The organism is Streptomyces lancefieldiae (genome assembly GCF_031845825.1).
Classification (GTDB): domain Bacteria; phylum Actinomycetota; class Actinomycetes; order Streptomycetales; family Streptomycetaceae; genus Streptomyces; species Streptomyces lancefieldiae.
This window is the reverse complement of record NZ_JAVRFH010000027.1, coordinates 1-106,223: the sequence shown is the minus strand read 5'-3', so window position 1 is coordinate 106,223 and position 106,223 is coordinate 1. Positions and strand designations below refer to the sequence as shown.

Annotated in this window: 96 protein-coding genes and 4 tRNA genes; 50 read left to right on the top strand and 50 right to left on the bottom strand. The window is 71.9% G+C overall.

The genetic code is table 11. The features are described 5' to 3' along the window. The first annotated feature begins 303 nt into the window (after window positions 1-303). Window positions 304-1,998 (top strand): SpoIIE family protein phosphatase, encoded by a 1,695-nt coding sequence (locus RM812_RS24690; RefSeq protein ID WP_394816511.1) that lies wholly within the window; start codon window positions 304-306, stop codon window positions 1,996-1,998. Window positions 1,999-2,195: 197 nt separating this feature from the next. On the opposite strand, the gene RM812_RS24685 is transcribed toward RM812_RS24690, so the two are convergent. Next, window positions 2,196-2,741, bottom strand: coding sequence for a hypothetical protein (locus RM812_RS24685; protein ID WP_311575662.1), 546 nt, complete (start codon window positions 2,739-2,741; stop codon window positions 2,196-2,198). A 691-nt stretch (window positions 2,742-3,432) separates the two neighbouring features. Here RM812_RS24685 and RM812_RS24680 point away from each other — a divergent pair. Both RM812_RS24680 and RM812_RS24675 read left to right on the top strand, forming a co-directional pair. Next, window positions 3,433-3,648 carry a hypothetical protein gene (locus tag RM812_RS24680; RefSeq protein WP_311575660.1) on the top strand — a complete coding sequence of 72 codons (216 nt, stop codon included), beginning with the start codon at window positions 3,433-3,435 and terminating at the stop codon, window positions 3,646-3,648. After that, window positions 3,645-3,824, top strand: a complete 180-nt coding sequence (locus RM812_RS24675; protein WP_311575658.1) for a hypothetical protein — start codon at window positions 3,645-3,647, stop codon at window positions 3,822-3,824. The genes RM812_RS24680 and RM812_RS24675 overlap by 4 nt, the downstream gene beginning before the upstream one ends. 135 nt (window positions 3,825-3,959) lie before the next feature. On the opposite strand, the gene RM812_RS24670 is transcribed toward RM812_RS24675, so the two are convergent. Further along, window positions 3,960-4,280, bottom strand: a complete 321-nt coding sequence (locus RM812_RS24670) for a hypothetical protein (protein WP_311575655.1) — start codon at window positions 4,278-4,280, stop codon at window positions 3,960-3,962. A 527-nt stretch (window positions 4,281-4,807) separates the two neighbouring features. On the opposite strand from RM812_RS24670, the gene RM812_RS24665 reads away from it, so the two are divergent. Further along, window positions 4,808-5,611, top strand: coding sequence for a DUF6551 family protein (locus RM812_RS24665; protein ID WP_311575653.1), 804 nt, complete (start codon window positions 4,808-4,810; stop codon window positions 5,609-5,611). An 87-nt stretch (window positions 5,612-5,698) separates the two neighbouring features. Here RM812_RS24665 and RM812_RS24660 read toward each other — a convergent pair whose 3' ends face one another. Then, window positions 5,699-5,896: a DUF397 domain-containing protein gene (locus tag RM812_RS24660; RefSeq protein WP_311575671.1), complete on the bottom strand. Its 198-nt coding sequence runs from the start codon at window positions 5,894-5,896 to the stop codon at window positions 5,699-5,701. Between the two features lie 6 nt (window positions 5,897-5,902). Further along, entirely contained in the window at window positions 5,903-6,745 is an 843-nt protein-coding gene (locus tag RM812_RS24655; protein ID WP_311575651.1) for a helix-turn-helix domain-containing protein, read from the bottom strand. A gap of 207 nt (window positions 6,746-6,952) precedes the next feature. On the opposite strand from RM812_RS24655, the gene RM812_RS24650 reads away from it, so the two are divergent. Next, on the top strand, window positions 6,953-7,612 hold the full coding sequence (locus RM812_RS24650; protein WP_311575648.1) for an ATP-binding protein: 660 nt from the start codon (window positions 6,953-6,955) through the stop codon (window positions 7,610-7,612). A 31-nt stretch (window positions 7,613-7,643) separates the two neighbouring features. Here RM812_RS24650 and RM812_RS24645 read toward each other — a convergent pair whose 3' ends face one another. Continuing rightward, window positions 7,644-10,790 (bottom strand): DUF3427 domain-containing protein, encoded by a 3,147-nt coding sequence (locus RM812_RS24645; protein WP_311575645.1) that lies wholly within the window; start codon window positions 10,788-10,790, stop codon window positions 7,644-7,646. Window positions 10,791-10,891: 101 nt separating this feature from the next. Continuing rightward, window positions 10,892-11,644, bottom strand: a complete 753-nt coding sequence (locus RM812_RS24640; protein WP_394816510.1) for a TetR/AcrR family transcriptional regulator — start codon at window positions 11,642-11,644, stop codon at window positions 10,892-10,894. A 103-nt stretch (window positions 11,645-11,747) separates the two neighbouring features. On the opposite strand from RM812_RS24640, the gene RM812_RS24635 reads away from it, so the two are divergent. Continuing rightward, window positions 11,748-12,617 (top strand): SDR family oxidoreductase, encoded by an 870-nt coding sequence (locus tag RM812_RS24635; RefSeq protein ID WP_311575642.1) that lies wholly within the window; start codon window positions 11,748-11,750, stop codon window positions 12,615-12,617. A 119-nt stretch (window positions 12,618-12,736) separates the two neighbouring features. Here RM812_RS24635 and RM812_RS24625 read toward each other — a convergent pair whose 3' ends face one another. Continuing rightward, on the bottom strand, window positions 12,737-13,756 hold the full coding sequence (locus RM812_RS24625; RefSeq protein ID WP_311575638.1) for an SEC-C domain-containing protein: 1,020 nt from the start codon (window positions 13,754-13,756) through the stop codon (window positions 12,737-12,739). A 327-nt stretch (window positions 13,757-14,083) separates the two neighbouring features. Between RM812_RS24625 and RM812_RS24620 the strand changes: the two genes are divergently transcribed. Together RM812_RS24620 and RM812_RS24615 are read left to right on the top strand one after the other, a co-directional pair. Then, on the top strand, window positions 14,084-14,395 hold the full coding sequence (locus RM812_RS24620; protein ID WP_311575635.1) for a DUF6412 domain-containing protein: 312 nt from the start codon (window positions 14,084-14,086) through the stop codon (window positions 14,393-14,395). 117 nt (window positions 14,396-14,512) lie between these two features. Continuing rightward, a complete protein-coding gene (locus RM812_RS24615; RefSeq protein ID WP_311575632.1) occupies window positions 14,513-15,244 on the top strand; it encodes a YidC/Oxa1 family membrane protein insertase in 732 nt (243 codons plus the stop codon). Window positions 15,245-15,261: 17 nt separating this feature from the next. Here RM812_RS24615 and RM812_RS24610 read toward each other — a convergent pair whose 3' ends face one another. Then, window positions 15,262-16,089 carry a hypothetical protein gene (locus RM812_RS24610; RefSeq protein WP_311575630.1) on the bottom strand — a complete coding sequence of 276 codons (828 nt, stop codon included), beginning with the start codon at window positions 16,087-16,089 and terminating at the stop codon, window positions 15,262-15,264. Window positions 16,090-16,400: 311 nt separating this feature from the next. Between RM812_RS24610 and RM812_RS24605 the strand changes: the two genes are divergently transcribed. After that, window positions 16,401-17,258, top strand: a complete 858-nt coding sequence (locus RM812_RS24605) for a fumarylacetoacetate hydrolase family protein (protein ID WP_311575628.1) — start codon at window positions 16,401-16,403, stop codon at window positions 17,256-17,258. Window positions 17,259-17,382: 124 nt separating this feature from the next. Here RM812_RS24605 and RM812_RS24600 read toward each other — a convergent pair whose 3' ends face one another. The 3 genes from RM812_RS24600 to RM812_RS24590 all read right to left on the bottom strand — a co-directional run bounded on the left by RM812_RS24600 (window position 17,383) and on the right by RM812_RS24590 (window position 19,923). Then, window positions 17,383-18,258 (bottom strand): LLM class F420-dependent oxidoreductase, encoded by an 876-nt coding sequence (locus tag RM812_RS24600; RefSeq protein ID WP_311575626.1) that lies wholly within the window; start codon window positions 18,256-18,258, stop codon window positions 17,383-17,385. Between the two features lie 106 nt (window positions 18,259-18,364). Continuing rightward, window positions 18,365-18,847 carry a heme-degrading domain-containing protein gene (locus RM812_RS24595; protein WP_311575624.1) on the bottom strand — a complete coding sequence of 161 codons (483 nt, stop codon included), beginning with the start codon at window positions 18,845-18,847 and terminating at the stop codon, window positions 18,365-18,367. Beyond that, window positions 18,844-19,923 carry a Gfo/Idh/MocA family oxidoreductase gene (locus RM812_RS24590; protein ID WP_311575622.1) on the bottom strand — a complete coding sequence of 360 codons (1,080 nt, stop codon included), beginning with the start codon at window positions 19,921-19,923 and terminating at the stop codon, window positions 18,844-18,846. The genes RM812_RS24595 and RM812_RS24590 overlap by 4 nt, the downstream gene beginning before the upstream one ends. On the opposite strand from RM812_RS24590, the gene RM812_RS24585 reads away from it, so the two are divergent. Further along, window positions 19,922-21,199 carry an ROK family transcriptional regulator gene (locus RM812_RS24585; RefSeq protein WP_394816509.1) on the top strand — a complete coding sequence of 426 codons (1,278 nt, stop codon included), beginning with the start codon at window positions 19,922-19,924 and terminating at the stop codon, window positions 21,197-21,199. The genes RM812_RS24590 and RM812_RS24585 overlap by 2 nt on opposite strands. Window positions 21,200-21,495: 296 nt before the next feature. Here RM812_RS24585 and RM812_RS24580 read toward each other — a convergent pair whose 3' ends face one another. After that, entirely contained in the window at window positions 21,496-22,971 is a 1,476-nt protein-coding gene (locus RM812_RS24580; protein ID WP_311575618.1) for a PQQ-dependent sugar dehydrogenase, read from the bottom strand. A gap of 565 nt (window positions 22,972-23,536) precedes the next feature. On the opposite strand from RM812_RS24580, the gene RM812_RS24575 reads away from it, so the two are divergent. From RM812_RS24575 to RM812_RS24520, 12 genes are all read left to right on the top strand, one after another. Then, the gene (locus RM812_RS24575) at window positions 23,537-24,292 is read left to right on the top strand and encodes a GntR family transcriptional regulator (RefSeq protein ID WP_311575616.1); all 756 of its coding nucleotides are present in this window, start codon (window positions 23,537-23,539) and stop codon (window positions 24,290-24,292) included. A 111-nt stretch (window positions 24,293-24,403) separates the two neighbouring features. Further along, window positions 24,404-25,549 (top strand): TIGR03364 family FAD-dependent oxidoreductase, encoded by a 1,146-nt coding sequence (locus RM812_RS24570; RefSeq protein ID WP_311575614.1) that lies wholly within the window; start codon window positions 24,404-24,406, stop codon window positions 25,547-25,549. Window positions 25,550-25,554: 5 nt separating this feature from the next. Continuing rightward, on the top strand, window positions 25,555-26,271 hold the full coding sequence (locus RM812_RS24565) for an HAD family hydrolase (protein ID WP_311575612.1): 717 nt from the start codon (window positions 25,555-25,557) through the stop codon (window positions 26,269-26,271). After that, window positions 26,271-27,329, top strand: coding sequence for an ABC transporter ATP-binding protein (locus RM812_RS24560; protein ID WP_311575609.1), 1,059 nt, complete (start codon window positions 26,271-26,273; stop codon window positions 27,327-27,329). Before RM812_RS24565 ends, RM812_RS24560 begins: the two co-directional genes overlap by 1 nt. Further along, a complete protein-coding gene (locus tag RM812_RS24555) occupies window positions 27,322-28,191 on the top strand; it encodes a 2-aminoethylphosphonate ABC transporter permease subunit (RefSeq protein ID WP_311575606.1) in 870 nt (289 codons plus the stop codon). The genes RM812_RS24560 and RM812_RS24555 overlap by 8 nt, the downstream gene beginning before the upstream one ends. Next, a complete protein-coding gene (locus tag RM812_RS24550) occupies window positions 28,178-28,975 on the top strand; it encodes an ABC transporter permease (RefSeq protein ID WP_311575603.1) in 798 nt (265 codons plus the stop codon). Before RM812_RS24555 ends, RM812_RS24550 begins: the two co-directional genes overlap by 14 nt. 40 nt (window positions 28,976-29,015) lie before the next feature. Next, a complete protein-coding gene (locus tag RM812_RS24545; RefSeq protein ID WP_311575600.1) occupies window positions 29,016-30,068 on the top strand; it encodes a 2-aminoethylphosphonate ABC transporter substrate-binding protein in 1,053 nt (350 codons plus the stop codon). Window positions 30,069-30,143: 75 nt separating this feature from the next. Beyond that, on the top strand, window positions 30,144-30,923 hold the full coding sequence (locus RM812_RS24540) for an HAD-IIA family hydrolase (protein WP_311575597.1): 780 nt from the start codon (window positions 30,144-30,146) through the stop codon (window positions 30,921-30,923). 110 nt (window positions 30,924-31,033) lie between these two features. After that, complete coding sequence (locus RM812_RS24535; protein ID WP_311575593.1) at window positions 31,034-31,597, top strand: hypothetical protein; 564 nt, start codon at window positions 31,034-31,036, stop codon at window positions 31,595-31,597. A 2-nt stretch (window positions 31,598-31,599) separates the two neighbouring features. After that, window positions 31,600-32,289 carry a class F sortase gene (locus RM812_RS24530; RefSeq protein WP_311575590.1) on the top strand — a complete coding sequence of 230 codons (690 nt, stop codon included), beginning with the start codon at window positions 31,600-31,602 and terminating at the stop codon, window positions 32,287-32,289. A gap of 34 nt (window positions 32,290-32,323) precedes the next feature. Further along, on the top strand, window positions 32,324-32,752 hold the full coding sequence (locus RM812_RS24525) for a VOC family protein (protein ID WP_311575587.1): 429 nt from the start codon (window positions 32,324-32,326) through the stop codon (window positions 32,750-32,752). Between the two features lie 97 nt (window positions 32,753-32,849). Next, entirely contained in the window at window positions 32,850-33,884 is a 1,035-nt protein-coding gene (locus RM812_RS24520) for a glycoside hydrolase family 6 protein (protein WP_311575584.1), read from the top strand. 65 nt (window positions 33,885-33,949) lie between these two features. Here RM812_RS24520 and RM812_RS24515 read toward each other — a convergent pair whose 3' ends face one another. The 3 genes from RM812_RS24515 to RM812_RS24505 form a co-directional block, all read right to left on the bottom strand. After that, the gene (locus tag RM812_RS24515) at window positions 33,950-35,887 is read right to left on the bottom strand and encodes a radical copper oxidase GlxA (protein ID WP_311575580.1); all 1,938 of its coding nucleotides are present in this window, start codon (window positions 35,885-35,887) and stop codon (window positions 33,950-33,952) included. Further along, window positions 35,884-37,890 (bottom strand): glycosyltransferase family 2 protein, encoded by a 2,007-nt coding sequence (locus RM812_RS24510; protein WP_311575577.1) that lies wholly within the window; start codon window positions 37,888-37,890, stop codon window positions 35,884-35,886. Before RM812_RS24510 ends, RM812_RS24515 begins: the two co-directional genes overlap by 4 nt. A 285-nt stretch (window positions 37,891-38,175) precedes the next feature. Then, window positions 38,176-38,249 (bottom strand) — tRNA-Lys (locus RM812_RS24505). Between the two features lie 232 nt (window positions 38,250-38,481). On the opposite strand from RM812_RS24505, the gene RM812_RS24500 reads away from it, so the two are divergent. The 3 genes from RM812_RS24500 (at window position 38,482) to RM812_RS24490 (ending at window position 41,575) form a co-directional block, all read left to right on the top strand. Next, window positions 38,482-39,648, top strand: coding sequence for a peptidoglycan-binding protein (locus RM812_RS24500; RefSeq protein ID WP_311575574.1), 1,167 nt, complete (start codon window positions 38,482-38,484; stop codon window positions 39,646-39,648). Between the two features lie 59 nt (window positions 39,649-39,707). Next, window positions 39,708-40,862 carry an SPFH domain-containing protein gene (locus tag RM812_RS24495; protein WP_311575572.1) on the top strand — a complete coding sequence of 385 codons (1,155 nt, stop codon included), beginning with the start codon at window positions 39,708-39,710 and terminating at the stop codon, window positions 40,860-40,862. A 107-nt stretch (window positions 40,863-40,969) separates the two neighbouring features. Beyond that, a complete protein-coding gene (locus RM812_RS24490) occupies window positions 40,970-41,575 on the top strand; it encodes a lytic polysaccharide monooxygenase auxiliary activity family 9 protein (protein WP_311575570.1) in 606 nt (201 codons plus the stop codon). Window positions 41,576-41,619: 44 nt separating this feature from the next. Here the strand turns inward: RM812_RS24490 and RM812_RS24485 are convergent. The 6 genes from RM812_RS24485 to ehuB form a co-directional block, all read right to left on the bottom strand. After that, a tRNA-Lys gene (locus tag RM812_RS24485) sits at window positions 41,620-41,693 on the bottom strand. Window positions 41,694-41,738: 45 nt separating this feature from the next. Then, the gene (locus RM812_RS24480; RefSeq protein ID WP_311575567.1) at window positions 41,739-42,536 is read right to left on the bottom strand and encodes an IclR family transcriptional regulator; all 798 of its coding nucleotides are present in this window, start codon (window positions 42,534-42,536) and stop codon (window positions 41,739-41,741) included. 227 nt (window positions 42,537-42,763) lie between these two features. Next, window positions 42,764-43,549, bottom strand: a complete 786-nt coding sequence (gene ehuA, locus RM812_RS24475) for an ectoine/hydroxyectoine ABC transporter ATP-binding protein EhuA (protein ID WP_311575564.1) — start codon at window positions 43,547-43,549, stop codon at window positions 42,764-42,766. After that, window positions 43,539-44,189: an ectoine/hydroxyectoine ABC transporter permease subunit EhuD gene (ehuD, locus tag RM812_RS24470; RefSeq protein WP_311575561.1), complete on the bottom strand. Its 651-nt coding sequence runs from the start codon at window positions 44,187-44,189 to the stop codon at window positions 43,539-43,541. Before ehuD ends, ehuA begins: the two co-directional genes overlap by 11 nt. Further along, window positions 44,186-44,890, bottom strand: coding sequence for an ectoine/hydroxyectoine ABC transporter permease subunit EhuC (gene ehuC / locus RM812_RS24465; RefSeq protein ID WP_311575559.1), 705 nt, complete (start codon window positions 44,888-44,890; stop codon window positions 44,186-44,188). Before ehuC ends, ehuD begins: the two co-directional genes overlap by 4 nt. Next, on the bottom strand, window positions 44,887-45,816 hold the full coding sequence (ehuB, locus tag RM812_RS24460) for an ectoine/hydroxyectoine ABC transporter substrate-binding protein EhuB (RefSeq protein ID WP_311575556.1): 930 nt from the start codon (window positions 45,814-45,816) through the stop codon (window positions 44,887-44,889). The genes ehuC and ehuB overlap by 4 nt, the downstream gene beginning before the upstream one ends. A gap of 107 nt (window positions 45,817-45,923) precedes the next feature. Between ehuB and RM812_RS24455 the strand changes: the two genes are divergently transcribed. Further along, the gene (locus tag RM812_RS24455) at window positions 45,924-46,418 is read left to right on the top strand and encodes a DUF3830 family protein (RefSeq protein WP_311575553.1); all 495 of its coding nucleotides are present in this window, start codon (window positions 45,924-45,926) and stop codon (window positions 46,416-46,418) included. 161 nt (window positions 46,419-46,579) lie between these two features. Here the strand turns inward: RM812_RS24455 and RM812_RS24450 are convergent, their stop codons facing one another. Next, entirely contained in the window at window positions 46,580-47,974 is a 1,395-nt protein-coding gene (locus RM812_RS24450) for an amidase (RefSeq protein ID WP_311575551.1), read from the bottom strand. A gap of 23 nt (window positions 47,975-47,997) precedes the next feature. Further along, complete coding sequence (locus tag RM812_RS24445; protein WP_311575548.1) at window positions 47,998-48,945, bottom strand: D-2-hydroxyacid dehydrogenase; 948 nt, start codon at window positions 48,943-48,945, stop codon at window positions 47,998-48,000. A 186-nt stretch (window positions 48,946-49,131) separates the two neighbouring features. On the opposite strand from RM812_RS24445, the gene RM812_RS24440 reads away from it, so the two are divergent. The 5 genes from RM812_RS24440 (at window position 49,132) to RM812_RS24420 (ending at window position 52,065) form a co-directional block, all read left to right on the top strand. Further along, the gene (locus tag RM812_RS24440) at window positions 49,132-49,968 is read left to right on the top strand and encodes a maleate cis-trans isomerase family protein (protein ID WP_311575546.1); all 837 of its coding nucleotides are present in this window, start codon (window positions 49,132-49,134) and stop codon (window positions 49,966-49,968) included. Continuing rightward, window positions 49,965-50,696 (top strand): maleate cis-trans isomerase family protein, encoded by a 732-nt coding sequence (locus tag RM812_RS24435; protein WP_311575543.1) that lies wholly within the window; start codon window positions 49,965-49,967, stop codon window positions 50,694-50,696. The genes RM812_RS24440 and RM812_RS24435 overlap by 4 nt, the downstream gene beginning before the upstream one ends. Window positions 50,697-50,851: 155 nt before the next feature. Further along, a complete protein-coding gene (locus tag RM812_RS24430) occupies window positions 50,852-51,223 on the top strand; it encodes a hypothetical protein (RefSeq protein ID WP_311575540.1) in 372 nt (123 codons plus the stop codon). Window positions 51,224-51,368: 145 nt separating this feature from the next. Next, window positions 51,369-52,001: a bifunctional DNA primase/polymerase gene (locus RM812_RS24425; protein WP_311575537.1), complete on the top strand. Its 633-nt coding sequence runs from the start codon at window positions 51,369-51,371 to the stop codon at window positions 51,999-52,001. After that, window positions 51,992-52,065 (top strand) — tRNA-Lys (locus tag RM812_RS24420). The genes RM812_RS24425 and RM812_RS24420 overlap by 10 nt, the downstream gene beginning before the upstream one ends. 77 nt (window positions 52,066-52,142) lie before the next feature. Here the strand turns inward: RM812_RS24420 and RM812_RS24415 are convergent. Then, on the bottom strand, window positions 52,143-53,519 hold the full coding sequence (locus RM812_RS24415) for a M6 family metalloprotease domain-containing protein (protein WP_311575535.1): 1,377 nt from the start codon (window positions 53,517-53,519) through the stop codon (window positions 52,143-52,145). Window positions 53,520-53,803: 284 nt separating this feature from the next. On the opposite strand from RM812_RS24415, the gene RM812_RS24410 reads away from it, so the two are divergent. Then, window positions 53,804-55,702: a putative bifunctional diguanylate cyclase/phosphodiesterase gene (locus RM812_RS24410; RefSeq protein ID WP_311575532.1), complete on the top strand. Its 1,899-nt coding sequence runs from the start codon at window positions 53,804-53,806 to the stop codon at window positions 55,700-55,702. Here RM812_RS24410 and RM812_RS24405 read toward each other — a convergent pair. Beyond that, window positions 55,678-56,778, bottom strand: a complete 1,101-nt coding sequence (locus RM812_RS24405; RefSeq protein WP_311575530.1) for an LLM class flavin-dependent oxidoreductase — start codon at window positions 56,776-56,778, stop codon at window positions 55,678-55,680. The two genes, RM812_RS24410 and RM812_RS24405, sit on opposite strands and share 25 nt — an antisense overlap. 204 nt (window positions 56,779-56,982) lie before the next feature. Here RM812_RS24405 and RM812_RS24400 point away from each other — a divergent pair, with 204 nt between their 5' ends. Together RM812_RS24400 and RM812_RS24395 are read left to right on the top strand one after the other, a co-directional pair. Continuing rightward, window positions 56,983-57,549, top strand: coding sequence for a cysteine hydrolase family protein (locus tag RM812_RS24400; protein ID WP_311575527.1), 567 nt, complete (start codon window positions 56,983-56,985; stop codon window positions 57,547-57,549). 4 nt (window positions 57,550-57,553) lie between these two features. Then, entirely contained in the window at window positions 57,554-57,961 is a 408-nt protein-coding gene (locus RM812_RS24395; protein ID WP_311575525.1) for a GNAT family N-acetyltransferase, read from the top strand. A gap of 200 nt (window positions 57,962-58,161) precedes the next feature. Here the strand turns inward: RM812_RS24395 and RM812_RS24390 are convergent, their stop codons facing one another. The 4 genes from RM812_RS24390 to RM812_RS24375 are packed head-to-tail and all read right to left on the bottom strand — an operon-like array spanning window position 58,162 to window position 63,161. Beyond that, the gene (locus RM812_RS24390) at window positions 58,162-59,523 is read right to left on the bottom strand and encodes an AAA domain-containing protein (RefSeq protein ID WP_311575522.1); all 1,362 of its coding nucleotides are present in this window, start codon (window positions 59,521-59,523) and stop codon (window positions 58,162-58,164) included. Next, window positions 59,520-61,118 (bottom strand): hypothetical protein, encoded by a 1,599-nt coding sequence (locus RM812_RS24385; protein ID WP_311575520.1) that lies wholly within the window; start codon window positions 61,116-61,118, stop codon window positions 59,520-59,522. The genes RM812_RS24390 and RM812_RS24385 overlap by 4 nt, the downstream gene beginning before the upstream one ends. Further along, window positions 61,109-62,206: a hypothetical protein gene (locus RM812_RS24380; protein WP_311575665.1), complete on the bottom strand. Its 1,098-nt coding sequence runs from the start codon at window positions 62,204-62,206 to the stop codon at window positions 61,109-61,111. Before RM812_RS24380 ends, RM812_RS24385 begins: the two co-directional genes overlap by 10 nt. Window position 62,207: 1 nt before the next feature. Beyond that, complete coding sequence (locus tag RM812_RS24375) at window positions 62,208-63,161, bottom strand: phosphatase PAP2 family protein (protein WP_311575517.1); 954 nt, start codon at window positions 63,159-63,161, stop codon at window positions 62,208-62,210. Between the two features lie 196 nt (window positions 63,162-63,357). Here RM812_RS24375 and RM812_RS24370 point away from each other — a divergent pair, with 196 nt between their 5' ends. Then, complete coding sequence (locus RM812_RS24370) at window positions 63,358-63,954, top strand: histidine phosphatase family protein (RefSeq protein WP_311575515.1); 597 nt, start codon at window positions 63,358-63,360, stop codon at window positions 63,952-63,954. 417 nt (window positions 63,955-64,371) lie between these two features. Here the strand turns inward: RM812_RS24370 and RM812_RS24365 are convergent, their stop codons facing one another. Beyond that, window positions 64,372-65,820 (bottom strand): hypothetical protein, encoded by a 1,449-nt coding sequence (locus RM812_RS24365; RefSeq protein WP_311575512.1) that lies wholly within the window; start codon window positions 65,818-65,820, stop codon window positions 64,372-64,374. 316 nt (window positions 65,821-66,136) lie between these two features. Here RM812_RS24365 and RM812_RS24360 point away from each other — a divergent pair, with 316 nt between their 5' ends. Together RM812_RS24360 and RM812_RS24355 are read left to right on the top strand one after the other, a co-directional pair. Continuing rightward, complete coding sequence (locus RM812_RS24360; protein WP_394816508.1) at window positions 66,137-66,544, top strand: hypothetical protein; 408 nt, start codon at window positions 66,137-66,139, stop codon at window positions 66,542-66,544. A gap of 54 nt (window positions 66,545-66,598) precedes the next feature. Beyond that, window positions 66,599-67,468: a spermidine synthase gene (locus RM812_RS24355; protein ID WP_311575507.1), complete on the top strand. Its 870-nt coding sequence runs from the start codon at window positions 66,599-66,601 to the stop codon at window positions 67,466-67,468. Window position 67,469: 1 nt separating this feature from the next. Here the strand turns inward: RM812_RS24355 and RM812_RS24350 are convergent, their stop codons facing one another. After that, window positions 67,470-68,051, bottom strand: coding sequence for a hypothetical protein (locus RM812_RS24350; protein ID WP_311575504.1), 582 nt, complete (start codon window positions 68,049-68,051; stop codon window positions 67,470-67,472). Between the two features lie 185 nt (window positions 68,052-68,236). Here RM812_RS24350 and RM812_RS24345 point away from each other — a divergent pair, with 185 nt between their 5' ends. Both RM812_RS24345 and RM812_RS24340 read left to right on the top strand, forming a co-directional pair. Further along, window positions 68,237-68,956, top strand: a complete 720-nt coding sequence (locus RM812_RS24345; protein ID WP_311575502.1) for a response regulator transcription factor — start codon at window positions 68,237-68,239, stop codon at window positions 68,954-68,956. Continuing rightward, window positions 68,953-70,362, top strand: coding sequence for a sensor histidine kinase (locus tag RM812_RS24340; RefSeq protein ID WP_311575499.1), 1,410 nt, complete (start codon window positions 68,953-68,955; stop codon window positions 70,360-70,362). Before RM812_RS24345 ends, RM812_RS24340 begins: the two co-directional genes overlap by 4 nt. A gap of 153 nt (window positions 70,363-70,515) precedes the next feature. On the opposite strand, the gene RM812_RS24335 is transcribed toward RM812_RS24340, so the two are convergent. Beyond that, entirely contained in the window at window positions 70,516-71,946 is a 1,431-nt protein-coding gene (locus RM812_RS24335) for a GH1 family beta-glucosidase (RefSeq protein ID WP_311575496.1), read from the bottom strand. 471 nt (window positions 71,947-72,417) lie between these two features. After that, complete coding sequence (locus RM812_RS24330; protein ID WP_311575494.1) at window positions 72,418-73,461, bottom strand: LacI family DNA-binding transcriptional regulator; 1,044 nt, start codon at window positions 73,459-73,461, stop codon at window positions 72,418-72,420. Between the two features lie 491 nt (window positions 73,462-73,952). On the opposite strand from RM812_RS24330, the gene RM812_RS24325 reads away from it, so the two are divergent. The 5 genes from RM812_RS24325 to RM812_RS24305 all read left to right on the top strand — a co-directional run bounded on the left by RM812_RS24325 (window position 73,953) and on the right by RM812_RS24305 (window position 80,644). After that, the gene (locus RM812_RS24325) at window positions 73,953-75,275 is read left to right on the top strand and encodes an ABC transporter substrate-binding protein (protein WP_311575491.1); all 1,323 of its coding nucleotides are present in this window, start codon (window positions 73,953-73,955) and stop codon (window positions 75,273-75,275) included. A gap of 592 nt (window positions 75,276-75,867) precedes the next feature. Further along, on the top strand, window positions 75,868-76,863 hold the full coding sequence (locus RM812_RS24320) for a carbohydrate ABC transporter permease (protein WP_311575489.1): 996 nt from the start codon (window positions 75,868-75,870) through the stop codon (window positions 76,861-76,863). Between the two features lie 14 nt (window positions 76,864-76,877). Next, window positions 76,878-77,801: a carbohydrate ABC transporter permease gene (locus tag RM812_RS24315; RefSeq protein ID WP_311575486.1), complete on the top strand. Its 924-nt coding sequence runs from the start codon at window positions 76,878-76,880 to the stop codon at window positions 77,799-77,801. A 151-nt stretch (window positions 77,802-77,952) separates the two neighbouring features. After that, on the top strand, window positions 77,953-79,410 hold the full coding sequence (locus RM812_RS24310) for a GH1 family beta-glucosidase (protein WP_311575483.1): 1,458 nt from the start codon (window positions 77,953-77,955) through the stop codon (window positions 79,408-79,410). Between the two features lie 178 nt (window positions 79,411-79,588). Continuing rightward, on the top strand, window positions 79,589-80,644 hold the full coding sequence (locus RM812_RS24305; RefSeq protein WP_311575480.1) for a LacI family DNA-binding transcriptional regulator: 1,056 nt from the start codon (window positions 79,589-79,591) through the stop codon (window positions 80,642-80,644). 84 nt (window positions 80,645-80,728) lie between these two features. On the opposite strand, the gene RM812_RS24300 is transcribed toward RM812_RS24305, so the two are convergent. The 4 genes from RM812_RS24300 to RM812_RS24285 form a co-directional block, all read right to left on the bottom strand. Beyond that, window positions 80,729-80,801: transfer RNA gene (locus tag RM812_RS24300), tRNA-His, on the bottom strand. A gap of 122 nt (window positions 80,802-80,923) precedes the next feature. Beyond that, a complete protein-coding gene (gene orn / locus RM812_RS24295) occupies window positions 80,924-81,526 on the bottom strand; it encodes an oligoribonuclease (RefSeq protein ID WP_311575477.1) in 603 nt (200 codons plus the stop codon). Between the two features lie 387 nt (window positions 81,527-81,913). Then, entirely contained in the window at window positions 81,914-83,119 is a 1,206-nt protein-coding gene (locus tag RM812_RS24290; RefSeq protein ID WP_311575474.1) for a helix-turn-helix domain-containing protein, read from the bottom strand. Window positions 83,120-83,505: 386 nt separating this feature from the next. Next, on the bottom strand, window positions 83,506-83,790 hold the full coding sequence (locus RM812_RS24285; protein WP_311575471.1) for a hypothetical protein: 285 nt from the start codon (window positions 83,788-83,790) through the stop codon (window positions 83,506-83,508). A 303-nt stretch (window positions 83,791-84,093) separates the two neighbouring features. Here RM812_RS24285 and RM812_RS24280 point away from each other — a divergent pair, with 303 nt between their 5' ends. Further along, complete coding sequence (locus RM812_RS24280) at window positions 84,094-84,621, top strand: universal stress protein (RefSeq protein ID WP_311575469.1); 528 nt, start codon at window positions 84,094-84,096, stop codon at window positions 84,619-84,621. Between the two features lie 77 nt (window positions 84,622-84,698). Here RM812_RS24280 and glmS read toward each other — a convergent pair whose 3' ends face one another. From glmS to RM812_RS24265, 3 genes are all read right to left on the bottom strand, one after another. After that, window positions 84,699-86,516 (bottom strand): glutamine--fructose-6-phosphate transaminase (isomerizing), encoded by a 1,818-nt coding sequence (gene glmS, locus RM812_RS24275; RefSeq protein ID WP_311575466.1) that lies wholly within the window; start codon window positions 86,514-86,516, stop codon window positions 84,699-84,701. A 13-nt stretch (window positions 86,517-86,529) separates the two neighbouring features. Then, window positions 86,530-86,787, bottom strand: coding sequence for a hypothetical protein (locus tag RM812_RS24270; RefSeq protein WP_311575464.1), 258 nt, complete (start codon window positions 86,785-86,787; stop codon window positions 86,530-86,532). A 100-nt stretch (window positions 86,788-86,887) separates the two neighbouring features. After that, window positions 86,888-87,775 carry a DUF4429 domain-containing protein gene (locus RM812_RS24265; RefSeq protein WP_311575461.1) on the bottom strand — a complete coding sequence of 296 codons (888 nt, stop codon included), beginning with the start codon at window positions 87,773-87,775 and terminating at the stop codon, window positions 86,888-86,890. A gap of 123 nt (window positions 87,776-87,898) precedes the next feature. Between RM812_RS24265 and RM812_RS24260 the strand changes: the two genes are divergently transcribed. Beyond that, complete coding sequence (locus tag RM812_RS24260) at window positions 87,899-89,509, top strand: beta-N-acetylhexosaminidase (protein WP_311575458.1); 1,611 nt, start codon at window positions 87,899-87,901, stop codon at window positions 89,507-89,509. Window positions 89,510-89,576: 67 nt separating this feature from the next. Here RM812_RS24260 and RM812_RS24255 read toward each other — a convergent pair whose 3' ends face one another. From RM812_RS24255 to RM812_RS24210, 10 genes are all read right to left on the bottom strand, one after another. Beyond that, complete coding sequence (locus tag RM812_RS24255) at window positions 89,577-91,346, bottom strand: IucA/IucC family protein (protein WP_311575456.1); 1,770 nt, start codon at window positions 91,344-91,346, stop codon at window positions 89,577-89,579. Next, window positions 91,343-91,888, bottom strand: coding sequence for a GNAT family N-acetyltransferase (locus tag RM812_RS24250; protein ID WP_311575453.1), 546 nt, complete (start codon window positions 91,886-91,888; stop codon window positions 91,343-91,345). The genes RM812_RS24255 and RM812_RS24250 overlap by 4 nt, the downstream gene beginning before the upstream one ends. Further along, on the bottom strand, window positions 91,885-93,165 hold the full coding sequence (locus RM812_RS24245) for a lysine N(6)-hydroxylase/L-ornithine N(5)-oxygenase family protein (RefSeq protein WP_311575450.1): 1,281 nt from the start codon (window positions 93,163-93,165) through the stop codon (window positions 91,885-91,887). Before RM812_RS24245 ends, RM812_RS24250 begins: the two co-directional genes overlap by 4 nt. After that, window positions 93,149-94,591: a lysine decarboxylase DesA gene (gene desA / locus RM812_RS24240; RefSeq protein WP_311575447.1), complete on the bottom strand. Its 1,443-nt coding sequence runs from the start codon at window positions 94,589-94,591 to the stop codon at window positions 93,149-93,151. The genes RM812_RS24245 and desA overlap by 17 nt, the downstream gene beginning before the upstream one ends. A 186-nt stretch (window positions 94,592-94,777) precedes the next feature. After that, window positions 94,778-95,641 (bottom strand): siderophore-interacting protein, encoded by an 864-nt coding sequence (locus tag RM812_RS24235; protein WP_311575444.1) that lies wholly within the window; start codon window positions 95,639-95,641, stop codon window positions 94,778-94,780. 33 nt (window positions 95,642-95,674) lie between these two features. Continuing rightward, complete coding sequence (locus RM812_RS24230; RefSeq protein ID WP_311575441.1) at window positions 95,675-96,721, bottom strand: ABC transporter substrate-binding protein; 1,047 nt, start codon at window positions 96,719-96,721, stop codon at window positions 95,675-95,677. A gap of 125 nt (window positions 96,722-96,846) precedes the next feature. After that, entirely contained in the window at window positions 96,847-98,007 is a 1,161-nt protein-coding gene (locus tag RM812_RS24225; RefSeq protein WP_311575438.1) for an acyl-CoA dehydrogenase family protein, read from the bottom strand. 5 nt (window positions 98,008-98,012) lie between these two features. Then, window positions 98,013-99,020 carry a hydroxymethylglutaryl-CoA lyase gene (locus RM812_RS24220; protein WP_311575435.1) on the bottom strand — a complete coding sequence of 336 codons (1,008 nt, stop codon included), beginning with the start codon at window positions 99,018-99,020 and terminating at the stop codon, window positions 98,013-98,015. Then, entirely contained in the window at window positions 99,017-100,957 is a 1,941-nt protein-coding gene (locus tag RM812_RS24215) for an acetyl/propionyl/methylcrotonyl-CoA carboxylase subunit alpha (RefSeq protein WP_311575431.1), read from the bottom strand. Before RM812_RS24215 ends, RM812_RS24220 begins: the two co-directional genes overlap by 4 nt. Window positions 100,958-100,968: 11 nt before the next feature. Beyond that, the gene (locus RM812_RS24210) at window positions 100,969-102,585 is read right to left on the bottom strand and encodes a carboxyl transferase domain-containing protein (RefSeq protein WP_311575428.1); all 1,617 of its coding nucleotides are present in this window, start codon (window positions 102,583-102,585) and stop codon (window positions 100,969-100,971) included. Window positions 102,586-102,683: 98 nt separating this feature from the next. Here RM812_RS24210 and RM812_RS24205 point away from each other — a divergent pair, with 98 nt between their 5' ends. The 4 genes from RM812_RS24205 to RM812_RS24190 form a co-directional block, all read left to right on the top strand. Further along, window positions 102,684-103,328 carry an SACE_7040 family transcriptional regulator gene (locus RM812_RS24205; RefSeq protein WP_311575426.1) on the top strand — a complete coding sequence of 215 codons (645 nt, stop codon included), beginning with the start codon at window positions 102,684-102,686 and terminating at the stop codon, window positions 103,326-103,328. Window positions 103,329-103,436: 108 nt separating this feature from the next. Continuing rightward, window positions 103,437-104,594, top strand: a complete 1,158-nt coding sequence (locus RM812_RS24200; protein ID WP_311575423.1) for an acyl-CoA dehydrogenase family protein — start codon at window positions 103,437-103,439, stop codon at window positions 104,592-104,594. A 10-nt stretch (window positions 104,595-104,604) separates the two neighbouring features. Beyond that, complete coding sequence (locus RM812_RS24195) at window positions 104,605-105,471, top strand: acyl-CoA thioesterase (protein ID WP_311575420.1); 867 nt, start codon at window positions 104,605-104,607, stop codon at window positions 105,469-105,471. Window positions 105,472-105,984: 513 nt separating this feature from the next. Continuing rightward, window positions 105,985-106,223 (top strand): hypothetical protein (locus tag RM812_RS24190; RefSeq protein ID WP_311575419.1); only part of this gene is annotated, 239 nt, incomplete at its 3' end.

Genomic DNA, 106,223 nt, shown 5'->3' with positions numbered 1-106,223 from the left:
TCAGCCCAGTCCTCCACACCGATCACCTCTTCCACCTGACTCCCATGGAGCCAGACTGATCACTCGATCACGGAAGGGGTCACTTTTCATCGACCGATAGGGGGTCACGGTTCAAGGAACGGCGACATGAGGCCCTTGGACGGCCGACTCGCCTACGCCGACGTCGCCGCCGCGCTCGCCCCGCGCATCCCGCTTCGGCCGATCCCTCATCGCCCTCGTTCGCCGTGAGGGTCATCCGAGCCCCCGGGGGAACCCGGGGCGAAGGCGTGGTCCGGTGATTTCCCCGGTGACGGGAGGCAGGCGATGATGAGCCCGGATGGCCCGCGGGCAGCGGTCGCCAGGGCTCTCGACACCCTTGGCACGGGTGCTTTCCTGGCGGACGAGCAGGGTTTGATCGTCGCCGTCAACGCGCGCGGCGAACAACTCCTGGCCCGGCCCGCCACTGATCTGGTCGGCCGGGACGCGCACGACCTGCTGCACCGCACCAGCTGCGGGGAACCCATGCCGAGGGCCGAGTGCCGCATGCTGGAGAGCCTCCTCGGCGGGCGCACGCAGCAGGGGGAGGAGGAGTGGCTCGAGCGCGGGGACGGCACCCTGGTGCCGGTGGGATGGCTGGCCACCCCCTGCGACATCGGTACCCCTCCGTCGGCCACGCTCGTCCTCTTCCACTCCGCGAGGTTCCCCGGGCGCACCGGCCGGCGATCACCGGCCGGCGGACGGCTCTCCGAACTGGAACGGCTCGCTCTGCTCGCCCGGACGACCACCCTGCTCACCTCCACCCTGGACATCCACAAGGCGCTGCGCCGCCTGATCAGCCTCGTGGTGCCTCGCATCGCCGACTGGGCCGTCATCGACCTGATCGGCGAGCGGGACGACGTCCTGCGCTTCGCTGTCGCCCATGCCGAGGGCGGCACGGTGAAGTTCCGGGAAGACCTCCAGGGGCCCATGCCGCCAGTGCCGCAGGAGTCCTTGATGCCCCTGTCCCGCGCGCTGCGCGGCGTCGCGTCCTCCTCCGTCGGTCCCGAGACGTACCAGGGCCCGCCCGACTCCGGGATCGCGGTGGAGCAGCGGCGCCTGTTCGAGGCGACCGGCATGCACTCGGCCATCATGGTGCCCCTCCGCAGCATGCACGACGTGATGGGCGCCCTCACCCTGGGCCGCGCCGACGACCCCGAACGGTTCACCGCGGCCGACACCGCCCTGCTGGAGGACATCGCCCGACGTGCCAGCCTCGCCTTGGAGAACGCCCGCCTCTACCAGCGCCAGCGCCAGGTCGCCGAGACCATGCAGCGCCATCTGCTCCCGAAGCTCCCGCGTTCGCCCGGCCGCAGGATGGCCGCCCGCTATCTGCCGGCGCCGGACGCCTCCCACGTCGGCGGCGACTGGTACGACGCGTTCACCCTGACGGACGGCGCCACCGCCCTCGCCGTGGGGGACGTCGTCGGGCACGACCTGGAGGCCGCGGCCGGCATGGCCCAGCTGCGCAACATGCTCCGGGCGTACGCCGTGTCCCAGCAGAAGCCGCCGAGCAAGATCGTGGAATGGCTCGACCAGGCGACCCTGCACATCGCCGAGGTCTCCATGGCCACGCTGGTCTTCGTCCGCATGAGTGAGCAGGCCGACGGCCGGTGCGAGCTGTCCTGGACCAACGCGGGCCATCCACCTCCCCTGCTGGTCACCCGCGAGGGTGAGGCCTGCTATCTGACCGACGGCCACGGGATCCTCCTGGGCGTCACACCCGGGCAGTTCCGCCGTCCCGACGCGACGGCGGAACTGCCGCCCGGGGCCACCCTGCTCCTCTACACCGACGGCCTGATCGAGTCCCCGGCCCACGGCCTGGACGAGGGCCTGGCCCGCCTGAGCCGGCACGCCGCGGCCCTGGCCCGGTACCCCCTGGAATCCTTCATCGACGAGTTGTTGGCCCGGGCACGCCCGCCGGACAACGACGACGACGTGGCCATGCTGGCCGTGCGGCACGGCCTCGGCTGGTCTTCCTGAGGCGTCGACCACCCCTGAGTCTCCCGCCGGGCTCGACGTTCTCCACTGTGACCGCATCGCCCTGCGCATCCACGATGGCGCGTCCTCCGCGATAGACCTCGCCGCCCGTCATCCGCGCAGTTGAGAGGCGGACCCTGACCGTGGATTGCTTGGCACAGACGATTCGCGTACGGGTTCACGCTCCTCGCCGTCCAGAATTACTGGAACCTGCGCGCTGTCCCCTGCGCCGCCCGCCACCAAGCCGGGGACACACTCAACGCCCATACGTCGCCTGCCTGGTGAACCTCCTGATCGTCGACGTCATGGTCGCCGTCCCCATATGGGTCGGGATCATTGATGACAAAGATGCGAGCACCGGACCTGGGCACGCGATAGCGGTGGACGTGTCCCGACAGGTCGTCGGGCTCTACCGTGTACCCCAGTGCCTGGATCGCCACCTGCATGTCTGCGAACCGGGCGCGAGGTGCGAACTCCCCGTACTCTCCGGCCAGAGACGCCGGCACGGAGAGGCCGTGGATCAACCGGTGGACCTGCACACTGATTCCGAAGCAGGACATGGGCCCTTCGGTATTCGAGAAGGAGAGCTCCACCAGTCCGTAATCCCGGCGCAGCGTCCCCTTGCTCGGATCGTCGAGGTAGTCCGGGCCCACTGTGGCTTCCCAGGCTGCGGGACTGGATCCGATGCCGGTTCCGAAGACGTCACAGCTCGTAGCGACGTGAGCGTAGAAGTCCAGATCGGACACTCGTTGATCTCCTTGGGCCAGTCATTCGTATGGACCGAACCGTAGCGGCGGCAAAAGCATCAAACGGGCGAGCTGGCAGCTCCGAGGCCTGGACGCGGCGCCTTCCCGTCCCTGAGAGCAGCGGCACCCCGACCGAGACCGAGGAGTTCGGCGCCCCCTCCGACGCGACAGCCGGTCCTCCGGCCTGACCATCACAGCCCCGGGTCCGGGGCCCTACTCCAAAGATGTGCTCAGCTCCAGCAATATCCCCACGCCGGGAGGGGCGCGGCCAGAGACCCGGCCGCAGGTCCTCGTAGGGAGTTCCGAAACGCTGGTTGCCGATGAGGCTCGGGCGCCGGTTGGCGCTGCCTGTTGCCGTCCTTGCTGCTGCGGCTCGTGCAGCCAGCCTTGTGGCGGGTCGCGGAACACCACGGCCGACCATCCTCCGCGGCCCGAACACCTCAGCCACCGAAAGCACGCCACGGCGGTGGGAGCGCCGGACGGTTGTCCGTCACGTGTGCCTCCATCAGCCCCCGGACCGGTGTCAGCCACGTTCCCCACTTGCTCCTGCGTGCCCGGAGGCCTGTGCGATGCACCTGCCTGCTCCGCATGCCCACACGGACAACAGCGCCCGTGCCCGGCCGATGCCGTCCTGTCCCACGCCACGCTGGGCTGGGCCTTGCTCCCTGAGACGGCGGATCCCACACGTCGCGTGATCGTGGCTGCGTTAGCGGAGACGTACCTGCTGGCAGGCCGGATCGAATTCTTTGTCCTGCGCGAGCCGAGCGCCGCCCACGAGACCCTCCTCCCTGCCCTACAGGCGGCGGGCGAAGCCGACGATGCGATGCCCTGGTCGGCGATCACCGCCTATATGGCCTTCATCCCCAGCTGGGCAGAGAACCGCGACGGCGCGCCCTTGAGCGCGTGATCGCGACCCGCGCCTACGCGCGCCGTGCTCCCGCGTCGGCCGAGTTCCTGGCCTGGTTCTCCCCGGCCGGACTCGCGGCCTTCAAGGGCAACGCTCAGCTACTCGCGGGCCACCACCCGCAGGCCCGCGCGGCACTGGTGGAGGCCCTGGGGGAGCAACAAGGCACGGCCAGGTAGGGCGAGTTGACGGCTCCCGAGGTCGCGTCCGGAAACCTTGAGGAGGCTTGCGCGTACGTGGGGCAGGCCCTCGACCAGCTGGCCTCACCTGGTACGCGACCGGCATGGGCCGGGTACGCGAGATCCGTCGCGTACTCACTCCGTACCAGAACGGAAACGTCCTCGCCGTGACTCCCGCTTCAGTTGCGCCGAGAGGTCGATGCCCTCCCGGACGGCGATGTCGAAGCCGGGGTCTTGGCGTAGACGGATCCTGCCCCGGTAGTCAGTGATCACTGCGGTTACAGCCGTGAGGTCTGCTGCCGAAGACGCTTCCAGCGCGCGCTGCAGGTCGACCTCGAAGGCCTCACAGTCGCCCGGAAACCCATGCCCGGCCTGCAAGGCGGCCCGAACGTCGGTGACGGCTTTCGACGGGAACGGCGGAGGAACTGATTGCTGTGTTGGCATGTTGTGCGCCAATGCCCCACTACCTCTCGGTGATCCAGTAATTTATAGCGCAGTGTCACTTTGCGCGGTCATCGGCCTTCCCTCCGCGGCCATCGCAACTTGCAGGTGATGTCTCATACGGCACCGGCCCACCGCGGACCGGCACGTCACCTGCGCGGCACTGGCATGCCACCCCGTCCGTCACCTCTGTGCCGTCCTCATACGCCGCGTCGGCGCGGAGGCCCTGGAACGCTGGTGGCGTGCGAGGAACCAGCAACGCTTGGCCAGGAACCTCGGACTGAGGACAGAAGTGCGGAGGTTGGCAGCGGTGCCAGCGGTGCCTGTGGCCGAGCGAGACTCCTTCACCTCCGGCAGGTACGGGGTGCCCAACCACCCACCATCAGCCGACCATTGATGCGCTCACGAGGCCTGCCGAGACGGCACCGAAGGCGAAAATTGGACTGCTTAATATGCGATCAGATGCTTACTTGCTCCTCGACGCCCATCCCTCAATCCGGCACACGCCTACATCCCTTAACGCGGCGACAGGAGGCCCAGTCATGCCCAAGTACACCTACGACCTGCCCAAACACGACGTTGATCACGGCGTGGAGGTAAAGGTCGCCGAGCTCCTCATCGATCCCCAGGCGCAGCGCACGTTGAACGAACGGCGTGCCCAGACGATCGCGAGCAATCTCGTCCGTGAGGCGATCGGAACCATCATCGTCTCTGAGCGCGGAGACGGGTCCCGGTACATCGTCGATGGTCAGCACCGGAAGCGCGCCTCTGAGCTGGCGGGGTTGGAGACCATCAGAGCGGACATCCACGGGCTCACCCAGGAGCAGGAAGCCATACTCTTCCTGATCAAGAACCGTGAGTCTCACAAGCCTCGCCCGATCGATGAGTACCACGTTGGTCTCACGGGAGGCGTCCCGCTGTTCGTCGACACCGATCGGGTCCTGAAGGCTCACCAGCTCAGCCTGGGTTCCTCCTCGACCAACAGTGTTGGTGCGGTCTCGGGAGTTCTCCAGATCACGGACCGATACGGGCCGACCGTACTGGACCGTACCCTCACCATTGCGGAAGAAGCATGGGGCCGCTCCGCTGAGTCCTGGGATGGCATGCTCCTGGGCGGCATCGGAATGTTCCTCGGACGACACGGCGACCTTGTCAACGACTCGGAGCTCGCGAAGAAGCTGGAGCGTGTCGGTACGGCCGCGAAGTGGCGCTCTCAGATCCTGAGTGCCTCGTCGAACGGGGGCTTCAACAACAGCGGGACGGGGTCCCGGATTAGCGTCGCTTACCGCTTCGTTCTCGATGCGTGGAACAAGGGACGTCGAGCCGCCAACAAGATCGAGGGCTGAGGTCGCCACCCCCTCAACGACCCGGCACTGGGTTTTGGAAGGGGCCTGAGCACCTGTGGCAGGCCCTTTCACCAGTTGGATCGATGCTTACCTGAGCCCATCTCGCGCCAACGCCCGTACGAACATGTGCCACGTCCTATTGCGAATGCGCATCACGGGTCCTTCTGGCTGTTTGGAGTCGCGTATGAGTGTGTCGTCGTCAGCATGCGCGCATTCCACACATTCCGTGCCGCTGCCGCCGCTGTATGAGGACTTGAACCAGTGATGCTCTGACGTTGCCGTCATCAAGACTCACTCCTTGCTGACCCTGTTGATGAGTTCGGCGGAGGACTCGAGGTCGAGTGCCTGGGCGCTGAGGTACTGGAACGCCAACCTATAGCGCTCCAGTTCCTCGGGCTTCTCCATGAACAGTCCACCGCCGAGAAGATCCACGTACACCACATCCAGTTCAGGGGCTTGGCCGCGAAGGGTGACGAAGCTGCCGACGGCAGCTGCATGGGCGCCCCGTACGAACGGCAGGACTTGGACTGTCACATGCGGGCGTTCGGCGACGGCGAGCAGGTGTGCGAGTTGTTCCCGCATCACCTCGCGGCCCCCGACCTGCCGCCGGATCGCTGCTTCGTCGATCACGCACCAGATGTGCGGTGGGTCGTCGCGATCCAGCAGTTCCTGGCGCTTCATGCGGATGTCGACCATGTGCTGCACTTCGCGCTCGTCGCATTGCACTTCCGAAGCCCGGTGTACGGCCTCCGCGTAAGCACGGGTCTGGAGCAGCCCGGGTACGTACATGCAGGCGTAGTGGTCCTCGCGCACAACCTCGTCTTCCAGGGTGAGCATGAGGTTCATGGACTCGGGGATGGGGTCAGCCAGGGATCGCCACCAACCCTGGATCTTGGAGCCCTTTGCCAGTTCGACCAGGGCCAGCCGCTCTTCGTCCGAGGCGCCGTATTCGCGGCAGAGGGCGTCGACGGCCGGCCACTTGACCGTGCCTTCCTTGGTCTCGTAGCGACTCAGCGTCGCCTTCGAGATGCCGACGTGTGAGCCCGCCTCCTCGAGTGTGAGCCCTTTGAGTTCCCTGAGCCGTCGCAGGTCGGCGCCGAGTTGGCGCCTGCGGGTGGTGGGTCCAACTGCCATGTCTGCGGCCCTTCGTATCGGTCGAGTAGATCGTCGTGGTCGCTCCTGGGCGACGGCAAGACGGTGTGCGCCGGGGGCGCGCGACGGAGATGTGCGCCTCCACTCCCTCGTATTGAGAGTTCCATTTTGAGAGTTCCACTGCAACTCTAAGTGGTGACAGAAACACGTTGCGCCACTATGGGTGCTGGGGAAGGGAGTGGGTAGGGCATGGAGAGCTCTCTATGGATGCCGACGCGGCCTTGGAGCCTGCCGTTTCTGGCGGACGCCGAGCAGGTGTCGTCCTTGCGGCGGGCCTTGCGGACCCACCTGGAGTACTGGGGGCTGCACGAACTGAGAGACGCCGCCGAGCTCTGCGTCAGCGAGCTCGTCGCCAATGTCATCAAGCACGTCGGGGTGGGGACGCCGTCCACGCTCATCGCATCGCTGAATGGCCCCCACCTACGTGTGGAGGTCCACGACCCCGACCCTCGCGCGCTGCCGACTCTCGCCTGCACGGGTATGGACGCTGAGGAGGGGCGAGGAATGATGCTGGTCGACGCCATCAGCGACCGCTGGGGCGTCGAGCTGACTGGTGATCGCAAGGTGACCTGGTGCGAGTTCCGGATGAGCGTTGCCGGGGCCGACCGTCAGACGCCCATGCCTCGACTGGCGCGAGCGGCAGATGTGTTGGGCCTGTACAGCGGTTCGAACTCGATGTCGCGCCCGGTTGGTAGCGGCCGGTTGGCCACAGCGGTGGCAGAGGAGGCGGCGATCGACATCATCACCGACCTCCTCTACTGGTTCCGCGTGCACGGGCGGGACGCTGACGACGTACTGGACCAGGCCCAAGCCCACTTCGAGGCGGAGAGCGCAGCTCGGCTCTCCTGAGGACATGCGCGTCGCGGTCGACGTGCCCGGATCAGCTCGCCTGGATGGCCGAGTACGTCCACACGTCGGCCGGGAGAGCGTGCTCGAGGTGCCAGGTGATCGCCATCGGCTTGCTGCCGGTGTGTTCCACGTAGGTCGCCGGGCCGAGGAGCATCCATGGCTGGGACTTGCCTATGTCCGTGTTCTTGTAGCGACGCATGAACAGCAGGATGTGGCTGCCCCGGCGCGCGTGCTGCTGGTAACGCAAGCCCGTGGGGGAGTCGGCCGCCGTGGCGTTCTGGGACTCCCAGTGGAAGAGGGTCGGGCTCCGCGCATAGTCCTTGTACCGGACGGTGGGCGAGAAGTCCTTCTCGTTCTTCTCGAGGGTGATGAGGAGCGCATCGGTCTGCAACTCCTCAACCCATTGCACGCCCTGCGCGAAGGACCGTGGCATCTGTCCACCGAAGCGGGCGACGCCGAGCGCCGCCAATATCTCCGACCGGTTGTACGCGCTGTGGACCTTCAGCGGCACCTGGCCAAGGCGTCCGGAGAGCGCGATGGGGAAGTGGTCGGCCTGTTCGATGACGTACGACAGCACCTGCCTCAGTTCGTCCCGCAGTGCTCGCTGCTGGTGCAGGGACGCCAGGCCCTCCTGGAAGCTCGTGAAACCGCCCGCGTTGTCCCACAGGTTGAAGAACAGCATGCGGGCATACGCCTGGTCGGTCGGGCTGAGTGCTTCGTACGGCGGAGCGTCGTCCTCCAGGATGCGCAGGTAGGCCTGCGCGCGCTCGGGGTCGTCCACGTGCAGGAAGGCGTGGACCCGTTTGAGTAGCGCCGATTCGCCTGAAGGAGCGGCTTCGGTGATCAGGCCGGCTCCTCGGAGGACGGTCGTCCAGGAGTTCTCGCTCTTGTACAGCTCCTTGATCTCTCGGCGGCTCTCTCGGAGGTAGTCGGCGAGGCGGGGAGTGTTGTACTCCTTGACCTCCTTCACCAGCGTCCGCACCGTGGCGCCCAGTTGGGTCCGGACGTTGTTGAGGACCAGGTCCTTCGCCTTGCCCTCCAGGATGATTTGACAGCCGGACGGCAACTGCGGGAAGTCACGCTCGATGTGCTCGACCAGCCGGTTCCGCGACAGGTTGGTCACGGCCCGGAACTGTTCCTCGAAGCGGAACTCGGCCCGGTGCTGTCCGATGAAGTCGAGGACTGTGAGCACCGGCTTCGTCTCGGTACGCCGCAGCCCTCGCCCGAGCTGCTGGAGGAAGACGGTGGCGCTGTTGGTGGGCCGCAGCAGGAGCAGGGTATCGACGTCCGGGATATCGAGCCCTTCGTTGAACAGGTCCACTGAGAAGATCACCTGGAGGTTGCCCTCTCGCAGGTCGGATAGCGCCTTGGCGCGCACATCGGCAGGCGAGTCGCTGTCAAGCGCCACAGCCTGGAAGTTGGCCTTGCGGAAGTAGTCCGCCATGAAGTGGGCGTGGGCCTTGGTGACACAGAAGCCGAGCGCACGCATGGCGCCGGGATCGGAGACCTTGTCCTGGATCTGCTTGACGACGATGCGGGCCCGCGCGGTGTTGCCCGTGAAGAGGTTGCCGAGCTCCTGGTCGGCATAGGAGCCCTTCTGCCAGGTGAGGTTCGTCAGGTCCGTGCCGTCCGGGATGCCGAAGTAGTGGAAGGGGCAGAGCAAGTCGTTTTCCAGCGCCTCCCAGAGCCTCATCTCGGCAGCGATGCGGCCGTCGAAGAACTCGTCCTGGACATTGAGCCCGTCCATTCGCTCGGGAGTGGCGGTGAGGCCCAGCAGTTCCTTCGGCGCGAAGTGGTCGATGACCCGTCGGTAGGTGGAAGCTGTGGCGTGGTGGAACTCGTCGATGACGATGACGTCGAAGTGGTCCGGAGCCAACTGCTCCAACCTCTGGACGTTGAGTGACTGCACGCTGGCGAAGACGTGGTTCCACGCGCGTGGGTCCGCGCCGCCGTACAGCAGCTCACCGAACGAGGCGTCGTCCAGCACCTCCTGGTAGGTGCGCAGGGATTGCTTGAGGATCTCCTTGCGATGCGCCACGAACAGCAGCCTCGGCCGACCGCCGGTCGACTCCTGGCACAAGCGGCGGTAGTCGAGGGCGGCCATCACGGTCTTCCCGGTACCCGTGGCCGCGACCAGTAGGTTGCGGTGCCTCCCGCGGATGTCGCGTTCGACGCTGAGCCGCTCCAACATGTCCCGCTGGTGCGGGAAGGGACGCACCTCAAGGCCGGAGAGGTTGATCTTCAGGCCGTCGGTCGATGTGGTCCCACCCGCCTGTGCCAGCGCTGCGTCGAGGCGCTCGCCGTGGAGATCGGGGTCGTAGGTCTCGAAGGCCGTGTCGTTCCAGTACGCGTCGAAGGTCGCCTCGAACTTGTCCAGAACCGCGGGTGTCGCCACCGACGACAGACGGACGTTCCACTCCAGGCCGTCGAGCAGTGCCGCCCGGGACAGGTTCGAGCTCCCGACGTACGCCGTGTCGAACCCTGTCCTGCGTCGGAAGAGCCAGGCCTTCGCATGCAGTCGCGTCGAGCGGATTTCGTAGTTGACCTTCACGGTGGCGCCGAAGTCACGTACGAGCCGGTCGAGCGCGTGGCGGTCGGTGGCGCCCATGTACGTGGTGGTGATGACCCGGATCGGGACCCCGCGCTCCTTTGCGGCGCGCAGGGAGTCCTCCAGCACCCGGATGCCGTACCACTTCACGAACGCGCAGAGCAGGTCGACGCGGTCCGCGGTCGCCAACTCGGCTCTCAGTTCCGAGCCTAGGCTGAGGTCCTCCGGCGAGTTGGTGAGCAGCGACGTCTCGGAGAGCGGGGTGAGCGGGCGGATCGCGTAGGCCCCGGGTGCCTCCTGCTCGGCCAGCGCAAGCAACTGCCGAGGCCCCTCGACGATGGTGCTGACGGGTTCGGTATCGCCCTGGTCGGCAGGGTCGGCGGCCAGAGACTCCAGAATCCGGTTCGCGTAGGGCACCTGCTGGTCGGCAGGGAGCTGGTTGAGGCGGCGAGCGACCATGTCGCCGATGTGCCGAGCCAGTACATGGGGTGAAGACTCCGCGCTGACCTTCGCGTCGATGGGCTTCCATCCGATGGCTTCGAGTTGCTCCAACTCGTCGCGCACGCGCTGCGTGACCAGCTTTTCGTAGACCCCGGCAACCGGCTGTGCCGGAACGCCCGCTTCTTTCACCACGACCCCCTCGACGCGTCAACGTTGCTTAGTTCTAACAGCAGGCGCTGACATTCAAGGGACGAGGGCGGTCTGGTGAGGGGCGGGTTCCCCCCCGCCCCTCACCCCTCGCTCGCGAGCCGGTCCAGCCACTCGGTCAGCAGGTGTTGCTCTCCGCCGCTGAGGGACGTCTGTTCCGGCAGGGCGGCGCGCAGGGCGCGGGCGGCGCCCGCGGGGCCCGGGGTTTGTACGGCCGGGCGTTCGTTGGTGATCGCGGTGACCATGGACTCGCGCAGGGTGGTCAGGAGGGCCGGGTTGCGGCGGTCCTCCGGCAGGGACAGCCACGTGAGCACCGCGCCGCGGGCCGTGGCGTGGATGATCTGGGCCGCGAGTTCCTCGTCGACGCGGAGCCAGCCGCCGGCGGCGAGGCGTCGGATGCGGGCCATCAGGATCTCCATGCCGGCCTTGAACGCGGCCGACTGGGTCCTGGTGGGTTCGGTGTACATCAGCGTGTACAGCGCGGGGTTGGCGAGGCCGAACTCGACCGCGACGTCCCAGCCGGCCCTCAGGTCCGCGATGGGGTCGGGCGGGTTCGGGTCGATGTGCTTGGTGGCGATGAACGCGGTGAAGCCGTACTCGGCCACCGCGTCGAGGAGTCCGTCCTTGTCGCCGAACAGCCGGTAGATGGCCGGCGGCTGCAGGCCCGCCGCGTCGGCGACCGCGCGGGTGGTGACCGCGTCGCGGCCCCCGCGCGTCAGGAGGTCGATGGCGGCCTCGATGACCCGCTGCCGGGGCGGCTGCTCCCGGCCGCCCGGGGGCACGGTGTCGGGACTGTCGTCGGTGGCGCCGGTCCTACGGCGTGTTGGCGAGGGCACCTATCGATGATATCGCGGTGGTGGTTCCGTCGTTAGTATCGGTGTTAACGTAGAAATGATTCCGCTGGAAACAGCGGTCTGTCTGCGATGTTGGGAGACATCCGTGATCATCGTTACCGGAGCCACCGGAAAGCTCGGCCGTCAGATCGTCGAGAGGCTGCTCACGCGCGTACCGGCGGAGCGGGTCGGCGTCAGCGTCCGCGACCCGGAGAAGGCGCAGGCCAAGGCTTTCGCCGAGCAAGGGGTGCGCGTACGGGAGGGCAGCTTCACGGACGTTGCCGGCCTGGCGCACGCCTTCGAGGGCGCCACGCAGGTGCTGATCGTCTCCGTCGACAAGATGGGCGACGAGTGCGTCAAGCAGCACCGCGCCGCGATCGAAGGGGCCGTCGCGGCGGGCGCCCGCCGGATCCTCTACACCAGCCAGATGGGGTCCGGCCCGGCGTCGCACTTCCAGGCGTGCCGCGACCACGCCGCCACCGAGGAGGCACTGCGCGACTGCGGCGTGCCGTTCACCTCGCTGCGCAACGGCTTCTACGCCGCCAGCGCGATGCACTTCCTCGACCACGCGGTGGAGTCCGGCCGGATCGTGCTCCCCGCCGACGGGCCGGTCGCCTGGACCGCGCACGCCGACCTCGCCGAGGCGACCGCCGCCATCCTGGCCGACGAGGGCTGCTTCGACGGCCCCACGCCGCCGCTCACCGGCTCGCAGGCGCTCACCTTCGACGACATCGCCGCTCTCGCCACCGAGATCACCGGCCGCGCGTTCACGCGGACCACCGCACCCGACGAGCAGTTCCGGGAGCAGCTGGTGGGCCAGGGCGTGCCCGCCGAGACGGCGGACCAGTTGCTGGGCATCTTCGCCGCCGGCCGGGCCGACGAGTTCGCCGACGTCGACCCGACGCTGGCCAGCCTGCTCGGCCGTGAACCCGTCTCCCTGGCCACGGTGCTGCGCGAGCGGCTGTCCGGCGCGTGACTCAGCCCTTCGCGCCGTCCAGGAACGCCGTCAGGCTGTCGAGGAGCATGGTGCTGCCCTGCTCCGCCATGTCCCGCTCCTCCGGCGTGGTGCAGGACTGGCCGAGGACGATCAGGGTCCTAGACGCCGTGGCATTCCCCGTACGGCCGTCCCGAGCCGCACCAGCACGCCGCCCCCCGCTGCGGCGGCCACGCCACCGCGCGCCCCCGCGCCGCCAGCGTCGTCGCGTACTGCGGCAGCAGCGACGGGTCGGCCGGTGACGCGCCCTCCGACGCCGCGAAGGCCTCGTACGACGGCACCGTGCCCGGTACGACGCCCAGGTTCGGCGTGCCCGAGGACGCCAGTTCGCGCAGTGCCGCCTCTATGGTCGCCAGGTGCTCCTCGTACGAGGGGTACTCGGCGGCCAGCGGCGGGTACGCCTCGACCAGCTCCGTCAGCTCGTCCGCCGGCCAGTGGAGCATCGCCACCGGGAAGGGGCGGGAGAGGGCCTCGCGGTAGGCGCCCAGTTCGGCGCGCAGGCGGGAGATCTCCGCCTCCAGGTCCGCCGGGTCGTCCGAGCCCAGCGACCACACGCGCTTCGGGTCGTGCAGCTCGTCCAGGGAGACCGGCATCGAGTGCAGGGTGTCGGCGAGGGCGTCCCACTCGTCGTGGGCCAGGCCCAGCATCCTGCGCACCCGGTGGCGGCCGTAGAGGAGGGGATGCGTCGAGTACGGCGGTTCCGGCACGTCCGTCAGGAGCAGACGGGCGCCCTCCGTGAACGTCTCGTGCGCCGCCTCCAGCTCGTCGTGGGCCTCCAGGGACTCGGCCACGATCACCCACGGGGCCGGATCGCGCGGCGACGAGGCGCGGACGCCCTCGATGATCGCCCTGGCCTCCGCCTCGTGGCCGTACTCCCAGAGGTTCGACGCCTTGAGGGCGCGGACCAGGGACGGGTTCTCCAGGCCGGAAGGGCCGGTGGCGGAGGAGAGCAGGCGGTCGTAGAGCTTGGTCGCGGCCGGGCGGTCGCCGGACAGTTCCAGGTGGGCCGCGGCGCGCAGGAGCAGGGCCTCGGCGTCCTCGGGGTACAGGCCGGCGGTCCGCTCCAGGCGTGCCGCTTCGGCGGTGTGGTCGACGTTCTCGGCGGGCGTGTCGGGGCGCATGGATGACACCGTACTGCCGTGAGGTGACGAAGGTGAGGCCCCCGGGGGCCCGCATGCCCGCAGGTCCGGACGCCCACAGGGGCACGTCCCCGCGGGCACGGACGGCCGTAGGGGCACACGCCCACAGGGGCGCACGGCTGCAGGGGCACGCGCCCGCGGCGGAGGCACGCGCCCTTGGGGGCCCCGCCGCGGCGGGCGCACACGCGCGCGGCCGTCGGGGGCGGATTCCGTCGGAGGTGAAGCCCGTGAAGCCCGTGAAGCCCGTGAAGCCGTTCGGCCGGTCCTGTATAACTGGGGCAAACGCGTGTACGAGAGGAGGAGTCGCCGATGATCCGAGGCCGGGCCGTCCTGCGTCCCCTTCTCGTGCTGCTGCTCGTCCTCCTCCCCGTCGCGCTCGTCGACGGCGGCAGCCTCTCCGCCACCGTCGCGCTCGCCGCGACCACCGCGGTCGGCTCCGCGCTCGCCCTCTGCGCCGTCATCGCCGCGCGCTGCGCGCCCGCCGTGCCGCCCACCCGGGTGCGTACGGCCATCAGGGACCGGGACCTGCGCACGGCGTTCCTGCCCCAACGCGATCCCGACGCCCCCGGCCGCCGCCGGCCCCGAGCGCCCGGACACGCCCTCCCGGCGACCGCCGCGTAGGGCATTCCCTCACCGAGGCCACCCCTCACCCGAGGCCACCCCCTGCGCGGGTCGTGTCGTCATGCCGCCGTTCCTCCTCACCCGGCACGACGAGACCCCCGGAGGGCTCACCCACCCATGTCCGTTTTCGCCAGCCTGGTCGAGCGCCTCGCCGACCTGCTCCAGCCGCTGTTCGGCGCCTCCGCCGCGGCCGCCGCCATCGTCCTGTTCACCGCCCTCGTACGGCTCCTCGTCCACCCGCTGTCCCGGGCCGCCGCCCGCGGGCAGAAGGCGCGCACCGAGCTCCAGCCGAGGATCGCCGAACTGCGCCGCAAGCACGCGAAGAACCCCGAGAAGCTCCAGCGGGCCGTGCTCGAACTGCACGCCGAGGAGAAGGTGTCGCCGCTGTCCGGCTGCCTGCCCAGCCTGTGCCAGATCCCCGCCTTCTTCCTCCTCTACCACCTGTTCTCCAGCTCCTCGATCGGCGGCGAGCCCAACGCGCTGCTCTCGCACCAGCTCCTCGCCGCCCCGCTCGGCGGACGGTGGGCCGACGCGCTCGGCGACGGCGGGGTGGCCGGGGGCGCCGGGCTCGTCTACGCCGCGCTGTTCGCGTTCGTCGCCGGGGTCGCCGTCTTCAGCTACCGGCTCACCAGGCGGACGATGGCCGACCGCCCGGTGCTGCCGGCCGGCGGCGCCGGAGACGGGGAGCAGGTGCCGGGGCAGGGGGCGATCACGGCGGTCACCAAGGTCATGCCGTTCATGTCCTTCTTCACCCTGGTCACCGTGGCCGTGGTGCCGCTGGCCGCGGCGCTGTACGTCGTCACCAGCACGACGTGGAGCGCCGTCGAACGGGCCGCTCTGTACCGGTGACGGCACGCGGCCGAGCACTAGTAGCGGACGCTGATGATCCCGTCCACCGCGTCGTTGAGGTCGACGTCGCCGGTGAGGACCGCCAGCCAGAAGAGGGCGACCAGCACGTCGAGCAGGAACCCCACGGCCAGTCCCGTCAGAGGCAGTCCCTGGACGGGTCTGCGCCCCAGGCCGACCACGCCGAGCACGACACCGACGGCAGCCGAGAACAAGTTGAAGATGACCAGCACATACCCTTCGCCCTCGAATCCCGGGGTGGCCAGCGCGATGGTCAGCAGCATGAAGCTCTGGGGCAGCCCGAGCCAGAAGACCAACCAGGCGGAGGGCCGTTTGACGGGGCCCACCAGAACCTGCGGCAGTACGTACGCGGGCGTCGTGTACGCGGGGAACGCCTGGTAGTGCTGCTGCGGTGGCGAGGCGGCACCCGGGGGCGGAACCGGGGCGGGGGCATGGCTCGGTGGCGGGGGTGTGGCGGGGGCATGGCTCGGCGGAGGCGGCACGGGAGTGTGGCTCGGCGGAGGCGGCACGGGAGTGTGGCTCGGCGGAGGCGGCTCGGAGGAGAGGGACCCCAGCGCCCGTGTCCCCAGTACCCGTACGAGTACCTCCCGCAGCTCCGCCGCGAAGGCGGCGTCGGATTCGACGGCCTCCGTGAGAACCACGCGTGCCACTGACTCCGAGTCCTCGCCCGGGTGGCTTTCGAGCCGGGCGAGGGCGAGGGTTCCGAGTTCGCTGCCGCCGAGCCGCGCAGTCACCAGATCCCGTAGGAGGGATCGTTCCTCACTGTCCTCCTCGGACAGTCTTGAAAGCTCTTCCCAGACGGCTCTCACCAGCTCCGTCTCGCGCATGTCGCCCCCCAGTTCACACGTCGCCGTCTCCGGATCATAGGGCGGGCCGACCACGCCTTCCAGATGCGTTCCGAACGTAACTCGTCATAAGGCAAGGCGAGTTGAGGGGCTCGGCGCGGCTGTCGGGCGGCCCGTGCTGCCGGGCGGTGCTGCCACGCGGTGCGGCCTGGCTACGGTCCAGTACGTGAACGGGGTATTGCGGAGTGGACCCGGACCTTGGACGATCGACCAGTCCTCCGATGGCTGCGCGCTTGCCGCATCCAGGTCGCACCTCATCGGGCGGGCTGCCCGCGATCGAGGAGTTGGGGATCATGAAGCTGTTGCGAGTCGGTACGGCGGGGTCGGAGCGACCCGCGCTGCTCGACGCCGACGGGATTCTGCGAGACCTGTCGGGCGTGGTGACGGACATCGACGGGGCACTTCTCGCCGACGAGGCCGCGCTCGCCCGGGTACGGGCCGCCGCCGACGCCGGTGAGCTGCCCGCCCTGGACGGCACGGGGCTGCGCGTCGGACCGCCCGTGGCGCGCATCGGCAAGATCGTGTGCATCGGGCTCAACTACCACGACCACGCCCGGGAGACCGGGGCCGAGCCGCCCGCCGAGCCCGTCGTCTTCTTCAAGGCGCCGGACACGGTGGTCGGGCCGGACGACACCGTCCTCGTGCCGCGCGGCTCCGTCAAGACCGACTGGGAGGTGGAGCTGGCGGTCGTGATCGGCCGTACGGCCCGCTATCTGGGGTCGGTGGAGGAGGCGCTCGGGTGCGTCGCCGGGTACGCGGTCGCGCACGACGTGTCCGAGCGGGAGTTCCAGATCGAGCGCGGCGGGACCTGGGACAAGGGCAAGAACTGCGAGACGTTCAACCCGCTGGGGCCGTGGCTGGTGACCGCCGACGAGGTCCCCGACCCGCAGCGGCTGTCGCTGCGGCTGTGGGTGAACGGGGAGCTGAAGCAGGACGGGACGACCGCGGAGCAGATCTTCCCGGTGGGGGAGGTCGTGCGGTACGTCAGCCAGTTCATGGTGCTGCGCCCCGGTGACGTCATCAACACCGGGACGCCGGCGGGGGTGGCGATGGGGCGGCCCGAGCCGAAGCCGTATCTGCGGGCGGGGGACGTCGTCGAGCTGGAGATCGACGGGCTCGGTCGGCAGAGGCAGGAACTCAAGAACGCGTAGGCGCTCCGCTGGGGGGGCGGGGGACTGCGGAGCGTTGTTGGGCGCGGGTCGTGTGTGGCTGGTGGCGCCCACGCGGCGGAGCCGCACATGTCACAGCCCCGCGCCCCTTTCGGGGCGCTTTTCCTTAGGCCAGCAGGGAGGCGAGGCGGCGCCAGCCCTCCCTCGGGAGGACGTCTGCCGGGGCGTTCTCCACGAGCTGGAGGGCCACGTGGTCGGCGCCCGCGTCGTGGAAGGCGGTGATGCGGGCGCGGATCGTGTCCTCGTCGCCCCAGGCGAAGACGGCGTCGATCAGGCGGTCGCTGCCGCCGTCGGTGAGGTCGGCCTCGGTGAAGCCGAGACGGAGGAAGTTCCTGGTGTAGTTCGGGAACTCCAGGTACCGGGCGAGGTAGGCGCGGGCCGTCGCGCGGGCCCGGGTGGGGTCGGCGTCGAGGACGACCTTGAACTCCGGGGCCAGCAGCGGACCCTTCCCGAGCCTCTCGCGGGCCTGCGCGGTGTGCTCGGGCGTGACGAGGTACGGGATCGCGCCCGCCGCCCGGTCCCGGGCCAGCTCGAGCATCCTCGGGCCGAGCGCGGCCAGCACGCGGTGGCCGGACGTCATCCCCGCCTTGTCCAGGTCGTCGAGGTAGCCGACCATCGTCGAGTACGGGCGGCTGTACCCCTCCACCCGCGGGCCGTGGCTCACGCCGAGGCCCAGCACGAAGCGGCCGGGGTGGGCCACCTCCAGCTCGGCGAAGCGCGCCGCAGTCCCGGACGCCGCGTGCTCCCAGATGCTCTGGATGCTGGTGCCGACGACGAGGCGCGAGGTCGCCTCGACCAGCGGGGCGGCGTTGCGGGCCGAGCTGTTGCCGCCGAGCCATGCGGCGCCGAAGCCGAGCTGCTCCAACTCGGCGGCGGCCTCGGCGCGTTCGCCGCTGCCCGCCGGGTCCTCGGAGCGCAGCTGCACGCTCCAGACGCCGTACCGTCCGACCGATTCCTTCAGAGAAGCCGTCGCGTCGTTCATCGGTTGCGATCCCTCCGGTGGGCACCGTGATCATCCTGCGTACCTGCCTGCCCACCACAGGTACCCACCGGCGATTCCCCGGGCGCACCGCCCAGGGCCGATCGGGCTACTCGCCCAGGAACCGCTCCAGCGCCTCCACCACGAGCCGGTGGTCCTCCACCTGCGGCAGCCCGGACACCGTCACCGCGCCGACGACCCCGACGTCGGCCACGGTGATCGGGAAGGAGCCGCCGTGCGCCGCGTACGTGTCGGCGTCGAGGCGCGAGGACTCCTCGAACGTGGTGCCCTTGGCCCGGAACCGGGAGCCCACCAGGTACGACGCGGAGCCGTACCGCTCCACCACCCGGCGCTTGCGGGCGATCCAGGCGTCGTTGTCGGGGGTCGAGCCGGGCAGGGCCGCGTGGAAGAGCTGCTGCCCGGCGCGGTGGATGTCGACGGCGACCGGGGCCTGGCGCTCCCGGGCCAGCTCGACCAGGAGGGAGCCGAGCGCCCACGCGTCGTCGTTCGTGAACCGGCGGAAGACCAGGCGGCGTTCCTGCGCCTCCAGCTCCTCCACGGTGGGCACGGCTGCCTCGGAAGCGGAACTCACAGGGTCACCACCACTGCGTCGCGGGCGGACCTGCGGGCCGCCTCCAGCACGTCCAGGGCGGCGGCGGCCTCCCGGGCGCCGACCGGGTTCGGGCCGCCCTCCAGGAGGGCCTTGGCCACCGCCGCGTAGTAGGCGGGGTAGTCGCCCGGCACGGTCGCCTCCACGTGCCCGCCGCCGGTCACCGGGGACTCGCCGGAGCCCACGCGGCCCCACAGCGCCTCGTCCTCCTCGCCCCAGCCGGGGCCGGGGCGCTTGCCCTCGCGCAGCGCCGCCTCCTGCGGGTCCAGGCCGTGCTTGACGTAACCGGCCTTCGAGCCGAGGACGCGGAAGCGGGGGCCGAGCTGGGCGGCGGTGGAGGAGACGTAGAGGTGGGAACGGACGCCGTTCGCGTGCGTGATCGCGATGAACGTGTCGTCGTCCGCCTCCGCACCCGCCCGCCGGACGACCGACTCGGCGTACACCTGCGTGGCGGGGCCGAAGAGGACGAGGGCCTGGTCGACGACGTGGCTGCCGAGGTCGTACAGGAGACCTCCGATCTCTGCCGGGTCGCCGGACTCGCGCCAGCCGCCCTTCGGCTTCGGCCGCCAGCGCTCGAAGCGTGACTCGAAGCGCCACACGTCGCCCAGGGCGTCCTCGGCGAGCAGCTTGCGGAGGGTGAGGAAGTCGTTGTCCCAGCGGCGGTTCTGGAAGACGGACAGGAGCAGGCCGCGCTCCTCGGCCAGTGCCGCCAGCTCGCGCGCCTCGGCCGCCGTGCCCGCGACCGGCTTGTCCACCACGACCGGCAGACCGGCCTCCAGGGCCCGCTTCGCGAGCGGCACGTGCGTCCTGTTCGGGGACGCGATGACGATCAGGTCCAGGTCGGCGGCCCGGTCGAACAGCTCGTCGGGCGTGGCGACCGTCCGGACGTCCGGGAACTCGGTGCGGGCCTGCTGCTGCCGCTCGGGGTGGGAGGTGACCACCGTGTCCAGGGCCAGGCCCTCGGTGGCGGCGATCAGCGGGGCGTGGAAGACGGAGCCCGCGAGGCCGTAGCCGACGAGGCCGACGCGCAGCGGGGTGCCGGGGGGAGTACCAGTCATGCGTCCACTTTGGCAACGCTGTTGCCAAAGTGCAAGCGCCGGGGACAATGGGGGCGTGAACAGCGCGAACGGCGGAGGTACGGGGACGGGCGCGAGCCCTGCGGAGAGCGGCGGCGGCCTGGGGGGCGCGGTGGAGGGTGTGCGAGGCGCGGCGGGCGGTGCCAACCTGCTCGCCCTGCGCAGCCACAACACCGCCCTGGTGCTCGACCTGCTGCGCACCGCCGGTGCCGAGGGCATCAGCCGGCTCGAACTCGCCGAACGGACCGGGCTCACCCCGCAGGCGGTCAGCAAGATCACCGCCCGGCTCCGTGCGGACGGCCTTGCCGCCGAGGCCGGCCGGCGCGCGTCCACGGGCGGCAAGCCGCGCACGGTACTGCGCCTGGTGCCGCAGGCGGGCCACGCGCTCGGCGTCCACCTGGACCGGGACGAGCTGCGGGCGGTGCTGGTCGACCTCGTCGGTGCCGTGGTGGCCCAGCGGCGCGCCCCGCTGGGCCTGGGCGCGGGCGCGGACGCCGTGGTGGAGGGGGTGGCGCGGGCGGCGGAGGAACTGGCCGCCGACGCCCTGCGGCCGCCGGACGGTGCCCTGCGCGCCGCTCCCACCCTCCTCGGTCTCGGCGTCGCGCTGCCGGGGCCGCTCGACCACGCTCGGGGCGTGCTGCACCGGGTCACCGGATTCCCGGAGTGGGACGGGTTCCCGCTGCGGGACGCGCTGGCGCGGCGGCTGGACGTGCCGGTCGTCGTCGACAAGGACACCAACGCGGCGGCACTCGGCCTCGCGGTCGCGGGCGAGGGAGCCCGGGGAGGAGCGGGCTCCTTCGCCTATCTGCACCTCGGTACGGGGCTCGGCGCCGGTCTCGTGATCGGCGGCGGCGTGCACCGGGGCGCGCGGACCGGTGCCGGGGAGTTCGGGCACCAGGTGATCCAGCTCGACGGCCCCCCTTGCACCTGCGGCGCCCGCGGCTGCGTGGAGGCCCTGTGCCTCGGAGCCGTCGCCCGCGGCGACCTCGACGAGGCGGCCAGGGTGCTCGGCGCGGGCGCCGCGAACCTCGCCGGGCTGCTCGACATCGACCTGGTCCTGCTCGGCGGCCGTACCGTCGCCGCCGCGCCCGAGGCCTTCGTCCACGGCGTCGGCGCCGTGCTCGCCGCCCGGGCCCGGCGCGAGGGCGGCCAGGGCGGCGGCGTACCGGTGCGGCTGGCGCCCGGCGGGACGCGCGGGGTCGCGGAGGGCGCGGCGCAACTGCTGCTGGCGCCGCTCTTCGGACGGGGGGACGCGTGAGGCAGGACGCCCCGGCCCCCTCGGCGCCCGGGCTCGCTCCGGCGCCCGGTCCCCGCCGCGCGCCCGCTCCGCGCCGCGCGATCGGCTCCCGTGCGGTGCTCGGCTCCCGCGGGGTGCCCAGCTTTCCCGCCGGTCCCCGCCGCGCGCTCGGCTCCCGCGCGGTGCTCGGCTCCCGCGCGGTGCCCAGCTTTCCCGCCGCTCCCCGCCGCGCGCTCGGCTCCCGCGCGGTGCTCGGCTCCCGCCGGGTGCCCAGCCCCGCCGGGCGCCCCCCCGTGCTCATCCCGCGCCGGTGCGGCTCACGAGCCGACGGCGCACGCGTCCCCGTTGAGGGTGAACCGCGGGGGCGGCGACGCGTCGCCCGTGTGCTCGGCGAGATAGCCCAGGGTGACGCTCGCGCCCGGTGCGACCGTGGCGTTGTGCGGGGCGTTGGTCGCCGAGACCACGTTGCTCAACTGGGTCAGGTTCGTGTTCCAGTCGGATATGACGGTCTGCCCGAGGGGCAGCGGGAACGCGAGCGTCCAGCCGTTCACCGGGGTGCTGCCGGTGTTGGTGACGGTGAGGTCGACGGTCGTGCCGGTGCCCCAGGCCGTCACCGCGCGGTCCACCCGGCAGGTGGGCTCCTCCCGCGTGAACGACACGCGGTGCAGGCCGCCGGGCAGGTCGTTGACCGCGTAGAACTCGCCGTCGACGGTCGTCCCGATCGACGTCACCTGGGTGGGCATCTCACCGATCTCGGCCTGCTCGTAACCGCCCCGGCCGTCGGGGCGCAGCGCCCAGACGGTGGACGAGCAGTAGTCGGTGGCGATGTACGTACCGCCGACCAGATCCGCGTACTCCCGGCCCCGGTAGACATGGCCGCCGATGACCGAGCAGCCTCCGGTGTACGGGGAGTAGGTGAAGACCGGCTCGGTGTACTGCCCGCCGGGGTCGCAGTCGCCGCCCTCGAACCTCTCCAGCCCCTCGTAGCAGGACCAGCCGAGGTTCAGGCCGCCCCGGCCGGCGGCGAGGTGGTCGACCTCCTCCCAGTGGCCCTGGCCGACGTCGCCGATCCACATCGACCCGTCGGCGCGGTCGAAGGAGAAGCGCCACGGGTTGCGCAGCCCGTACAGCCAGATCTCCGCCCGGGCGCCGGGGGTGTCGACGAACGGGTTGTCGTCCGGGACGCAGTAGGCGAGCGGGGCGCAGGCGCGGCGCACGTCGATGCGCATGATCTTGCCCAGCAGGGTGTCCAGCCGCTGCCCGGCCTTGAAGGGGTCTCCGGAGCCGCCGCCGTCGCCGATGCTCCAGTACAGGTTGCCGTCGGGGCCGAAGGCGAGCTGGCCGCCGTTGTGGTTGCTGTACTCGGCGTGCGGCTGGGCGAGCAGGGGCTCCAGGCGGGACTCGTCGAGCCGGTAGCGGGCGAGGGTGACCGCGCCGTCGGGCAGCGCCGTGTACGCCAGGTACAGGTCCTGGCTGTCGGCGAAGTCGGGCGGCAGGGCGATGCCGAGCAGGCCGCGCTCGTTGCCCGACTCGTCCACGGCCGGGGTGATGTCGAGCAGCGGGGCCGGGGCCAGGCCGGTGTCCGGGTGGTAGACGCGGACCCTGCCGGACTTCTCGGTGATGAACAGCCGGTCCGTTCCGTCGTCGGGGGCGGTGACGGCCGTGGGCCGTCTCAGTCCGGAGGCGACCTGAGTGGTGGTGGCTCTGAGCGACGGCAGGGGGACGGGGGACGCGTCCGTCGCCGCGGCCGCGGCGGGCGAGGGGGCGAGGGCACTCAGCAGGAGCGCCGGCACGGCCAGGAGGAGGGTGCCCAGGAGAAGCGTCCGGCGACGCGCTGAGCGCCACACGTTCCGTAAGTGAGCATGCATATGACAAAGCATGGAAGTCCCTTCGGCGGGTGGGTGGGAGCGCTCCCGCCCCTCAGGCTGGGGTCCGCCGGGCGGGGCGGCAACGCGCGATCGCGCCACTTTCCCGCCGTCTGGCGCGAAGGTGCCGTCCGGGGCCCGGGGCCGTGCGGCCGGCCGAGGAGTGCCTGTCCGCCGTCCGGGCGCCACGGCTCGAAGGACGGTGCCTCCGACCGTGATCCGTCGGCACGCTCATGGGCTCGTGCGACAGCTCGTGCCGGCGTCCCCCCGCCTGCCGGCGTCCCCCCCGCCTGCCGGCGTCCCCCCCGCCTGCCGGCGTCCCCCCGCCCGGTGGCGGCAGCCACCTCCTCGTCGCCGGGGACGCGGCCGTACTGCCGGCCCGCAGGCGTCGCGTACGCACGCGCCGGGCACGGCGGTCCCGGGAAACCCCACGGGCACGGGACCGACCCGGGCACCCCGCGACCCCGTCACCCCCGTCTGCGACGATCCCTGCGTGGACTACCCGAACGACCAGGCCCCGGGCGCCCCCGTCCGCTCCGGGATCCCGGAGCACGGCCGCGTGCCGAAGTACTACGCCGTCAAGGCGCGGATCGACCGTCTGGTCGGCGAGCTGGGGGAGGGCGGCGCCATCCCCACCGAGCGGGACCTCGCCGAGCGGTACGAGGTCGCCCGCGAGACCGTCCGCCAGGCCCTGCGCGAACTCGTGCTGGAGGGCAAGCTGCGCCGGCAGGGGCGCGGCACCGTCGTCGCGGGACCCAAGCTGGAGCAGCCGCTGTCCCTGGCCAGCTACACCGAGGGCGTCCGGCGCCAGGGGCGTACCCCCGGCCGCGCGCTCGTCACCCTCGACCGCTTCCCCTGCCCCGAAGCGCTCGCCGCCGAGACCGGCCTCACGCGCGGGGAGCCGGTCTGGCACCTGGAGCGCGTGCTGCTCGCCGACGACGAGCGGGTCGGCCTGGAGAGCACCTACGTCGCCGTGGCCCGCGTCCCCGACCTGGACACCGCCTTCGACCCGGACTCGTCCTTCTACGCCCACCTCGCCGAGCAGGGCATCGCCTTCGGCGACGCCGACGAACGCATCGAGACCGTGCTCGCCACCCCGCGCGAGGCCCTGCTCATCGGCACTCCGCCGGCCCTTCCGATGCTGCTCATCCACCGCGTCTCGCGGGACACGCGGGGCCGCCCCCTGGAACGCGTGCGGACGCTGTACCGGGGCGACCGCTTCTCCTTCACGACCCATCTGCGCGGCTGAAAACCACCCCTCCCGCCCACCGCACTCGCATAACGAACGGATAACGGGTCTAGCCCAAACGTGATGACCAGTTCACGCTCTCGTTGTCAGCCGGATTCCTCCGGTTCCCCGATGCCAAGGAGCGTGGCGGTCGTGAGAGTGATAGTCGTCGGAGCCGGCGTGGTGGGCACCATGCACGCCTGGCACGCAGTGAACCGCGGCCACGAGGTCGTACAGATCGAGCGCGAGACCGAGGCGCGCGGCGCCTCGCTGCGCAATTTCGGCCAGATCTGGGTCAGTGGCCGCGCGGGCGGGGAGGAACTGGAGACCGCGCTGCGGGCCCGGGAGCTGTGGGAGGAGATCGGCACCCGGATCCCGGCGCTGGGCTTCCGCCCGAACGGCTCCCTGACCCCCCTGCGCGGCGACCTGGAACGCGCCGTCGCCGAGGCGGCCGTCGCCCGCCCGGACGCCGCCGCCCGCGGCCACAAGCTCCTCACCCCCGGTGAGGCCCGCGCCCTGAACCCCGCCCTGCGCGGCGCGTTCGACGCCGCGCTGTACTGCGAGCGCGACGCCGCGGTCGAACCGCGCACCGCCCAGCTCGCCCTGCGCGCCGAGCTGCTGAAGTCCCCGCGCTACACCTTCCTGCCCGGCCGCGAGGTCCGCGACGTCATCGGCGAGAGCGCCGTCCGCGACGACCACGGCGACACCCACACCGGCGACGTCGTCGTGCTGTGCACCGGAGCCTGGCTCGGCGGCCTCGTCCGCGAGCTGGCCGGGCCCGACCTGCCCGTGCGCCGGGTCCGCCTCCAGATGATGCAGACCGACCCCCTCGGCGAACCGCTGACCACCTCGGTCGCCGACGCCGACAGCTTCCGCTACTACCCCGCGTACGGCTCGCCCGCCCTGGACGAGCTGAACGCGCGGCAGCCGCAGCCGGCCACGGCCGCCGAGCACCGCATGCAGCTCCTGATGGTCCAGCGCGCCGACGGCGGCCTGACCATCGGCGACACCCACGAGTACGAGCACCCCTTCGCCTTCGACACCGTCGAGGACCCCTACGACCACCTCACCGGCGTCGTCGAGTCCCTCCTCGGCCGCCCGCTGCCCAAGGTCCGCCGCCGCTGGGCCGGGGTGTACGCGCAGTGCACCGACACGAGCCGGGTCGTGCACCGGCAGCGGGTGCGCGACGGCGTGTGGCTGGTCACCGGGCCCGGCGGGCGCGGCATGACCTGCTCACCCGCGATAGCCGAGACCACCGCGAACGAACTGGGTTGGTGAACACCATGACGACCCCCGCCCCCACGCCCACCACCGCCCCCGACATCCGCCTCGTCGTCCTCGACATGGCCGGTACCACCGTCGCCGACGGCGGTCTCGTCGAGCGCGCCTTCGACACCGCCGCCCGCGAGCTGGGCGTCGAGCCCGGCACCCCCGGACACACCGAGAAGCTCGACTACGTCCGCGCCACCATGGGCGAGTCCAAGATCTCCGTCTTCCGGCACCTGTTCGGCGACGAGGACCGCGCCCAGCACGCCAACACCGCCTTCGAGAAGGCGTACGGCGAACTCGTCGACGGCGGCCTCGTCGCCCCCGTCCCCGGCGCCCGCGAGGCGATCGAGGAACTCGCCGCCGACGGCCGTACCGTCGTCCTGACCACCGGCTTCGCCCGCGTCACCCAGGACGCCGTCCTCGACGCCCTCGGCTGGCGCGACCTGGTGCCGCTCACCCTGTGCCCCGCCGACGCCGGCGGACGCGGACGGCCCTACCCGGACATGGTGCTGGCGGCCTTCCTGCGCACCGGGGCCGCCGACGCCGTACGCCAGGTCGCCGTCGTCGGCGACACCTCGTACGACGTGCTCAGCGGCGTACGGGCCGGCGCGGGCCTGGTCGCCGGGGTGCGCACCGGAGCCCACGGCGACGACGCCTTCCGGGAGGCGGGCGCGACCCACCTGCTGGACTCCGTCGCCGGTCTGCCCGCCCTCCTGCGGGGAGCCGGCTGATGAGCGGCAGCGGTATCCGCTTCGACCACGTCACCGTCGCCTACGACGGCAACGTCGTGCTCGACGCCCTGGACCTCACCGTCGAACCCGGCGAGGTCATGGCGCTCCTCGGGCCGTCCGGATCCGGCAAGACCACCGCGCTGCGGGCGGTCGCCGGGTTCGTACGGCCCGCCTCCGGGCGGGTGTTCCTCGGCGACCGCGACGTCACCGACCTGCCCCCGCACCGGCGCGGCATCGGCATGGTCGTCCAGCAGTACGCCCTGTTCCCGCACCTGCGGGTGGAGGACAACGTCGCCTTCGGGCTCCGCGCCCGCAAGGTCGCCCGCGCCGCGACACGGGAACGGGTCGCCGAGGCGCTGGACATGACCGGCATGGGCGCCTACGCCCGCCGCTACCCCCGCGAGCTGTCCGGCGGCCAGCAGCAGCGCGTCGCCATCGCCCGCGCGCTCGCCATCCGCCCGGACGTCCTCCTCCTCGACGAACCGCTGTCCGCGCTCGACGCCCAGCTCCGCTCCGGCATGCTCGCCGAACTGGCCCGCCTGCACCGCGAGCTGCCCGACGTGTCCCTCCTGTACGTCACCCACGACCAGGTGGAGGCGCTGACCCTCGCCGACCGGATCGCCGTGATGGACAAGGCCCGCCTCCAGGCCTGCGGCACCCCCAGGGAGCTGTACCGGGCGCCGGCCAACGCGTTCACCGCGTCCTTCGTGGGCAACGCGAACCTGCTGCCGGTGACGGTGCGGGCGGGCGGTGTCCTCCTCGGGGAGTCGGAGCTGGAGGTCGGCACGAACGGCGCCGCGCCGGGAGCATCGGCCACCCTGTGCGTACGGCCGCACCTCGTCGGGCTCGGCGACGGACCCAACCGGCTCACCGGGACGGTGCGGGAGCTCCAGTGGCGGGGCGCCACCCACCGGCTGTACGTCGACGTCGCCGGCCACCGCGTCATGGCCGACCTGCGCGAGCTGCGGGACCCGCCCGCCCACGGGGACGAGGTCACCCTGCACTTCGCCCCGGACGACGCGGTACTGCTCGCGGCCGAGGTGGGCGGGCATGGCTAGTACGACGCTCGGCGCACCGGCCGCGAGGGAACGGACCCGTGCCAAGGTCCCCGCCTGGGTGTGGGCCCTGCCCCCCGTCGCCCTCCTCGCCCTGTTCTTCCTCTACCCCCTCGCCCTCGTCGTCCAGCAGTCCTTCCAGCCCGACACCGGCGGCACCTCCCTCGAGCCCTACGCCGACGTGTTCGCCTCGGGGGCGTTCCGGGAGGCGCTGTGGACCACGGTGTGGCTGGCGGTCGCCGCCACCGCCGGATGCCTGGTCCTCGGCTTCGTGCTCGCCCTGGTCATCGCCTTCGTGCCGTTCCCCGGCGCCCGCGCCGTCTCCCGTTTCATCGACGTCTTCCTCTCCTTCCCGTCCTTCCTGATCACGCTCGCCCTGCTCTTCGTCTACGGCTCGGTCGGCATGGCCAACGGCGCGTGGACCGACGTCACGGGCGCCGCCGAGGGGCCGTTCCAGTTCCTCACCACGCCCTGGGGCGTGCTGCTCGCGGAGATCACGTACTTCACGCCGTTCGTGATGCGCCCGCTGCTCGCCGCCTTCTCGCAGCTGGACACCGCCCAGCTGGAGGCCGCCAGTTCGCTGGGCGCCCGTGCGCCCCGCATCGTCCGGCAGGTGATCCTGCCCGAGGCGCTGCCCGCCCTCGCGGCCGGCGGAAGCCTGGTCCTGGTCCTGTGCCTGAACGAGTTCGGCATCGTGCTCTTCACCGGCGCCAAAGGCGTCACGACCCTGCCGACGCTCGTCTACGGCAAGGCGATCCTGGAGTCCGACTACCCGGGCGCCTGCGTGGTCGCCGTCGTCAACGTCCTGATCTCCGTGGGCCTGTACGGCCTCTACCGGGTGGTGAGCCGCCGTGCTGGTGCATAGCCGCGGGGCGAGGTGGGCCGTGTGGACGGTCTTCCTCCTCCTCTTCCTGCCCCTGTTCGCCCTCCCGCTCCTCGTGGTCCTCGGCGCCTCCCTCGCCACCCACTGGTCCGGCGTCCTGCCCTCCGGCCTGACCACCGCCCACTACCAGGCCGCCACCCGCGGCGAGGCCCTCCAGGCACTGACCACCAGCCTGGTCACCGCCGTCACCGCCGGCCTGCTCGCCCTCGCCACCGGCACCTGGGCCGCCCTCGCCGCGGCGGCGCTGCGGAAGCGGCACCGCAAGGTCCTCGACGCCCTGTTCGTGCTGCCCCTCGCCGTGCCCTCCGTCGTCGTCGGCCTCGCGACCCTGGTCGCCTTCTCCCAGCCGCCGATGCTGCTCAACGGCACCCGCTGGATCGTGATCATCGCCCACACCGTCCTGGTCACCGCCTTCGCCCACCAGTCCGTCTCCGCCGCGCTCACCCGCCTCGACCCGGCGTACGAACAGGCCGCCGCCTCCCTCGGCGCCTCCCCGGCCCACGTCCTGTGGCGGGTCAGGCTCCCCCTGCTCCTGCCGTCCCTGAGCGCCGCCGCCGGCCTCTGCTTCGCCCTGTCCATGGGCGAGCTGAGCGCCACGATGATGCTCTACCCGCCCGACTGGACCCCGCTGCCCGTCCTGATCCACGCGGCCACCGACCGCGGCGCCCTGTTCACCGGCTCCGCCGTCGCCGTGGTCCTCATGGCGGCGACCCTGCTGGTGCTGCTCGCGGTCTCCCGGATCCGCACCAGAGCCTCGTACCGCTGACCGACCGCACACCCACCCCGTGCAAGGAGTTCACCTCGCCATGCCCAGGAACGCCGCCAAGCCGCTCGCCGCCCTCTGCGTCCTCGCCCTCCCCCTGACCGCCTGCGGCGGCAACTCCGCCGCCTCCGACGAGAACGTCGTCACCGTCTACAGCGCCGACGGCCTCAAGGGCGAGAGCGGCGACGGCTGGTACGACCGGGTCTTCAAGGACTTCGAGGACGAGACCGGCATCAAGGTCGAGTACGTCGAGGGCGGCTCCGGGGAGATGGTGCAGCGCGCCGTCCGCGAGAAGCGCAACCCGCAGGCCGACGTGCTCGTCACCCTCCCGCCGTTCATCCAGCAGGCCGACACCAAGGGCCTGCTGCAGAAGTACGCCCCCACGGGCGCCGACCAGGTCGGCGGCGCCGACAAGGCCGCGGACGGCACCTGGACCGCCGTCGTCAACAACTACTTCGGGTTCATCCACAACACCAAGGAGCTGAAGCAGGCCCCCGCCACCTGGGAGGAACTGCTCGACGGGAAGTACCGGAACAAGCTCCAGTACTCCACTCCCGGCGTCGCCGGCGACGGCACCGCCGTCCTCATCAAGGCCATGCACGACTTCGGCGGCGAGAAGCAGGCCATGGAGTACCTCGGCAGGCTCCAGAAGAACAACGTCGGCCCGTCCGCCTCCACCGGCAAGCTCGCCCCCAAGGTCGACAAGGGCGAACTCCTCGTCGCCAACGGCGACGTCCAGATGAACCACGCCCAGTCCAGGTCCATGCCCAACCTCGGCATCTGGTTCCCGGCCCGCGAGGGCGGAAGGCCCACCACCTTCGCCCTGCCCTACGCGGCCGGCCTGGTCACCAAGGCCCCGCACGGCGAGAACGGGAAGAAGCTCCTCGACTACATGCTCGGTCAGAAGGCGCAAGCGCAGGTCAGCGAGATCGGCGGCGGCTTCGCGGCCCGCCAGGACGTCAAGGCCACCGACGCCAACGCCATCGCGCTCACCAGGCTGATGGACGGCGTCGAGGTCTTCGAGCCCGACTGGGACGACATCGAGAAGAACCTCACCTCGTACGTGGACGCCTGGAAGGAGGCCACCGGAAGCTGAGACGGCCGTTCCCACAAGATCCTGCTCTGTCTAGGCTGGGGCGCACGCAGGACCGCGCAGGCAGGAGACCCGCACATGGCAGACCGCAAGCCCATCGAGTCGTGGCTCACCGACATGGACGGGGTCCTCATCCACGAGGGCGTGCCGATCCCCGGCGCCGACGCCTTCATCAAGAGGCTCCGCGAGTCCGGCAAGCCCTTCCTGGTCCTCACCAACAACTCGATCTACACCCCGCGCGACCTGCACGCCCGGCTGCGCCGCATGGGCCTGGAGGTGCCGATCGACTCCATCTGGACCTCGGCGCTGGCCACCGCCAAGTTCCTGGACGACCAGCGGCCCGCCGGCTCGGCGTACGTCATCGGCGAGGCCGGACTGACCACGGCCCTCCACGACATCGGCTACATCCTCACCGACCACGAGCCCGACTACGTGGTCCTCGGTGAGACCCGTACGTACTCCTTCGAGGCCATGACGAAGGCCGTACGGCTGATCAACGCAGGCGCCCGGTTCATCTGCACCAACCCCGACGAGACCGGCCCCTCCACCGAGGGGCCGCTCCCGGCGACCGGCGCGGTGGCCGCGCTGATCACCAAGGCGACCGGCAAGAAGCCGTACTTCGCCGGCAAGCCCAACCCGCTGATGATGCGCACCGGGCTCAACGCGATCGGCGCCCACTCCGAGACCAGCGCGATGATCGGCGACCGCATGGACACCGACGTGCTGGCCGGCATGGAGGCCGGGATGCAGACCTTCCTCGTGCTCACCGGCCTGACCCGGCCGTCGCAGATCGAGGACTTCCCGTACCGCCCGTCCCAGGTGGTCGACTCGATCGCGGACCTCGTCGACCTGGTCTGAGACCCGCAAACCCACGGTCCCCCGGCGTAACCCGTTCGGAGCAGTCGGGCCCCGCGCAGGATGCGGGGGCCCGTCCCGCGGGGCAGCCTCCAGGTAACTGGAGGTGCACGATGAGTTCGCTGAAGGTCACTTTCTGTGCCGGTGCCGCGCTGGCCGTGGCGCTCGCACCGGCCGCACCGGCCGGGTACGCGGCGGACGGCGGCGAGGGAGGCGGAGTAACGGTGACCCCGTCCTCCCCGGCGCCCGGCGGCGACGTCACGCTCCGCATGGCCGACTGCGCAGAGAGGACGGCCGTCGCCGTGTCCGAGGCGTTCGACTCCGACGTTCGGCTCTCCCCGGCCGCCGAGGACGGGGGCCTCGTCGGCTCCAGCCGGATCCGCTCCACCACGCAGGCCGGCGCCTACGCCGTACGGGTCACGTGCGGCGACGCCGTCCGCGACGGCACCGTCACCGTCGCCGAGCAGCGCCGCCCGGCCGCTCCCGCCTCTCCCGTCGCCCCCGTCGACGCGGGCGGCGGCGGCAGCTCGCCCCTGGCCGCCCAGGACGCCCGGGACGAGGCCCGGCCCGCACCTCCCGGCACGGCGCACACCGTGACGGGTCTGGTCCTCGCGGCCATCGCCGCCGTCGCCGTCGCGCTGCGCGGCGTCCGCAGCCGGAGCGGCAGGACGGGCTGACCATGTCCGAACGGGACGAGCCGCGCCCCGTCGGCTCCGGGCGCCTGGTGACCGGCATCGCCTGGGTGGTGCTGCTCCTCGGGCTGTGGCTGTGGGGCCGCGAGGGCACCGACGGGCGCCCGGGCATATCCGGGCCGGCCACCGGCGACATGGCAGCGGCCGGCCGGCCCCCCGACACACCGCTGCCACCCGCCCACGCGCCCCTCGGCGACGCGCCCCCGCAGCGGCTGGACATCCCCGAACTCGGCATCCGGGCCCCCGTCCTGGCCCGCGGCCTCGACACCAGGGGCGCCATCGAACCACCGCCCTTCGACCGGCCCGGCGCCGTCGGCTGGTACGCGGACGGCGTGACGCCGGGAGCGGCCGGGACCGCGCTGCTGGTGGGCCACGTCGACACCGAGACCCGGCCCGCCGTCTTTTACAAGGTCAGCACCCTGGAGCCCGGCGGGACGATCCGGGTGGTCCGTGACGACGCCGAGGTCGCCGAGTTCACCGTCGACGACGTCCAGGTGCTCACCCGCGACGGCTTCGACGCCCAGCAGGCCTACGGGCCGCGCAGCACGGGACGCGCCGAACTCCGCCTGATCACCTGCGGCGGCACCTTCGACCCCGCCACCCGCAGCTACTCGGCCAACGTCGTCGTCTCGGCGTACCTGACCGGAACCGGCGCCCAAGGACCGACCCGCAACTGACCTTCCGCACCAGGGGCCTTGGTAGGGTGCGCCGATGTCAACGATCAGGAAGTTCCAGGTCACCTTCGACTGCGCGGAACCCGAGCGCCTCGCCCGTTTCTGGTGCGAGGTGCTGGGCTACGTCGTACCGCCGCCGCCGGAGGGGTTCGCCACCTGGGACGAGTTCAGGCGCTCGCAGCCGCCCGAGGAGCGGGACGCGTGGTTCGCCTGCAGCGATCCCACGGGTGTGGGCCCGCGACTGTACTTCCAGCGCGTCCCCGAAGGGAAGGCCGCCAAGAACCGGGTGCACCTCGACGTGCGGGTCGGCACCGGACTCGTGGGTGAGGAGCGCCTCGCCGCGCTCGAGGCCGAACGCGCCCGCCTGGTCCCGCTCGGCGCGGTACACGTGCGAACGCTGTACGACGGCAACGACTCGTGCATCCCGATGCTGGACATCGAGGGCAACGAGTTCTGCATCGACTGAGCCCTCTCCGGCCGGCGGGGGCAGGCCGGGAGCCCTCGTGGCCGTCGTGGGCGTATGTCACGATTGAACCTTGGAACGGTGCACCCAGGGGGGTCGGATGTACGGCAGCAGGGCGGCCGGAGCGTTGTCCACGAGGCGAACGTCCGCGGCGTTGCTGGGGGCGGCGCTGCTGCTCGCGGGCTGCTCCTCGTCCGGGGACGGGGACGAGGACGACAAGAACGCGGGCGCGGGAATCACCCAGCAGCCCAAGGAGACCGACCCCTTCTGGGTCAATCCCGACGGCACCGCGGCCCGGCAGGTGGCGTCCCTGGAGAAGTCCGGGAAGAAGGAGCAGGCCGAGGAGATCCGCAAGATCGCCGAGCAGCCGACCGGCGAGTGGATCAGCCCGGAGAACCCCGAGGAGCAGGCCCGCGGTTTCACCGAGGCCGCCGACAAGGCCGGACGCACCGCGCTGCTCGTCCTCTACAACATCCCGCACCGCGACTGCGGCCAGTACTCGGGCGGCGGCGCCGCCGACGGCGACGCCTACCGCGCCTTCGTCGACGGCGTGGCCGAGGGCATCGGCGACCGCGCCGCCACGGTCGTCCTGGAACCGGACGCGGTGCTCCACCTGGTGGACGGCTGCACCCCGCAGGAGTTCCACGAGGAGCGCTACGACCTCCTCAAGGGCGCGGTCACCAAGCTCACGGCCCTGAAGAACACCAAGGTCTACCTGGACGCGGGCAACGCCGGCTGGGGCCACCCCGACCAGATCTTCGAGCCGCTGAAGCGGGCCGGCATCGACCAGGCCGACGGCTTCTCGGTCAACGTCTCGAACTTCTACACGACCGAGGACTCCCTCGCCTACGGCAAGCAGCTCTCCGCCAAGGTCGGCGGCAAGCACTTCGTCATAGACACCAGCCGCAACGGCAACGGGCCCCACACCGAGGGCGCCCCGGACGAACGCTGGTGCAACCCGCCGGGCCGCGCCCTCGGCGAAACCCCGACGACGAAGACGGCCGACCCCCTCGTGGACGCCTACCTGTGGGTCAAGCGCCCCGGGGAGTCGGACGGCGAGTGCAAGGGCGGCCCGAAGGCCGGCGCATGGTGGCCCGAGTACGCCTTGAAACTGGCGCAGGGATCAGGAACCTAGGGGCGCGGGGAACTGCGCGACCAGCCACAGCGCTCCCGCACCCATGGGCACCACCCGCGGGAGCGCTACGGCACCCTCACCCACTGCGCCTTGGAAGGCGTCCCGTCCCCGTCGGTGACGAACAGCATGTACCACCCCGACTGCACCAGGTTCCTGCCCTCCGGCACCGTCACCGTCAGCTTGTCCCCGTCCGCCGTGAAGTCCAGTGCGATCGACCGCTGGTCCACGTCCGTGACGTGCGTGGACGCGCTGGGCCGAATCAACCGCACCTTCTTCACCGAGGCCGCCGCCCGAGACGTGAACGTCCCCGACTCCCCCCGCGCGATGGTCTGCGGCCCCCCGGAGAGATCCGGCCGGGAATCCCGGTAGAGATACGGCGGCGTGTAGATCTCGACGCGCTGCTCGAACTTGCCCGGCTTGGTGTTCGCCTTGTCGGCGTAGAGCGAGTCCGAGCCGAAGAACATCAGGCGCCCGTCGGGCAGCAGGATCGAACCGGAGTGGTAGTTGCGGCCCACCAGCGGGTCGGCGACCTGCTCGAACTCGTTGGTCTCCGGGTGGTACAGCCGGGCCTGGAGGATGTTGGAGTCGCCGCGGCCCCGGTAGTCCTGCGAGCCGCCGGAGACCAGCACGCTGTCGTCCGGCAGGACCGAGGCCTGCGGGTAGCGCGTGCCCTTCTCCAGCGACGGCCCGTCCACGAACTTCGGGTCGTCCGCCAGCAGATCGACGATCCGCGTCTTCTCGCTGGACAGCTTGGACTCGCCGACCCCGCCGCCACCGATCACCATGTACTTCTCGTCCTGCGCCGGCGGCAGCAGCACCGTGTTGGCGGTCTCCAGCATGTTCGGGTCGCTCATGCCGGGGACCTTGGTGAACTTGTTGGTCTCCACGTCCCAGATGCCCGGGTCGCGGCCCACGTCGTCGGGGCCGTAACCGGCGTTCGCACCCGAGTAGAAGACCTTGCCGTTCTGCATCAGGAACAGCGCGGGGTACGTCGGGAACTGGCGGACCTTGTCGGTGTAGGTCCACTTCTTGGTCTCGGGGTCGTAGATCTCGTTCTTGCCCGGCACCAGCTGGCCGATGTCGTCGAGGCCGGAGACGCTGAGGATCCTGCCGTCGCTCAGCGTGGTGAGCGTCGGGTACCAGCGGGCCTCGTGCATCGGGTCGACCTTGATGTACTTCTCGGCGACCGGGTCGAACTCGAAGGCGTCGCGGATGCCCTGGAAGTCCTTCTTGTCGAGGGCGAGTTTCTGCGCGATGCCGTAGGTGTTGCGCGCGTCGGCGCCCGACAGGCCCTGGACGCTGTAGTTGTCCTGGGTGCCGGTCTCGTACTCGGCGCCGCTCTTCTGCGCCTCGACGTAGATCCGGCCGAGGCCCGGGTCGTTGCGCAGGAACTCGCCGGTCGCCGGGTCGAAGACCTTCTCGGCGCGGGGGACCAGCACCGGGTCCTTGGAGACGAACGTCTTGCCGTTCTCCTTGCCGGTGAACCTGGTGCCGGCCGGCAGGGTGATCGGCTTGTCCGGGTTCTCGTTGTGGACGATCATCAGGCCGCCGGCCTTGGTGACGTCACCCTTGAGCTTCTCGTACCGCTTGGTGCCGCCCGCGATCAGCAGGTTGCCGTTGGCGAGCTGGGTGTGGCCGGTGCAGAACAGGTCGGTCGGGGTCGGCACCTTCTTGATGGTCCCCTTGACCGGGTCCCAGATCCGGGTGTCGAACTGCTTCGCGTCGAAGTTGTCCTGGTTGTTGCCCGACCCCGCGACCAGCAGCACCTTGCCGGTGCGCAGCAGCGCCGCGTGGATGGTGTTCTGCCGGTACTCCTCGGGGAACTCGATGATCTCCCACTTGCCGTTGGCGGCCTTGTACTCCGGCTTGTTGATCTTGTACTGGTGGTATTTCTCGGTCCCGAAGCGGTAGAGCCACGGCCCGTTCATCCCGGCCAGCGCGACTACCACCGCCGTACCTATCGCGAAGCGACGGGCCCGGCGGCGGCCGGCACGGTCTTTCATTCCTTACGTCCCCCAAGTCCACCAAGGGCGATCTGCATGGTCTGGTCGTTGCCCCCGTCGGAGGAGGCCGCCCAGTCGGGCTGCCGACGCGGCGCGTGCGGCGCGTACGCCTGCCCGGGCGCCGACGGCTGCGGCGCGTACGCCTGCTCGGGCGCCGCGTGCTGCGGCGGGACCCGCGGTGCGGGCTCCGCCGCCGCGACCGGCGGTCGCTTCTTCGCCTTCCGCAGTTCGTGGCGCCAGGCGAACATCGGCGACGCGGTGATCAGCAGCGCGAACGTCGCCCAGATGATCATGGCGGGGTGGGAGTGCCCGAAGGCGAAGCCCGCGGTGATCGATCCGGCGAAGATCAGGATGAAGTACCAGTGGTACCGGAAGGTCCCGAACAGCGTGTCCGGGCTGGCCGAGTCGCCCTTCGGGGTCACCACGAACTTGCTCTTGCGGCGCAGCACGGAGTCGATGAGCGCCTTGGCGTACAGCGGCGCCGACAGCGCGGACATGATCATGCCGGCCACACCGCCGGAGCCCTCCGGCTCGTGCGGCGAGACGTTGTGGCGGCGGTTCCAGACGTACAGGCCGATCTGGAGCGCGGAGGCGTTGCCGTAGAGCATCAGCCAGACCGCCGGGTCGATGTTGACGCCCGAGGCGCCCAGGCCCAGGAACAGGCAGCAGCTCACCGCCGCCAGGATCCAGTTCAGGGCCGACATCGGATAGAAGATGATCATCATCGTGTAGTTGAAGAGCTTGCTCGGCGGCAGCGAGTACCAGCCCTTCCAGTACTGCTTGAGGATCGTCTCGTACGTCCCTCGCGACCAGCGCATCTGCTGGGTGAAGAAGTCCGTCCAGGCGTTGGGGCCCTCACCGACGGCGAGTACGTCCGGGGTGTAGACCGAGCGCCACTTGCGGCCCGTGGCCGGGTTCTTGTGGCGGTGGATCTCGAAGCCGGTCGCCATGTCCTCGGTGATCGAGTCGTACAGACCGCCGATCTGCTTCAGCGCCCTGATGCGCACCGCGTTGGAGGTGCCCACGAACATGGGGGAGCCGTACCGGTTGCCGGCGCGCTGGATCAGCGCGTGGAAGAGGAACTGCTGCGACTCGGCGGCCTTGGTGATCGGGTTGTCGTAGTTGCCGTAGACCTGCGGGCCGATGACGAAGCCGACGTCCGGGTCGCGGAAGAAGCCGAGCATCCGCTCCAGGTAGTTGGGCAGCGGCACGTGGTCGGTGTCGACGGAGGCGAAGAAGTCGTAGTCGTCGCCGTGCGCCTCGAGCCAGGCGTTGTAGTTGCCGTGCTTGGTCTTGGCGCGGTGCGGGCCCTTCTTCCGGTTCCACTTCGCGACGCCCTTGCGGGAGAAGTGGTGCACGCCGAGGCGCGCGCACACCTCCTTCACCTCCGGGTCGTCGCCCTCGTCGAGGAGCCAGACGTGCATCAGACCGCGGTGGCGGATCTTCACGGCCGCCTCCAGGGTCTTCGTCACCATCTCCAGCGGCTCCTTGCCGGGCACGAAGGAGGTGAGGAAGGCGACCCGGGTGCCGGTCTCGGGCACCACCGGGACCGGGTCCCGGGCGACCAGCGTGGCGTGCGCGTTCGACAGCACGTTCAGGCAGCGGAACAGCTCGATCAGGCCGATCGCGACGAGCATCACGATGTCGAGCGTGGGCAGCCAGTCGAAGGCGGGGTAGTCGCGGTCGGTGTAGTGCTCCGGCTGGAGCAGCCAGACCAGCAGCACCACCGACAGCAGCGGTGCCGCGGCCAGCATCAGCGCGACCCGTATGCGGTGCGGCTCCTGCGAGATCAGCGAGCGGTACTGGACCTTGTACGGCTTGTCCGGGTCCGGCTGGGTGAGGGGGCCCGCGAGCCGGCTGTAGTGCTCGTAGTCGTACTTCGGCAGGGTCTTCTTTATCCGGCGGAACGAGCCGGTGTTCCAGTTGCGATGCGCGGGCACCCTGAGCTGGGTGGTCTGGGACGGGTCGTGGTCCTGCCCGGCGCCCGTCGGCGTCGACGTCATGAGTCATCCCCCCACACGCGCATCACGCGTGTTTCGTAGCTTCCTCCGGCCCGCGCAGGTCCCCCTCGACCGTCACACGGACGCCACGGTGGCGGGTAGCTGTCACCACGGCGTCCACAGCTTATATAGACACGGAATGACAGCCCCCGGTTGCATGATGCCCCCCTCGGCATCCGGCCCCCCAACCGGACCAGGGTTCTACGGCCTCCGGTGTGATCGCAAGATGTCCGCCGTCCGGGTACACCAAAGGCCCCTCGTGTGATACGAGAGGCCTTCGGTCGTCTGTGCGCCGCCAGGGACTCGAACCCCGGACCCGCTGATTAAGAGTCAGCTGCTCTAACCAACTGAGCTAGCGGCGCCTGCTGACCTGCACAACTCTACCCGACCCCGCGGGGTGCTCCGGACTCCCCCGGAGGGCGCCGCACCGGTCCCGGGGGGCGCCGCTCTCCCGTGTGCGCCGCACGGGTTCATCCTTCGGACCGTCAACATGCGAATGAGGAAGACAGTTGAGAAACTGATCACCGTGCGTCGACGTGCACCGCCGACGTGCGGCGCCGCGGACATTTCCACCTGGTGTGTGAGGGGAATCGCATGGAGACTCCGGTATTCGAGGAAATCGATCCCGCGAGCGACTGCGAATGCCCCGGTTGCCGGCACTGGCGGCACGTGCTGCCGTATTCCCCGGCCGGCCGCGCTCCCGCCCATCCGGCGGCCCACCGCGTCCTGATCGTGGCCACCGCCGCCGCTTCCGCCCTCGGCGCGACCCATGCGGCAGCGGCCCCGGCCATCGCCCACGCCCCACCCCGGCCGGGCGTTTCCGCAGGTGAGGAGCGTGACACCCCGCAGGGGCCGAGAGCCCCGCTGCACGGCCGGACCGGCAGGCCGGTGGGGCCCCCGGCCACGGTGGAACCGGTCGCGATCACCCGTGCGGAGATCATCGAACGGGCCAGGGCCTGGGTCACCGCGAAGGTCCCCTACAGCGTGACCGCCTACTGGTCCGACGGTTATCGGCAGGACTGCTCGGGTTATGTCTCGATGGCATGGAAACTGCCCACCAACGAATGGACGGGGAGCCTCGGCGCTTTCGCGGACCGCATCACCAAGGAGGAACTCGAGCCCGGCGACATTCTGCTCTTCCACAACGCGTCCGACCCGCAGACGGGTTCCCACGTGGTGATCTTCGGCGGCTGGACGGACCGGACGCACACCACCTACACGGCCTACGAGCAGACCTCGCCGCACACCCGCGCACTGTCCACGCCCTACGCCTACTGGAGCAACTCCGCCCAGTACCTGCCCTACCGCTACAAGGGGGTCACCGCGAGCACCGCGGGCACGGCGGCCGGGGCGCCGTCCGCGACCTCCTCCCCGGCAGCGTCCCCCTCCTCCCGGGGAGCGTCCTCCCCTTATCCGGGGGCGTCCTCCTTCGGTCCCGGCGTGAGCGGCGAGCACGTCACCGAGCTGGAGCGCGCCGCGGGTCCGGGTCCGGCCCCGGCGGCCGGCCCCGCCTCGCACGGCGTGGCCGGCTACCCCGGACGGGCGCTGTTCCGGCCGGGCGCGCACAACCCGTACGTCACCCGGCTCGGCCGGCAGCTGGTGAAGAAGGGATTCGGCACGTACTACACGACCGGACCGGGTCCGCGCTGGGGCGAGGCGGACCGGCGGGGTGTCGAGGCCTTCCAGCGTGCCCAGGGCTGGCGCGGTGGCGCGGCGGACGGCCACCCGGGACCGGAGACCTGGCGGCGGCTCTTCTCGTGACCGTCCGCCGCCGGTGACCACCCGTTCATGACGCATCTGGCGCGGAGGCTGGAGCACGCATGAGTACGACCTCGTCCACCTCGTCCACGAACCCGGAGACCAGGCCGCCGGCCACTCCCCAGTCCGACGCGGCGTCGGAGGCCGGCCACCGGCCCACCCGGGTCATCCACAACGAGTCCACCACGGAGATCCCCGTCCACCTGCTGTTCCGCGACGACCCCGTCCCGGCGCCGGTGCCGCTGCCGCCCGCGGTCGTCGGGCGCCGGCAGGGCACCGGAGAGCAGCCCCGGACGCGGCGCCCCGTCGCCGTGCGCCCGCGCCCGGTACCGGGGGTCGACCCGGAGCTGACGGAGCGCCCGGCCCGGGTGCTGCCCGGCGTGGTGGGCGTGGTCGCCGGGGCCTGCGGAGCGGCCGGCTGCGCGGTGACCTCCTGGTGGGCGGGGATCCTTCCGCCGCTCGCGGCCGAGGCGCTGGGGCTGCCCGCGCACGCGGGTGCGGGGCTCGGGCCCGCCCAGTGGGCGGCGTATCTGGCCGCCGGGGCGCTGGGGCTGTTCGGCTTCGGCGGGCTGGCCCGGGGCAGGACCGGGCAGGCCTGGGTCCTCGGCCTGTTCGGCCGCTACCGGGGGACCGTCCGGCGCACCGGCCTGATGTGGGTCGACCCGCTGCTGCTGCGCCGACGGGTCGACGTCCGGCTGCGGCACTGGCGCAGTGAGCCGATGCCCGCGGCCGACGGCAACGGGGTCGCGCTGCGGGTGGTGACGCTGGTGGTGTGGCGGGTGCGGGACACCGCGCGGGCCACGCTGGGCATCGAGGACCACGAGACGTATCTGCGCGAGTGCGTCGAGGCGGCGCTGGCCCGGGTCCCGGTGGAGCCGCTCGGCACGGTGCGCGGCTCGGCGGACGTGGCCGGCGAGACGCTCACCCGGCTGGTGGCGGCGGACGTGGCACCGGTCGGCCTGGAGGTGTTCTCGGTGCGGCCGGTCCGGGTGGAGTACGCCCCCGAGGTCGCCGCCGCGATGCACCGGCGCCGGATCGCCGCGCTGGACGCGGCGCAGCGGGCGAGCGTGCTCACCTCGGTCGTGGACTCGGTGGAGGACACGGTGACCCGGCTGACCATGCGCGGACTGGTCGAACTCGACGACTACGAGCGCAAGGTGCTGGTGAAGGACCTTACGGTGGCGTTCTGCGCGGGGCGTGGGGACACGGGGGCCTGACCCCTTCCTCGATTGGTATGGACATGTTCAACTCGCGGCAATAATCTGAGACTTGGTCTAGACCTGCACGGCTCACTGAACCTCCCCCACGTCACAGGAGCAGCAGTATGCGCACAAGGACCAAGTTGTATGCCGCCGCGGTGGGCATGGCGACCACCGGAGCCCTCGTGCTCTCGTCCGGCGGCGCCAGCGGCCACGGCTACACCGACCTGCCGGTCAGCCGGCAGAAGCTCTGCCAGAACGGCACCGTCAGCGGATGCGGCGCCATCCAGTGGGAGCCGCAGAGCGTCGAGGGGCCCAAGGGCTTCCCGGCCTCCGGACCGGCCGACGGGCAGATCTGCTCCGCCGGTCACGGGTCGTTCGCCGCGCTCGACAGCCCCAAGCGGCCGGGCGGCCAGGCGTGGCCGACGACCCAGGTGAACGGCGGGCAGAGCTACACCTTCCGCTGGCAGTTCACCGCCCGGCACGCCACGACCGACTTCCGGTACTACATCACCAAGCCGGGCTGGAACCAGAACCACAACCTGTCCCGGTCCGACCTCAACCTCACGCCGTTCTTCACGGTGCCCTACGGCGGCAAGCAGCCGCCGGCCACCCTCTCCCACAGCGGCACGCTGCCGTCCGGGCTGAGCGGGCACCACGTCGTCCTCGCGGTGTGGACCGTCGCCGACACGGGCAACGCGTTCTACGCGTGCTCGGACGTGACGTTCTGAAACGAGCGGAGGGCCCCTCGCCTGAGCGAGGGGCCCTCCTTCTGTGCGCCGCCAGGGACTCGAACCCCGGACCCGCTGATTAAGAGTCAGCTGCTCTAACCAACTGAGCTAGCGGCGCATGACTCCCGCCGTCCGCTTCCCGCGGTCGGCGACGAAGAAAATACTACCCGGTCCCGAGGGGTGCTGGTGACCAGGTGCCGGTGGGCCGGATCGCGAGCGACAGCAGTACCGGTGCCGCGTTCCGGTTCAGCTCGTCCGCGGCCTGCCGCAGCCGGTGGGCCTGCGCGACCGGGAGGGACAGGGCCAGGCAGCCCACGGCGGAACCGGCCGTGATCGGGACGGCCGCGCAGACCGTGCCCACCGCGTACTCCTGGAGGTCGAGGACGGGCACGGTGGGCGGCTGCGAGTCCAGCCGGGACAGCAGGATCCGGTCGCTGGTGATGGTGCGCGAGGTCAGCCGCGCCGTCCTGTGCCGGGCGAGATGGTCGCGGCGGCCGGCGTGGTCCAGCTGGGTCAGCAGGCTCTTGCCGACCGCGGTGGCGTGCGCCGCGTCACGGAAGTCCACCCACTCGTTCACCCTCGGGGTGTCCGGCCCGTCGGCGTACTGGGTGACGCTGACCTCGCCGTCGACGTACCGGCTGATGTAGACGGCGGCGCCCACCGAGTCGCGCAGGCGGTCCAGGGTGCGCTGGAGCCTCTCGCGCAGGGCCCGCTCACCGTCGTGGGCCGAGCCCAGGCGGGCCAGGGCCTGTCCGGTGACGTACGTGCCGTCGGCGCTCCGCTCGACGTAGCCCTCGCGGCGCAGCATGCGCAGGAGCGCGGTCAGTCGCTCCCGGCCGAGGCCGGTCCGCCGGGCGAGTTCCGTGTCGGTGACTCCGGTGGTGTACCGCGCCACCGTCTCCAGGACGCGCAGGGCGTCCTGGGTGCAGTGGTGCGGCGCGGTCGGTTCGTGCTGCGCCACGGTGGTCTCCCCCTGCGCTGGCTCTCGGGCCCTGCCCCCGATCCGGACAGCGGATCCTCGTCACGATAGCCGCCAAGGGCTCCGGTGCGAGGGGGAGTTGGGGAGATTACGGGGCTCCCGTCCGCCGCGCCGGCTCGCTGGTACATGCCGGGCGGCATGCCCCGGTGTCCCGACCTCGGACGTCGGGGCACCGGGGCGTACCGCCCCGTGGACGCGGCATCACCGCGTCACAGCACGGCGCTGAGGAACTCCCGGGTCCGGTCGTGCTCCGGCTCGCTGAAGATCTGCTCCGGCGGCCCGGCCTCGATGACCCGTCCCGAGTCGAACATCAGGACCTGGTCCGAGATGTCCCGGGCGAAGTTCATCTCGTGGGTCACGCACAGCATCGTGATGTCCGTGCTGCGGGCGATGTCCCGCAGCAGGTCGAGGACGCCCGCGACCAGCTCCGGGTCCAGCGCCGAGGTCACCTCGTCGAGGAGGAGCACCTTGGGCCGCATCGCCAGCGCCCGGGCGATCGCCACCCGCTGCTGCTGGCCGCCGGAGAGCTGGGCCGGCCGGGCGTCGCACTTGTCGGCCAGGCCGACCATGTCGAGCAGGCCCCTGGCCCGTTCCACCGCCTCGTCCTTGGGCATGCCGAGCACGGTGACCGGCGCCTCGGTGATGTTGCGCAGCACGCTCATGTTCGGGAACAGGTTGAACTGCTGGAACACCATCCCGATCTGCTTGCGGACCTCGCGGCGCTCCTTCTCGGTCGCCGGGAAGAGCTTCTGCCCGTCCACGGTGATCGTGCCCTCGTCGGGCTTGAGCAGCGTCATCAGCAGCCGCAGGATCGTCGTCTTGCCCGACCCGGACGGGCCGATCAGCGTGACGTGCTTGCCGGCGTCGACGGAGAAGTCCAGGTGGTCGAGGACGGTGTTGTCCCCGAACCGCTTGGTGACCTGCTCCAGGCGGACCAGCTCGCCGGAGCTGCGCTCGGGGCTCTTCTCGGGAAGGGGGAGGGTGTCAGTGGGCAAGGCGTCGCTCCAGGGCTCGCAGGGCAAGGGAGGCCAGGTAGGAGATGACGATGAAGGCCACGCCGATCACCGTCAGGGGCTCGGTGAACTGGAAGTTCTGCTGGGAGAACAGCCGTGCCTCACCGAGCATCTCCAGCACGGTGATCGCCATCAGCAGCGGCGTGTCCTTCAGCATGGAGATCACGTAGTTGCCGAGGGCGGGCACCACACGGCGGATCGCCTGCGGCAGGACGACCGCCGTCCAGGTCCGCCGCAGCGGCAGGTTCAGCGCCGTCGCGGCCTCCCACTGACCGGCCGGCACCGCCTCGATGCCGGCCCGGTAGACCTGCATCGTGTACGTCGAGTAGTGCAGTCCGATGGCGAGCACACCGGTGGTGAGCGCCGAGGCGGTCACACCCCACTCGGGCAGCACGTAGAAGAGGAAGAAGAGCTGCACCAGCAGCGGGGTGTTCCGCACGAACTCGGTGACCACCCCGACGGGCCAGGTCACCCAGCGGGACGGCACCCGCATCAGCAGGGCCCACACCAGGCCGAGGACGAAGGAGACCAGCGATCCCAGGACCAGGATCTGCAGGGTGACCAGCAGACCGTCCCAGAAGTGCGGCATGAAGTCGGAGACCGCGTTCCAGTCCCAGTTCATCGGACACCCCCGATCTCGGCCGGCTCGGGAGTGAGGGACTTCCGCTTCGGTGCCGTCTTCCCGACGCCCGCCTTCAGCTTCTTCTCCAGCCCGCGCATCACCCGCGTGAGCAGGAACGCGATCACGAAGTAGATCAGCAGGACGTACGTGTAGATCTCCGCGCTCTCCTGCAGCGCGAGGCGCACCAGGTTGCCGCTGAAGGCCAGGTCGCCCATGCCCATGATCGACACCAGGGCGGTGCCCTTGAGCAGCTCGATCAGCAGGTTGGAGAAGGGCGGGATCATCTCCGGCACCGCCTGCGGCAGCAGGATCAGCTTCATCCGCTGCCAGGGCGTGAAGCTGAGCGCGATGCCGCCCTCCTTCTGCGCCGGGTCGACCGCGCCGAGCGCGCCGCGCACGATCTCGGACCCGTACGCCCCGTAGGTGAGGCCGAGGGCCAGCGTGCCCGCCCACATCGGCACCAGCTGCCAGCCGAAGGCCGGTGGCAGCACGAAGAACACCCAGAAGATCATCACCAGTGCGGAGGTCCCGCGGAACACCTCGGTGTAGAAGCCCGCGAGGAAGCGGACGACCCACAGCCGGTGGGTGCGCGCGACGCCGACCACGAAGGAGACGGCCGCCGCGAGCAGCGAGCTGAAGAAGAGCAGCTGGAGGGTGACCCAGACACCCTGGAGTACCAGTTCCCACAGTCCGGAGGTCATCCGCCGCACAGCTCCTTCGCGGTCAGATCGGTCATCTCGTCCGCGGTGAACCCGAAGGGCCTCAGGATGCGGAGCAGTTCACCGCTCTTCTTGAGCTTCCGCAGCTCGACGTTGAACGCGTCGCGCAGGTTGGTCTCGGTCGGGCGGAAGGCGAAACCGCCGCCGTCGACGTGCGGCTCGCCGCCGACGAGCGGCTTGAACGCCTCCGTGACCTCGGTCTTCGAGGACTTCTTCACCACCTCACGGGTGGTCAGCGCCGTGCCCGCGAACACGTCCACGCGCCCGGCCTCGACGGCGTTCAGACCGGCCACCTGGTCGGGGACGATCAGGATGTCGCCCTCCTCGTACCCGGCCTCGACCGCGTACTGGATCTCGGCGTACCCGGTGCCGGTCGCGAACCTGGCCTTCTTCTCCACGACGTCCTGGTAGTCGTGCAGGCCCAGGGGGTTCCCCTTGCGCACGATGAAGGAGTCGAGCATCTGGTAGTCGGGGTCGGAGAAGATGACCTGCTCGCAGCGGTCGGGGTTGATGTACATCCCGGCCGCCACGACGTCGAACTGCTGCGACGCCAGACCCGGGATGAGGGAGCCGAACTCCGTCGGCACCGGCTGCACCCGGTCCACGCCGAGCCGCTTGAAGATGACCTTCGCCAGCTCCGGCGCCTCGCCGGTCAGCTCCCCGTTCCTGTCGATGTACCCGAAGGGGATCTCACCCGCGATGCCGAGCCGGACCACGCCCTGTGCCCTGAGGCGGTCGAGCAGGTCACCGCCTTCCACACCGGACGCGGTGGCCACCCGAGAGCAGCCGGCGGCCCCCAGCGCGCCGAGCGCCGCGGCCCCCGCGAGCAGCGATCGGCGTGTGGGCCCCGAACTCCCGGGCCTTCGGACGGATATGCCCCATGGAGGGGTTCTGTGTGGTGGAGCCATGGGCGCGCAGCTACCCGAAGCCCCGAAGGTTATGCCGATCTTTTTCGGTCCGATACGACGGCACGGCACCCTTGACCGCGGCGCCCCGGCCCCCTGCCATGGAGGACATGGCTGATCGCTACATCGAAGTCTCGCTGGTCACACGCGCCCTCACGTGCACGGCCCGGCTGCTGGACGACCGGGCCCCGGCCACCTGCGCGGCGGTCTGGGAAGCGCTCCCCCTCGGCGGCGACGTGTATCACGCCAAATACGCCCGCAACGAGATCTACGCCCTCTTCCCGCCCTTCGCGGCATCCGAACCACCCCTGGAGAACCCGACCGTCACGCCCATTCCGGGCGACCTGTGCTATTTCGCCTTCGCGGGTGCGGAGTTGGGCACCAAGGCGTACGGCTACGACCACGAGGTCCGCGCGGGCACCACCCTCGTCGACCTCGCCCTCTTCTACGAGCGCAACAACCTGCTGCTCAACGGCGACGTCGGCTGGGTGCCCGGCACGGTCTGGGGCCAGGTCGTCGAGGGCCTGGACGCGATGGCCGAGGCCTGCAACGACCTGTGGCGGTCGGGGGCGGCGGGGGAGACGCTCAGCTTCCGGCGGGCCTAGTGCCGCAACAGGCAACGTTCGCCCCGTCGCGACGCCCGGCACGCACTCTCGCCGCACCGGCCGAAAGCCCGAGTACGTCCAGTACGAGGGCCTCCGGCCGGCACGCCGAGAGCACGCACCGGACGCCGCTCCTTACCGGGCAAACGTTGCCTGCCGCGGCACTAGGCCGCGAAGGAGGGCACGGCACCCGTCTCGTACAGCGCGTGCGCGGCCCGCAGGACCAGGTCGTCCCGGTGCCGGGCCGCCACGAGCTGCATCCCGATCGGCAGCCCGTCCCCGTCCGCCCCCACCGGTACGGTCGCCGCCGGCTGCTGGGTGAGGTTGAACGGGTAGGTGAACGGCGTCCACCCCGTCCACCGCCGGTGCCCCGAGCCCCTCGGCGCCTCGACGCCCGCATCGAACGCCGTGATCGGCAGCGTCGGCGTGACGAGCAGGTCGTACGCCTCGTGGAAGCCGCCCATCCGGCGGCCCAGCTCCATCCGGACGTCCACCGCGGCCAGGTACTCCAGCGCCGAGTACCGGGCGCCGACCCCGGCGATCTCCCGCAGCCCCGGGTCGAGGAGCTCGCGCCGGCGCGCCCCGAGACGCTGCACCACCCGCGCCGCCCCGCTGAACCACAGCGTGTGGAAGGCGTCCACCGGGTCCGCGAAGTCGGGATCGGCCTCCGTCACGTACGCCCCCAGCTCCGCCAGCCGCTCCACCGCCCGCCGGACCGCCGTCGCCACCGCCGGGCGCACCGCCACCTGCCCGCCGAGGCAGGGCGAGTACGCCACCCGCAGCCCCCGCACCCCGCCGGCCAGGGCCTCCGTGTACGAGCCGGGCGCGGGACCCAGCGCCGACCAGTCCCGGGCGTCCGGAACGCCGACGACGTCCAGCACCAGCGCCGCGTCCGCCGCGTCCCGGGTCATCGGACCGACGTGCGCGAGCGTGCCGAACGCGCTCGCCGGGTAGAGCGGGACCCGGCCGTACGTCGGTTTCAGGCCGAAGATCCCGCAGAAGGACGCCGGGATCCGCACGCTGCCGCCGCCGTCCGTACCGAGCGCCAGCGGCCCCGCACCGGCCGCGACGGCCGCCGCCGCGCCCCCGCTGGAACCGCCGGCGGTGCGCGACGGGTCGTGCGGGTTGCGGGTGACGCCGCTCAGCGGGGAGTCGGTCACGCCCTTCCAGCCGTACTCCGGGGTCGTCGTCTTCCCGACGAACACGGCGCCGTGCTCGCGCAGCCGGGCGACGGAGGGCGCGTCCTCGTCCCAGGGGCCGTCCGGCGAGACGGCCCGGGAGCCCCGCAGGGTCGGATGACCACGCGTCAGCAAAATGTCCTTCACCGTGACCGGCACCCCGTCCAGCCGCCCGCACGGCTCCCCGCGCCGCCACCGCTCCTCCGCCCGCCGGGCACCCTCGAGCGCCTCCTCGCCGGTGAGCCGGACGAACGCGTTCACCTCCGGCTGGATCCGCTCGGCCCGCGCCACGACCGCCCGGGTCACCTCCACGGGGCTGAACCCGCCCTTGCGGTAACCGTCGACGAGCTGTACCGCGGTCAGCTCGGTGAGGTCGGTCATGCACCCTCCCGCTTCCTGGGACGTCAGTGTCCGGGCACGTATCCGCGCCTCTTGTCGACCACGTTCGCCAGCGGCCCTCCCACCGCCCAGCTCTCGAACAACTCCACGAACTGACGGCCGAGTTCGTCCCGCCAGCCGATCGTGTCCCCGCTCATGTGCGGTGAGATGATCAGGTCCGGGACCCGCCACAACGGGCTGTCGGGCGCCAGGGGCTCGTGACGGAGGACGTCCAGGGCGGCACCCGCGATCCAGCGCCTGGCCAGCGCCTCGGCGAGGTCGTCCTCGACGACCAGCTGCCCGCGCCCGACGTTCACGAACCGGGCGGAGGGCTGCATCACCCCGAACCGCCGGGCGTCGAACATGCCGCGCGTGTCGTCGGTGAGCGGCGCCGCCGCGACCACCCAGTCGGCGCGGGCCAGCAGCCGGTCCAGGTCCGCCGGCCCGTGGACGCCGGTGCGAGGGGTGCGGCCGACCAGCGCGGTCGTGATGCCGAGCGCCTTGAGCGTCCGCGCGACCGCCCGCCCGATCGGCCCGGAGCCGACCACACAGGCACGCGTTCCGGCCACCCGCAGCGACTCACGGTGCCGCCAGGTCCGCTCGCCCTGCAACCGCAGCGTCGTCGGCAGGTCCTTGGCCATCGCCAGGACGAGCGCGGCGACGTATTCGGCGACGGGCTGGTCGAAGACGCCGCGCGCGTTGGTCACCACCGTGTCCGACTCGGTCAGCTCCGGACACATCAGATGGTCCACCCCCGCGCTCGCCGTGTGCACCCAGCGCGGGCGCGGGCCGCCACCGGGCCACGCCCGGCGCACCGCGTGCGAGGTGAAGTCCCACACCAGCAGGACGTCGGCGTGCGGCAGCCGTGCGGCGAGGGTCGTCTCGTCGGCGTGCTCGATCCGAGCCCGGCCGGTCAGCCGGCCCAGGCGGGGGAGCGGCTCGGCGTCCAGGACGAGGAGCGTGGGCGTGGTCATCGGCGGCCTGTCTCCGGGAGGATGCGCGCGGGCACGGTTCGGGGTTGACGGGGGAGTTGACCGGCTGCTGACCTGGTGGGGGTGCGGGCGGAACGACCACGTTCGCACCGGAACACACCCTCGTCAACACGGCCGTACATACGGTGCGTTGTGCTCCCCTCTCCCAGCGTGAGGTCGGTGCGTGCCATGGACGTCTCCTTTCTCGGCGGTCCGGCTCCGCAACGCGGGGTCGGCGTGGTCGCCCCGTTCGACTTCGCCCTCGACCGCGAGCTGTGGCGATGGGTGCCCGACGAGGTCTCGCTGCACATGACGCGGACCCCGTACGTGCCCGTCGAGGTCAGTCTGGACCTCGCCCGGCTGGTCAGCGAGCACGAGACGCTCGGCGAGGCGGTGCGCACCCTGACCGCCGTCGCCCCCGAGGTCGTCGCCTACGCCTGCGCCTCGGGCAGCTTCGTCGGCGGCGTCGCCGGTGAGCGCGCCATGTGCGAGGCGATGACCTGGGCGGGCACGGTCCCGTCCGTGACCACCTCCGGCGCGCTGCTGGACGCGCTGGCCGAGTTGGGCGCCCGCCGCGTCGCGCTGGTGACGCCGTACACCGTGTCGGTGACCCGGGCGCTGGAGGAGTACGTCGCCGAGGCCGGCGTCACCGTCTCCGGCCGTGCCTTCATGGGGCTGACCCGGCACATCTGGAAGGTCCCCTACCGCGACCTGGCCGCCATGGCGCGGCACGCGGTACCGCGCCCGGGGGCGGCCGACGCCCTGTTCATCTCCTGCACCAACCTGCCCACCTACGACGTCATCCCGCAACTGGAGGCCGAGCTGCGGCTCCCGGTGATCTCGGCCAACCAAGTGACGATGTGGGCTGCGCTGCGCCGACTGGGTACCCGTGCCGTGGGGCGGTACCAGGCGCTGACCGATCCGTCGGCGCGCACCGGCCCGGCGGTGCCGGGTACGGCCGGCCCCGTACTGCCGGAAACTTCGGACGTTCCCGGCAACGAACCGCAGCAGGAAGGGTGGACATGACAGCGCTGGGATTCCTGTACCCGGGCCACTCCGGCGAGGACGACTATCCACGCATCGAGCAGCTCCTGGGCAGCGACATCCGGGTGGACCTGGTGCACACGGACATCGGTGAGGACGCGCACCGGGTGGACGCGCTGCGGGAGATGGGCTCGCCGCGGCGGCTCGAGGCGGGCACGGCGCAACTGCGGCTCGCCGGCGCGGACGCCGTGGTGTGGGCCTGCACCAGCGGCGGCTTCGTGCACGGCTGGGAGGGCGCCCAGGAACAGGTGCGGGGCCTGGCCCGGACGGCGGGCCTCCCCGCCTCCTCCACCTCCTTCGCCTTCGTGCACGCGGCACGGGAGATCGGCGCACGGCGGGTGGCGATCGGCGCGACCTACCCGGAGGACGTGGCCCGGCTCTTCGCGGACTTCCTGAGCGCCGCCGGCATCGAGACGGTCGGCATCGCCGGCTCCGGCATCGTCACGGCGGCGGAGGTCGCCACCTGGACCGAGACCGAGGTCCTGGCCCTGGCCCGCTCCGCCGACCACCCGGACGCGCAGGCGGTCCTCCTCCCGGACACGGCCCTGCACACGGCGGCCCACATCCCGGTCCTGGAGAAGGAGCTCGGCAAACCGGTCCTCACCGCGAACCAGGTCACCGTCTGGGAGGGCCTCAGGCTGGCCGACCGGCGGGTGAACGCGCCGGAGCTGGGGGCGCTGTTCACACGGGAACCGGTGGTCCAGGTGTGAGGCCCGGGGGGCGCAGGATCACGGTCGGCCGCCGGTCGGCCGCCGGTTGACCGGGGGAACGAACGTCTGGGTCGGGGCCTCTTGCGCGGGCGCGGGACAATGGACGGTGGCCCACCCCACCGGTGGCCGTTCGTGACGCACGAGGAGGAGAAGACATGGCGGAGCCCGCGCCGCGTCGCAACCAGCCGCGGCTACGCCCCGCGCCCCTGCTCTTCGAGCCGGCGGAGGCGGCCGCCGATCCGGAGCACTTCTTCGACCTCGACTCGATGGACGACCCCCGGGCGCTGCTGGACCGGGCGACCGAACTGACACAGGCGTTCCGGGCGGCGGCGGACCGGGCGATGGAGTTCCAGGCGATGGCGGCGGCACAGCTCGCCGATCCGCGGCGGTTCGACCGGCTGACGGCCGCGGACATCGCCGAGCGGGCCGAGTGGACCGAGGACTACGCCAAGAAGATGGTGGAGTTCGGGCGGGACCTGATGCGCGGCGGTGAGAGCGGCGCCCGGGGGCACGCCGAACCCCTGTGACGCGCCGGGCCGGCCGCCGGGCAGACCGAGTAACCCGCACGCATATGCCAGGCGGCTGGGCAAGATACTCCCCTCCCCCCGCACCTGTCCCGGTTTCCCGCAACCCAGCGGAGTCGACTCCTCACGGCGGGTAGACCTGTGCGGCATGAGCAGCGCATGCAACGCCCCACTCGACGGAACCCTCGACGCCATCCTCGACGACACCCTCGACGTCTCGGACGTCACCTCGGACGGCGCCGCCTGGCTCGCCTCGGCGGCCACCCACCCGCGCGGCACGCTCGCGTTCTGGCAGGAGCGGCCCGAGGCCCCGGCCGTCCTGCCCTGCGGCTCCGCCTTCGACGTGGTGAGCGCGCCCGCGGTCTTCGGACGCCGGATGCTGGACCGGATGTGGGACGAGGGGCCGGGGTCGGGTCCGGTGGCGGAGTTCCGGGGCCGCATGCTGCTGTTCGCCGCGCCGGGCACGGCCCAGCGGCTGCCGTCGTTGCTGGAGTGGGAGGAATGGGGCGCGCGCGGCCGCGCCGGCGGCCGTACGGGCGCGGTGCCGCCGCTGCTGTGCCACGGCGCCGGGGACGCGGTGACCGTGCCGGCCCCCGTGGGCGCGCCCGCCGGTTCCGGCTCCCGCTGGCTGGTGGCCCCGGACACCCGTCGGCCGTGGCTGCCGGGTCCGGAGATCCTGCTCTGGGCCGCGGTACGGGCGGCCCGTGCCGCCGTCCGTATTTCGATTTTTCCCTCCGCCGACCAGGGTGCTAAGGTCTACGACGTCAGCAGGCGCCGCTAGCTCAGTTGGTTAGAGCAGCTGACTCTTAATCAGCGGGTCCGGGGTTCGAGTCCCTGGCGGCGCACGTTGCCGATGGCGAGGCGGTTCGCGGAAACGCGAAGCGACCTCGCCATCGTTGTTCCCGCCCTCGGGGGGCTTCGCTCACCCCGGTGTGACCTGCACCGTCCACGCCCCCGACACCGTCCGCCCCTCCACTTCCACCCGCACGCCGTCGCCCGGCACCGTGAAGCTCTCGCCGAGGCCCACCGGGGCGTCGGCGAGCGGCGGGTAGACCGAGTCCTCCCAGCAGGCCTCGGTGTCCGGATGGGCGTCGATCACCTCGACGGGCCCGCCCCCGGACGCCGCCCCGCTGCGCACCCGGTACACCAGCACCCCCGCCCGGCAGGCGCCGGCGTCGTTGCCGACCGGCCCCCGCGCCTCGAAGGCGAGCACGCTGTCCGCGCCGGTGCGCACCACCGCCAGTTTCGTGCCGTGCCCGAGGCCGAAGGACGGCGCCCCGGCGGCGCCCGTCACCACCACCCCCGGACCCGCCCCCAGCGGCTCCAGCGTCAGCCGTGTCGGCCCGCTGCCCCGTACGCACGCCACCTGCCGGGGCTCCAGCCAGCCCAGCTTCCACTTGTGCCAGCCGAGCAGGTCCGGGGCCAGACCGAACTGGCTGCCCATGAGGTCCCAGTCGCCGACATGGGTGTCCCAGTCGCCCTTGCCGTTCACCGGCCGGTGGTACAGGTCGGGCAGGTCGAAGACGTGCCCGGTCTCGTGGGCCAGGACCAGGCGGTCCGGCGGATGGTTCTCGAAGACCGTGACGATCCGCCGGATGTCGGTGCCGTCGGCCCGCATCGGGGTGTCCAGGTTGACGACCTTCGTGGCGTCGGAGTCCACGCCGGGCGCGTCCGGATCGGCGACGAAGTAGACGATGTCGTGGCGGGAGAAGTCGACGTGCCGGTCGGCGGCGGCGAGCGCGTCGCGCAGGAAGGCGGCCCGGCGCCCGGGGCTCCAGTCCCGCTGTATGTCGTACGCCGTCGACGGCCGCGGCATGCGGATCCAGTCGCGCACCTGGTGCGGGCGGATCGTGAACCTGCCGTAGGAGGCGCGCTCGAAGAAGCGGGTGGTGGCCGGGAAGTGGTCGGCGGCGATGTCGGCCGGCCCGGTCAGCGGCTGGGAGTCGGGGAAGGACAGGAAGATCATCACCGCGTCCAGCGCGCGGACCGGCCGGGGATAGGCGGCGTTCCAGGTGTCCAGGCCCTCGGAGTGGTGCACCTCGGTGCGCTGGAGGGCGCAGGGCTCCGGGGAGAAGGGCTCGGCGACCGAGGGGGCGGTGACCAGGGAGGTCGCGGCGAGCGCCGACATGGTGGTGCACACCGCCGCCGTACTGCGCAGCCGGGGCCGGGCCGCCCCCACCGCCCGGCGTCCCGCGCCGAGCCCCTTGAGTGCCTCCCGGGGAAGTCGCCTCAGGGGGAGCTGGCGCGGCACGGGGACCTCCGGGTGCGGTTGACGGAACGCCGCACCCAGCTTGTGCATGTTTGTCGTACTGCGCCCTGTTCGCCTGCACCGGATGGGTGAGTCGCCCGGAGTTTCGCCGGAGACCTCCGGGCCGACACCCCCGAGTCGTTCACGGAACGTCACAACTGGTCGGAGCGCTGAAGAACCCGTCCAGGTGTGATCAGAAACGATCCGCCGGAGAGATCACCCGCCCCCGAAGACGGGACGGCGGCTGGAAGGGCCTCCTGCCAGCCTCTATGATCGGCACACTTTCCTGCACGAACAGAGCACGTACAGAGCACGAGGCACTGCGGGAGCGAGCGGTGAACGGAACCTCCGAAGGGCCGGCGCCCGTGGCAGGCCTCGACCGATCGGCCGTCACGACGAGTGACGGCGGCCTGGCTCCTCGTACGCCGTGTACGGAGCCCCCGACCTACCGTTCGGTGTTCACGGCCGCTCCCCTCGCCATGGCCGTCGTCGACGCCGAGGGCCTGGTCGTCAGCGCCAACGACACGCTGGGCGCCCTGCTCGGCACCGACCCGGCCGCGCTGGCCGGCAGCACGGCGGCCGACCTCGTCGACCTTGCCTCGGACACCGGCACCTGGCACGCCTACCGCGAGGTGCTGCGGGGCGACCGGCCCCGGCTGCGCTGCACCCGGCGCCTGAAGGGGGCCGACGGGCGCTCCCTGTGGGCGCAGGTGACGATCGAGTCCCTGGCCGACTCCGGGGACACGCCGGGACTGCTGCTGTCGGTCGCCGACATCAGCGCCCGGCGCGAGCTCCAGGCGCGGCTGCGGCACCTCCAGATGCACGATCCGGTGACCCGCCTGCCCAACCGCGCCCTGTTCTTCGAACGCCTGACGGGCGCGCTGGAGGCGGAGTCGTACGAGCACGGCGGCACCGGCCGCATCGGCCTGTGCTACCTGGACCTGGACGGTTTCAAGGCCGTCAACGACACCCTGGGCCACCGTGTCGGCGACCGCCTGCTGGCCGCCGTGGCGGAACGTCTCACCCGCTGCGCGGAGGAGGCCGCCCACGCCCGCTCCGGCGCCCCGCTGGTGGCCCGGCTCGGCGGCGACGAGTTCGCCCTCCTGGTGGAGGACTCCACGGGCACCGACCAGCTCGCCGACCTGGCCGAGTCGGTGCTGACGGCCCTCCAGGCACCCTTCGAGCTCTGCGACCGCCGTCTCTCGGTGACCGCGTCGGTCGGTGTCGTCGAACGCCACACCGCGGGCACCACCGCCACCGCCCTGATGCAGGCCGCCGACACCACCCTGTACTGGGCCAAGGCCGACGGCCGGGCCCGCTGGACGCTCTTCGACCCCGAGCGCAACGCGAACCGCATGACCCGCCAGGCCCTCGCCGCCACGCTCCGTCCGGCCATCGAGCGCGGCGAGTTCGCCCTGGAGTACCAGCCGCTGGTGAGCATGGAGGACGGCCGGGTGCGGGGCGTCGAGGCGCTCATCCGCTGGAACCACCCTCAGTTCGGCGTACTGTCGCCGAATCGGTTCATCGCACTGGCGGAGGAGGACGGTTCGATCGTCCCGCTCGGCCGCTGGATCCTGCGCACCGCCTGCCACCAGGCCCGCCGCTGGCAGCTCGCCCACCCGGACGACCCGCCGATCTTCGTCAGCGTCAACGTGGCGGTCCGCCAGGTCTGGGACTCGGACCTGGTGGCCGACGTGGCGGCGACCCTGGAGGAGACGGGCCTGGCCCCGCACCTGCTCCAGCTGGAACTGACGGAGTCGGCGGTGATGGGCTCGGCGGGCCGTCCGCTCCAGGCCCTCAAGGCGCTCAGCGACATGGGCGTCCACATCGCCATCGACGACTTCGGCACCGGCTACTCGAACCTCGCCTACCTGAGCCGGCTGCCGGTCTCGGTCCTGAAGCTGGACGGCGCCTTCGTACGGGGCTTCCAGTACGACGGGGTCCGGGACGCCGGGACGGCCGCGTCCGCCGACGCTTCCGACGCGTCCTCGGCGAACCCGGCCGACGAGGTCATCGTCGAGGCGATGGTCCAGCTCGCCCACCGCCTCGGCCTCACCGTCACCGCCGAGTGCGTGGAGACCTCCGACCAGGCGACCCGTCTGCGCCGCATCGGCTGCGACACCGGTCAGGGCTGGCTGTACTCCCGACCGGTGGCGCCGGATCGTATCTCCGCGCTCCTGGGCTCCGCCGGGCCCGGGGCGGCCGGGGTTCAGGCCGGGGTCGGCAAGCCGTAGGCGTCGGCGATCAGCTCGTAGGAGCGCAGGCGTACGTCGCCGCCGTGGGCGTTGGCGGTGAGCATCAGCTCGTCGGCGCCGGTGCGCTTCTGGAGGTCGTCGAGGCCGGTGCGGACCTCGTCGGCGGTCCCGTGGATGACGTTGGAGTTCCAGGAGTCCACGAACTCCCGCTCCATCGGGCTGAAGTCGTACGCCTCCGCCTCCTCGGGCGTCGGCACGAGCCCGGGGCGGCCCGTGCGCAGCCGGACCATGTTCAGCGCGGCGGCCAGCACCTGCCGACGGGCCTCCTTCTCGTCGTCGGTCGCGAGCGCGGAGACGCCGATGAGGGCGTACGGGGCGTCCAGGACGGCGGACGGCCGGAAGGACTCCCGGTACAGGTCGAGCGCCGGGACGGTGTTCTGCGCCGAGAAGTGGTGCGCGAAGGCGAAGGGCAGGCCGAGCGTGCCGGCCAGCCGGGCGCTGAAACCGGAGGAACCGAGCAGCCAGACCGGCGGCCGGTGCGCCGACTGCACGCCACCGGGGGAGGTCGCCTGCACGGGGCCCGGCACGGCGTGGATACGGGCGTACGGGTGCCCGTCCGGGAAGTCGTCGTCCAGGAACCGGATCAGCTCGGCGAGCTGCTGCGGGAAGTCGTCGGCGCCCTCGTTCAGCCGGTCGGTGCGGCGCAGCGCGGCGGCGGTGGCCCCGTCGGTGCCGGGCGCCCGGCCGAGGCCGAGGTCGACGCGTCCGGGGGCCATGGCCTCCAGCGTGCCGAACTGCTCCGCGATCACGAGCGGCGCGTGGTTCGGCAGCATGACGCCGCCCGAGCCGAGCCGGATGCGGTCGGTGTGGGCGGCCAGGTGGGCCAGGATCACCGCGGGCGAGGAGGAGGCGACGCCGGGCATGGAGTGGTGCTCGGCGACCCAGTACCGGTGGAAGCCGCGGGCCTCGGCGAGGCGCGCGATGTCCACGCTGGTCCGCAGGGCGTCGGTGGCGCTGCGGCCGGCGCCGACGGTCACCAGGTCCAGCACGGAGAGGGGGACGGGAGCGGTGCCGTGGGCGGTGCCCCGGATCTCCTCTGCGGCGTCTGCGGCCATGGTGGGGTGCCTCCTGTGTCGTGTGACGTTCGCTGGGCGACGTAACAGGAGGGAGCCTCCGGTTATTCCCCCGTGGGGGGTGCCGACAGCCTGGAGGGGCCTGGAGGAGCCTGGAGGAGCCTGGAGGGCTCAATGTCAGTGGGTTCGCCTACGGTGAGGGCACCATCGATGTCGTCATGTCCGTGACGAGGAAGAGAGCCTGTCTTGACGACCCTGCCCGATCGGCCCCACACCGCGTTGCTCGTCATCGACGTCCAGAACGACGTGGTGGCGGGCGCCCCCGACCGCGACGGCGTGATCGCGAACATCGACACCCTCGTCGGCAAGGCCCGTGCCGAGGGCGTGCCCGTGGTCTGGGTGCAGCACTCCGACGACGAGTTGGAACGGGGCACCGAGCCCTGGCAGTACGTGCCCGAGCTGGTCCGCCGGGAGGCGGAGCCACTCGTCCACAAGTCCTACCGCGACTCGTTCGAGGGCACCACACTGGAGGCGGTGCTCGCCGAGCGCGGGGTGGGCCGGCTCGTGGTGACGGGCGCCCAGAGCGACATGTGCGTCCGCTCGACCCTGCACGGCGCCTTCGTCCGCGGGTACGACGTGACGCTGGTCGGCGACGCGCACACGACGCAGGACCTCACCGAGCACGGCGCGCCGCCGCCCGAGCAGGTCATCGCGCACACCAACCTCTACTGGCACGGGCAGAACGCCCCCGGCCGCCGCGCGGCGACGGTCACCACCGACCGGGTGAGCTTCGCCACGGGCGAGGCGGACTGAGCCGGTGGGTCCGGCCACGGCGATCACGTACGAGTGGCGGGGCGACGTCGACAACGCCGCTCTCGACGAGCTGCACGCGGAGGCGTTCGGCCACCCGGTCGAGCAGACGGACTGGACGGCCCGGCTGCGTCGCCACAGCCTCGGCTGGGTCTGTGCCCGGGAGGACGGACGCCTGGTCGGCTTCGTCAACGTCGCCTGGGACGGCGGAGTCCACGCCTTCCTGCTGGACACGGTCGTGGCCCGGCGCAACCGTTCGCAGGGAGTGGGAGCCGCGCTCGTCGGGGCGGCGGCCGAGGGGAGCCGCGGTGCGGGCTGTGAGTGGCTGCACGTCGACTTCGAAGCACACCTGCGCCCGTTCTACTTCGACGCCTGCGGCTTCAGGGAGACGGCGGCCGGACTGATCGCCTTGTGACCCCCGGGCCGGGCCTGCCGGGCGGGTGGTCAGGGGCGCCAGGTCACCCGGTGCTCCGCGAGGTGGGCGAGGAGCGCGTGGTTGGCCTCCCAGCCGTCGGGGGCTGTGACCATTGGCCGCCTCCGGCGGCGTGCCGGACTCCGTCCGGCGGGTGGGGGGTGGTGTGCGGATCGCCTGCCGGGCGGGTGCCGGGTGGGTGGTCAGGGGCGCCAGGCCACCCGGTGCTCCGCGAGGTGGGCGAGGACCGCATGGTTGGCCTCCCAGCCGTCCGGGAACTTCACCAGCGTTCCCAGCTGGACCGGCTCCGTCGACGGGTAGTCGTCGAGGAGCTCGCCCACTCCCTCCCGGCAGACGACGATGCACGCGTGCCGGTGCCGGGAGGCCAGGACGCACAGGCGGCCGGTCTCCAGGTGGAAGGCGGTGGCGTCGGGGCGGCCGGAGAGGGGGTGCAGGACGACCGTGACGTCGTACTCGCGGCCCTGGAGGCGGTTCGCCGTGTCGACCGTCACGTCGGTCACCCCCAGGTCGGCGAGGGCCGCGCGCACCGCCGCCGCCTGGTCCCGGTGCGCGGTGCCGACGGCGATGCGGCCGGCGGTCAGGGGGACGGGGTCGGGTGAGCGTTCGGACACGGCCGCACCCTCCCGGTCGAGGAGCCGCCGGACCACCGACGCCACCGCCCGCACCGCCTCCGGGTCGGTGCGCGGGGTGTGCCGTGCGGGCAGCTCCAGCAGGCCCCAGCCCGAGCGGGCGGCCTCGTCGATCACCCGGTCGGGGCCCGAGCCGTCCGACGCCGCCGCGAAGGACAGGCTCCGGTCGCCGTGATCCGTACCACTGCGGAACGGCGTGTACGGGTAGAAGGCGTCGGAGACCAGGCGGGCCGCCGACGCGGGCAGGCGCCAGGACACCGGCAACCGGTGCTGGGGGAGAGCGGGGTTGTGGGCGAGGAGGGTGGTGACGGCGGACCCGGACGGGTCGTACGACAGGCCCGCCCACTGCTCGCTGCCCACCGTCGCGAACGGGTCCAGCTGACCCGGGTCGCCCACGAACAGCGCCCGCTCGAAGAGTCCGGCGACCGCCAGCAGCGCGTCCGAGCGCATCTGGTACGCCTCGTCGACGATCGCGTGCCGCCACGGCTCGTCCACCGTGACGTGCGCCCACTTCGCGGCGGTCGACAGGACCACCGCCTGCCCGGCGAGATCGGCGGCCTTCGCCGACTTGCGTACGTTCGCCAGCTCGTCGAGCGCCCTGTCGTACGGGTCGGCGTCACTGCTGTGCAGGCGGCCCACCGGCAGCTCCGGGTTCTTCTCGGCGAGGCGCAGGACCAGGTCGTCCACCTGGGCGTTGGTCTGCGCCACGACCATCAGGGGCCGACCGGCCTCGGCCAGCTCCAGCGCCGCCCGCACCACCAGCGTGGACTTGCCGGCGCCGGGCGGGGAGTCGACGACGACACCGCGCTCGGCGCCGTGCAGGGTGTCGTGGAGGATCGCCGCGGTGGCGCGGGCGGCCTCGGCGCCCGGGTCGAAGGCCGGGGCGGCGGGGGCGGTGGTGGCCTCGGCGGTCACAGGAGGTCCTCCTCCGTCTGGGCGTCGGCCGCCTCCGGTACGGCGGCCGTCTCGCCGGGCGGGCCGCCGTGCGTCCACGGGGTCTGCTCCGGGTCGGGCAGCTTCGCGCCGCCCCGCTGCTCGTGCTCGAAGAGGGTGAAGCAGACCCGGTCGCCCTTCTCGGGCACCGACCCGGCCTCGGGCTCCTTGCCGCGGCCCATCTTGTCGACGATGCGCAGCACGAGGACGCCCTCGTCCTCCTGCCCGACGTACTCCGCCGCCTGCGGCTTGCCGCCCAGCGACCGGTACACCTTGACCCGCTCGCCCAGGTGCGGCCGGTCGTCCGTGCGGACCGTGACCAGCGGGCGAGGGCTGGGCCGCTTGCTCTCGCTGTACGCCATCACCACGTCGGTGACCTCCCCGGCGAACGCCTCCCCGGCCAGCCGCCGCCCGGCCATCACCAGCGGATCGTCCAGCGCCTCCTGGGCCTCCAGCCGGGCCTGCTCGCGCTCACGCGTGGCGAGCTTGTTGGCCGCCGTCACCGCGTCGTCGCGGCGCGGCTGCGGGGGCTCACCGGCCAGGACGCGGTCGCGGTGCGAGGTGAACGACCAGCGGTCGCGGGTCCACCGCTCCTCGACATGCGCCCCGGCGGGCAGCTCCCGCAGCAGGTCCAGGCCCCGCCACACCGAGTCCCAGGTGGGCCGCGTACGGCTCTCGACCAGGGCGCGGATCTCCCGCTCGGCGGCGGTGAGCGCGCCGAGCCGGTCGTCGGCCTCCAGACCGTCCTCGGCGGCGGCCAGCGCGGTACGGGCACGGTCGTAGCGCTCGATGGCGGGGGCGAGCAGCCTGTTGTCGAAGGCCGGGTCGGTCGCCGGGCCGGCGGGCGGGCACAGCAACTGGCCGTCGGCGTCACGCGCGAGTTCGGCCCGCCGTGCGGCCTCCGCGCCGGTCAGCCCCTTGCCGCCCGGGGCGATCCAGGCCAGCAGCGACCCCAGGTGCTGGTCCTCCAGCGTGGACTGCCCGGTCGCCCAGTGCCGGCCCAGCAGGTCGGTCATGGCGAGGAGCAGGGAGGAGCCGGGCACCCTCGCCCGCTCGCCGTAGTGGGTCAGCCACCGGCCGAGCAGCGGCACCCTCGGCGGCGCGGGGTGCGGCGTCTCCGGGTCCTGCTCCGCCGTACGCCGGAACCGCATGGACCGGCCCAGCAGCCGTACGAAGTCGATGCCCGCGCGGCTCGGCACGATCAGCTGCGCGGCGTCCGCGCACAGGTCGACCTCGACCTTGACCCGCTTGCCCGTCTCCGGGTCCGTCTCGGTGCGCTCGGCGGCCTCGACGCTGTCGGCGCACGCCTCGACGTGCGGCAGCACGATGCCGGCCAGCTCGGCCAGGAACGCGAAGCGGAGGTCGCGGTCGCGGGGCTGCGGCACGACCAGCAGGTGCGGCGCGTCCCGGTCGGTGCCGACCAGCGCGCCGAGCGGGGCGCCCGCCTCACCGGCGGTGATCAGCGGTACGAAGACCAGCGGACGGTCGGACAGGTGGCGGTGCCGGACGGTGGCGGCGGGCTGGGCGCGACCGGTGCGCACCGCCTCCAGCCGGGCCAGCGTGGTGATCAGTGACACCCGGCCACCCCGTTCGTCCCGGCACCGGCCGTCGCGAGGGCCTCCGCCCGCAGCTCCGCCGCCCTGCGCAACGCCGCCACGGCCGGGTCGTCCGGGTCGCCGGCCTCTCCGCGGGCCGCCGCCAGCACGTCGTCCACCGTGGACAGCCCGCCGAGCTCCGCGCGCACCGGGCGGCCCAGCGCGGTCACCGCGCCGGTCTCGCGGGACCGGGCACGGCAATGGAAGGCCAGCTCGCAGGCGGACAGGCACTCGGGCGCGTAGGCCGCCGGGACCGCCTCGACCGCGGCCGTCAGCTCCTCGGCCGGCAGCTCGGGGGAGAAGCAGACGCCCTCGGGGAGCGCGTCGGCGATGTCCTCGAGACGGGTCAGGCGGGCGAGCTGGCGGTCGGTCACGGCACGCTGCTTGCGCACGTCGACGGCGGACGCGGTGGGCAGGTTGGAGAAGTCCTTGGGGCAGACGAGGAGGACGCGGTGGCGCACCTGCGGGGCGGGATCCAGCCGGGCCGCGACCCGCTCCAGCGCCAGCACGTACACCGCGGCCTGCCGTGCGGCGGCGCCGACCTTCGCCGGGTCGGCGGCGCCGTCCAGCATGGGGAAGGACTTGATCTCGACGACCGTCCAGCTGCCGTCCGGATGCACCACCACGGCGTCCGGCTCCAGGAAGGCGGGGGAGCCGGCGACGTCGAGGGCGAGCATCGGGTGGTCGAGCAGCGTCCAGGCACCGGGCGTGCCGGTGGCCTCGCGCAGGGCCAGCGCCGTCCGTGCCGCGCGGCCCTCGGGGCCGGTGGCGGACAGGTCGGGCACGTGCGCTCCGGCGGGCGGCTCGGCGCCCCGGTCCAGCTTCTCGCGCACCAGCCGCAGCAGCTCGGCGCCGCCGTCCGCCTTGACCCGCGCCTCGAAGGCATTGCCCCGCACGAACGCGAACTGCGACTGCCCGAAGACCGACGGCGAGCCCAGTGCGTCGGCGAGCGAGCCCTTGTCCACCCCGGCGCCGTCGAGGATCGCTCGGCGCCGGCACCCCGGGTTGGCGGCCAGCGCGGCCAGGGCGCGCGCGTCCAGCGCCTTGGCCGGTACGTCGGGACCGCGCAGCTCAGCGAGTCGGTGCCGGAGTCTCGTCCCCCGCGTCCGAGGGGACGCGGTCCGGTTCGGCTCCTGATCCGACCCGCTGCTCGCGCTGCCGTGGAAATCGCTCACCCGCGGAAGTCTGGCATCCACCACTGACAATCGGGGAACCAGCGTCGCCCGGGACCTCTGCGGCCGGCGAGAAACGGGTCGCGAACCGGGTCCGCACCCGGTCGGCGCCCCGCAGCACGAACGGCGTCAGCAGCAGCCCCGCGCCCATCACGGCCGCGCCCGCGACCGCGTCGAGGAAGTAGTGGTTGGCGGTGCCCATCACCACGATGGTGGTCACCAGCGGGTAGACGACGCCGGCCGCCTTCGCCGTGCGCGTGCCGCCGTAACGCCACAGCATCACCCCGCACCACAGCGCCCAGCCCACGTGCAGGCTCGGCATGGCCGCGTACTGGTTGGTCATCCCGCCCAGGCCGCGCGGGGCGCTCGCCTCGCCGCCCCACCAGCCGTACGAGCTGTACTGGGCCATCGTGTCCACGAAGCCGTGGCTCGCGTCCAGCAGCCGGGGCGGGCAGGTCGGCAGGAGCGTGAAGCCGATGAGGCCGATGAACGTGGACGTCATCAGCCAGGTGCGGGCGGCGCGGTAGCGCACGGCGCGCGAGCGGAAGATCCAGACCAGGACCGCGGGGGTGACCACGTAGTGCAGCGACGCGTACCAGAAGTCGGCCGGTATGCCGATCCAGGGTTCCCGGGTGAAGAGGCGGTTGAGCGGGTGCTCCGCGTTGAGGAAGAGCACCTTCTCGATGCGCAGGATCGCCAGGCCGTGGTCGACGGCGTCGGAGACGTCGCCCCGGACGAGGAGGCGGCCGGCGGAGTAGCAGGCGTACACGAGGACGATGAGCGGCAGCTCGGTCCACCAGCGCAGCCGAGTCTGCGGGGCCGCCTCGGTGCCCGGTGTCTCGGTGTGCGGCAATCCGATCGCCCTCCCCCTTCGTTCTCGCGCGTGCCACCACGGGCACGGGCGTGCCACTCTACGGCCTCCCTGGGTCCGCTTCGCGGAGTGCCCTCGGCCCTGATAGACGCCGGCATCGCCCCCCGGGTTGCCCGTGCCGCGCGTGCGCGATGATGGAGGGGTCCCCTCCGACATTTCTCCCGGGAAGGCCCCCTTCATGGCACCGCGCATCCTGCTGGCCCGGCACGGACAGACCGAGTGGTCACTGTCCGGCAAGCACACCGGCCGGACGGATGTGCCACTCCTGGAGGAGGGCCGGCGCGGTGCCAAGCTGCTCGGAGAGCGGCTGCACCGGGCGCCGCTGGAGGGCCTGCCCGGCGTCGAGGTCCGCACCAGCCCGCTCTCCCGCGCGCGGGAGACGTGTGAACTCGCCGGGTTCGGCGAGCGCGCCCGCACCTGGGACGCGCTGATGGAGTGGGACTACGGGGCGTACGAGGGCATGACGCCGGACGAGATCCACGCCGTCCGGCCCGGCTGGCTGATCTGGCGGGACGGGGTCCCTCGGGGAGAGAGCCTGGCGGACGTCACCGCGCGCGCGGACGAGGTCGTCGCGTGGGCGCGCGAGGCGGACCGCGACGTCCTGGTCTTCGCCCACGGGCACATCCTGCGGTCGATCGGGGCGCGGTGGCTGGGATTGCCGCTGGACTTCGCCGCGCGGATACGGCTGAATCCGACGTCGCTGTCGGTGCTGGGCTGGGCGTACGGGGAGCCGGCGCTCGAGAGCTGGAACGACTTGGGGCACCTGGCCGGCTGACCACGGCCGCCCGGGCCGCGGTCAGCCGTGCCTTCCCCAGTGCCTGAACGGCCTGGCCGAACGGCCGGGGAGGCACCCCGCAACGCCGGGCCACCTCATCACACCCCGCCGGCGCCGATGCGGGCCGTCGCTCCCTGCGGGCGCCGATGCGGGCCGTCGCTCCCCGCCGGCGCCGATGCGGGCCGTCGCTCCCTGCGGGCGCCGATGCGGGCCGTCGCTCCCTGCGGGCGCCGACGCGGGCCGTCGCTCCCTGCGGGCGCCGACGCGGGCCGTCGCTCCCTGCGGGCGCCGACGCGGGCCGTCGCTCCCCGTCGGCACCGACGCGGGGCCGTCGCACCCCGTTGGCCCGATGTGGGGCGATCGCACCCCGCCGGCACCGATGCCCGGCCACGGTCGTCGCGGCCGCCGTGAGGGATGTCACGTCGGTCGCGGCAGCGCGGCGTGGCGGTCGAGGAACGTCGACACCCCCGACGCCCGCCGGTGCGGCAGCAGTACCCGTGCCGTGCCCGACAGCATCGTCTGGACGCGGGACGACTGGACCTCGCCGAGCAGGTCCAGGACCCGCAGGCCCGCTCCCGCGGCCTCGTCGGGCCGTCCCCCGCGGGCCAGGTCGTCCGCCAGTTCCGCCGAGTACAGCGCGAGGTTCCGGGTGAAGTGCGGGTCCTGCAGCTCGGCCGCCCGCCGTGCGTGCCGGGCCGCCCGGGGCCAGTCTCCGAGGGTGGACCAGCACTGGGCCTCCAGTCCCTCCAGCTCGGCCTCGCCGTAGAAACTCATCCACTCGGGATCGGCGTCCGCGAGGCCCCGCCCGAAGAAGGCCTGTGCGCGGGCCAACGCCTGTTCGCAGGCGACGCGATCGGCGAGCCCGGCCCAGCCGCCCGCCTCCCGCAGCGCGATCAGGGACATCAGCCGGGCCGAGCCCAGCGGGCGGGCGGCGCGCCGCGCGGCCTGGGCCGCCCGTACCGCCTCGCGCGGGCGGCCGGCGTCGCGGGCCAGGAACGCCATGTTGCAGAAGGCGTGCGCCTCCACGCCCGGGTCGTCGGTCATCCGGGCGGTGGCGAGAGCCTCCGCGTAGTGGGAGCGCGCGTCGTCGAAGCGCCCGGAGTCGTGCGCCAGCCAGCCCACGGAGATCGCCAGCTCACCGGCGCCCGAGTACAGCCGGTCCGCCGTCGTCTGCCGGGTCGCGCCGGCGTCCAGGAGCGCGTACGCGGCGCGCAGCGGGGCCGCCGCGCGCCGGTAGAGGCCGTCGGCGCCGTGCCGGTCGTCGAGCAGCCGGATGCGGCGGACGGCTTCTTCGAGGGCGCTCGCGTCGCCCGCCCCGGCCCGGCGCACGGGGCGGGGTGCCGCCGCGGCGTCGAGGGCGAGCCCCAGGGGGCCCAGTGAGGCGGCGGCCACGGTGGCACCGCTCGTCATGAATGCGCGACGCAGCACGTCGCTCTCCTCGTTGTTGTCGTGCGTGTCGTACGGGTTCTGCGGGTCCTGCGTGTCATGCGGTTCGCCGGCCCCGCAGGTGTCACCCGTGACGCACGGCGGCCGGTCGGGGTGCGCGGGGATCGCGCCCTCGGCCGGGCCCGGCCGGCGTCCGCGTACCGACGAGCGGGGCGCGAACCCCAGGTCGGTGAGCGTGCGGCCGGGGAACATATGCAGGAACACCCGTTCGTACGCGTAGTTGGGGCAGCGGATCTCGCCCGCCTCGACCCGGCCGACGTAGCGCGCGTCACAGCTGACCCGCTCGCCGATCTCGCGCGCGGCCCGGCGGACAGCCGCCGCGAACTCGGCCGGCGAGCGCTGTCCGCGCAGTCGCCGGAACGCGAGGTTCGGCCGCGGGGGCCGGTCGGGCTGGGCGGAGGTCACTGGTGACGACGCCATGGCCGGGTCCTCTCGTGCGAACCGTCGAACCATGCCGGAACAAGGATGACTCAGGGGTTACTCAGAGTGACGTTTGAGGTTTCCCCTCCACACGGATTCCCGCTGTCGCCCCTGCTTCCGGCGAGCAAGAACGTACCGGCTGTGACGGAGTCGCCACGCGGTGTTTGGCTACAAACCGGATATCTCCTCCACGATCTGCCATGAAGTGCCATCCTTTGCGGCTGTCTTGTGCCGTAGCCGTTGACAGTCCGACGCGTTGAACCCCGTGGACCGGGAGGCCCCCGACTCCCGACCCGCTCGTCCAAGGAGGAGTTCCGTGGTGGAGGCCGGAATGGAGACCAGAGGGATCAGCGATCCCGCGTGTGACGCTTGTGACGCCTGTGACGTCGTCACCGTGCCGACCCGGCAGGGTCTGGAGGCGGTCGACATCCTCAGGCGGGGGGACAAGGAGGCGGTGGGCCCCGTGATGCACGACGACGGCTGCGGCACCCTGGGCTTCGTCGTCCCCCCGGGCACGGCCGCCGCATGGGACGTGCCGGGAAGCACCTGCACGGAGACGGACGGCCGGGGACTGAGGCTCGCCCCGGTCCCCGAGCCTCCGGTGCGGGGCTCGGACTGGCTGCTGCCGCCCGGTGAGGCGGACCCGGCGACCGACCCCGCCGTGCTGCGGGCCGCACTGGGTGAGGCGGCCCGGCTGATCGAGGCCGCGGACAGCTGCCGCTGAGCCACCGGGCGGCGCACCGGTACGGCGTCGTCCCGGTGCGCCGATAATGGCCGGATGGGAAAGTCCAGGAACGCCCGCCGCGGGCGCGCTGCCGTCGAAGCCGTCGTCGAGGACGTGGACGGCGGGCTCGCCGAGCTGATCCCCGACCGGGAGCGGGCGCGGGCCTGGACCCTGTCGATCGACGGCGCCCCGCAGTCGCACGTCGACCTCGACGACCCGGCGTACCTGTCCTTCGAGTACCAGCGCCGCCTCGGACACGTCATCGACCTGGCCGCCCCGCCGGGCAAGCCCGTCCAGGCCGTGCACCTCGGCGGCGGCGCCCTCACGCTCGCCCGCTACGTCGCCGCCACCCGGCCCCGCTCCACCCAGCAGGTCGTCGAGCGGGACGCCCGCCTCGTCCAACTGGTCCGGCGCGAGCTGCCCCTGGATCCCGGCGCGCGGATCCGGGTGCGCTCCGTCGACGCCCGCGCCGGACTGGCCAAGGTGCCCGACGGCTGGGCCCAGTTGATCGTCGCGGACGTGTTCAGCGGGGCCCGCACCCCGGCCCATCTGACGTCCACCGAGTTCCTCGACGAGGTCCGGCGCGCGCTCGCGCCCGGCGGGGTCTACGCCGCCAACCTCGCCGACGGCCCGCCGCTCGCCCATCTGCGCGGCCAGATCGCCACCGCCGCCGCCCGCTTCGGGGAACTCGCCCTCATGGCCGACCCGGCCGTGCTGCGCGGCAAGCGCTTCGGCAACGCGATCCTCGTCGCCTGCGACCATCCACTGCCGGTCGCCGAACTCACCCGCCGTGCCGCCTCCGACCCCCACCCCGCGCGCGTGGAGCACGGCCGCGCGCTGACCGACTTCACCGGCGGCGCGATACCCGTGACGGACGCGGCGGCGGTGGACTCGCCCGCGCCGCCGGCCTCCGTCTTCCAGTGACTCAGTAGCTCCCGATCTCCACCCTCGGCGGCCCGTCGTGCCAGGTGCAGAACACCGACACACGGTCCGCGCCCGAGGTGAACTGCACCCGGATCCACGTCTCCGTCTTCCACACCTGCATCGACCAGCCGGCGCCCGGCGTCGCCGACACCAGCGAGGCCGACGACGCCCCGAGGTCGAACACCGCGCGGCCGCCGTCGGTGTCGTAGCTCCTGACCTGGCCGGACGTGGTGGGGGAGGGGCTCGTCGGGGCCGCGGGAGCGGTGGACGGCGCGGTCCGCGACGGGGCGGAACCCGGCTCGCGAGGGGCCCTGCTCGGCGTCGGTGACGGACTGCCCGACGGAGAGGGCCGCCTGGTGGACGACGCCAGTGACTCCGAGCCCGCCCCGTCCGCGGCCCCGTCCGCCGCCCCGTCCGGGTCCCGCGAGTCCCGCTCGGACGCGTCGGCCGCCGTGATGGGCAGCGCGCGGGGGGCGTCGTAGGCCGTGCCCGTCATCACCGTGTGGACGCCCCACCACGACAGCGTGACCGCCGCGCCGGTGGCGAGCAGCCAGGCGAGTACGTGTACGAGTCCTCTGCGCATCGCGGCCATCCTGCCGCACGCACCGCACGCGTGTCGCCCGGACGGCTCCGGAACGGCTCCGGAACGGCGGCGGACCTGCGCAGGAGCGGCAGCGGACCTGTGACGGCGCGGCAGCGGACCTGCGGCGGCGCGGAGTTGTCCACAGGCCCGCACCGGGCTCGGCCGCATGGCGTACGGTGCCGCCCATGGCAAGTGTGCTCGTGGTCGAGGACGACCAGTTCGTACGCTCGGCGCTCATCCGGCATCTGACCGACGCCGCGCACACCGTGCGCAGCGTCGGTACGGCGCTGGAGGCGCTGCGCGAGGTCGCCCACCTCCGGTTCGACGTGGTCATCCTCGACCTCGGCCTGCCCGACCTGGACGGCTCCGAGGCGCTGAAGATGCTGCGCGGCATCACCGACGTCCCGGTCATCGTCGCCACCGCCCGGGACGACGAGGCGGAGATCGTCCGGCTGCTCAACGCGGGCGCGGACGACTACCTCACCAAGCCGTTCTCCGTCGAGCACCTGTCGGCCCGGATGGCGGCCGTACTGCGCCGCGCCCGGACGGGAGGCGTCGGCGCGGCGCCGCCGACCGTCATCCGGGTCGGCGGCCTCACCGTCGACCCGTTGCGCCGCCAGGCCGAACTGGACGGCCTGCGCCTCGACCTGACCCGCCGCGAGTTCGACCTGCTCGCCTTCCTGGCCGGCCGGCCGGGAGTCGTCGTCCCCCGCAAGGAACTGCTCGCCGAGGTCTGGCAGCAGTCCTACGGCGACGACCAGACCATCGACGTCCATCTGTCCTGGCTGCGGCGCAAGCTCGGCGAGACCGCGGCCCGGCCCCGCTACCTGCACACCCTGCGCGGTGTCGGCGTGAAGCTGGAGCCGCCGGTCGCCGAGCCCGGCGGAGCGGAGCCACCGCGATGAGATGGGCCCTGGTCAAGGTGTCGCTGGCGGTCACCGCGATGGTCGTGGTCGCCTTCGCCGTGCCCCTCGGCCTCGTCATCCGCGAGATGGCCCGGGACCGCGCCTTCGCGGGCGCCGAGCGGGAGGCCGCCGCCGTCGCCCCCGCGCTGTCCATCACCACCGACCGGGACCAGTTGGAGCGCGTCGTCGCCTCCGCCGGCTCGGACGCCGGGATGGCCGTGCACATACCGGCTTCCGGCGACCGGGGCGGCGGGACCGACCTCGGCCGGCAGCGCGCCACCGACGAGGACATCGCCGCCGTACGGGAGATGGGGCGCGCCTCCACCACCGAGGTGGCCGGGGGCTCGACGCTGCTCCAGCCGGTCGCGCTCAGCTCCGGCGAGATCGCCGTCGTCGAGGTGTACGTCCCCGAGTCCGAGGTGACCAACGGTGTCGGCACGGCCTGGGCGGTGCTCGCCGCCGTCGGCGCCGCCCTGATCGTCGGCTCGGTCGCGGTCGCCGACCGGCTGGGCGTACGGATGGTGCAGCCCGCGCAGCGCCTGGTCGAGGGTGCGCACGAGCTGGGGGAGGGCAAGCTGGGTGCACGGGTGCCCGAGGAGGGGCCCAGCGAACTGCGGCTCGCGGCGGTCGCGTTCAACTCCATGGCCGACCAGGTCGTCCAACTCCTGGCCAACGAGCGGGAGCTGGCCGCCGACCTGTCCCACCGCCTGCGTACCCCGCTCACCGTGCTGCGGCTCAACGCGGCCTCGCTCGGCGACGGGCCGGCCGCCGAGCAGACCCGGGCCGCCGTCGAGCAACTGGAGCGCGAGGTCGACACGATCATCCGGACGGCCCGGGACGCCAAGCCGCAGACCGCCGCGGCCGGTCCCGGCGCCGGGTGCGACGCGGCCGAGGTGGTCCGGGAGCGGATGGGGTTCTGGTCCGCGCTCGCCGAGGACGAGGGCCGCAAGTGGCGGGTGGCGGGCGCCGACCGGCCGGTGCGCATACCGGTGGCCCGCGCCGACCTGGCCGCCGCCCTCGACGCCCTGCTCGGCAACGTCTTCCGGCACACGGCGGAGGGCACGGCCTTCGCGGTCGACCTGCACAACGGCGAGGACGCGGTGATCGTGCTCGTGTCGGACGCGGGCCCGGGCATACCCGACCCCGAGGCGGCGATGGCCCGCGGCCGGGGCTCGGGCAACGACGGGTCGACCGGGCTGGGCCTGGACATCGTGCGGCGGCTGGCGGAGTCGACGGGCGGCGACGTACGCATCGGCTCCTCCGTGCTCGGCGGCACGGAGGTCCGGATCTGGATCCAGCTGGACGGGCGGGCGGCACCGGTGCGGCGCGGGCACCGGGGAGCGGTGCGCCGCCGTCGGCACCCCCGCCCGGGCGCGCCCGCCAGTCGGTCCCGGTCCCTGCCCTGAGCGCACGCCGAGACCGCCGACCGCAGCCCCGCCCCGCCGCGGCGCAGTGATCCGGACAGGCATGGGCGGGGCGCGGAACCCCCCGTCGGGATGCCGCGCCCCGCGCCTCTTCCCCCGTCCCCGTCCCCGTTCCCCCGGGAGGCAGGGACAGGTCTACTCGCCGGCCTGCTCCACCGGCGGAAGCGTCCCCGTGCGGGCCGCTCGCCCGTACCACAGGGCGCTCGACTTCGGGGTGCGCTCCTGGGAGGCGTAGTCGACGTACACCGCGCCGAACCGCTTCTCGTAGCCGTAGGCCCACTCGAAGTTGTCCAGCAGGGACCACAGGTAGTAGCCGCGCACGTCCGCGCCGTCGGCGATGGCCCGGCGGACCGCCCTGAGGTGGCCGTCCAGGTAGGCGACCCGCTCGGGGTCGTGCACCGTGCCGTCCGCGCCGGGCTTGTCGTCGTAGGCGGCGCCGTTCTCGCTGATGTACAGCGGCAGGCCCGGGGCCTCCCGGTGGTAGCGCATGATCAGCTCGTGCAGGCCGGTCGGGTCGACGCTCCAGCCCATCGCCGTGCGCTCGCCCGGCGGCTGGTGGAACGCCACGTCGTCCGTCGCCGGCCACGGGGAGTGGTCGCTCTCGCCGTGCCCGTCGGCGCGCGGGGCGGGCGAGTCCGGGTCGACCGCCGACACCACGGTGGGCGTGTAGTAGTTGAGGCAGATCGCGTCCAGCGGCTGGCGGATCAGCCCCAGGTCACCGTCCTGGAGATGCGACCAGTCGGTGACCGACGCCGTCGCCTCCAGCAGGGACTGCGGGTAGGCGCCGTGCAGGATCGGGCCGTGGAAGATCCCACCGGACAGGTCGTCGATCTTCCGCGCCGCGGCCAGGTCCGCCGGCTGCTGCGACAGCGGCCGGACGACGGAGGTGTTCAGGCTGATCGCCACCGAGTTGCGGGCCGGCATCACCGAGCGCAGGGCCACCGTGCCCAGGCCGTGCGCCAGGTTCAGGTGGTGCGCGGCGCGCAGCGACGCCGCGGGGTCGGTGCGGCCGGGGGCGTGCACGCCGGAGCCGTAGCCCAGGAAGGCGCTGCACCACGGCTCGTTGAGCGTGATCCACTGCTCCACCCGGTCGCCGAGCGCCTCGCCGACGATCTGCGCGTACTCGGCGAACCGGTACGCCGTGTCCCGCTCGGGCCAGCCGCCCGCGTCCTCCAACTCCTGCGGCAGGTCCCAGTGGTAGAGGGTGACGGCCGGCTTGATCCCGGCGGCCAGCAGCTCGTCCACCAGGCGGCGGTAGAAGTCCAGGCCGCGCTGGACGGCGGGGCCGCGGCCGGTCGGCTGCACCCGGGGCCAGGAGATGGAGAAGCGGTAGGCACCCAGGCCCAGTTCCGACATCAGCGCCACGTCGTCGCGGTAGCGATGGTAGTGGTCGACAGCGATGTCACCGGTGTCTCCGCCGGCCGTCTTCCCCGGCGTATGGCTGAAGGTGTCCCAGATCGAGGCGGTACGGCCGTCCTCCCGCACCGCGCCCTCGATCTGGTACGCCGAGGTGGCGGCGCCCCACAGGAACGCAGGCGGGAAGGAGACAGGCTTTGGCTCTGGCATGGAATCGCTCCCACGGGTCGGGGGCCTCATTATGCATGGGAGCGCTCCCACAGCAAAACCCCACCCGTCCGAACCAGGCCGCGCCGGGCCCACGCCGACCCTTGCGACGCCGGGGCTGCACCGCGCCTGAGTGGTGCCCGCGCCCGGCCCGCACGGGTGCCGAGCGGTGCCGCGACCGGTGCGCGTGGTGCCGGGCTCTTGCGGTGCCTGAGCCGTACCGCGCGGGGGCGCGAACCACGCCTGAGTCCGGGGCGCCGCAGTCGAACCGCGCCCGGCCCGCACCACTTCGAGCCAGGCCGCGCCCGGCGTGTCCATGCGCGCCTCGCCCGCGCCGCGCCCGGGTGGTGCCCGCGCCCGGCCCGCACGGGTGCCGATGCGTGCCGCGCCTTGACGCGACCGGCGTGCGCGACGGCCCGGGCCGGCGCCGGGTCCGGGTCGTGCCGGGGCAAGCCCCGCCGTGCCGCCCGGCGTTCAGGTCGACTCCCGTACCACCAACCGTGTCGGCAGTACCACCGCGCGGTGTCCGGAGCCCCGGTCGGCCAGTTCGTCCAGCAACAGCGTCGCCATGGTGTGGCCCATCTCCTCCAGCGGCTGCCGGACGCTGGTCAGCGGCGGATCGATGTGCCGGGCCACGATGGAGTCGTCGAAGCCCACGACGGCCACGTCGCCCGGCACCCGCCGCCCCGCGGCACGCAGCTCCAGCACGGCACCGGAGGCCATCACGTCCGACGCGGCGAAGACCGCGTCCAGGTCGGGGCGCCGGCGCAACAGCTCCCGCATGGCCGCGCGTCCGCCCTCCTCGGTGAAGTCGCCGTCCGCGATCAGCTCCTCGGCGACCGCGACGCCGGCCTCCCGGAGGGCCTCGCGGTAACCGTCGAGCCGTTCACGGGCGGCCTCCATGTCCAGCGGCCCGGTGATGGTGCCGACGACTCGGCGCCCGCCCGCCAGCAGATGCCGGACCGCGCTCCCGGCGCCGCCGCGATTGTCCGGGCGGACGTGCCCCAGCGGCTCCCGGTCGCCGCGCCGGCCGGCCAGCACGGTCGGGATGGCGAGCGCCTCCAACTGGTCGGGCAGCGTGTCGTCGCTGTGGACCGCGACCATCAGCACCCCGTCCACGCGCTGCCCGGACAGATACGGGCCGAGCCGCGCGTACTCCTGCTCGTCGCGCACCATGACCAGCAGCAGCCGCATCCGGGTGTTCGCCAGCCCCGCCGACACTCCCCGGATGATCCCCGAGAAGTACGGCTCGGAGAACAGCCGGGTCTGCGCGTCGGGGACGACCAGCGCCACGGAGTCGGTGCGCCGGGTGACCAGGGAGCGGGCGGCCGGGTCGGGGACGTAGCCGAGTTCGGCGATCGCCTGTTCCACGGCCGCGCGGGAACGGTCGCTGACCTTGGGTGAACCGTTGATGACCCGGGAGACGGTGCCGCGGCCGACGCCGGCGCGGGCGGCCACCGCGTTCAGGGTCGGGCGCCGGACGTCCGCGGCAGTGGGCGGCTGTTCGGCAGGGCTCATCGTTCACCTTCCGGCGTTCGGTGGGGGGACCGGTTTCATTCTGGACCAGAAAGCGCGGCCACCGTCCGCGCGGACCCCTCTGGCGCCCCGATCGCCCCCAATTCGCCAGTGACCTGCGACGATTCAGGATCGCGGCGACGAAAACCCGGCACTCGGCGGGCGGCGGTGCGACACATTCCCGTGACGCGCGGAACACGCTTGCGCAACAACGCCGTTTTCAAGTCTTGACACTTGGGCCCGGCAGCAACGAGTCTTCGGGGCAAGCCGCGTGGGAGCGGTCCCACGGGGTTCCGGGACCGGTTCCCGCATGGCACGAAGCACCATCGGCCCTTCCCTCTGTCTCGCATGGCACACCGTTGACCAGCATCTTCGCACCGCGCGCCGCGTTGCTCCGAGCTGGCCGCTGCTCGAACCGAGAGGGCAGGTCGGGACCGTCGAACCCGACGGTCTGATTCCTGAGGTCCGTTCCCACTGGAACAAGGAGTAGTGGAATGCGCATCACCCGAACCGGCGGCGGTCGCGGCCGCAGAGCAGCGGTCCTGACCACGTCGGTCCTGACGGCCTCGGCCCTGCTGCTGACCGGCTGCAGCAGCGACGACAGCGACTCGGACGCCTCGGACTCCGACGGGAAGATCACCCTCAAGGTGGCCGACTACGGGCAGTTCGGCTACAAGGAAGCCGGCCTGTTCGAGAAGTACCAGCAGCTTCACCCGAACATCGAGGTGAAGGAGGAGACCACCGCCAACGAGCAGGACTACTACCCGAAGCTCCTTCAGCAGCTGAACTCGGGCAGTGGCCTGGGAGACGTCGTCGGGGTCGAGATCGCCCGCATCAAGGAGGTCGTGGACACCCAGGCGGGCAAGTTCACCGACCTCAAGGGCGCCATCGACACCAGCCAGTGGGTCGAGTGGAAGGCCAAGCAGGCCACCACCAAGGACGGCCAGGTCATCGGCGCCGGCACCGACATCGGCCCGATCTCCCTCTGCTACCGCAGGGATCTCTTCGAGAAGGCGGGCCTGCCGACCGACCGCGAGGAGGTCGCCAAGGCGGTCTCCGGCGGCTGGGAGGACTACCTCAAGCTCGGTGAGCAGTACCAGGCGAAGGCGCCCAAGGGCACCTACTTCATGGACTCCGCCAGCGCCATGTTCAACGGTGTCGTCAGCTCCGCCGAGAGCCAGTACTACGACGCCGACGGCAAGGCGATCTACAAGGACAGCCCGCCGGTGCAGAAGGGCTGGAACCTCGCCGCCCAGGCCGCGGACAAGAAGCTGACCCAGGGCCTGCCGCAGTTCCAGGACCCCTGGAAGGCGGCGCTGCGCAAGGGCAGCGTGGCCACCGTCGTGTGCCCCGCCTGGATGGCGCTGCAGATCCAGAACTACTCCGGCAACGACTTCGCGGGCAAGTGGGACATCTCGCGTGCGCCCGGTGCGACCGCGGCCAACTGGGGCGGTTCCTTCCTGACCGTGCCCAAGAGCGGTAAGCACGTCAAGGAGGCCACCGAGCTGGTCAAGTGGCTGACCGCGCCCGAGCAGCAGGCCGCCGTGTTCAAGGCCGTCGGTGTCTTCCCGTCCAACAAGGGCGCCTACGACCTCCCCGAGGTGAAGGACGGCAAGCTCGCGTACTTCAACAACGCCCCCGTCGGCCAGATCTACGCCGAGGAGGCCAAGACCATCCCGGTGGCGGTGCTCGGCCCGAAGGACGGCGTGATCAAGGACACGATCTCCCGTGAGATCAACAACATGGAGCAGCGCGGCACCAAGCCCGACAAGGCCTGGGACGCGGCGACCGAGGCGATCGACAAGGCCATCGGCTGACCCGCGCACGGTGCGGGCGGTTCAACCAGCCGCCCCGCACCGCCCGTACCGTGCGCACCGGGGGCCGTGAGGAACGACGGCCCCCGCCCGCAGGCGCGGGGGCGCCCGCAGCAGACCCGGCCGTCCTCGGCGGGTCTGCTGCGCGGCGTGGGATCCGCGCCCGCGCCGGGGGAGGCACACCGCCCCGCCCCGGCGCGCGGGCCAAGCCGTGTCTCCCCCACCTGAACGGCCGGTGAGTTCCCGGGGGGCACGGGCGGGGACAGGGCACCGACCCACTCGAGCGAAGGCGAGAGCGGGGGAGGCACCCCGGAAACGTCGGCCGCACCCCGGGACGCCCCCGATCCGCTGATCCGCTGACTCGTTGATTCGCTCCGACCACCTCGACCACTCTCTCCCGGCACCCGCCACCGGCACCACGTGCCGGGTCCCGCGCCGCACGCGCCGCCGACCACCCCGCGCACCGCAGACCGACCGTCGCGCGGGCCGCCCGGCCCCCGCCGAGCCGCGCGGGCGGGGACCGGGCGCCGGCCAGCCTCCCGCCCCTACCCGGCCCGACGTCCCAGGCCCGACCTCCCAGGGAAGGACTCCCTCCGTGGCAACGACAACCCCCACACGGGGTGCCCACAACCCGCCGCCCACCGGCGGCTCCCACGCCGCGTCCAAGGAACGCAGCGCGTGGCGTGCGCGACTGTGGCGCCTCGACGACAAGGCGTCGCCGTACGCGTACATCGCCCCCTTCTTCCTCATCTTCGGCGCCTTCGGGCTCTACCCGCTCCTCTACACCGGCTGGATCGCCCTGCACCGGGTGGAGATGACGAGTCTCGACCAGTCCGAGTGGGTCGGCTTCGACAACTTCACCAAGATCCTCCAGGACTCCGAGTTCTGGACGGCCGTCTCCAACACCTTCATCATCGGCGTCATCTCGACCGTCCCGCAGCTGCTGGTCGCCCTGGGCCTGGCCCACCTGCTCAACTACAAGCTGCGCGCCAGCACCTTCTGGCGCACGATCATCCTCACCCCGTACGCCACCTCGGTCGCGACCGCGGCCCTCGTCTTCGCCCTGGTGTTCCGGGCCGACGGCGGCCTCATCAACTGGGTGCTGAGTTTCGTCGGCGTCGACAACGTCGACTGGGGCAGCGGCCACTGGACGTCCAAGATCGCCATCTCGGTCATCGTGATCTGGCGCTGGACCGGCTACAACGCCCTGATCTACCTGGCGGCCATGCAGGCCGTGCCGACCGACCTGTACGAGGCGGCCTCGATCGACGGCGCCTCGCGCTGGCAGCAGTTCCGCAAGGTGACCATCCCCGCGCTGCGGCCGACGATCCTGTTCACCATCGTCATCTCGACGATCGGCTCCATGCAGCTGTTCGGTGAGCCGCTGCTGCTGGAGGGCGGCACGCTCGGCTCCGTCGGCGGCAGCGAGCACCAGTACGAGACGCTCAGCATCTATCTCTTCAACTACGGCTGGAAGCTGGGCCACCTGGGTCCGGCCGCCGCCGTGGCCTGGGCCATGCTCGTCCTGCTGCTGCTCATCGCCCTGATCAACTGGATCGTCAGCCGGTTCGTGCGCAAGAGCGCGGCCTGACGGGAGCGACAACGATGACCACGACAAGTACTCCCTACAAGACCGCCTCGGGCCCGGCCCACGCGACCGAGCCCCCCGGCCCCGGCGGCAAGGGCCGCCGCCTCAGGATCGGCGCCGGCCAGCAGCTCAAGGGCGGCCCCTTCACCTACCTCGCGCTGATCGTCATCGGCCTGGGGTCCGTCTTCCCCCTGTACTGGACGCTGGTGGCCGCGTCGCACGACCAGCAGAAGGTCCTCGACAACCCGCCGCCGTTCCTCCCGGGCGGCAGGCTGTTCAGCAACCTCGAAGCGGCCTGGGAACAGGCCAACCTCGGCAAGGCCATCGTCAACAGCGCCATCGTGGCCGGCTCCATCACCGTGGCCACGCTGTTCTTCTGCACGCTGGCCGGCTACGCCTTCGCCAAGATGCGCTTCCGCGGCCGGAACGTGCTGATGACCGCGGTCATCGCCACGCTCACCATCCCGCCGCAGCTCAGCGTCGTGCCGCTGTTCATGATGATGTCGGACATCGGCTGGGGCGGGAAGCTGGAGTCGGTGATCTTCCCGACGCTGGTGGGTGCCTTCGGTGTCTTCTTCATGCGCCAGTACCTGATCGAGGCCCTGCCGTACGAACTCATCGAGGCGGCCAAGGTGGACGGGGCGAGCAACTTCCGCATCGTGTGGAGCGTCGTCCTGCCCGTGGCCCGGCCCGCGATGATGGTGCTCGGCATGCTCACCTTCGTCCAGGCCTGGAACGACTTCTTCTGGCCGTTCCTCGCCCTGAGCCAGGAGAACCCCACCATCCAGGTCGCGCTCGGCCAGCTCAGCGCCTCCTACACCCCCGACCAGAGCATCGTCATGGCCGGAGCGCTGATCAGCACACTGCCGCTGCTGGTGGTCTTCGTCGTCTTCGGCAAGCAGATCGTCGGAGGCATCATGGCGGGCGCCGTCAAGGGCTGAGCCCGGTTCACCCACCCCTCCACCGGCAGGGCCCGACCCGCACTCGGGCCCTGCCGGACCCGGGCGCCCACCCCCCGCGCCCCGCCTTCCCCCCCAGCTGCCGGACCCCGCCGTCCGGCCCTTCCTCACGCCATTTGGGAGCGTTCTCACCATGACCGCCGTACGACCCGAGACCCCCGCCCAGCAGGCCACCGCCACCTCCTTCCCGACGGGCTTCGTCTGGGGCGCCGCCACCGCCGCCTACCAGGTGGAGGGCGCCGCCGCCGAGGACGGCCGCACGCCCTCGATCTGGGACACCTTCAGCCACACCCCCGGCAAGGTCCTCAACGGCGACACCGGTGACATCGCCGCCGACCACTACCACCGGTACCGCGACGACGTGGCGCTGATGAAGGACCTCGGCCTGAAGGCGTACCGTTTCTCCGTCTCCTGGTCCCGGGTCCAGCCCACCGGCCGCGGCCCCGCCGTCGAACGCGGCCTGGACTTCTACCGCCGCCTCACCGACGAGCTCCTCGAGGCGGGCATCACCCCGGTCGCCACCCTCTACCACTGGGACCTGCCCCAGGAGCTGGAGGACGCCGGCGGCTGGCCGCACCGCGACACCACCGACCGCTTCGCCGAGTACGCCGACATCATGGCCCGCGCCCTCGGCGACCGCGTCGGCGTGTGGACCACCCTCAACGAACCGTGGTGCAGCGCCTTCCTGGGCTACGGCTCCGGCGTGCACGCCCCCGGCCGCACCGACCCCGCCGCCACCCTGCGCGCCGCCCACCACCTCAACCTGGCCCACGGCAAGGCGGTCGGCGCCCTGCGCGCGGTCCTGCCGTCGACCGCCCAGACCTCCATCACCCTCAACCTGCACCAGGTACGCCCCCTCACCGACGCCCCCGAGGACGCCGAGGCGGCCCGCCGCATCGACGCGGTCGGCAACCGGATCTTCACCGGGCCCCTGCTCGACGGCAGCTACCCCGCGGACCTGATCGCCGACACCGCCCACCTCGTCGACTGGAACGACCTGGTGAAGGACGGCGACCTGGCGGAGATCTCCCGGCCGATCGACGTGCTCGGCGTCAACTACTACTCGCCGACCGTGGTCTCCCAGCCCGCCGAGGGCCGCGGCACCACCCGGAACGACGGCCACGGCGCGAGCGACCACTCCCCGTGGACCGGCGCCGGGGACGTCGCCTTCCACCTCGCCAACGACGACCTCACCGCGATGAACTGGGCCATCGACGCGGACGGACTGCACACCCTGCTGACCGGCCTGGCGAAGTCCCACCCCGGCCTGGCGCTGATGGTCACCGAGAACGGCGCCGCCTTCGACGACTACGTCTCCCCCGAGGGCCGGGTCAACGACCCGCAGCGCATCGCCTACCTCCGGTCCCACCTGGACGCCGTCCACCGGGCCGTCGCCGACGGCGCGGACGTACGCGGCTACTTCCTGTGGTCCCTGCTGGACAACTTCGAGTGGTCCTACGGCTACTCGAAGCGCTTCGGCGCCGTCTACGTCGACTACTCCACCCAGCGCCGCATCCCCAAGGCGAGCGCCCACTGGTACGCCGACGTGATCCGGCACAACGCGCTGCCCGCCACCGGCGAACACGCCTGAGGCGCACCGCATCTCCACCGTGGGGGCGCGACCGGGTCTCCGGCCGCGCCCCCACGGTCCCGTCACCGGCACGGAGGGCGGAATTCCGCTGCCCGCGAGGGACGATGGGGGTCCGGGGGGACCACGGTCGGGGCTGTTACATTCCTGGCCTGACAGCTGCGAGGGAAGGGCGACGACCATGGCGGTCAACGGTGGGCGGAGCCGGGGCGTCAGACGCCCCACCCTGGAGGAGGTGGCCGTCCGGGCCGGTGTCGGCCGCGGCACGGTCTCCCGGGTGATCAACGGCTCGCCCCGGGTCAGCGACGCGACCCGGGCGGCCGTCGAGGCGGCCGTCGCGGAACTGGGCTACGTCCCGAACACCGCCGCCCGCGCGCTCGCCGCCAACCGCACCGACGCGATCGCCCTGGTCGTCCCCGAGCCGGAGACCCGGTTCTTCGCCGAGCCCTACTTCTCGGACATGCTGCGCGGTGTCGGCGCTGAGATCACCGACACCGAGATGCAACTGCTGCTGATCTTCGCGGGCAGCGACCGGGAACGGCAGCGGCTCGCCCAGTACCTGGCCGCGCACCGGGTGGACGGCGTGCTGCTGGTCTCGGTGCACGCCGACGACCCGCTGCCCGACATGCTGGCCCAACTGGAGATCCCCGCGGTGATCAGCGGCCCGCGCTCGGCGGCGGAGACCCTGGCCTCCGTGGACTCCGACAACTACGGCGGCGCCCGCTCGGCCGTCGAGCACCTGATGTCCCGGGGCCGCCGCCGCATAGCCCACATCACCGGCCACCTCGACGTCTACGGCGCCCAGCGGCGCGTCGACGGCTACCGCGACGCCCTGCGCGACGCGGGACTCGGCGCCGCGGACGAGCTGATCGAGGTGGGGGACTTCACCGAGGAGGGCGGCCGGCGTGCGATGACGGAGCTGCTGCGCCGCTGCCCGGATCTGGACGCGGTCTTCGCCGCCTCGGACGTGACCGCGGCCGGCGCCCGCCAGGCCCTGCGTGAGGCGGGCCGGCGCATCCCGGAGGACGTCGCACTGGTCGGCTACGACGACTCGGCCATCGCCCGCCACCTGGACCCGCCGCTGACCAGCGTCCGGCAGCCCATCGAGGAGATGGGCCGCGCGATGATCGACCTGCTGCTCACCGAGATCGCGGACCGCCGGCCGGCTGGGGCGCGGGAGCGGGAGCGGCACCAGGTGGTGCTGGCGACGGAGCTGGTGCAGCGCGCGTCGTCGTGAGCGAGGGGCGCGCGCGGGGGCCGCGCGCGCCCCAACGCAAACAGCCGGTGACCTTCTTCCGAAGGTCACCGGCTGCTCACTCAGGGTGAGTGACGGGACTTGAACCCGCGGCATCCTGGACCACAACCAGGTGCTCTACCAGCTGAGCTACACCCACCAAGGCCGGTGGTCGAATCCCGTGTGGCGGGGTTCCCCGACCGGCTGAGAAAAAGTGTACAGGGTCCGAAGGGGTGCTCGCGCCAGCCTTTCGTGTCGCCGCTTCCCCGGGCCCCGTCGTCCCTACTGTGCGGGCAGGACGTGCTTCGCGGCGATGGCCTTGGCGGTGTCGGAGTCGGGGCCGGGCTGCGGGACGAAGACGGCTTCCCGGTAGTAGCGCAGCTCGGCGATGGACTCGCGGATGTCGGCCAGGGCGCGGTGGTTGCCGTTCTTCTCGGGGCTGTTGAAGTACGCCCGCGGGTACCAGCGGCGGGCCAGCTCCTTGATCGAGGAGACGTCGACGATCCGGTAGTGGAGGTAGTCCTCCAGCGTGGGCATGTCCCGCAGCAGGAAGCCCCGGTCGGTGCCGACCGAGTTGCCGCACAGCGGGGCCTTGCCCGGCTCCTTCACGTGCTCCCGTACATACGCCAGGACCTGCGCCTCGGCGTCCGCCAGCGTCGTGCCGCCGTCGAGCTCCGCGAGCAGGCCGGACGCGGTGTGCATCTGACGCACCACCTCCGGCATCGTCTCCAGGGCCCGCTCCGGCGGACGGATGACGATGTCGACGCCTTCGCCGAGTACGTTCAGCTCGGAGTCGGTGACGAGGGCGGCAACCTCGATGAGAGCGTCGTCGGACAGCGAGAGGCCGGTCATCTCGCAGTCGATCCACACCATGCGATCGTTCATGTTGGACACCCTACGGCTGACGTCCCCCGCCCGGACCCCCGGCGTCGGTGCGGGCCGCACGGGGGCTGCCGTCCCCGGGTCCCCGTGTCGGCCTGGAGGGCCTCGTCCTCAGACGCCGGACGGCTGGGTGGGCCGGCTCGCCCGGCGTGGGAGGGCCGGGGCGGGGCCGCTCGCCGGGTGTCGGACGGCGTCGGTGCGGGCCGCACGGGGGCTGCCGTCCCCGGGTCCCCGTGTCGGCCTGGAGGGCCTCGTCCTCAGACGCCGGACGGCTGGGTGGGCCGGCTCGCCCGGCGTGGGAGGGCCGGGGCGGGGCCGCTCGCCCGGTGTGGGGTGGTGCTCGGGCGCCGGACGGGGTGCTCCGGCCCGTCCGGCGGCTCGAGTGTCACGTCACGGCGCGCTGCGCTGGCCCGGCAGGCTCGCCGTCGCCGCCGGGAGCGGTGGCGACGTGCGGCGGGTCTGGAACGGGACCGCGCTCTCCGGCGGCAGGCCGGCCGGCTGCTGGCCCCCCTCGGCCGGGACGGGCACCCGGGAGGCTCCCGCGAGGCCGGCCTCCGGGTCCACCGGCCGGTCGCCCTGGGGGCGGCGTGCCCGGTAGGCCGCCCGGTAGGCGGCCGGGGACGAACCCAGCTGCCGGCGGAAGTGGCCGCGCAGGGCCACCGGCGAGCGGAAGCCGCAGCGGCCCGCGACCTCGTCCACCGAGTAGTCGGACGTCTCCAGCAGGCGCTGCGCCTGGAGCACCCGCTGGGTGATCAGCCACTGCAACGGCGCGCTGCCGGTCAGCGAGCGGAAGCGGCGGTCGAAGGTCCGCCGGCTCATGTACGCGCGCGCCGCCAGCGTCTCCACGTCGAACTGCTCGTGGAGGTGCTCCAGCGCCCAGGCGACGACCTCGGCGAGCGGGTCGGCGCCGATCTCCTCCGGTAAAGACCGGTCGAGGTAGCGCTCCTGGCCGCCCGAGCGGCGCGGGGGGACCACCAGGCGGCGGGCCAGCGCGCCGGCCGCCTCGTTGCCGTGGTCCGTGCGCACGATGTGCAGGCACAGATCGATGCCGGCCGCCGTGCCCGCCGACGTCAGGACGTCGCCGTCGTCCACGAACAGCTCGCGCGGATCGACGTGCACCGACGGGTAGCGCTTGGCCAGCGTCGGTGCGTACATCCAGTGGGTGGTGGCGGGACGGCCGTCCAGCAGGCCGGCCGCCGCGAGTACGAAGGCGCCGGTGCACAGTCCGACGATGCGGGCGCCTTCCTCGTGCGCCCGGCGCAGTGCGTCGAGCGCGTCCTCCGGTGGCGGTGAGGTGATCGACCGCCAGGCGGGCACCACGACGGTGCCGGCCCGGGAGATCGCCTCCAGGCCCTGCGGCGCGGTGAGTTCGAGGCCCCCTGTGGTCCGCAGCGGGCCTTCCTCACCGGCGCACACCAGTAGTCGGTAGCGCGGCACGCCGGCGTCCTGGCGGTCGATCCCGAACACCGACAGCGGTATGGAACTCTCGAAGATGGGGCCGCCGCTGAACAGCAGCACCGCGACGATCTCCTTGCGGCGTCGCCCGGAGAGCTTCCGGGCCGCGGCTTCCGGCGCGGCAGTGGAGTCGTGGCTCATACTGCTAAGCCCCCCTCGGTGGTCGCGGCGCCCTCAACCTTTCGGGTCTGTCGCTCCAACACGTTTCCCCTCGGTCCTGCACGAGTCCCCCGCCGTAGACAGTCAAGATCGAATCTACTGCGTCCCATCACGCCGAGGTGGCCGGTTCGGCACTTGGGACATTGTCGACATGGCAACTTGGCGTGAAGCAGTCGATCACGAAGCGTTGCACTCCGGAACGCCCCAGGGAAGTGCGCCTTGTCGCAGTGGCCAATCCCCGTAGGGTGCGCAGGGGGCCGGAGACCCTGTCCGTGCAGGTGGAACGGGGGTTGGGGGGTGGTTCGGACCGGGTATGCGCCACCTTCAGAAGTTGGCTGAAAACAAGCGGCAGCGTGCGCGGAAACCGGTCAGTCGACCGGTGTGTTTTTCTCTCCGCCGGGCTGCCGGGCCGCGCGGCGCTCCGACCGGCGCAGCAGCAGCCGGCAGGCGCCGGTGACGGCGGCCAGGCCGACGGCCGTACCGGCGGCGTCGGCGAAGGAGGTGCCGTACCAGAGAAGCAGGAGCGGGACGAGGAAGCAGCTGAACGCCGCCCAGCGGACGAGATCGGTGACGCCGGACCGGGGTGGCGCCGTCGGTTCGGGAGTGCCGGGCGGACCGGACGGCGGCTCGGCGGGCTGGTGCGGTGGGGACATGCGTGCTCCCTGTGGCTGGCGGCATGGAGATCAACGCGCGTCCGGCGTGTCGGTCACGACCGCTCACGCCTGGTCACGGCATGTTGAATCCCGCGCAAACCGCCTGTACAGCGCAGCAACCATTGCGTTACGGGCGCCCCCTCGTGCATGCTCCGGGGAACCCGCGGCGGACCATGCGCGGGATCTGGGAGAAGGAGGCGTGCCGCCGTACCCTTGCGGGTATGGGCTTGGGAAGACGATTCCCGGACACAGCTCCACCGCTCACTGATGTCCCCCATAAAGGATAAAAACGCCGAGACAGCCATGGCCGGTCACGAATTCTTCGAACCCGCGGACCGCAAGCGGCCCGTCGCCGAACCTACGGCGGCCGAGCCCCTGGCGGCCGAAGAGCCGCGCAAGTCGTGCGACCCAGCCTTCAAGCACGGCGTCGTCGTCGGCTTCGACGGCTCCACCTCCAGTGAGCGCGCCCTCGCGTACGCCATCGGCATGGCATCGCGGCTGGGCTCGGGCCTGGTCATCGTCCATGTCGCCAACCGGCTGCCCACCACGGTGTGGGCGGGCTGCGAACCCCCCGTCTTCGTCGACGTGCCGGACCACCGCACCGAGGTCCTGGGCCTGGAGCTGGCGTGCGCGGACTATCTCGCCGAGGTGCCCTGGATCCTGGTCGAGCGCGGCGGCGACATCTGCCACGAACTCGAAGAGGTGGGCCGGGAGTACGAGGCGGACGCGATCGTCGTCGGCTCCAGCCACGGCCTGGTGGGCCGGCTCTTCGGCTCCGTCGCGGGACGCCTCGCCAAGCGGGCGCAGCGGCCCGTGGTGGTCATTCCCTGACGGCCGGGTGACCCGAGGACGACGCGAACGGCCCCGCACGCGCACGTGCGGGGCCGTTCGGCCGTTCGGCCGGTGTGCTACTCCACCGTCACCGACTTGGCGAGGTTGCGGGGCTTGTCGATGTCCCGGCCCAGGGCCAGGGCGGTGTGGTAGGCGAGGAGTTGGAGGGGGATGCCCATCAGGATGGGGTCCAGTTCGTCCTCGTTCTTCGGGACGACGATGGTGTGGTCGGCCTTCTCCTGCTCCCGGTGGGCGACGGCGAGGATCTGGCCGCTGCGGGCCTTGATCTCCTCCATGGCCGCGCGGTTCTTCTCCAGCAGGTCGTCGTCCGGCACGATCGCGACCGTCGGCAGGGCGGGCTCTATGAGGGCGAGCGGGCCGTGCTTGAGCTCGGAGGCGGGGTAGGCCTCGGCGTGGATGTACGAGACCTCCTTGAGCTTCAGGGAGGCCTCGCGGGCGACCGGGTAGCCCCGGACGCGGCCGATGAAGAGCATCGAGCGGGCGTCGGCGTACTGCGCGGCCAGCTTCTTGATGTCCTCCTCCTGCTCCAGCATCTCGGCGATCTGCGCGGGCAGCTTGCGCAGGCCCTCGATGATCCGCTTGCCGTCGCGCACGGACAGGTCGCGGGTGCGGCCCAGGTGCAGGGCGAGCAGCGCGAAGGCGACGCAGGTGTTGGTGAAGCACTTGGTGGACACGACGCAGACCTCGGGGCCGGCGTGCACGTACATGCCGCCGTCCGCCTCGCGGGCGATCGCCGAGCCGACGACGTTGACGACGCCGAGCACCCGGGCGCCCTTGCGCTTCAGCTCCTGCACCGCGGCCAGCACGTCGTACGTCTCACCGGACTGCGAGACCGCGATGTACAGGGTGTCGGGGTCCACGACCGCGTTGCGGTACCGGAACTCGGAGGCGGGCTCGGCGTCCGCGGGGATGCGGGCCAGCTCCTCGATCATCTGGGCGCCGATCTGGCCCGCGTGGTACGAGGTGCCGCAGCCGAGGATCTTCACGCGGCGCACGGCGCGCGCCTCGCGGGCGTCCAGGTTGAGGCCGCCGAGGTGCACGGTGGAGAAGCGGTCGTCGATCCGGCCGCGCAGCACGCGGTCCACGGCCTCGGCCTGCTCGTGGATCTCCTTGTGCATGTAGGTGTCGTGGCCGCCCATGTCGTAGGAGGCGGCCTCCCACTCCACGGTGGTCGGCTCGGAGGTGGTGCGGGTGCCCTCGGTGGTGTAGGTGCGGAAGTCGTCGGCCTTGAGGGTGGCCATCTCGCCGTCGTCGAGGGTGACTATCTGCCGGGTGTGGGCGACCAGCGCGGCGATGTCCGAGGCGACGAACATCTCCTTCTCGCCGATGCCGAGGACGACCGGCGAGCCGTTGCGGGCGACGACGATGCGCTCGGGGAAGTCGGCGTGCATCACGGCGATGCCGTAGGTGCCCTCGATGAGCCGGAGGATCTCGCGGACCTTGTCCTCGAGCTTCTCGGCCTCCGAGCGGGCGATGAGGTGGACGAGCACCTCGGTGTCGGTCTCGGAGAGGAACTCGACGCCGTCCGCCTCCAGCTTGCGGCGCAGGTCGGCGGCGTTGTCGATGATGCCGTTGTGGACGACGGCGACCTTGTTGTCGGCCGACATGTGCGGGTGGGCGTTGACGTCGGACGGGGCGCCGTGGGTGGCCCAGCGGGTGTGGGCGATGCCGGTGGTGCCCTTGAAGCGCGCCGGGACCTTGGCCTCCAGGTCGCGGACCCGGCCCTTGGCCTTGACCATCTTCAGGCCGGCCGCCTTCGGGGACGTGACGACGATGCCCGCCGAGTCGTAGCCGCGGTACTCCAGGCGCTGGAGGCCCTCGAGGAGCAGGGGCGCGACGTCACGCTTGCCGATGTATCCGACGATTCCGCACATGTAAACGTATTCCTCAGCCGTAGACGATGCGGCGCAGCTGTCGGAGCGAGAGCTCCGGCGGTGCCACCGCCCGGTATTTCAGTTCCGCCTCGATCCGTTCGAAGATCGTCGCGTTCACCAGGCCCTGGGCCTGGAGCTCGCGGTGGCGGCGACGGACGTATTCCTCGGTCGTCTCGTCGAAGTAGGCGAGCACGTCCTGGATCACGCGCAGCGCCTCGCCCCGGTTGAGGGGGGTGGAGCGCGTCAGATGATCAACGAGTTCGTCGTGCACCCGGTAGATCCTGGGGTACGGGTGAGGGTTTCGCAAGAATCTTGCCCGATTTCGGGCAGGAGTGACTGCGGGGTGCCCGCGATTCGCCCCAGGGTGGGGTCTACATCCGTTTCAGCACCGCCTGCTTGGCCAGGGTGAACTCCTCGTCCGTCAGCACCCCCGAGCGGTGCAGCTCGCCCAGCTCCCGCAGCCGTCGCAGCAGCGCGTCGTGGTCGTCCTCGGCGGCGGGGGCCGGGGCGGGCGTGTCCTCGGAGGGGCGGGCGTCCTCCAGGGCGGCGGCGGCCGGTGCGGCGGGGTGCGGGAGCCGGGCCTGCACGGCGGCGGCGACCAGCGCCATCAGCGGGTCCTTCTTGAAACCCCACAACTCCACCGCGTCGGGGTCGTACTTGGGCGGCGCCTTGGTCGGCGCGGCCCGCACGGTGAAGCGCAGGTGGCCGTTCTCCAGGCCGACCGACGGCTGCCACTCCACGGCGACGATGTCGGCGAGGGGCAGGGTGCGCGGGCCGGCCGCCGACTTGGAGTCCTCGGCCTGCCACTTCCACTCCAGGCGTACGCGCTCGCCGTCGAAGCTCGCGACGCCGTCCCCGGCGGAGACCGACAGCGGGACGGAGGGGCCGGGCAGCAGGTAGGCGTCCACCGGGCCGGACGGAACCTGGTCCAGCAGCAGCGCGTTGCGCACCTCGTCCGCGAAGTACTCGGCGACGCCGTACCGGTCGGACTCCACGATCAGCTGGTACGGGTCGTGCGGCTCGGTGAGCCGGCCGCCGGTCGCGTGCAGCAGCGGGTCGGCGCCGTCCCGCAGGCGCAGCCGCAGCCGCCCGGACTTCTTGCCCTGCTCGAACGATATGCCCGCCAACGCGGCCAGCGGGACGAGCAGTTCACCCAGTTCCCTGCGGAGCAGACCGACGTTCTTGTCCCGCCCGGGAGTCAGCCGCAGGGTGTCGCCGTCGAAGACCCACGTTCCGTCCTTCTGGATGATTTCCGCCATGAGCAGATTGTTTCATCCGCTTCTGTGTACGACGGTTGTGCGGGAGAGTGGTCTACACCCATCTCCACACCCATCTCCGCACCCATGTTCAAACTCATCCGAACCATCGCGAAGGGAGCGCACGTGATACCTCATCGACGGCACCACAGAACGACTCCCCGACTGCCCCGGCTTCTGGGATCGCTGCTGCTGGTGGCGGCGGCCTGCGCCGTCGCCGTCGGCGCTGCGCCGGCCCGGGAGACGGCCACGACGTCCCTGGACCACGTGATCCCGGCCCCCGCCTCGGTCGACCCGGGCGGCGCCCCGTACCGCATCACCCGCGGCACCCACATCCGCGTCGACGACTCGCGTGAGGCCCGCCGCGTCGGCGACTACCTCGCGGACGTCCTGCGGCCCTCCACCGGCTACCGACTGCCCGTCACCTCCCACGGTCACGGCGGCATACAACTGCGCCTGGGCAAGGGTTCGTACGGCGACGAGGGCTACCGCCTCGACAGCGGACGCTCCGGCGTCACCATCACCGCGGGCAAGGCGGCCGGACTCTTCCACGGCGTCCAGACCCTCCGCCAGCTCCTGCCCGCCGCCGTCGAGAGGGACTCGGTGCAGCCCGGCCCCTGGCTGGTCGCGGGCGGCACCATCGAGGACACCCCGCGCTACGGCTGGCGCGGCGCGATGCTGGACGTCTCCCGGCACTTCTTCACCGTCGACGAGGTCAAGCGGTACATCGACCGGATCGCCCTCTACAAGTACAACAAGCTCCACCTGCACCTCAGCGACGACCAGGGCTGGCGCATCGCCATCGACTCCTGGCCGCGCCTGGCGACCTACGGCGGCTCCACGGAGGTCGGCGGCGGACCCGGCGGCCACTACACCAAGGCCGACTACAAGGAGATCGTCCGCTACGCCGCCTCCCGCCACCTGGAGGTCGTGCCCGAGATCGACATGCCGGGCCACACCAACGCGGCCCTCGCCTCCTACGCCGAGCTGAACTGCGACGGCGTGGCACCTCCGCTGTACACCGGCACCAAGGTCGGCTTCAGCTCGCTGTGCGTGGACAAGGAGATCACGTACGACTTCGTGGACGACGTCGTCCGCGAGATCGCCGCGCTCACCCCGGGCCGCTACCTCCACATCGGCGGCGACGAGGCGCACTCCACCCCGCACGACGACTTCGTGGCGTTCATGGACCGGGTGCAGCCGGTCGTCGCGAAGTACGGCAAGACCGTCGTCGGCTGGCACCAGCTGACCGGCGCCACCCCGGCCGAGGGGGCGCTCACCCAGTACTGGGGCCTGGACCGCACCAGTGACGCGGAGAAGGCCCAGGTCGCCAAGGCCGCCCAGAACGGGACCGGGCTGATCCTGTCCCCGGCCGACCGGACGTACCTGGACATGAAGTACACCAAGGACACCCCGCTGGGGCTGTCCTGGGCGGGCTACGTCGAGGTGCAGCGGTCCTACGACTGGGACCCGGCCGCCTACCTGCCGGGCGCCCCCGCCTCCGCGATCCGGGGTGTCGAGGCGCCGCTGTGGACGGAGACCCTCGACAGGCCCGAGCAGCTCGAGTACATGGCCTTCCCGAGGCTGCCCGGCGTCGCCGAGCTGGGCTGGTCCCCGGCGGCCACGCACGACTGGGACGCCTACAAGGTGCGGCTCGCCGCCCAGGCGCCGCGCTGGGAGGCGCTGGGGATCGACTACTACCGGTCGCCGCAGGTGCCCTGGCCGGCCGAGGAGTAGCCACCGAAAGCCCGACGGGCACCCCGGAGGACCGTCTCCGGGGTGCCCGCCCGTTCGTACGGGGCCCTCACAGGCCCGCGATGGGGTTCCTCAGGTCGCCGACCAGCTGGAGCGCGCCGGACGGGTCCGCCAGGTCCACCATCTGCCGGTTGTCGCGCAGCTGGAGCCGGTTGAGGCAGGACAGCGCGAACTCGGGCGCGAACATGTCGTACTGGGCGAACTTGTCGGCCAGCTCCGGCACCGACTCCTGGTAGGCGCGGGTGACCTCCGCCACCGTCCGCCAGAAGGCGTCCTCCTCGACGATCCCCTCCTCGGCGAGGTTCGCGGCGAGGAAGCGGAAGAAGCAGTCGAAGACGTCCGTGAAGATCGACAGGAGCTTCTTGTCGTCGGGCACGTCCACGGCGATGCGGGCGACCTCCGGCGGCAGCACCGCGTCCGGGTCCATCACCGCGATCTCCTCGGCGATGTCCTTGTAGATCGCGCGCTGCACGACCCCGTCCTTCAGGACCAGGATCACGTTCTCGCCGTGCGGCATGTAGACCAGGTCGTAGGCGTAGAAGCTGTGCAGCAGCGGGACGTAGTAGGCCCGCAGGTAGTGCCGCAGCCACTCGGCGGGCGTGAGCCCGGACCGCTCGATCAGCGCGCCCGCGAAGGAGGCGCCCTCGTGGTCGACGTGGACGAGGGAGGCCATGGTGGCGAGCGTCTCGCCGTCCTGGAGGGACGGCACCGGGCTCTCCCGCCACAGCGCCGCCAGCATCTTGCGGTACGGCGAGTAGCGGTCGGTGGCCTTCTCGTACTCCAGGTGCCGGTAGCCGACGGCCGCCCGCTCCCGGATGATGCTCAGGCCCGTCGACCTCATCACCGGGTCGCCCTCGATGAGCTGCGCCAGCCAGTCGTTGATGGCCGGCGTCGCCTCCATGTAGGCCGCCGACAGGCCGCGCATGAAGCCCATGTTGAGGACGGACAGGGCCGTCTTCACGTAGTGCTTCCCGGGGTGCGAGGTGTTGAAGAAGGTGCGGATGGACTGCTGGGCCAGGTACTCGTCGTCGCCCTCGCCGAGGCAGACCAGGTGCCCGCGGGCGACCTCGGCGGCGAAGGTGACGGTGAGCTTGTTCCACCACTGCCAGGGGTGGACCGGGATGAACAGGTAGTCGGCCGGGTCCAGGCCCCGCTCGCGCAGGACGCCGTGGAAGCGGTCGACGGTCGCCCCGCCCAGCTCGTCCCGCACGAACGACTCGTACTCGATGCCCACGCCCGCCGTGAACGCCGCCCGCGAGCGGTGTGCGGCCAGCCACACCAGCCGGACCGGGCTCGCGGTCTCGGGGGCGTACGACAGGTACTCGTGGATGCCGAAGCCGAGCCGCCCGTTGTTGGCGACGAAGCAGGGGTGGCCCTCGGTCATGCCGGTCTCGACGGCCTGGAAGTCGCCCTTCGCCAGCTCGGCGGAGGTGACCTGCGGCTTGGTGAGCTTGTAGCAGGTGCCGGAGAGGGTGGAGGAGATCTCCTCCAGGTAGACGGGCAGGATCTCGTCGCTCAGACCCAGCGACTCCTTCAGCTCGATGAAGAAGTCCAGGGCGGCGAGCGGGAGGTCGGCGCCGTCCCGGTGCCGGGTGATCGAGGCGGCGTCCACCTGCCAGTGGTCCAGGGCGCGGACGGTGGCGGTGAAGCGGTAGCGGGTCAGGCCGTCGTCGCTGCGGACGACGTACGCTTCGCCGTCCCGTTCGGGCGTGATCAGGCGCTCGTGCGTGAACTCGGCCAGCGCCTTGCGGACCAGGAGGCGGTTGGCCTGCTCCCAGCGTTCGGGGGAGAGGTGGGCCACGGCGTCGGCGAGGCTCATGCGGGCACCCCCGTCGCCGCGAGGCTGTGCCTGTTGAAGAAGCGGTCCCGGGTGCAGAAGCTGAGGAGCGCCTTCTTCTCCGGCTTCTGGATCTCGCGCTCCGGGACGAAGCCGACGGCCTCGTTCAGAGCGTGGACGGCCTTGTTGCCGACGTCCGGTTCGACGACCACCCGCCGGGTGGCGGGGTCCTCGAAGAGGTGCGCCATGACGGCGGTGATGACGGCGCGGGTGAAACCCCGCACCGGCCGGTCCGTCGGCGGCGTGAGGAAGTGCATGCCGACGTCCCCGGGGAGCGGCTCGTACAGGCCCACCAGTTCGCGGTGGGCGGGGTCGTACTTCTCCATCAGGAAGGCGGGCTCGCCCTCCTGGAGACCGAGCAGGGCGTGGTGGTGCTCGTCGGCGGCTATCTCCATGTACGCGCGCTCGACGTCCTCCAGTTTCGCGTCCTGCATCATCCAGAAGGCGGCCTTGGGGTGGGTTACCCAGGTGTGCAGGAGCTCGGCGTCCTTCAGCGGGTCGAGGGGGCGGAACGTGAAGGTCATGCGGAGAACTCCTGGAACGCGATGGTCTTCTCGACCGGGTAGTACTCGGTGCCGAGCAGCTCCCGGACGATGCAGCTGTTGCGGTAGGCACCCATACCCAGGTCGGGACTGGTGATGCTGTGGGTGTGGACGCCGGCGTTCTGGAGGAAGACGCCGCTGCCCGTGACGTCGACGGCGTAGTTGCGGGCCACGTCGAAGTTGCCCCGGGAGTCGTAGCGCAGCCGGTCCCGGACGGGCTTGAGGAACTCCGGCTCGGCGTACTGGTAGCCGGTGGCCAGGATCAGGCCGTCCGAGGTCAGCTCGAAGTCCTTGCCCTGCTCCTCCTGACGGAAGCCCAGCGTGTAGGTGCCGTCCGCGTACCGGGCGCTGGTCAGCGCCGAGTTGGTGAGCAGGCGGGTGGGGACCGGGCCGCCGAGTCTCTTCTGGTAGAGCAGGTCGAAGATCTCGTTGACCAGGTCGCCGTCGATGCCCTTGAACAGGCCCTTCTGCTCGGCCGTGAGGCGGTAGCGGGTGTCCTCCGGGAGCGCGTGGTAGTAGTCCACGTACTCCGGTGAGGTCATCTCCAGCGTGAGCTTGGTGTACTCCAGCGGGAAGAAGCGCGGGGAGCGCGTCACCCAGTTCAGCCGGTAGCCGTGGACGTCGATCTCGCCGAGCAGGTCGTAGTAGATCTCGGCGGCGGACTGGCCGCTGCCGACCAGCGTGATCGAGTCCTTCTTCTGCAGCTCCGCCTTGTGCTGCATGTAGCGGGAGTTGTGGATGAAGTCCCCGGCCAGGCCCCGGCAAGCGTCGGGGATGTGCGGCGGGGTGCCGGTGCCGAGGACCAGGCGGCGGGCGCGGTAGGTGTCGCCGCCCGTGGTCGCGACGACGTAGAGCTCGTCCCGCTCGTCGTACGTCACCTCGGTGACCGTCGTGGAGAAGCGGACGCTGCTGAGCCTGTTCGCGGCCCAGCGGCAGTAGTCGTCGTACTCGACCCGCAGCGGGTAGAAGTTCTCGCGGATGTAGAACGAGTACAGCCGGCCCTTCTCCTTCAGGTAGTTGAGGAAGGAGTACGGGGACGTCGGGTCGGCGAGCGTGACCAGGTCCGACATGAACGGGGTCTGGAGGTGGGCGCCGTCCAGGAACATGCCGGAGTGCCACTCGAAGTCCGGCTTGGACTCCAGGAAGACGCCGTTCAGCTCGGCGATGGGCTCGGTGAGGCAGGCGAGGCCGAGGTTGAAGGGGCCGAGGCCGATCCCCACGAAGTCATACGTCGTTGCGGCTTCAGGAAGCGCGGTCAAGGGAGTCTCCCAGGTACTGCTCGGCGTGGCCGGCGATCAGGTCGAGGACGGCGGCGATGTCGGCCGTGGTCGTCTCGGGGTTGAGCAGGGTGAACTTCAGGTAGTGGCGTCCGGCCACCTTGGTGCCCGCGACCACGGCGTCGCCGGAGGCGAACAGGGCCTTGCGGGCGTAGAGGTTGGCGCGGTCGGTCTCGGCGGGGTCGGTGACGGCCGCCGGTATGTAGCGGAAGACCAGGGTGGACAGGCTCGGCTCGACGACCACGTCGAAGCGGGGGTCGGCGGCGAGCAGTTTCCAGCCCTCGGCGGCGAGGTCGCACACCTCGTCGAAGAGCTGTCCGATGCCGTCGGCGCCCATCACGCGCAGCGTCATCCACAGCTTGAGCGCGTCGAAGCGGCGGGTGGTCTGGAGGGACTTGTCCACCTGGTTGGGGATACGTTCCTGCACCATGCGGCGCGGGTTGAGGTACTCCGCGTGGTAGGTGGCGTGGCGCAGGGTGGCCGCGTCCCGGACCAGTACGGCGGACGAACTCACCGGCTGGAAGAAGGACTTGTGGTAGTCCACGGTGACCGAGTCGGCCCGCTCGATGCCGGTGAGGCGGTCCCGGTACTTCAGCGAGGCGAGCAGTCCGCAGCCGTAGGCGGCGTCCACGTGCATCCACGCGCCGTACTGCTCGCACAGCCCGGCGATCTCGGGCAGCGGGTCGATGGAGCCGAAGTCGGTGGTGCCGGCGGTGGCGACGACGGCCATGGGGACGAGGCCGGCCTCGGTGCAGCGCTCCAGCTCGCGGGCGAGGGCGACGGTCTGCATGCGCTTGTCGTGGTCGACGGGGATCGACACGACGGCGTCGGGACCGAGGCCGAGCAGTTTCGCGGACTTCTGCACGCTGAAGTGGCTGACCTCGGAGGCGAAGATCCGGAGTTTCGCGAGCTCGTCGGTCTTGGCCTCCTCGCGGGCCAGCAGCAGCGCCTGGAGGTTGGACTGCGTGCCTCCGGAGGTGAACACGCCGTCGGCCGCCGGGCCGAGGCCGATGCGGTCCGTGGTCCAGTCGATCAGCTTGCGCTCGATGAGCGTGCCGCCGGCCGACTGGTCCCAGGTGTCCAGGGAGGAGTTGACGGCGGACAGCACCGCCTCGCCGAGCACGGCCGGGATGACGACCGGGCAGTTGAGGTGGGCGAGGTAGCGGGGGTGGTGGAAGTAGACGGCGTCGCGGAGGTAGACGTCCTCCAGCTCGTCGAGGACCGCGGCCGTGTCGTGCAGCGGCCGGTCGAGGTCGATCGCGTCGATGCGGGGGGAGAGGGCGTCGACCGTGACGCCGGTGAACGGGCGGTCGGTGGTGGCGAGTTTGGCGGCCACCCGCTCGACTCCTTGGATCACGGAGCGGCGGTACTGCTCCGCGGTGGTGTCGTTGAGCAGGTGCGAGCGCATGGTGGGGGTCCTCCGGTGGGGACGGTCCGAGAGGGGACGGGAGAGGGCGGGGCCCTGGCTTCGACTTAGGTAAGGCTAACCTAACCTAATTCACTCTGGTCAAACACATGCGGCTACGTGACTGCCGTCACTCGCGCCTCTTCTGCCCGGCGTGGACGGCGAGTTGAGGGCGCTCAGGGCGGTCTCTCAGCCCTGTTCGCGCAGTTGTTCCTCCGTCAGGCCCTGTCTCCAGTAGCCGACGAAGGTGACGCGGCGGCGGTCGACGCCGCGTTCGCCCACGAAGTGCCTGCGCAACTGCTTGACGCGGCCCGACTCGCCGGCGATCCAGACGTACGGGTGCTCGGCGGGCGGCAGTCGGGCCCCGCGGACGGTGGTGAGGGCGAGGTCCCCGGGCACGTCGGCGTCGTCGCGGACCAGCCAGACGACCTCGGTGTCCGCCGCGGTCTCCAGCTCCTGCACGTCCTCGGCGTGCGGCACCTCCAGCCAGACCCGGGCGCGGGTGCCGGCGGGCAGCGACTCGACGATGGCCGTGGCGGCCGGGACGGCGGTCTCGTCGCCCCAGATCACCACCAGGTCGGTGTCCTCGGGCGGGCGGAAGCGGATCGCCCGGTTGTCGGCGACCGCCGGGCCGAGCAGCACGACCCGGTCGCCGGGGGCGGCGTCGGCGGCCCAGCGGGAGGCGGGACCCGCCTCGACCGCGGCGTCCGGCCCGACGCCGTGCAGCACGAAGTCGATGTCGATCTCGGTGGTGGTTCCGTGGGCGTCCCGGCGCAGGGCGCGCAACGTGTACGAGCGCATCACCGCCCGCACGTCCTCCGGCAGTCCACGCCAGCCCTGCCACCACCCGTCGCCCAGCTCGACGGGGACGGCGGGCGCCGACTGGCCGGGGTGCGGCAGGAACAGCGACAGGGACTGGTCCCGCCCGTCGGAGTGGAAGGCCTCCAGGTCGGGCCCGGCGAAGGTGACCCGGGTCAGGGACGGCCCGAGCCGCCTCGTCCGTACGACCTGGAGGGAGAAGAAACGGAACGGGGCGGCCACGGCCGTCGTCATGAGGGGCTCCGGGAGGAGGGGGAGAGGGAGAGGTCAGCCGACCTTCTTGGCGTTCTCGATCGCCTCGGCCAGGTTGTCGAGCAGCGGCGTGCACTTGTCGTAGGACAGGATCGGCTCGGGGGAGCGGGAGATGACCTGGCCGGCCTTGACCGCGGGGAGCTGCTTCCAGGTGCCCTCGGTGATGTCCGCGGGCTGGATGGTGGAGGCGCGGTCGTCCATGATGATGATGTCGGCCGGGTACTTGTCGACGTTCTCCCAGCTCAGGCTCTCGAACCAGCCGCCGGTGGCCTTCTTGGCCTCCTCGGAGGGCTCGACGAAGTTCACGCCGAGGGCCTTGAAGTACTCCAGGTCGACGGAGAGGTTGGTGCCGGAGACGTAGAAGAGCTCGGCGCTCGCGGAGCCGGCCAGCACCCTGATCTCGGGCTTGGCCTTCGCGGCGGCGCGCAGCCGGGCCGCGGCCTTCTCGAAGTTCGCCTTGGCGTCGGTGACCTTCTTGGCCTTCATGTCCGCGCCGAGCGACTCGGCCAGCTCCCACATGCGCTGCAGCGGCTGGGTGAGCTGGCGGTCGAAGACGGAGACCGCGACGCTCGGGGCGAGCTTGGCGATCTTGTCCTTGGACTCCTCCGGGACGGACCAGAGGGTGCCCGCGGTGTCGAACGTCGTGGTGACGAGCACCTCGGGCGCGAGGCTCGCGTACTTCTCGACGTTGAGCTTGCCCCACTCGTTGCCGAGCACGGTGACCTTGTCGACGTCGATGTCGCCGGCCTGGACGTCCGGCTTGCCGTCCTTGGTCGTGGTGGGCCCGAACACGCCCTTGACCTGGATGCCGTAGTCCCACAGGGCGGCGGCGACCCCGGTGAAGGCGACGATGTTCGTCGGCACCTTGTCCAGCTTCACGGTGGTGCCGCGGTCGTCCTTGAAGGACCAGGGGCCGGACTTGGCGGCGGACGTCCCGTTGTCCGAGCCACCGCTCTTGCCGTCGTCGTCCCCGCAGGCCGCGAGCGCGGCACCGAGGCCGAGGGCGCCGCCCGCGGCGAGGATTCCGCGGCGGGTGAGGTGGGTGGCTCTGGCGTTGGACATGGTGTGGCTGCTTTCGGACGGTGCGGAGCATCCGCGGGACAAGTCGAAGGTAGGTTAGCCTAACCTCAGATCATCTTGTCCAGAGGGGGGCGGGACACGAGGGCCCCGCCCGGACCGTCCGTGCCTCAGCTCACCAGGCCCAACTCCCGCGCGATCAGCATCCGCTGGACCTCGCTGGTGCCCTCGCCGATCTCCAGGATCTTCGCGTCCCGCCACATGCGGGCCACGGGGTACTCGTTCATGAAGCCGTAGCCGCCGTGGATCTGGGTGGCGTCCCGGGCGTTGTCCACCGCGACCGTCGACGAGTACAGCTTCGCCAGCGCCGCCTCCTTCTTGAAGGGCTCGCCCGTCACCAGGCGGGACGCCGCGTCGCGCCAGGCGAGGCGGGAGGTGTGGGCCTTCATCTCCATGTCGGCGATCTTGAACTGGATCGCCTGGTTGGCGCCGATCGGCCGGCCGAAGGCGTGACGCTCCTTCGCGTACCTGACCGACTCGTCGACACAGCCCTGCGCGAGCCCGGTGCCCAGGGCGGCGATGGCGATGCGGCCCTCGTCGAGGATGCGCAGGAACTGGGCGTAACCGCGGCCCTCCTCGCCCAGCAGGTTCGCCGCCGGGACCCGGACGTCGGAGAAGGACAGCTCCCGGGTGTCCGACGCGTTCCAGCCGACCTTCGAGTACGGGGCGGCCACCGTGAAGCCCGGGGTGCCGGACGGGACGATGATCGCCGAGATCAGCGGGCGGCCGTCCGGCTTGCGACCGGTGACCGCCGTGACCGTCACCAGGCCCGTGATGTCGGTGCCCGAGTTGGTGATGAAGCACTTGGTGCCGTTGATCACCCACTCGTTCGTCGTCTCGTCCAGGCGGGCCGTCGTCCGCGTCGCGCCCGCGTCCGAGCCGCCGTCGGGCTCGGTCAGGCCGAAGGCGCCGAGTATCTCGCCGGAGCACAGCCGGGGCAGCCACGTGCGCTTCTGCTCCTCGGTGCCGAACAGGTGGACCGGCATCGCGCCCAGCGAGACCCCCGCCTCCAGCGTGATGGCCACCGACGAGTCGACCCGGGCCAGCTCCTCCAGGGCGATGCCCAGGGCCAGGTAGTCGCCGCCCATGCCGCCGTACTCCTCCGGGAACGGCAGGCCGAACAGGCCCATGCGGCCCATCTCCCGGACGATCTCGTACGGGAACTCGTGCCGTTCGTAGAAGTCGCCGATCTTGGGTGCCACGACGTCGTGGGCGAACGCCTCGACCGTGCGGCGGAGTTCTTCCAGTTCGGGGGAGAGCTTGTGGTCCATGGCGGTCAGTGCTCCTTGTGGGAGTCGGCGTGGGAGCCGGCCTGGGTGTCGGCCTGGGAGTCGGCGGCCGAGTCCTGGTGCGCGAGGGCTCGTACGGTGCGGGAGGGACTGGGGCGGCCCAGGTGGGCGGCCATCCAGACGCTGGTGGCGACGAGGCGGCCGAGGTCGACGCCCGTGTCGATGCCGAGGCCCCGCAGCATCCACACGAGGTCTTCGGTGGCCAGGTTGCCGGTGGCGGACTTCGCGTAGGGACAGCCGCCCAGACCGCCGGCGGAGGCGTCGACCGTCGTGACGCCGTGCCGGAGCGCGGTCAGCGTGTTGGACAGCGCCTGGCCGTAGGTGTCGTGGAAGTGGACGCCGAGCGTGTCCACGGGGACGCCGGTCCCGGTGAGCGCGGTGAGCAGGGCGCCGACGTGCCCCGGGGTCGCCACCCCGATCGTGTCGCCGAGGCTCAGCTCGTCGCAGCCCATGTCCAGCAGGGCCCGGCACACCTCGACCACCTGCGGGACCGGCACCGGGCCCTCCCACGGGTCGCCGAAGCACATCGAGAGATAGCCCCGGACGTGGACGCCGGCCTCCTTCGCCCGCGCCACCACCGGCTCGAACATGGCCAGGGCCTCGCCCACCGTGCGGTTGAGGTTGGCCTGGGCGAAGGACTCGGTGGCGCTGGCGAACACCGCGACGCGGCGGGCGCCGAGCGCCAGGGCCCGGTCGAGTCCGCGTTCGTTCGGTACCAGCACGGGGAGCTCGACCGGCAACTCGGCGACCGCCGGGAACAGCTCCTCCGCGTCCGCCAACTGGGGGACCCACCGGGGGTGCACGAAGCTCGTCGCCTCGATGGTGGTCAGGCCCGTGCCGGCCAGACGGCGGATGAACTCCGCCTTCACCACCGGCGGGACGATCGCCTTCTCGTTCTGGAGGCCGTCGCGGGCACCGACCTCGTGGATGCGCACGCGTGCGGGCAGGCCGTCGGCCGGCACGGCCATGGGCAGGCCCAGCTCCGGGGCGTTCATGCCGTCTCCTCCTCGCCCTCGTCGGTGGGGGTGATGACCGCGAGCACCTGGTCCATGGCGACCGTCGTACCCGGCGCCACGTCCAGTTCGGCGACGGTGCCGGCGTGCGGGGCGGAGATGACGTGCTCCATCTTCATCGCCTCGACGACCAGCAGGCTCTGCCCTGCCGTCACCTCGTCCCCGACGGCGACCTTCACCACCGTCACCGTGCCCGGCATCGGCGCGGTGAGCGAGTCGGCGCCCGCGTGGACGGCGCGGGTGAGGGACGCGGCGACCGGGTCGTGGTCGCGCACGTGCCAGGCGTCACCGTCGCGGCCCAGCCAGTCGGCGGCGCGGTGGAAGGTGTGCCGGACGCCGTCGAGGGTGACGGTGACCCGGTCGTCCGTGACGGTGTGGGTGCCGCGAGGGGTGTGTTCCACCGGGTCGGTGACGCGCAGGTGGAAGGTGACCGGCTTCGGTGCGCCGCCCATGCGCCAGCCGCTCGGCACCGAGAAGGGGTCCGTCCAGCCGTCGCCGCGCGGACGCAGCGCCTCCAGCCGCACGGCCGCCGCCGCCTCGTACACCGCCTCCGGCACGTCCGTGGCGATCAGGCCGTCGACCTCCCGCTCCACCAGCCCGGTGTCCAGCTCCCCCGCCACCACCGCCGGGTGGGCGAGCAGCCGGCGCAGGAACCCGGCGTTGGTCTGCACGCCGAGGGTGACCGTCCCGGCGAGGGCCGCCCGGAGCTTCCTCAGCGCCGTCTCCCGGTCGGGACCGTACGCGATCACCTTGGACAGCATCGGGTCGTAGAGGCTGCCGACCTCGGTGCCCTCGCTGAGCCCCGAGTCGGTGCGGACGCCGTCGCCCTCGGGCTCGTGCAGCCGCAGCACCGTGCCGCCGGACGGGAGGAAGCCGCGCGCCGGGTCCTCGGCGCACAGCCGGGCCTCGATGGCGTGCCCGGTCAGCCGTACGTCCTCCTGCGCGAGGCCGAGCGGCTCGCCCGCCGCCACCCGAAGCTGCCACTCCACCAGGTCCAGGCCCGTGACCAGCTCGGTCACCGGGTGCTCGACCTGGAGGCGGGTGTTCATCTCCATGAAGTAGTACGAGGACGGGTCGCCGCCCGGGACGATGAACTCCACCGTGCCCGCGCCCCGGTAGCCGCAGGAGCGGGCCGCCTGCACGGCCGCCTCGCCCATCGCGGCACGGGTCGCCTCGTCGAGGAGGACGCTCGGCGCCTCCTCGACGACCTTCTGGTGCCGGCGCTGGAGCGAGCACTCGCGCTCGCCCAGGTGCACGACGCCCCCGTGGCCGTCGGCCAGGACCTGGATCTCGATGTGCCGGGGCCGGTCGATCCACCGCTCCACCAGCAGCGTGTCGTCGCCGAAGGAGGCGCGGGCCTCGCGGCGGGCGGCGGCGATCTCGTCGGCGAGCACCGCGGCGTCCCGCACCAGCCGCATGCCCTTGCCGCCCCCGCCGGCCGACGGCTTGAGCAGCACCGGCATCCCGATCCCCCGCGCGGCGTCGACGAGCTGCGCGTCCGTCAGCCCGCTGCCGCTGGAGCCGGGCACCACCGGCACCCCGGCCGCCTTCACCGTCTCCTTGGCGCGGATCTTGTCGCCCATCAGGGCGATGGCGTCGGCGGGCGGCCCGATGAAGACCAGCCCCGCCTCCTCGCAGGCCCGCGCGAAACCGGCGTTCTCGGCGAGGAACCCGTACCCCGGGTGGACGGCCTGCGCTCCTGTCCTGGCCGCCGCCTCCAGCAGCCGCTCGGCGGACAGATAGCTCTCCGCCGCCGGCGCCGGGCCGATCCGGACCGCCTCGTCGGCCTCCCGGACGTGCCGGGCGTCCGCGTCGGCGTCGGAGAAGACCGCCACCGAGCGCACGCCCAGCGAGCGCAGCGTCCGGATGACGCGCACCGCGATCTCACCGCGGTTGGCCACCAGTACCGTGTCGAACATCAGTCCCCTCCTCACATCCGGAAGACGCCGAACTGGGGGTCGCCCAGCGGCGCGTTGGCACACGCGGTCAGGGCCAGCCCCAGCACCTGCCGGGTGTCGGCGGGCTCGATGACGCCGTCGTCCCACAGGCGGGCGGTCGCGTAGTAGGCGTTCCCCTGGTGCTCGTACTGGGCGCGGATCGGCGCCTTGAAGGTCTCCTCCTCCTCGGCCGGCCACTCCTCCCCACGGCCCTCCAGCTGGTCCCGCTTGACCGTGGCCAGCACGGACGCGGCCTGCTCGCCGCCCATGACGGAGATCTTGGCGCCCGGCCACATCCACAGGAAGCGGGGCGAGTAGGCCCGTCCGCACATCGAGTAGTTCCCCGCGCCGTACGACCCGCCGACGACGACCGTCAGCTTCGGCACGCGGGTGCACGCCACCGCGGTCACCATCTTGGCGCCGTGCTTGGCGATGCCGCCGGCCTCGTAGTCCCTGCCGACCATGAAGCCGGAGATGTTCTGGAGGAACACCAGCGGGATGCCGCGCTGGTCGCACAGCTCGATGAAGTGGGCGCCCTTCTGGGCCGACTCGGAGAACAGGATGCCGTTGTTGGCGACGATCCCGACCGGGTGGCCGTGGATCCGGGCGAAGCCGGTGACGAGGGTCTGCCCGAACTCGGACTTGAACTCGGCGAACCGGGAGCCGTCCACCACGCGCGCGATGACCTCGCGCACGTCGTAGGGGGTGCGGGAGTCGACCGGCACCGCCCCGTACAGCCCGTACGGGTCGACCTTGGGCTCGGCGGCGGGCTCGACCCGCCAGGGCAGGGAGCCGCGCGCGGGGAGCGTCGAGACGATGTTCCGCACGATGCGCAGGGCGTGCGCGTCGTCCTCCGCGAGGTGGTCGGTGACGCCGGACACGCGGGAGTGGACCTCGCCGCCGCCCAGTTCCTCCGCGGTCACCACCTCGCCGGTGGCCGCCTTCACCAGGGGCGGGCCGCCCAGGAAGATCGTCCCCTGGTCGCGGACGATCACCGCCTCGTCGCTCATCGCCGGGACGTACGCCCCGCCGGCCGTGCAGGAACCGAGGACGGCGGCGATCTGGGGGATGCCGGCGCCCGACATCCGGGCCTGGTTGTAGAAGATCCGCCCGAAGTGCTCGCGGTCGGGGAACACCTCGTCCTGCATCGGCAGGAACGCGCCGCCCGAGTCGACCAGGTACAGGCACGGCAGCCGGTTCTCCAGCGCCACCTCCTGCGCCCGCAGGTGCTTCTTCACGGTCATCGGGTAGTACGTGCCGCCCTTGACCGTGGCGTCGTTGGCGACGATCACGCACTCGCGGCCGCTGACCCGGCCGATCCCGGCGATGACGCCGGCGGCCGGGGCCTGCCCGTCGTACAGCCCGTCGGCCGCGAGCGGCGCCAGCTCCAGGAACGGCGAGCCCGCGTCCAGCAGCGTGTCCACGCGGTCGCGCGGCAGTAGTTTGCCCCGCGCGATGTGCCGGGCCCGTGCCCGCTCACCGCCGCCGAGCCGGGCCGCCGCGAGCTTGGCACGCAGCTCCTCCACGAGGACGCGGTGCGCCTCCTCGTTGGCCCGAAAGGCCTCCGACGCGGGGTCCGCCGCGCTCGTCAGCTCCGGTGCCTCCTGCATCCTGCGGTCCCCTCACCCAGTGATCGACCAGTTAATGAGCGTTAACGCATGTCCCTTCAGGTTAACGACCGCTAACCTCCCTGTCTAGAATTGGTGCCATGGCCACCAGAACCGACGCCCCCACCCGCCGCGAACAGATCCTCAAGGAGGCCGCCCGGCTCTTCGCCGAGCGCGGCTTCCACGGCGTCGGCGTCGACGAGATAGGGGCCGCGGTCGGCATCAGCGGCCCCGGTCTCTACCGGCACTTCGCCGGCAAGGACGCGATGCTCGCCGAGCTGCTGGTCGGGATCAGCGGTCAGCTGCTGACCGGCGCCAAGCGGCGGCTGGCGGAGGCCGGGAGGGTGGCCGGCTCCACCACGGGTCCCGGGGCCGGATCCGGGGCGGGTCCCGAGGCGGTCCTCGACTCGCTCATCGAGGGGCACATCGACTTCGCGCTCGACGACCGCCCGCTCATCACCCTGCACGACCGCGAGCTGGACCGCCTCCGGGACAGCGACCGCAAGCTGGTGCGCCAGTTGCAGCGGCAGTACGTGGAGCTGTGGGTCGGCGTGCTCCGCGAGGTCTATCCGGCGGTGGCCGAACCGAGCGCCCGCTCGGCGGTCCACTCGGTCTTCGGCCTCCTGAACTCCACGCCGCACCTGGGCCGGTCCGGTTCCCTGCCGGGGCGCGGGGCGACGGCGGCGCTGCTGCACCGGATGGCGCGGGGGGCGTTCGCGGCGGTGGCGGAGGACGGACGCGGGTGACCCCGGAGTGACGAGCGTTACCCGTGACGCACTCTGGACGCCTCTCCCTACCCGCCGGTACGGTGAAGTCTGAGCAAGCGCTTAGATACATACCCTGGAGGTGGCGCGGTGCGCCGTACGGTGTTCAACGAGGACCACGAGGCGTTCCGGGAGACCCTCCGCGCCTTCATCGAGGCCGAGGTCGTCCCCGTCTACGACGAGTGGTTCGCCGCGGGCCAGGCGCCGCGCGAGTTCTACTACAAGCTCGGCGAGCTGGGCATCTTCGGGATCAACGTGCCCGAGGAGTTCGGCGGCGCGGGCATGGACAGCCACAAGTTCGAGGCCGTCCTCTACGAGGAGACCGCCCGCGCGGGCGTCAGCTTCGGCGGCTCCGGCGTGCACGTGCTGCTCGCCCTGCCCTACATCAACATGCTGGCCACCGACGAGCAGAAGAAGCGCTACCTGCCGAAGTTCGTCACCGGCGAGGAGATGTGGGCCATCGCGATGACGGAGCCGGGCACCGGTTCCGACCTCGCGGGCATGAAGTCCACCGCCAAGCTCTCCGAGGACGGCACCCACTACGTCCTCAACGGCGCCAAGACCTTCATCACCGGCGGTGTGCACGCCGACCGCGTGATCGTCTGCGCCCGCACCGACGCCCCCACGGCCGAGGACCGCCGCCACGGCATCTCCCTGTTCGCCGTGGACACCAAGTCCGAGGGCTACTCGGTGGGCCGCAAGCTGGACAAGCTGGGCCTGCGCACCTCCGACACCGCCGAGCTGGCCTTCGTCGACGTCAAGGTGCCCGTCGAGGACCTGCTCGGCGAGGAGAACAAGGGCTTCTCCTACCTCGGCCACAACCTGGCCTCCGAGCGCTGGGGCATCGCCTTCGGCGCCTACGCCCAGGCCAAGGCCGCCGTCCGCTTCGCCAAGCAGTACGTGCAGGACCGCACGGTCTTCGGCAAGCCGGTCGCCCACTTCCAGAACACCAAGTTCGAGCTGGCCGCCTGCCAGGCCGAGGTGGACGCCGCCGAGGCCGTCGTCGACCGCGCGACCGAGGCCCTGGACGCCGGTGAGCTCACCCCCGCCGAGGCCGCCAGCGCCAAGCTGTTCTGCACCGAGGTCGCCCACCGCGTCATCGACCGCTGCCTCCAGCTGCACGGCGGCTACGGCTACATGAACGAGTACCCGATCGCCCGCCTGTACGCGGACAACCGCGTCAACCGCATCTACGGCGGCACCAGCGAGATCATGAAGTCGATCATCGCGAAGAGCATGGGCCTGTAAACCACAGGACATGAGCGAAGCACTCCAGTCCCTCCTCGATCTGCTCGACCTCGAGCGGATCGAGGAGGACATCTTCCGCGGCCGGTCCCGTTCCGCGGTCGTGCCCCGCGTCTTCGGCGGGCAGGTGGCGGCCCAGGCCCTGGTCGCCGCCGGCCGCACCGTCCCCGCGGACCGGCACGCGCACTCCCTGCACGCGTACTTCCTGCGCCCCGGCGACCCCGACGCCCCCATCGTCTACAACGTCGACCGCCTGCGCGACGGCCGCTCCTTCACCACCCGCCGCGTGGTCGCCGTCCAGCACGGCAAGCCGATCTTCGGCCTGTCGGCGTCCTTCCAGACGTACGAGGAGGGCCTGGACCACCAGGCCCCGATGCCGGCCGCACCGGACCCCGCGACGCTGCCCACCGGCGAGGAGCGGCTGCGGAGCTACCCGCACCTGCCCGCCGAGACCGTGGAGCGGTTCCTGGAGGCCCGGGCCGCGGTCGACCTGCGGTACGTGGACGACCCGCCGTTCGGGGACTTCGGCACCCCGCGCGAGCCGCACTCCCAGGTGTGGTTCCGCACCCACGGCAAGCTGTCCGACGACCCCCTCCTGCACGTCGTCCTCGCCACCTACGTCTCCGACATGACCCTCCTCGACTCGGTCCTGCTCGCGCACGGCCGCGGCGGCTGGGCCGTCGGGGACGTCGTCGGGGCCTCGCTGGACCATGCCATGTGGTTCCACCGGCCCTTCCGCGCCGACGAGTGGCTGCTGTACGACCAGCAGTCGCCGTCCGCGTCCGGCGGCCGGGGCCTGGGCCAGGCCCGCATCTACACCCAGGACGGGCGGCTCGCCCTCTCGGTCATCCAGGAAGGCGTGGTGCGCGTCCCCCGGTGACGTCGGTGCGCCTCTGTGATTGCCGGGTCTCCCGAGGTGCCGGGTCGCACGGACGGGACTAGGCTCTATGAGTGAAAGGCCGCAGGCACGGCGTACCAGGCCGACCGGGCTCCGTACCTCAGGACCAGGGCCGCAGAGCCCGCCCGTGAACCTTCTCCGGGCGGTCCGAGGACATCGGCGGTCGAGCCGTGCCCCTGTGAAACACGCGGTGACGCCCAAGACCGAGCCGCACACTTCTCGTGCGGCAGCGGCCATCCACTCCCGCCATCCCCTCGGGGAGACGCGGGAGACGATGGAACGAAGGGGAAATTCTCATGCGAGCACAGCGCACGAAGCGTCTTTTCGCGGTGTCGGCCGCCGGGCTGACGATGGCCGGTGGCATCGCGATAGGCACTGCGGGTACCGCTTCGGCGAACGACTCGTCGCACGACAACCGCGGCAGCTACAGCCGTTACTGCGACGACCACCGCGGCGGGTGGGACTGCGACAACGGTCGCGGTCACGACAACGGCCGTGGTCACGACAACGGCCGAGGCGGTCACGACAACGGCCGCGGTCACGACAACGGCGGCCACGGCGGCCACGACAACGGCCGCGGCGGCGGTCACGGTGGCGGCGGCCACGGCGGCGGCGGTCACGGTGGTGGCGGTCACGGTGGTGGCGGTCACGGTGGTGGCGGCGGTCACGGTGGCGGCGGAGGCCGGTGATCCTGCTGTGAGACAGAGCGGTGTGCGGCTCCGGACCGACGGAGC

Coding starts and splice junctions, on each gene's coding strand:
- RM812_RS24285 (WP_311575471.1), bottom strand. CDS start 83,790: ATGTCCCCACCGCACCAGCCCGCCGAGCCGCCGTCCGGTCCGCCCGGC.
- RM812_RS24255 (WP_311575456.1), bottom strand. CDS start 91,346: ATGAGCCTCGCCGACGCCGTGGCCCACCTCTCCCCCGAACGCTGGGAG.
- RM812_RS24340 (WP_311575499.1), top strand. CDS start 68,953: ATGAGATGGGCCCTGGTCAAGGTGTCGCTGGCGGTCACCGCGATGGTC.
- RM812_RS24525 (WP_311575587.1), top strand. CDS start 32,324: ATGTCAACGATCAGGAAGTTCCAGGTCACCTTCGACTGCGCGGAACCC.
- RM812_RS24235 (WP_311575444.1), bottom strand. CDS start 95,641: ATGACGACGGCCGTGGCCGCCCCGTTCCGTTTCTTCTCCCTCCAGGTC.
- RM812_RS24655 (WP_311575651.1), bottom strand. CDS start 6,745: ATGGCAGTTGGACCCACCACCCGCAGGCGCCAACTCGGCGCCGACCTG.
- RM812_RS24620 (WP_311575635.1), top strand. CDS start 14,084: ATGATCCGAGGCCGGGCCGTCCTGCGTCCCCTTCTCGTGCTGCTGCTC.
- RM812_RS24205 (WP_311575426.1), top strand. CDS start 102,684: ATGGCCACCAGAACCGACGCCCCCACCCGCCGCGAACAGATCCTCAAG.
- RM812_RS24350 (WP_311575504.1), bottom strand. CDS start 68,051: ATGCGCAGAGGACTCGTACACGTACTCGCCTGGCTGCTCGCCACCGGC.
- RM812_RS24615 (WP_311575632.1), top strand. CDS start 14,513: ATGTCCGTTTTCGCCAGCCTGGTCGAGCGCCTCGCCGACCTGCTCCAG.
- RM812_RS24530 (WP_311575590.1), top strand. CDS start 31,600: ATGTCCGAACGGGACGAGCCGCGCCCCGTCGGCTCCGGGCGCCTGGTG.
- RM812_RS24425 (WP_311575537.1), top strand. CDS start 51,369: ATGAGCAGCGCATGCAACGCCCCACTCGACGGAACCCTCGACGCCATC.
- RM812_RS24290 (WP_311575474.1), bottom strand. CDS start 83,119: ATGAGCCACGACTCCACTGCCGCGCCGGAAGCCGCGGCCCGGAAGCTC.
- RM812_RS24665 (WP_311575653.1), top strand. CDS start 4,808: ATGCCCAAGTACACCTACGACCTGCCCAAACACGACGTTGATCACGGC.
- RM812_RS24690 (WP_394816511.1), top strand. CDS start 304: ATGATGAGCCCGGATGGCCCGCGGGCAGCGGTCGCCAGGGCTCTCGAC.
- RM812_RS24610 (WP_311575630.1), bottom strand. CDS start 16,089: ATGCGCGAGACGGAGCTGGTGAGAGCCGTCTGGGAAGAGCTTTCAAGA.
- RM812_RS24315 (WP_311575486.1), top strand. CDS start 76,878: ATGACCACGACAAGTACTCCCTACAAGACCGCCTCGGGCCCGGCCCAC.
- RM812_RS24510 (WP_311575577.1), bottom strand. CDS start 37,890: ATGACGTCGACGCCGACGGGCGCCGGGCAGGACCACGACCCGTCCCAG.
- RM812_RS24345 (WP_311575502.1), top strand. CDS start 68,237: ATGGCAAGTGTGCTCGTGGTCGAGGACGACCAGTTCGTACGCTCGGCG.
- RM812_RS24230 (WP_311575441.1), bottom strand. CDS start 96,721: ATGTCCAACGCCAGAGCCACCCACCTCACCCGCCGCGGAATCCTCGCC.
- RM812_RS24570 (WP_311575614.1), top strand. CDS start 24,404: ATGCCAAGGAGCGTGGCGGTCGTGAGAGTGATAGTCGTCGGAGCCGGC.
- RM812_RS24210 (WP_311575428.1), bottom strand. CDS start 102,585: ATGCAGGAGGCACCGGAGCTGACGAGCGCGGCGGACCCCGCGTCGGAG.
- RM812_RS24605 (WP_311575628.1), top strand. CDS start 16,401: ATGAAGCTGTTGCGAGTCGGTACGGCGGGGTCGGAGCGACCCGCGCTG.
- RM812_RS24265 (WP_311575461.1), bottom strand. CDS start 87,775: ATGGCGGAAATCATCCAGAAGGACGGAACGTGGGTCTTCGACGGCGAC.
- RM812_RS24650 (WP_311575648.1), top strand. CDS start 6,953: ATGGAGAGCTCTCTATGGATGCCGACGCGGCCTTGGAGCCTGCCGTTT.
- RM812_RS24220 (WP_311575435.1), bottom strand. CDS start 99,020: ATGAACGCCCCGGAGCTGGGCCTGCCCATGGCCGTGCCGGCCGACGGC.
- RM812_RS24305 (WP_311575480.1), top strand. CDS start 79,589: ATGGCGGTCAACGGTGGGCGGAGCCGGGGCGTCAGACGCCCCACCCTG.
- RM812_RS24535 (WP_311575593.1), top strand. CDS start 31,034: ATGAGTTCGCTGAAGGTCACTTTCTGTGCCGGTGCCGCGCTGGCCGTG.
- RM812_RS24625 (WP_311575638.1), bottom strand. CDS start 13,756: ATGCGCCCCGACACGCCCGCCGAGAACGTCGACCACACCGCCGAAGCG.
- RM812_RS24415 (WP_311575535.1), bottom strand. CDS start 53,519: ATGCACAAGCTGGGTGCGGCGTTCCGTCAACCGCACCCGGAGGTCCCC.
- RM812_RS24590 (WP_311575622.1), bottom strand. CDS start 19,923: ATGACTGGTACTCCCCCCGGCACCCCGCTGCGCGTCGGCCTCGTCGGC.
- ehuB (WP_311575556.1), bottom strand. CDS start 45,816: ATGGCTCCACCACACAGAACCCCTCCATGGGGCATATCCGTCCGAAGG.
- orn (WP_311575477.1), bottom strand. CDS start 81,526: ATGAACGATCGCATGGTGTGGATCGACTGCGAGATGACCGGCCTCTCG.
- RM812_RS24500 (WP_311575574.1), top strand. CDS start 38,482: ATGGAGACTCCGGTATTCGAGGAAATCGATCCCGCGAGCGACTGCGAA.
- RM812_RS24600 (WP_311575626.1), bottom strand. CDS start 18,258: ATGAACGACGCGACGGCTTCTCTGAAGGAATCGGTCGGACGGTACGGC.
- RM812_RS24365 (WP_311575512.1), bottom strand. CDS start 65,820: ATGGCGTCGTCACCAGTGACCTCCGCCCAGCCCGACCGGCCCCCGCGG.
- RM812_RS24450 (WP_311575551.1), bottom strand. CDS start 47,974: ATGACCGACCTCACCGAGCTGACCGCGGTACAGCTCGTCGACGGTTAC.
- ehuD (WP_311575561.1), bottom strand. CDS start 44,189: ATGAACTGGGACTGGAACGCGGTCTCCGACTTCATGCCGCACTTCTGG.
- RM812_RS24225 (WP_311575438.1), bottom strand. CDS start 98,007: ATGGACCACAAGCTCTCCCCCGAACTGGAAGAACTCCGCCGCACGGTC.
- RM812_RS24495 (WP_311575572.1), top strand. CDS start 39,708: ATGAGTACGACCTCGTCCACCTCGTCCACGAACCCGGAGACCAGGCCG.
- RM812_RS24215 (WP_311575431.1), bottom strand. CDS start 100,957: ATGTTCGACACGGTACTGGTGGCCAACCGCGGTGAGATCGCGGTGCGC.
- RM812_RS24560 (WP_311575609.1), top strand. CDS start 26,271: ATGAGCGGCAGCGGTATCCGCTTCGACCACGTCACCGTCGCCTACGAC.
- RM812_RS24455 (WP_311575553.1), top strand. CDS start 45,924: ATGGCTGATCGCTACATCGAAGTCTCGCTGGTCACACGCGCCCTCACG.
- desA (WP_311575447.1), bottom strand. CDS start 94,591: ATGCGCTCGCACCTGCTCAACGACACCACCGCGGAGCAGTACCGCCGC.
- RM812_RS24555 (WP_311575606.1), top strand. CDS start 27,322: ATGGCTAGTACGACGCTCGGCGCACCGGCCGCGAGGGAACGGACCCGT.
- RM812_RS24585 (WP_394816509.1), top strand. CDS start 19,922: ATGCGTCCACTTTGGCAACGCTGTTGCCAAAGTGCAAGCGCCGGGGAC.
- RM812_RS24565 (WP_311575612.1), top strand. CDS start 25,555: ATGACGACCCCCGCCCCCACGCCCACCACCGCCCCCGACATCCGCCTC.
- RM812_RS24440 (WP_311575546.1), top strand. CDS start 49,132: ATGGACGTCTCCTTTCTCGGCGGTCCGGCTCCGCAACGCGGGGTCGGC.
- RM812_RS24430 (WP_311575540.1), top strand. CDS start 50,852: ATGGCGGAGCCCGCGCCGCGTCGCAACCAGCCGCGGCTACGCCCCGCG.
- RM812_RS24310 (WP_311575483.1), top strand. CDS start 77,953: ATGACCGCCGTACGACCCGAGACCCCCGCCCAGCAGGCCACCGCCACC.
- RM812_RS24545 (WP_311575600.1), top strand. CDS start 29,016: ATGCCCAGGAACGCCGCCAAGCCGCTCGCCGCCCTCTGCGTCCTCGCC.
- RM812_RS24195 (WP_311575420.1), top strand. CDS start 104,605: ATGAGCGAAGCACTCCAGTCCCTCCTCGATCTGCTCGACCTCGAGCGG.
- glmS (WP_311575466.1), bottom strand. CDS start 86,516: ATGTGCGGAATCGTCGGATACATCGGCAAGCGTGACGTCGCGCCCCTG.
- RM812_RS24515 (WP_311575580.1), bottom strand. CDS start 35,887: ATGAAAGACCGTGCCGGCCGCCGCCGGGCCCGTCGCTTCGCGATAGGT.
- RM812_RS24325 (WP_311575491.1), top strand. CDS start 73,953: ATGCGCATCACCCGAACCGGCGGCGGTCGCGGCCGCAGAGCAGCGGTC.
- RM812_RS24355 (WP_311575507.1), top strand. CDS start 66,599: ATGGGAAAGTCCAGGAACGCCCGCCGCGGGCGCGCTGCCGTCGAAGCC.
- RM812_RS24490 (WP_311575570.1), top strand. CDS start 40,970: ATGCGCACAAGGACCAAGTTGTATGCCGCCGCGGTGGGCATGGCGACC.
- RM812_RS24250 (WP_311575453.1), bottom strand. CDS start 91,888: ATGACCTTCACGTTCCGCCCCCTCGACCCGCTGAAGGACGCCGAGCTC.
- ehuC (WP_311575559.1), bottom strand. CDS start 44,890: ATGACCTCCGGACTGTGGGAACTGGTACTCCAGGGTGTCTGGGTCACC.
- RM812_RS24370 (WP_311575515.1), top strand. CDS start 63,358: ATGGCACCGCGCATCCTGCTGGCCCGGCACGGACAGACCGAGTGGTCA.
- RM812_RS24405 (WP_311575530.1), bottom strand. CDS start 56,778: ATGGCCGCAGACGCCGCAGAGGAGATCCGGGGCACCGCCCACGGCACC.
- RM812_RS24445 (WP_311575548.1), bottom strand. CDS start 48,945: ATGACCACGCCCACGCTCCTCGTCCTGGACGCCGAGCCGCTCCCCCGC.
- RM812_RS24660 (WP_311575671.1), bottom strand. CDS start 5,896: ATGACGGCAACGTCAGAGCATCACTGGTTCAAGTCCTCATACAGCGGC.
- RM812_RS24280 (WP_311575469.1), top strand. CDS start 84,094: ATGGCCGGTCACGAATTCTTCGAACCCGCGGACCGCAAGCGGCCCGTC.
- RM812_RS24330 (WP_311575494.1), bottom strand. CDS start 73,461: ATGAGCCCTGCCGAACAGCCGCCCACTGCCGCGGACGTCCGGCGCCCG.
- RM812_RS24335 (WP_311575496.1), bottom strand. CDS start 71,946: ATGCCAGAGCCAAAGCCTGTCTCCTTCCCGCCTGCGTTCCTGTGGGGC.
- RM812_RS24540 (WP_311575597.1), top strand. CDS start 30,144: ATGGCAGACCGCAAGCCCATCGAGTCGTGGCTCACCGACATGGACGGG.
- RM812_RS24520 (WP_311575584.1), top strand. CDS start 32,850: ATGTACGGCAGCAGGGCGGCCGGAGCGTTGTCCACGAGGCGAACGTCC.
- RM812_RS24435 (WP_311575543.1), top strand. CDS start 49,965: ATGACAGCGCTGGGATTCCTGTACCCGGGCCACTCCGGCGAGGACGAC.